The 115,343-nt window shown below is 70.9% G+C and carries 89 protein-coding genes and 1 pseudogene (2 of these 90 cut by a window edge); 53 read left to right on the plus strand and 37 right to left on the minus strand.

The features are described 5' to 3' along the window. Positions 1-711: pseudogene (locus IF188_RS20660) on the minus strand (DUF998 domain-containing protein) (its annotated part extends 123 nt beyond the left edge of the window); the annotation flags it as partial. Between the two features lie 211 nt (positions 712-922). On the opposite strand from IF188_RS20660, the gene IF188_RS06130 reads away from it, so the two are divergent. Beyond that, positions 923-2,608, plus strand: a complete 1,686-nt coding sequence (locus IF188_RS06130) for a DEAD/DEAH box helicase (protein ID WP_191170904.1) — start codon at positions 923-925, stop codon at positions 2,606-2,608. Positions 2,609-2,702: 94 nt separating this feature from the next. Here the strand turns inward: IF188_RS06130 and IF188_RS06135 are convergent, their stop codons facing one another. Beyond that, complete coding sequence (locus IF188_RS06135) at positions 2,703-3,236, minus strand: hypothetical protein (RefSeq protein WP_191170905.1); 534 nt, start codon at positions 3,234-3,236, stop codon at positions 2,703-2,705. Positions 3,237-3,314: 78 nt separating this feature from the next. Between IF188_RS06135 and IF188_RS06140 the strand changes: the two genes are divergently transcribed. Further along, entirely contained in the window at positions 3,315-4,751 is a 1,437-nt protein-coding gene (locus tag IF188_RS06140; RefSeq protein ID WP_191170906.1) for a glycoside hydrolase family 5 protein, read from the plus strand. A gap of 153 nt (positions 4,752-4,904) precedes the next feature. Then, positions 4,905-6,695, plus strand: a complete 1,791-nt coding sequence (locus IF188_RS06145; RefSeq protein ID WP_191170907.1) for a glycosyl hydrolase family 18 protein — start codon at positions 4,905-4,907, stop codon at positions 6,693-6,695. Between the two features lie 204 nt (positions 6,696-6,899). Here IF188_RS06145 and IF188_RS06150 read toward each other — a convergent pair whose 3' ends face one another. Beyond that, positions 6,900-7,559 carry a TetR/AcrR family transcriptional regulator gene (locus IF188_RS06150; protein WP_191170908.1) on the minus strand — a complete coding sequence of 220 codons (660 nt, stop codon included), beginning with the start codon at positions 7,557-7,559 and terminating at the stop codon, positions 6,900-6,902. A 70-nt stretch (positions 7,560-7,629) separates the two neighbouring features. Between IF188_RS06150 and IF188_RS06155 the strand changes: the two genes are divergently transcribed. Both IF188_RS06155 and IF188_RS06160 read left to right on the plus strand, forming a co-directional pair. Further along, positions 7,630-8,583: an alpha/beta fold hydrolase gene (locus tag IF188_RS06155; RefSeq protein ID WP_191170909.1), complete on the plus strand. Its 954-nt coding sequence runs from the start codon at positions 7,630-7,632 to the stop codon at positions 8,581-8,583. 134 nt (positions 8,584-8,717) lie between these two features. Next, entirely contained in the window at positions 8,718-9,113 is a 396-nt protein-coding gene (locus IF188_RS06160; protein ID WP_191170910.1) for a hypothetical protein, read from the plus strand. A 4-nt stretch (positions 9,114-9,117) separates the two neighbouring features. On the opposite strand, the gene IF188_RS06165 is transcribed toward IF188_RS06160, so the two are convergent. Continuing rightward, on the minus strand, positions 9,118-11,280 hold the full coding sequence (locus IF188_RS06165) for an intein-containing Rv2578c family radical SAM protein (protein ID WP_191170911.1): 2,163 nt from the start codon (positions 11,278-11,280) through the stop codon (positions 9,118-9,120). Between the two features lie 120 nt (positions 11,281-11,400). Here IF188_RS06165 and IF188_RS20500 point away from each other — a divergent pair, with 120 nt between their 5' ends. Both IF188_RS20500 and IF188_RS06175 read left to right on the plus strand, forming a co-directional pair. Further along, positions 11,401-12,732 carry a M15 family metallopeptidase gene (locus IF188_RS20500; RefSeq protein ID WP_191170912.1) on the plus strand — a complete coding sequence of 444 codons (1,332 nt, stop codon included), beginning with the start codon at positions 11,401-11,403 and terminating at the stop codon, positions 12,730-12,732. 111 nt (positions 12,733-12,843) lie between these two features. Further along, positions 12,844-14,007 carry an acyl-CoA dehydrogenase family protein gene (locus tag IF188_RS06175; protein WP_191170913.1) on the plus strand — a complete coding sequence of 388 codons (1,164 nt, stop codon included), beginning with the start codon at positions 12,844-12,846 and terminating at the stop codon, positions 14,005-14,007. 292 nt (positions 14,008-14,299) lie between these two features. Here the strand turns inward: IF188_RS06175 and IF188_RS06180 are convergent, their stop codons facing one another. From IF188_RS06180 to IF188_RS06200, 5 genes are all read right to left on the minus strand, one after another. Next, positions 14,300-14,872, minus strand: coding sequence for an ECF transporter S component (locus IF188_RS06180; protein WP_191170914.1), 573 nt, complete (start codon positions 14,870-14,872; stop codon positions 14,300-14,302). Next, positions 14,869-15,744: a siderophore-interacting protein gene (locus tag IF188_RS06185; RefSeq protein WP_191170915.1), complete on the minus strand. Its 876-nt coding sequence runs from the start codon at positions 15,742-15,744 to the stop codon at positions 14,869-14,871. The genes IF188_RS06180 and IF188_RS06185 overlap by 4 nt, the downstream gene beginning before the upstream one ends. 40 nt (positions 15,745-15,784) lie before the next feature. Further along, positions 15,785-16,636, minus strand: a complete 852-nt coding sequence (locus IF188_RS06190) for an energy-coupling factor transporter transmembrane component T (RefSeq protein ID WP_191170916.1) — start codon at positions 16,634-16,636, stop codon at positions 15,785-15,787. Further along, positions 16,633-18,372: an ABC transporter ATP-binding protein gene (locus IF188_RS06195; protein ID WP_191170917.1), complete on the minus strand. Its 1,740-nt coding sequence runs from the start codon at positions 18,370-18,372 to the stop codon at positions 16,633-16,635. The genes IF188_RS06190 and IF188_RS06195 overlap by 4 nt, the downstream gene beginning before the upstream one ends. A gap of 186 nt (positions 18,373-18,558) precedes the next feature. After that, positions 18,559-19,110 (minus strand): ECF transporter S component, encoded by a 552-nt coding sequence (locus tag IF188_RS06200; RefSeq protein WP_191170918.1) that lies wholly within the window; start codon positions 19,108-19,110, stop codon positions 18,559-18,561. 142 nt (positions 19,111-19,252) lie between these two features. On the opposite strand from IF188_RS06200, the gene IF188_RS06205 reads away from it, so the two are divergent. Continuing rightward, the gene (locus IF188_RS06205; RefSeq protein ID WP_191170919.1) at positions 19,253-22,261 is read left to right on the plus strand and encodes a S8 family serine peptidase; all 3,009 of its coding nucleotides are present in this window, start codon (positions 19,253-19,255) and stop codon (positions 22,259-22,261) included. Positions 22,262-22,471: 210 nt separating this feature from the next. On the opposite strand, the gene IF188_RS06210 is transcribed toward IF188_RS06205, so the two are convergent. Next, positions 22,472-23,464 carry a pirin family protein gene (locus tag IF188_RS06210; protein ID WP_191170920.1) on the minus strand — a complete coding sequence of 331 codons (993 nt, stop codon included), beginning with the start codon at positions 23,462-23,464 and terminating at the stop codon, positions 22,472-22,474. 20 nt (positions 23,465-23,484) lie between these two features. Then, positions 23,485-23,799: a GNAT family N-acetyltransferase gene (locus tag IF188_RS06215; RefSeq protein WP_191170921.1), complete on the minus strand. Its 315-nt coding sequence runs from the start codon at positions 23,797-23,799 to the stop codon at positions 23,485-23,487. 177 nt (positions 23,800-23,976) lie between these two features. Here IF188_RS06215 and IF188_RS06220 point away from each other — a divergent pair, with 177 nt between their 5' ends. Together IF188_RS06220 and IF188_RS06225 are read left to right on the plus strand one after the other, a co-directional pair. Beyond that, positions 23,977-24,843, plus strand: a complete 867-nt coding sequence (locus IF188_RS06220; protein ID WP_191170922.1) for a GDSL-type esterase/lipase family protein — start codon at positions 23,977-23,979, stop codon at positions 24,841-24,843. A 247-nt stretch (positions 24,844-25,090) separates the two neighbouring features. Next, positions 25,091-27,715 carry a DEAD/DEAH box helicase gene (locus IF188_RS06225; protein WP_318152806.1) on the plus strand — a complete coding sequence of 875 codons (2,625 nt, stop codon included), beginning with the start codon at positions 25,091-25,093 and terminating at the stop codon, positions 27,713-27,715. A 79-nt stretch (positions 27,716-27,794) separates the two neighbouring features. On the opposite strand, the gene IF188_RS06230 is transcribed toward IF188_RS06225, so the two are convergent. Then, the gene (locus IF188_RS06230) at positions 27,795-28,670 is read right to left on the minus strand and encodes an SDR family oxidoreductase (protein WP_191170923.1); all 876 of its coding nucleotides are present in this window, start codon (positions 28,668-28,670) and stop codon (positions 27,795-27,797) included. A 106-nt stretch (positions 28,671-28,776) separates the two neighbouring features. On the opposite strand from IF188_RS06230, the gene IF188_RS06235 reads away from it, so the two are divergent. After that, positions 28,777-29,313, plus strand: a complete 537-nt coding sequence (locus IF188_RS06235; protein WP_191170924.1) for a DUF1697 domain-containing protein — start codon at positions 28,777-28,779, stop codon at positions 29,311-29,313. Between the two features lie 103 nt (positions 29,314-29,416). Further along, positions 29,417-31,420 carry a DNA helicase RecQ gene (gene recQ / locus IF188_RS06240; protein ID WP_191170925.1) on the plus strand — a complete coding sequence of 668 codons (2,004 nt, stop codon included), beginning with the start codon at positions 29,417-29,419 and terminating at the stop codon, positions 31,418-31,420. 195 nt (positions 31,421-31,615) lie between these two features. Here recQ and IF188_RS06245 read toward each other — a convergent pair whose 3' ends face one another. Then, a complete protein-coding gene (locus tag IF188_RS06245; RefSeq protein ID WP_191170926.1) occupies positions 31,616-32,896 on the minus strand; it encodes a TetR/AcrR family transcriptional regulator in 1,281 nt (426 codons plus the stop codon). Positions 32,897-33,022: 126 nt separating this feature from the next. Between IF188_RS06245 and IF188_RS06250 the strand changes: the two genes are divergently transcribed. Beyond that, positions 33,023-34,327: an MFS transporter gene (locus IF188_RS06250; RefSeq protein ID WP_191170927.1), complete on the plus strand. Its 1,305-nt coding sequence runs from the start codon at positions 33,023-33,025 to the stop codon at positions 34,325-34,327. Beyond that, on the plus strand, positions 34,327-36,126 hold the full coding sequence (locus tag IF188_RS06255) for a glycoside hydrolase family 3 protein (RefSeq protein ID WP_191170928.1): 1,800 nt from the start codon (positions 34,327-34,329) through the stop codon (positions 36,124-36,126). The genes IF188_RS06250 and IF188_RS06255 overlap by 1 nt, the downstream gene beginning before the upstream one ends. A gap of 186 nt (positions 36,127-36,312) precedes the next feature. On the opposite strand, the gene IF188_RS06260 is transcribed toward IF188_RS06255, so the two are convergent. The 3 genes from IF188_RS06260 to IF188_RS06270 form a co-directional block, all read right to left on the minus strand. Then, positions 36,313-37,206, minus strand: a complete 894-nt coding sequence (locus IF188_RS06260) for a universal stress protein (RefSeq protein ID WP_191170929.1) — start codon at positions 37,204-37,206, stop codon at positions 36,313-36,315. Continuing rightward, positions 37,203-38,681, minus strand: coding sequence for an APC family permease (locus tag IF188_RS06265; protein WP_191170930.1), 1,479 nt, complete (start codon positions 38,679-38,681; stop codon positions 37,203-37,205). Before IF188_RS06265 ends, IF188_RS06260 begins: the two co-directional genes overlap by 4 nt. A 116-nt stretch (positions 38,682-38,797) precedes the next feature. Continuing rightward, complete coding sequence (locus IF188_RS06270) at positions 38,798-39,157, minus strand: VOC family protein (protein WP_191170931.1); 360 nt, start codon at positions 39,155-39,157, stop codon at positions 38,798-38,800. A 224-nt stretch (positions 39,158-39,381) separates the two neighbouring features. Between IF188_RS06270 and IF188_RS06275 the strand changes: the two genes are divergently transcribed. Continuing rightward, positions 39,382-41,487: an acyl-CoA dehydrogenase family protein gene (locus tag IF188_RS06275; protein WP_191170932.1), complete on the plus strand. Its 2,106-nt coding sequence runs from the start codon at positions 39,382-39,384 to the stop codon at positions 41,485-41,487. A 499-nt stretch (positions 41,488-41,986) separates the two neighbouring features. On the opposite strand, the gene IF188_RS06280 is transcribed toward IF188_RS06275, so the two are convergent. Then, positions 41,987-42,388 carry a glucose-6-phosphate dehydrogenase gene (locus tag IF188_RS06280; protein ID WP_191170933.1) on the minus strand — a complete coding sequence of 134 codons (402 nt, stop codon included), beginning with the start codon at positions 42,386-42,388 and terminating at the stop codon, positions 41,987-41,989. 139 nt (positions 42,389-42,527) lie between these two features. Here IF188_RS06280 and IF188_RS06285 point away from each other — a divergent pair, with 139 nt between their 5' ends. The 4 genes from IF188_RS06285 (at position 42,528) to IF188_RS06300 (ending at position 45,003) form a co-directional block, all read left to right on the plus strand. After that, complete coding sequence (locus IF188_RS06285) at positions 42,528-43,103, plus strand: DNA-3-methyladenine glycosylase I (RefSeq protein ID WP_191171063.1); 576 nt, start codon at positions 42,528-42,530, stop codon at positions 43,101-43,103. A gap of 90 nt (positions 43,104-43,193) precedes the next feature. Further along, positions 43,194-43,424: a hypothetical protein gene (locus IF188_RS06290; RefSeq protein WP_018170431.1), complete on the plus strand. Its 231-nt coding sequence runs from the start codon at positions 43,194-43,196 to the stop codon at positions 43,422-43,424. After that, a complete protein-coding gene (locus IF188_RS06295) occupies positions 43,421-43,849 on the plus strand; it encodes a TA system VapC family ribonuclease toxin (protein ID WP_191170934.1) in 429 nt (142 codons plus the stop codon). The genes IF188_RS06290 and IF188_RS06295 overlap by 4 nt, the downstream gene beginning before the upstream one ends. Before the next feature lie 209 nt (positions 43,850-44,058). Then, a complete protein-coding gene (locus tag IF188_RS06300; protein WP_318152807.1) occupies positions 44,059-45,003 on the plus strand; it encodes an alpha/beta fold hydrolase in 945 nt (314 codons plus the stop codon). Here the strand turns inward: IF188_RS06300 and IF188_RS06305 are convergent. Beyond that, on the minus strand, positions 44,990-45,844 hold the full coding sequence (locus IF188_RS06305; RefSeq protein WP_191170935.1) for a glycosyltransferase family 2 protein: 855 nt from the start codon (positions 45,842-45,844) through the stop codon (positions 44,990-44,992). The genes IF188_RS06300 and IF188_RS06305 overlap by 14 nt on opposite strands. Before the next feature lie 97 nt (positions 45,845-45,941). On the opposite strand from IF188_RS06305, the gene IF188_RS06310 reads away from it, so the two are divergent. The 11 genes from IF188_RS06310 to IF188_RS06360 all read left to right on the plus strand — a co-directional run bounded on the left by IF188_RS06310 (position 45,942) and on the right by IF188_RS06360 (position 68,044). Beyond that, complete coding sequence (locus IF188_RS06310; protein WP_191170936.1) at positions 45,942-48,170, plus strand: LLM class flavin-dependent oxidoreductase; 2,229 nt, start codon at positions 45,942-45,944, stop codon at positions 48,168-48,170. 205 nt (positions 48,171-48,375) lie between these two features. Then, positions 48,376-50,736 (plus strand): ATP-binding cassette domain-containing protein, encoded by a 2,361-nt coding sequence (locus IF188_RS06315; RefSeq protein ID WP_191170937.1) that lies wholly within the window; start codon positions 48,376-48,378, stop codon positions 50,734-50,736. A gap of 175 nt (positions 50,737-50,911) precedes the next feature. After that, complete coding sequence (locus tag IF188_RS06320) at positions 50,912-56,977, plus strand: Ig-like domain-containing protein (RefSeq protein WP_191170938.1); 6,066 nt, start codon at positions 50,912-50,914, stop codon at positions 56,975-56,977. A gap of 58 nt (positions 56,978-57,035) precedes the next feature. Continuing rightward, positions 57,036-58,007 (plus strand): AAA family ATPase, encoded by a 972-nt coding sequence (locus IF188_RS06325; RefSeq protein WP_191170939.1) that lies wholly within the window; start codon positions 57,036-57,038, stop codon positions 58,005-58,007. Beyond that, on the plus strand, positions 58,007-59,269 hold the full coding sequence (locus IF188_RS06330) for a DUF58 domain-containing protein (RefSeq protein WP_191170940.1): 1,263 nt from the start codon (positions 58,007-58,009) through the stop codon (positions 59,267-59,269). Before IF188_RS06325 ends, IF188_RS06330 begins: the two co-directional genes overlap by 1 nt. Further along, a complete protein-coding gene (locus IF188_RS06335; RefSeq protein WP_191170941.1) occupies positions 59,266-61,725 on the plus strand; it encodes a transglutaminase-like domain-containing protein in 2,460 nt (819 codons plus the stop codon). The genes IF188_RS06330 and IF188_RS06335 overlap by 4 nt, the downstream gene beginning before the upstream one ends. Further along, complete coding sequence (locus IF188_RS20345; RefSeq protein WP_191170942.1) at positions 61,722-63,338, plus strand: RDD family protein; 1,617 nt, start codon at positions 61,722-61,724, stop codon at positions 63,336-63,338. Before IF188_RS06335 ends, IF188_RS20345 begins: the two co-directional genes overlap by 4 nt. Further along, positions 63,338-64,201: a PP2C family protein-serine/threonine phosphatase gene (locus tag IF188_RS06345; protein ID WP_191170943.1), complete on the plus strand. Its 864-nt coding sequence runs from the start codon at positions 63,338-63,340 to the stop codon at positions 64,199-64,201. Before IF188_RS20345 ends, IF188_RS06345 begins: the two co-directional genes overlap by 1 nt. After that, complete coding sequence (locus tag IF188_RS06350) at positions 64,201-65,658, plus strand: FHA domain-containing protein (RefSeq protein ID WP_191170944.1); 1,458 nt, start codon at positions 64,201-64,203, stop codon at positions 65,656-65,658. Before IF188_RS06345 ends, IF188_RS06350 begins: the two co-directional genes overlap by 1 nt. Then, complete coding sequence (locus IF188_RS06355) at positions 65,658-67,310, plus strand: serine/threonine-protein kinase (protein WP_191170945.1); 1,653 nt, start codon at positions 65,658-65,660, stop codon at positions 67,308-67,310. Before IF188_RS06350 ends, IF188_RS06355 begins: the two co-directional genes overlap by 1 nt. Then, positions 67,307-68,044: a hypothetical protein gene (locus tag IF188_RS06360; protein WP_191170946.1), complete on the plus strand. Its 738-nt coding sequence runs from the start codon at positions 67,307-67,309 to the stop codon at positions 68,042-68,044. Before IF188_RS06355 ends, IF188_RS06360 begins: the two co-directional genes overlap by 4 nt. Positions 68,045-68,066: 22 nt before the next feature. Here the strand turns inward: IF188_RS06360 and IF188_RS06365 are convergent, their stop codons facing one another. Further along, positions 68,067-68,591 (minus strand): recombinase family protein, encoded by a 525-nt coding sequence (locus IF188_RS06365; RefSeq protein ID WP_396652744.1) that lies wholly within the window; start codon positions 68,589-68,591, stop codon positions 68,067-68,069. A gap of 46 nt (positions 68,592-68,637) precedes the next feature. Further along, the gene (locus tag IF188_RS06370; RefSeq protein ID WP_191170948.1) at positions 68,638-70,464 is read right to left on the minus strand and encodes a cation:proton antiporter; all 1,827 of its coding nucleotides are present in this window, start codon (positions 70,462-70,464) and stop codon (positions 68,638-68,640) included. A 256-nt stretch (positions 70,465-70,720) separates the two neighbouring features. On the opposite strand from IF188_RS06370, the gene IF188_RS06375 reads away from it, so the two are divergent. The 9 genes from IF188_RS06375 to IF188_RS06415 all read left to right on the plus strand — a co-directional run bounded on the left by IF188_RS06375 (position 70,721) and on the right by IF188_RS06415 (position 77,450). Next, positions 70,721-71,047, plus strand: coding sequence for a hypothetical protein (locus IF188_RS06375; RefSeq protein WP_191170949.1), 327 nt, complete (start codon positions 70,721-70,723; stop codon positions 71,045-71,047). A 29-nt stretch (positions 71,048-71,076) separates the two neighbouring features. After that, positions 71,077-71,643: a hypothetical protein gene (locus IF188_RS06380; RefSeq protein WP_191170950.1), complete on the plus strand. Its 567-nt coding sequence runs from the start codon at positions 71,077-71,079 to the stop codon at positions 71,641-71,643. A gap of 22 nt (positions 71,644-71,665) precedes the next feature. Beyond that, entirely contained in the window at positions 71,666-72,205 is a 540-nt protein-coding gene (locus tag IF188_RS06385) for an RNA polymerase sigma factor (protein WP_191170951.1), read from the plus strand. After that, a complete protein-coding gene (locus IF188_RS06390; RefSeq protein WP_191170952.1) occupies positions 72,192-73,217 on the plus strand; it encodes a hypothetical protein in 1,026 nt (341 codons plus the stop codon). The genes IF188_RS06385 and IF188_RS06390 overlap by 14 nt, the downstream gene beginning before the upstream one ends. Before the next feature lie 418 nt (positions 73,218-73,635). Next, positions 73,636-74,760, plus strand: a complete 1,125-nt coding sequence (locus tag IF188_RS20350) for a peptidoglycan-binding domain-containing protein (protein WP_263575367.1) — start codon at positions 73,636-73,638, stop codon at positions 74,758-74,760. A 53-nt stretch (positions 74,761-74,813) separates the two neighbouring features. After that, positions 74,814-75,404: an ABC transporter ATP-binding protein gene (locus IF188_RS06400; RefSeq protein ID WP_224751525.1), complete on the plus strand. Its 591-nt coding sequence runs from the start codon at positions 74,814-74,816 to the stop codon at positions 75,402-75,404. A gap of 86 nt (positions 75,405-75,490) precedes the next feature. Beyond that, positions 75,491-76,498 carry an FtsX-like permease family protein gene (locus IF188_RS06405; RefSeq protein WP_224751526.1) on the plus strand — a complete coding sequence of 336 codons (1,008 nt, stop codon included), beginning with the start codon at positions 75,491-75,493 and terminating at the stop codon, positions 76,496-76,498. Between the two features lie 119 nt (positions 76,499-76,617). After that, entirely contained in the window at positions 76,618-76,947 is a 330-nt protein-coding gene (locus IF188_RS06410; protein ID WP_191170955.1) for a hypothetical protein, read from the plus strand. A 101-nt stretch (positions 76,948-77,048) separates the two neighbouring features. Beyond that, positions 77,049-77,450 (plus strand): hypothetical protein, encoded by a 402-nt coding sequence (locus IF188_RS06415; protein ID WP_191170956.1) that lies wholly within the window; start codon positions 77,049-77,051, stop codon positions 77,448-77,450. Positions 77,451-77,729: 279 nt separating this feature from the next. Here IF188_RS06415 and IF188_RS06420 read toward each other — a convergent pair whose 3' ends face one another. Then, entirely contained in the window at positions 77,730-78,761 is a 1,032-nt protein-coding gene (locus tag IF188_RS06420; protein ID WP_191170957.1) for a malate dehydrogenase, read from the minus strand. A gap of 95 nt (positions 78,762-78,856) precedes the next feature. Between IF188_RS06420 and ypfJ the strand changes: the two genes are divergently transcribed. The 3 genes from ypfJ (at position 78,857) to IF188_RS06435 (ending at position 82,872) form a co-directional block, all read left to right on the plus strand. Next, positions 78,857-79,732, plus strand: a complete 876-nt coding sequence (ypfJ, locus tag IF188_RS06425) for a KPN_02809 family neutral zinc metallopeptidase (protein WP_191170958.1) — start codon at positions 78,857-78,859, stop codon at positions 79,730-79,732. Further along, the gene (gene pip, locus IF188_RS06430; protein WP_224751527.1) at positions 79,729-80,796 is read left to right on the plus strand and encodes a prolyl aminopeptidase; all 1,068 of its coding nucleotides are present in this window, start codon (positions 79,729-79,731) and stop codon (positions 80,794-80,796) included. The genes ypfJ and pip overlap by 4 nt, the downstream gene beginning before the upstream one ends. A 492-nt stretch (positions 80,797-81,288) precedes the next feature. Continuing rightward, positions 81,289-82,872, plus strand: coding sequence for a DEAD/DEAH box helicase (locus tag IF188_RS06435; protein ID WP_191170959.1), 1,584 nt, complete (start codon positions 81,289-81,291; stop codon positions 82,870-82,872). Between the two features lie 281 nt (positions 82,873-83,153). Here the strand turns inward: IF188_RS06435 and IF188_RS06440 are convergent, their stop codons facing one another. Continuing rightward, positions 83,154-83,744, minus strand: a complete 591-nt coding sequence (locus IF188_RS06440) for a TetR/AcrR family transcriptional regulator (protein WP_191170960.1) — start codon at positions 83,742-83,744, stop codon at positions 83,154-83,156. A 103-nt stretch (positions 83,745-83,847) separates the two neighbouring features. Between IF188_RS06440 and IF188_RS06445 the strand changes: the two genes are divergently transcribed. Beyond that, complete coding sequence (locus IF188_RS06445; RefSeq protein WP_224751528.1) at positions 83,848-85,086, plus strand: FAD-dependent monooxygenase; 1,239 nt, start codon at positions 83,848-83,850, stop codon at positions 85,084-85,086. Positions 85,087-85,173: 87 nt separating this feature from the next. Here the strand turns inward: IF188_RS06445 and IF188_RS06450 are convergent, their stop codons facing one another. From IF188_RS06450 to IF188_RS06480, 7 genes are all read right to left on the minus strand, one after another. Then, on the minus strand, positions 85,174-86,859 hold the full coding sequence (locus IF188_RS06450) for a GMC family oxidoreductase (RefSeq protein ID WP_191170962.1): 1,686 nt from the start codon (positions 86,857-86,859) through the stop codon (positions 85,174-85,176). Beyond that, positions 86,856-88,646 (minus strand): aldehyde dehydrogenase family protein, encoded by a 1,791-nt coding sequence (locus IF188_RS06455; protein WP_191170963.1) that lies wholly within the window; start codon positions 88,644-88,646, stop codon positions 86,856-86,858. The genes IF188_RS06450 and IF188_RS06455 overlap by 4 nt, the downstream gene beginning before the upstream one ends. A gap of 288 nt (positions 88,647-88,934) precedes the next feature. After that, on the minus strand, positions 88,935-90,326 hold the full coding sequence (locus tag IF188_RS06460) for an MFS transporter (protein WP_224751529.1): 1,392 nt from the start codon (positions 90,324-90,326) through the stop codon (positions 88,935-88,937). A 219-nt stretch (positions 90,327-90,545) separates the two neighbouring features. Continuing rightward, on the minus strand, positions 90,546-91,862 hold the full coding sequence (locus IF188_RS06465; protein WP_191170964.1) for a kynureninase: 1,317 nt from the start codon (positions 91,860-91,862) through the stop codon (positions 90,546-90,548). Continuing rightward, the gene (locus IF188_RS06470; protein ID WP_191170965.1) at positions 91,849-92,826 is read right to left on the minus strand and encodes an amidohydrolase family protein; all 978 of its coding nucleotides are present in this window, start codon (positions 92,824-92,826) and stop codon (positions 91,849-91,851) included. The genes IF188_RS06465 and IF188_RS06470 overlap by 14 nt, the downstream gene beginning before the upstream one ends. Beyond that, positions 92,826-93,674 carry a tryptophan 2,3-dioxygenase gene (kynA, locus tag IF188_RS06475; RefSeq protein WP_191170966.1) on the minus strand — a complete coding sequence of 283 codons (849 nt, stop codon included), beginning with the start codon at positions 93,672-93,674 and terminating at the stop codon, positions 92,826-92,828. The genes IF188_RS06470 and kynA overlap by 1 nt, the downstream gene beginning before the upstream one ends. 184 nt (positions 93,675-93,858) lie before the next feature. Further along, positions 93,859-94,122, minus strand: a complete 264-nt coding sequence (locus IF188_RS06480) for a glutaredoxin domain-containing protein (RefSeq protein WP_191170967.1) — start codon at positions 94,120-94,122, stop codon at positions 93,859-93,861. A 148-nt stretch (positions 94,123-94,270) separates the two neighbouring features. On the opposite strand from IF188_RS06480, the gene IF188_RS06485 reads away from it, so the two are divergent. Then, positions 94,271-95,455: a glycosyltransferase gene (locus tag IF188_RS06485; protein ID WP_191170968.1), complete on the plus strand. Its 1,185-nt coding sequence runs from the start codon at positions 94,271-94,273 to the stop codon at positions 95,453-95,455. Between the two features lie 25 nt (positions 95,456-95,480). Here the strand turns inward: IF188_RS06485 and IF188_RS06490 are convergent, their stop codons facing one another. Next, positions 95,481-96,626 (minus strand): polysaccharide deacetylase family protein, encoded by a 1,146-nt coding sequence (locus tag IF188_RS06490; RefSeq protein ID WP_191170969.1) that lies wholly within the window; start codon positions 96,624-96,626, stop codon positions 95,481-95,483. A gap of 278 nt (positions 96,627-96,904) precedes the next feature. On the opposite strand from IF188_RS06490, the gene IF188_RS06495 reads away from it, so the two are divergent. Then, positions 96,905-97,276, plus strand: coding sequence for a hypothetical protein (locus IF188_RS06495; protein WP_191170970.1), 372 nt, complete (start codon positions 96,905-96,907; stop codon positions 97,274-97,276). A gap of 21 nt (positions 97,277-97,297) precedes the next feature. Further along, positions 97,298-97,813 carry a glycine cleavage system protein R gene (locus IF188_RS06500; protein WP_191170971.1) on the plus strand — a complete coding sequence of 172 codons (516 nt, stop codon included), beginning with the start codon at positions 97,298-97,300 and terminating at the stop codon, positions 97,811-97,813. 6 nt (positions 97,814-97,819) lie between these two features. Here IF188_RS06500 and IF188_RS06505 read toward each other — a convergent pair whose 3' ends face one another. From IF188_RS06505 to IF188_RS06515, 3 genes are read right to left on the minus strand one after another with little or no spacing between them, the layout of a single operon-like run. Beyond that, positions 97,820-101,575, minus strand: coding sequence for an SCO7613 C-terminal domain-containing membrane protein (locus tag IF188_RS06505; protein ID WP_191170972.1), 3,756 nt, complete (start codon positions 101,573-101,575; stop codon positions 97,820-97,822). Next, complete coding sequence (locus IF188_RS06510) at positions 101,572-101,820, minus strand: helix-turn-helix domain-containing protein (protein WP_191170973.1); 249 nt, start codon at positions 101,818-101,820, stop codon at positions 101,572-101,574. The genes IF188_RS06505 and IF188_RS06510 overlap by 4 nt, the downstream gene beginning before the upstream one ends. After that, positions 101,820-102,296 (minus strand): DUF2975 domain-containing protein, encoded by a 477-nt coding sequence (locus tag IF188_RS06515; RefSeq protein WP_191170974.1) that lies wholly within the window; start codon positions 102,294-102,296, stop codon positions 101,820-101,822. The genes IF188_RS06510 and IF188_RS06515 overlap by 1 nt, the downstream gene beginning before the upstream one ends. 112 nt (positions 102,297-102,408) lie before the next feature. Between IF188_RS06515 and IF188_RS06520 the strand changes: the two genes are divergently transcribed. The 3 genes from IF188_RS06520 (at position 102,409) to IF188_RS06530 (ending at position 106,132) form a co-directional block, all read left to right on the plus strand. Beyond that, complete coding sequence (locus IF188_RS06520; RefSeq protein ID WP_191170975.1) at positions 102,409-102,963, plus strand: dihydrofolate reductase family protein; 555 nt, start codon at positions 102,409-102,411, stop codon at positions 102,961-102,963. A gap of 94 nt (positions 102,964-103,057) precedes the next feature. Next, a complete protein-coding gene (locus tag IF188_RS06525; RefSeq protein ID WP_191170976.1) occupies positions 103,058-103,882 on the plus strand; it encodes a CPBP family intramembrane glutamic endopeptidase in 825 nt (274 codons plus the stop codon). 57 nt (positions 103,883-103,939) lie between these two features. Continuing rightward, positions 103,940-106,132, plus strand: coding sequence for a LuxR family transcriptional regulator (locus IF188_RS06530; RefSeq protein WP_191170977.1), 2,193 nt, complete (start codon positions 103,940-103,942; stop codon positions 106,130-106,132). Between the two features lie 11 nt (positions 106,133-106,143). Here the strand turns inward: IF188_RS06530 and IF188_RS06535 are convergent, their stop codons facing one another. Beyond that, on the minus strand, positions 106,144-107,688 hold the full coding sequence (locus IF188_RS06535) for an alpha-L-fucosidase (RefSeq protein WP_191170978.1): 1,545 nt from the start codon (positions 107,686-107,688) through the stop codon (positions 106,144-106,146). Between the two features lie 106 nt (positions 107,689-107,794). Between IF188_RS06535 and IF188_RS06540 the strand changes: the two genes are divergently transcribed. Beyond that, on the plus strand, positions 107,795-108,292 hold the full coding sequence (locus IF188_RS06540; protein WP_191170979.1) for a PaaI family thioesterase: 498 nt from the start codon (positions 107,795-107,797) through the stop codon (positions 108,290-108,292). A 43-nt stretch (positions 108,293-108,335) separates the two neighbouring features. Here the strand turns inward: IF188_RS06540 and IF188_RS06545 are convergent, their stop codons facing one another. Beyond that, complete coding sequence (locus tag IF188_RS06545; RefSeq protein WP_191170980.1) at positions 108,336-110,066, minus strand: alpha-1,3-galactosidase-related protein; 1,731 nt, start codon at positions 110,064-110,066, stop codon at positions 108,336-108,338. A gap of 119 nt (positions 110,067-110,185) precedes the next feature. Here IF188_RS06545 and IF188_RS06550 point away from each other — a divergent pair, with 119 nt between their 5' ends. From IF188_RS06550 to IF188_RS06560, 3 genes are read left to right on the plus strand one after another with little or no spacing between them, the layout of a single operon-like run. Next, positions 110,186-111,160 carry an ABC transporter permease gene (locus tag IF188_RS06550; protein ID WP_191170981.1) on the plus strand — a complete coding sequence of 325 codons (975 nt, stop codon included), beginning with the start codon at positions 110,186-110,188 and terminating at the stop codon, positions 111,158-111,160. Continuing rightward, positions 111,157-112,149, plus strand: coding sequence for a carbohydrate ABC transporter permease (locus IF188_RS06555; protein WP_318152809.1), 993 nt, complete (start codon positions 111,157-111,159; stop codon positions 112,147-112,149). Before IF188_RS06550 ends, IF188_RS06555 begins: the two co-directional genes overlap by 4 nt. A 60-nt stretch (positions 112,150-112,209) precedes the next feature. After that, positions 112,210-113,841 carry an extracellular solute-binding protein gene (locus IF188_RS06560; RefSeq protein WP_191170982.1) on the plus strand — a complete coding sequence of 544 codons (1,632 nt, stop codon included), beginning with the start codon at positions 112,210-112,212 and terminating at the stop codon, positions 113,839-113,841. Positions 113,842-113,902: 61 nt separating this feature from the next. Here the strand turns inward: IF188_RS06560 and IF188_RS06565 are convergent, their stop codons facing one another. After that, positions 113,903-114,991 (minus strand): mandelate racemase/muconate lactonizing enzyme family protein, encoded by a 1,089-nt coding sequence (locus IF188_RS06565; protein WP_191170983.1) that lies wholly within the window; start codon positions 114,989-114,991, stop codon positions 113,903-113,905. Between the two features lie 42 nt (positions 114,992-115,033). Then, positions 115,034-115,343, minus strand: the final stretch of a protein-coding gene (locus IF188_RS06570; RefSeq protein WP_191170984.1) for an ROK family transcriptional regulator. The gene runs 857 nt beyond the window's last position; only the last 310 of its 1,167 coding nucleotides appear in the window; its start codon lies beyond the right edge, outside the window; its stop codon occupies positions 115,034-115,036.

The raw sequence follows: 115,343 nt of genomic DNA on the forward strand, positions 1-115,343 counted from the left end.
CGACAGCCCGAGACCCGTCGCGATCACGTCGTGCATCTCGGGGCTCACCGGGATCGGCACCAGGCCGACCGCGGTCAGGTGCAGCCCCGCCGAGACGATCGACCCACGGAACGAGCGCGTGGCGCGACGACGGATGCCCCGGGGGAGCGCCACCGCCACGAGGACTCCGTACGCAGCGAGGAAGAAGCCCGCGAAGATCGCGGTGGCGTTGAACATGCGGCCGGAGAAGTCCGAGTGCGTTCCCAGCTGCGAGAAATGGTGCTGCCACCAGGTCGCATCGTGCGTGGTCAGCACCGCGATGAGCACACCCGCGGGCAGCGACAGCACCGCGAGCCGGCCGATGCGGTGCGCGACGGCGACACCCGCGACGTCGACGGCCGGTGTGGTCGGCGAGATCTTGTCCGGTATGGATGCCGGCAGCGAAGAGGCCGCGGCGAGGGCCGGAGCGGCGGATCCGCCGGTGACGTCTGAAAGGGTCGTGGGAGGCATTCGACTCACGATCGGTTCGGTGCGACGCGTTGTCCGGTACGGCGCATCCCCAGATGGACCGATCCGGAGCCTCGTCGACGATATGACGACAGATTCCCCAGTGGAACGGGGACGCCGAACTGCACAAAACCCCAGTTCAGCGGTGACCCCCCGGTCGGCGGCAAGCCGCTGTGGCAACAGTAGCCCGCGCCGCCGACGGAAGGCTGGCTGTTGACAGAACATGACCCGCCGCACCTGTGCGCCAGGCGCCGCAGAGCGGACTGCGGAGTGCGGCGGGCGGCGACGGAGTGCGGCGTCTCGGCCGCGTGTGCGAAAGGGCCGTCGGAGCCTCACGCGGCCGGTGAACACGCGCGGGTACCCTGGAGAGGCCGGCTCACGCAAGCGATGTGCTCGCGCGCGCGGGTGCCCGCGGACCGCACCCAGGAGGAGCCGGATGCCCAAGAACAAGAAGCCCGGCGGCGGCCGGGCCCCGAAGAACTACGACCCGCGCTACAACCCCCGCGCCCGCGGCGCTCAGGCAGCGCGCGGTCGAGACGCCGGCGAGGACCAGAAGCGCCGGCCGGGGGAGTCCTCGGCGGGCAAGGCCGGCAGCCGCAGCCCTGGCCACCGCGGATTCCGCGCTGAGTCCGCCGAAGCACCCAAGCGTCGCTGGACCGAGCAGGAGCGCGCGGGTCGCGACGAGGCGAGGTCCATACGATCGCACGCGCGTGATGACCGGCCGCGGCGGGACGACCGCGACCACCCGGATGACCGGCCGCGTCGGGACGACCGGCCGCGCCGGGACGACCGTCCGCGTCGGGACGACCGTCCGCGTCGGGACGCGCCGCGCCGCGATGATCGGCCGCGGCGGGATGACCCGGCGCGCGGAGGCGATCGGCCGCGGCGGGATGACCGTCCGCGTCGCGATGACGGCGTCCGGCCGGATGTCGTGCACGAGCGTCTTCACGCCGATGCCGTCGTCCCCACCGAGGTCGAAGGGACGACCTTCGCTGCCCTCGGCCTCGGGCAGAACATCGTCAAGACGCTCGACGAGCTCGGGGCGCGGCATCCCTTCGCCATCCAGGCGGCGACGATCCCGGCGATCCTCGAAGGCCGCGATGTGCTCGCGCGCGGGCGCACCGGGTCGGGCAAGACCATCGCGTTCGGCGCCCCGCTCGTCGAGAGCGTGCTGCGCTCGCAGGCCGGCCAGAAGCGCGAGTTCGGACGCCCGCCCCGTGCGCTGATCCTCGCGCCGACCCGCGAGCTCGCCCTGCAGATCGACGCGACGATCCAGCCGATCGCCCGCAGCGTCGGCCTGTTCACGACGCAGATCTACGGCGGCGTCCCGAAGGCGCGTCAGCTGGGTGCGCTCAAGAAGGGCATCGACATCGTGATCGGCACTCCGGGCCGCATCGAGGACCTCGTCGAGTCCCGCGCGCTCGACCTCTCTGAGGTGCGCGTCGCGGTGCTCGACGAAGCCGATCACATGTGCGAGCTGGGCTTCTTGCAGCCCGTGCAGCGCATCATGCGCCGCACGCCTCGCGACTCGCAGCGGCTGCTGTTCTCAGCGACTCTCGACGGCGAGGTGTCGGCGCTCGTGAAGGAGTTCCTCACGAAGCCCGCTGTCTACGAGGTGGCCGGCGAGACGCAGCACTCGGGCACGATCGACCATCGCGTGCTCGTCGTCGACCATAGGGACAAGGCCGAGATCCTGCGATCGCTCGTCGACCGCGACGGCAAGACGCTCGTGTTCACCCGGACGCGCGCGTACGCCGAGATGCTCGCCGAGCAGTTCGACGCCGCGGGCGTCCGCGCCCTCGCGCTGCACGGCGACCTCGACCAGGCACGGCGCACGCGCAACCTCGAGAAGCTGACGTCGGGCCGGATCGACGTGCTGGTGGCGACCGATGTCGCCGCGCGTGGCATCCACGTCGACGACATCGATCTCGTGGTGCAGGCCGACCCGCCCGACGAGTACAAGACATATCTGCACCGCTCGGGACGCACCGGACGCGCGGGGCGCGAAGGAACGGTCGTGACGCTCGTGACGCGTGCGCGACGCGCGCGTCTTGAAGAGCTGCTGGACCGTGCCGACATCGAGGCCCCCTTCACGGAGTTCCGCCCCGGCGACACCCTCTGATCGGCGCGGAAGGCAGCTCCGCAGTCACGATCGGCCACTTCGCGTACGTGCGGGAGGTGGAAAGTGACTGCGGAGCGTGTCGGGGCGGAGTGTGTCAGGCCACCCGTGCGCTGCGGGCCGTCGCGCTGACGAGCGCGGCCACGGCGCCGACCAGCAGGCCGGGGACGATCGCCGTGAGGGCGGAGATCAGGATGCCGGCGGCCAGTGTCGCGAGATACGTGCCGAGATCGGCATGCACCGCGAAGCTCATGAAGACCGCGCGCACGAGGTTGCCCGCGATCATCGCCACGATCGTCACCCACATCCCTCGGCCGAAGGCGCGGCCGGCGTGCGGGCGAAGGCGCTTGCGGGACGCGGCGCGCAGCATCGCCCACGCCACGGCCAGCATCACGAGGACGCCGACCGTGTCGGCGATCCAGAACGCCCACGTGGTCTCGCCGAGCGGCATGAGTCGCAGCGGTGGCCACAGGAACGGCAGACCCGCAGCCGCGGGGATCGCGATGTACGGGACCCACGTGGTGAGCGTCCCGGTGAGCGGCCAGATGCCGGCCAGCACCGCGACGACGAGCAGCATGACGAGCGTGGCCACGTCGGAGCGGCCGAGAGCGGGGGGTGTCTTCGTCGGCACCGGTCGATGATAGCCTCCGTTGCGCGCGGGTTCACACCCCCCGACCCGCGACGGCCCCGTCGGAGAGGACGGTCCCCCATGCTCGGTCCGCGCGCCATCCTGGCGATCACTCTCGGCGCGATGGTGGTGGTCGGGGGAGCAGCGGCCGCGCTGCGGACGCCTGGTCCGGCATCCGCCTCTTCGTTCGTCGAGGACGACGACGGGCGCGCGATCGTGGCGAACGGATTCAACACGGCGTCGAGCTCGAAGTCGGCGCCCGACGGCATGCCCGAGTTCACCGAGGACGATCTGGTCGCGGAGTATGCCGATACCGGCACGGACTTCGTGCGGTTCCTGATCTCGTGGCGCAAGGTCGAGCCCGAGCCGGGGGAGTACGACCAGGGCTATCTCGACGACGTCGCCGAACGTGTCGGGTGGTACGCCGACCGCGGCTATCACGTGATGCTCGACATGCATCAGGACCTGTGGAGCGGTGCCATCACGCCGGACGGCGACACCGGCAACGGCGCCCCGGCATGGGCGACCGACATGGACGGGCTGCCGGTCGCCGACCACGACATGTGGGAGCTCTACTACCTCGAACCCGGCGTCATCCGCGCCTTCGACAACTTCTGGAACACCACCGGCGAACACCCCGAGCTGGCCGAGCACTATGCGAACGCGTGGCGCGCGGTCGCCGATCGCTTCGCCGACGAGCCCGCGGTCGTCGCCTACGACCTCATGAACGAGCCGTACGGCGGCACGGTGCAGGGCCCCGCGTTCGAGGCCGGCCCGCTGACGTCGCTGTACCAGCGCACCGCCGACGCGATCCGCGAAGTGGACTCCGACACGTGGGTGTGCGTCGAGCCGCAGGCCCTCGGCTTCAACTGGGGCCTGCCGAGCGGGCTCGGCGCGATCGCGGACGCCCGTGAGGGCGAGCCGCGCATCGCGTTCTGCCCGCACCTGTACCCGCTGCCGATGGACCTGGGCGACGGGTTCTCCGGCGCGAGCCGCGATCTCGTGAAGGGCACCGTGTCGGCGTGGGCGTCGAACACGCTGCGCACCGCCGAGGCGCTGGGCGGTGTGCCGGTGATCCTCGGCGAGTTCGGGCTCGACACGACGCTGCCCGGCGCGCTGGACTACGTCGACCTCGTCTATCGCACCGCGGATGCCGCCGGCATGGGCGTCGTGTACTGGTCGCGCGACCCCGGCAGCTGGGGACCGTACGAGACCGACGGCACTCCCCGCAACCTCATCGGCACCATCGAGCGCCCGTACCCGCGCGTGGTGGCGGGACCGGTCTCGTCGTGGACGGTCCGCGACGGCGAGCTCGTCCTGCACTTCGACGGCGACTCAGACGGCTCCGGCTCCGACGGCTCCCACCCCACGAGCGAGGCGTATCTTCCCGCCGACCGCTTCCCGCAGGGCGGTGTCGTCGACGGCGGCGAGGTCGTCGAGTGGGATGCCGCCACCCGCGTGCTCTCCTTCACGATCGATCCGGGCGCCGAGACCGTCACCATCACCCCGGCATCCTGAATCGGGGCCTTCCGCCGGGTGCGGCCGCCGGCATCCACTCTTCGCTCTTCCGGTCGACGGGCCTTCAGTGCCAGAATTGTGGCATGGCATTTGTTAGGATGCTTACCTAATTAGCGCGATGGATGCCGCACACCCACGACGAAGGAGTTCTGCGTGTCCAGACACCGAAAGCCGGCGCTCGCCGCCGCCCTCACCGGAGCCGTCACGGGCGCTCTCGCGCTCGGCCTGCTCGCCGCCCCGCCGGCGCTCGCGGCGCCCGAGGACGCGACGCCGACCACTGCGATCAACGGCTACCGCAACGTCGGGTACTACGGGCAGTGGCGAGCCACCGGCGAGGCGCAGGCCACGGTCAAGCGGGTGCTCGTCGACGGCGGTGCCGCCGCGAACCTCACCCACCTCAACTACTCGTTCGGCAACATCGCCGGAGATCAGGCCGCGCTCGACGCTGCCCGCGCCGCGGGCGCGAACGGCCTCGACGGCGTGCAGCCGTACACGTGCTTCATCTCGGACACCCCTGCCCCCGGCGCCGGCCAGACCGACACCGCCGGCGACGCCGACAGCGACTTCGTGCACGCGTTCACCGCCGAGCAGTCCGTGCTCGGCATCGCCGACTCGGCCAAGCAGAGGCTCGCCGGCAACTTCAACCAGCTCGCCCAGCTGAAGCGCCTGTACCCCGACCTCAAGGTCAGCGTGTCGCTCGGCGGCTGGTCGTGGTCGAAGTCGTTCTCGAAGGCCGTCGCCACGGCCGAGAGCCGCTCCGCGCTCGCGAGCTCGTGCATCGACCTGTACATCCGCGGCAACCTGCCGGTGATCGGCGGCCGCGGCGGGGCGGGCGCGGCCGCCGGCGTCTTCGACGGCTTCGACCTCGACTGGGAGTGGCCGGGTGCGCCGGAATGGGCGCAAGAGGTCGGCAACACCGTCGACCCCGTCAATGACAAGGCGAACTTCCTCGCGTTCGTGAAAGAGCTGCGCGCGCAGCTGGACGCCGTCGAGAGCGAGACGGGACGCGACTACGAGATCTCGGCGTTCCTGCCGGCGGGTCCGACCCAGATCGCCGCAGGGGGCTGGAACGACCCCGAGCTGTTCGAGTACCTCGACTTCGCGAACCTGCAGGGCTACGACCTGTGGGGCTCGTGGACGCCGCAGACCGGCCACCAGGGCAACGTGTACGGCGACCCGGCCCACAACTGGGGCCTCGGGCTCGACACCGTCGTCGCCTCGTACGTGAACGCCGGCGTCGACCCGTCGCAGCTGAACCTCGGCCTCGCCGCATACGGCCAGGGCTGGTCGGACGCCGAGCCGGAGCCGTGGACCGCCTCCGGCTCTGGACTGACGCAGATCACATGGGACCAGCTCAAGGCTCGTGACCTCGAGATCCACCACGAGTACACCGCCGACGGGCGCTTCGACGCGACCTGGGGCTACGACGCCGCGAACCGCCAGTTCTGGTCGTTCGACGACGAGACCGCGGTCGCCGAGAAGGCCGCGTGGGCGCTCTCCAAGGGGCTCGGCGGCGTCGACTTCTGGGAGGTCGGCAACGACGTCGCGGGCGACCTTCCGGCCGCCTCGGCCGCCGTGCTGCGCGCAGCCGCGGCCGGACCGGTCGCCGGTCCCGCGAAGCTCGACTGCGCGGCGACGTCCGGTGCCGCGTCAACGCCCTGGAACGCCCGCACCACCTACCGTGGCGGCGAACTCGTGTTCCTCGACGGCCGCGTGTTCGAGGCGCAGTGGTACGCGAAGGGCGATGTGCCCGGGGCGTCCGCGAAGGGCCCGTGGTCGACGCTCACCGCGTGCGGCGTCGACCCGGCGACGGTGCAGTCCTGGTACGCCGACCGCATCTACGACAAGGGCGACCAGGTGGTCTACGGCGGCGTGACCTACACGGCGCAGTGGTGGAGCCGCAACGACGTCCCCGGCGGCAAGCACAGCCCCTGGAAGCGCTGAGCACTCGGCATCGGCGGGCGCTCCTGCGGGGGCGCCCGCCTTCGCGTGCTGCCGTGGCGCGTCCTGTCCGGCAGGACTTCCTGTGCTGTGCGCGCACGAACGGAGGCGAGTGGATGCTCCCGACGCCCCTGCGCGTCCACTTCACGCCGCGCGGGGCCTCGAAGGCGCGCGATCCCGGACGCCCGGCATCCACTCGGCGAGGCGTCAGGCGGTCGGCGACCCGATCGTCGCGACGAGCGCGGGATCGCCGCCGAGGGCGACCAGTCGTGACCGGAGCGCGACTGCGGCGCGCTCGTACGGTTCCACGCTCTCGTACAGCAGAGAGCGCGTGTTGGCGGACTCGAGCAGCGAGACCATCTCGAACGTCAGCTGTCGGGCGTCATCGAGGAGAGGCAGCTCGCCGGCGGCCATCGCGTGCTCGAGGCTGGCTGTGAGGTAGTCCTCCCACTCCTGGTCGGCGGCGACGACGGCGTCGCGCACGGTGCCAGGCTTGGCGGCGAACTCGACGGAGGCAGCGGCGAAGAAGCAGCCGCCGCGGAACACCCGCTCCCGCGAGTAGGTCAGCCAGTCGGTGAGCAGAGCGCACACGCGCACCAGCCCTCGCGGCGTACGGGCGCGCGCCGGCGTCGTCACGGTGTCGATGAACACCTCGCGCGCTGCGGCGACCGCGGCGAGCTGCAGCTGCTCTTTCGAGCCGAAGAGCGTCGCGATGCCGCTCTTGCTGTGGCCGGATGCGTCGGCTAGTCGCCCGATCGTGAGGCCGTCGAGACCCTCCACGGTCGCGGTGTCGATCGCGTGGGTGAGCACGGCGCGTCGCGACTCGTCGCCGCGGGCACGACGTCGATCGATCGGGGCTTGTGTCACGTTCCGAGGTTACCGTACGATCGTTCGTATTCATAAGTACGATCGTTCGTATTCTTCGGATCGGAGCATCATGAATCCCGCACTCAGCCTCTCGTCCGCGGTCGTCCGAACGGCCGGCGCGATCTCGCCCCGGTTGGGCGCTGCGGCCGCGATGCCGTTCTTCGGCCATGTCGCCCGGCCTCGCCCGGTGACGGCCGACGATTCCCCCACGATGTCGCTCGCACGGCGCCGCACCATCGGCATTCCCGGCATCGACAGACGCGGCGCTGACGTCGTCGTCTACGAGTGGGGGCGCGGCCCGCGCACCGTGGTGCTGGCGCACGGATGGATCGGCCGCGCCAGCCAGTTCTCGGCACTCGTGCGTGAACTCGTCGCCGAGGGCTACCGCGTCGTCGCGTTCGACGCCCCGGCGCACGGCGGATCGCCCGGGCGTCACTCTTATCTGGCGGACTGGCTCGACATCTTCGCCGAGCTGCAGACGCGGCATGGCGCGTTCGACGCGATCATCGGCCACTCGTTCGGCGGACTGGCGACGCTCGTCGGTGTCGCAGGAGGGGTGGATGCCGCACGCGTGGTCACGATCTCGGCCCTGGCCGACGCGGACGAGGTGCTGCGCGAGTTCCAGCTGATGCTCGGTCACTCCGACGCCGTCAGCGCTCGGCTGCGCGAGCGCTTCGCGGCGCGGTACTTCGCCGGGGATCCCGACCCGTTCGCGTGGCTGTCGGCCGTGCGGCGCCCACTGCCGCCCGACATGCCGCTGCTCATCGCACACGACGAGGGCGACCGCCTCGTGCCGTTCGGCGAAGCCCTGCGCATCGCGTCGGCGAACCCGGGTGCGGCGCTGCTGCCGACGGCGGGCTTCGGGCACAATCGCATCCTCGCCGCAGACGTCGTGCTCGATGCCGTGGTGGACTTCGTGACGGCGGACGCGTCGGACGTGGCGCGCACCCCCGCGCCCACGCCCGAGTCCGCGTTGCCCGCACCCACGCCCGCGCCCGCGCCGAGCGAGGTTCTGGTGCCCTGACGCACGTGTGGGCCGCCCGTCCTCCGTGGTTCGGGTGGCGCCAAGGGTTGCTTCGTGCCTCGGGATGCCGCATTGTGCGCCACTTGAGGGTCGGGGGCGTGGGTGCTCGTCGCGGCCTGCGGCAGAATCGGACGGTGCGAAGGCTGCGACCCAGAGAGGTGCTCACCACCGGCGGCGTGATCGCGTCGGTGGTGATGGTGGTCTTCGGGCTCGGGCTGATCGTGCTCTGCGTGACGTTGCTCGTGCAGGAGCTGCGGGCCGGCACCGGCATCTTCGAGACGGTCGGGATCGCGAAGCCGACGCCGTTCTGGCTGGCGCTCATCGGTGCGTGCCTGGGCATCCTGGGTGGGGGAAAGCTCGCGCTCGACAGCGCCGGCTACCTCGTTCGCGCCGCCCGCGGTGAGCTCCCCAGGCGCGACGGCAGTCGGCCCACCCGCCGCACGTACGTCGTCCGCAGGGCGTCGCGGCACCAGCGGCAGGTGTGGGCGCGGTCGGCCGAGGCGCGCCGGCAGCGCGACGCCGGCGAATGACGCCTCAGAAGAGCCGGATGGATGCCTCGTCCGCCGCGCTTCCGGCGGCCCGGGCCGGCGCACGAAGACCCGCCGCCGCGCGGCCGCGCGAGGTCGTGATGATCGTCTGCGCCGCACGGGCGTCCGCCCGCGACGCGAGGCCCGCGACCGGCTCGCCGCGCGGGCTGTCGTCCTCGGCGCGCCCGTCGAGACCGTGCACGCGCAGCAGCGGACGCACCCGCTTCGCCAGCCACGACCGGTAGGCCTTCGGCGCCGTCGCCGTCGCGCCGGGGTAGAGGCCGCGGTACGAAGAGACCAGTTCGGGATGCTGCTCGCCCAGCCACTGCAGGAACCACTGCTTCGCCCCCGGGCGCAGATGGAGGGCTCCGTACACGACGCGTACCGCGCCGGCGGCCTTGATGCGGCTGAGGGCGTGGTCGATCGCCGCGATCGAGTCGGTGAGGTGCGGGATGATCGGCATCAGGAACACCGTGACCCGGAAGCCGGCCTCGGTCGCCGCGCGCACCGACTCCAGCCGGGCGGTCGCAGTGGGCGTGCCTGGCTCGATGAGGTGCTGCAGCTCGTCGTCGAACACCGCGATCGACATCGCGAGTGAGACCTGCACCTCGCCGGCGGCCTGCGTCAGCAGCGGCAGGTCGCGCCGCAGCAGGGTGCCCTTGGTGAGGATCGAGAACGGCGTGCCCGAGTCGGTGAGCGCCGACACGATGCCCGGCATGAGCTTGTAGCGCCCCTCGGCGCGCTGATAGGGGTCGGTGTTGGTGCCGAGCATGACCGGCTCGTGCTGCCAGCTGCCGCGCCGCAGCTCTTTCTGCAGCACCTCTGCGACGTTGACCTTGACGACGACCTGGGTGTCGAAGTCGCGCCCCGCGTCGAGCTCGAGGTACTCGTGCGTCCCCCGCGCGAAGCAGTTGTGGCTGACGACGCCGTTGGCGATGAAGTCGCCCGTCGAGGTGGTGATGTCGACCATGTCGATCGTCTCGCCAAGGTCTTCGATCGACACCACCCGCAACGGCGCATCCGACTTGACTGCATCGCCGATCAGGTTCAGCTTGCGAGTGATTGCCGGCTGCACGAGATCGAAGAATCGTCGGCGGGCGGGCATCCCGCCGAGCAGGCGGATACTGCTGACGCCGTTGGGACGCATCGGTTCGCGTACGCATTTGAACCGGTGAGCCGCGAGCGCCGTCATGGTCGCCGCGAGCATCTGCTCGTTCCCGTTGGTGATGCGGAGTATGCCGCGGCTGCAGCTTCCCTCAGCATCGAAGATGCCGGCCAGGAACCCTCGCGACCATTCGGGAGACTGCGTGGCAGGCCAATCGATGAGCGCCGTTATCGCCTCGAAGTCGGCACCGCGGGAGGTGAAGATGGCATTCATCTCCCGCCGTCGGGCCGTGGCTACAGCGAATCGACGCTGATTCGTCGCCACGCCAGAGCGCTCAAGGAAGTCCTGCGACCGCTCCAACGCCTCGGAATCTGCCAGCGCGAGCCGGAATCGGTATGCGACGTAGCTTCCGTTCCCGTTCGAACGTGGATACTCACGCTTGAGCATCGATGCATCGCCGCGGATCACCCCAGTGAGGTAGCCGCGGCGGTACTCCTCCGTCTGGACCGGCACCACATCGAAGCCGCCCGTTCCGAAACCCAGGAGCTTGTTCTTCGTCGTGAGGTATGGGCGCTGACCAGAGTCGGCGGGACGCACGTACTTCCAACCGCGCTCCGTCAGAAAACGATGATCGCCGCTCGCGACGAGCTGGGTCCCGTCTGCCAGAGTCACGCGATACGCCCGTTTGCGCGTGCCCCACTGGGCGGTCACTGTCGAGCGGACGTAGCGTCGGTAGGAGCCTTCGCGACGAGTTCCGACGACCTCGTCGCCCGCCTGCACATCGGCGATCCGCTTGCTCCGACCGTCCGCCATCAACACGAGCGTGTCAGGATGCACACAGTAGACACATGCATGGCTGCAGCCCCGATACGGGTTCACGGTCCAGTCGAACGGCATCGCGGACGCGCTCGGCACATGGTTGAGGGCGGACTTGCAGAGCACCTCATGGAACGTCACGCCGGCGAACTCGGGTGTCGTCACCGACCGCACCAGTCCATTGAGCTGTTCCATGCCGGGCAGCGCGGCGGCATCCGCCACACCCAGCTCCTGCCCCTGCCAACGCATGCATTCATCAGAACAAAGCTTCGAACTTAAGTCAAGGTGCAATGCCGCGACGCTAGAACACTGCGCGCAAAGGCCTTATCCGCCTGGCCAAATCAGGTCGTCGCGGCCAGAATGGCAGACGTGACGGAGCCTGGCGGGCTCGCCACCCCCCGAGCCGCCCCCGAGACTCGTCGCGCCGCCCGAGCGATGCGCGAAGAGGCGGAGCGTCGTGCCCGGGCGACCGCGCATCCGGTCGGCGACGACGCCATCCGGCGGGCCTCGCTCGACGCGGATCGGTCGACCGCCGAGCCCCTGGTCCCTTCATCGACCGACACCGTGCCGCTGTTCACCGTCGACACCGCGCCGGTGCTGACCGTCGGACCGGCGTCGACGGTCGGCAGCGGCGTGACGGCATCCATCGCCCCTTCGAACGGCGCCGCGGCGGTCGAAGCCGCACCCGCCGTCCCGTTCGCCCCCGAGGCAGGCGGCTCCGCACCGCCGGTGCTCGGCGATCTCGTCGCCGAGGCGGCGACGCCGGCGCGGCACGTGCGACCGCGCCGGATGACGCGACGCATCGCGCTGGTCGCGGGCCTCGCGACCGGGGCGGCGCTGCTGCTCGGATCATCCGCCGCGGTGACCGCGATCATGGCGCCGCCGGGCGAGCAATCCGACGCCGCGGCGGCTCTGAGCGCCGCACCGCCCGCCGTCGAGCAGCTGCCCGTGCCGGATGTCGAGCAGTCGCCGCCCGCCGCTGATCTGTGCACGCTGTCGACCTTCGCGAGCGCGCTTCAGACCGGTGACGACGAGGGCGTCGTGGTCGCGGCGGGCGGGGGCGAGGCGTTCCGGGCGGCCGTCGTCGAGGGTCGCGCGCCGTGCGTCGACCTGTCGGACTCGTCGCGCATCTGGACCGTGCTCGACAAGCATCGCCCCGCCAATCCGATCGACTACCGGCCGAACAGCCTGGTGCTGCCCGACGGCGTGCGGAACATCGAGGGGGGCGCGCTGCGGGCGGATGCCGCGGCCGCGCTGTCTGCGCTCGTGACCGCGGCGCGCGACGCCGGTGCCGGCGAGCTCGCGCTGGAGAGCGGGTTCCGCTCGTACCAGACGCAGCAGCAGACGTACGGGCGGCACTTCGCCGAACGCGGCGAGCGGGCCGACCAGGTCAGCGCGCGCGCCGGGTACAGCGAGCACCAGCTCGGCCTCAGCGCCGACGTCGTGGCGTGTGCGGGCGGCTGCACGAGCCTGGACGGACTCGCCGCCACGCCGCAGGGGCAGTGGGTCGCCGCGCACGCGTGGGAGCACGGCTGGATCGTGCGCTACGTCGAAGGCGCGACGCCGGTCACCGGCTACACGCCGGAGCCGTGGCACCTGCGCTACGTCGGTCCCGAACTCGCCAAGGCCTACCACGACGGCGGGTGGACCTCGCTGGAGGAGTTCTTCGGACTCGAGGCCGCGCCGGACTACCTGGGCTGACCGTTCCACCGGAGTCGGCAGCATCCACACGCTCAGTGAAACTGAGTACCATTCCTCTTGGGATTCAATCTCTCCGCCTCAGCGAAGAGCACTGACGAGAGGAAGGCGCACATGGAGCGCGACATCTACGACGAGGACCACGAGGCGTTCCGCGACGTGGTCAAGGAGTTCATCAAGCGCTACGGCACCGAAGAGAAGCGCAAGCAGTGGGATGCCGACGGCGAGATCGACCGTGCGACCATGCTCGCTGCGGGCGAGGCCGGCATCATCGGCCTGAGCGTGCCCGAGGAGTTCGGCGGCGCCGGCATGCTGCAGGACTACCGCTTCCGCGCGATCGTGCTCGAAGAGACCATCGGCGCCGGCCTCGGCTCGCTCGCCGGTGCGCTCGGCATCCAGGACGACCTCGCCGTGCCGTACATCGTGCACATGGGCACGCAGGAGCAGAAGGAGAAGTGGCTCCCCGGGATGGCGACCGGCGAGATCCTCGGCGCCCTCGCGATGACCGAGCCGGGCGCGGGCTCGGACCTGCGCGGCATCAAGACGACCGCCAAGAAGGTCGACGGCGGCTACATCGTCAACGGCGCCAAGACGTTCATCTCGTCGGGCAAGACCGCCGACATCGTCGTGACGTTCGTGAAGACCGGCGAGGGCAACCGCCCCGACGCGTTCAGCCTGTTGATCCTCGAGAACGGCATGGCGGGCTTCGACCACGGCAAGAAGCTCGAGAAGATGGGCTTCCACGGCTGGGACACCGCCGAGCTCTCGTTCACGGACGTGTTCGTGCCGGACGCCAACCTCATCGGCGGCAAGGAGGGCCTCGGCTTCATCCAGCTCATGATGAACCTGCCGCTGGAGCGCCTGTCGATCGGCGTCGCCGCCGCTGCCGCCTGCGAGGCCGCGTTCCACTGGACGCGCGACTACGTGCTCAGCCGTGAGGCTTTCGGCGAGCGGATCGCCGACTTCCAGAACACGCGGTTCAACCTCGCCGACATGGCCACGACCGTCGACGTCACCTGGGTCTACAACGACCGCGCCATGATGCTCTACAAGGACCAGAAGCTGACGGCCGAAGAGGCCGCGAAGGTCAAGTTCTGGTCGACCGACCGCGAGGCCGAGGTGCTCGACATCGGCGTGCAGCTGCACGGCGGCTACGGCTACATCACCGAGTACCCGATCGCCCGCGCCTACCTCGACGCCCGCGTGCACCGCATCTACGGCGGCACCAACGAGATCATGCGCGACATCGTGTCGCGCCAGATCGTCGGCAAGCGCTGACGTCGGGCTGAGCCCGTCGGTCCCTGAGCCTGTCGGTTCCTGAGCCTGTCGAAGGGGGGATGCCGCCACCCGGGCCTTCACTGAGGCCCCGGGTGGCGGCATCCACTGTTCTCATCAGTGCCGCCGGCGGGCCCGTGGCTCCGCAGTCACAAACCGCCTCCCCGCAGCGCGCTCATTCGCGTTTTGTGACTGCGGAGCCTAAGAGAGAGAGATCTGCTCCGCAGTCACAAACTGCGCGCGGACGAACGGGCCAGACGCAGAAGGCGACCGCGGAGCAGAAGAGGTTGGCGGGTCAGTGCTGGCCGGCGGGGCCGCTGCCGCGACCGAGGCCGCGACCGGCGAGACCGCGGCGACGCGCGAGCTTCGCGACGCCGGCCTTGCGCAGCCGGTCGGCGATGAGGATGCCGAGCGCCGTGCCGCCGACGCAGCTGGCGACCGACAGAGCGTAGAAGCCGATCTGCGCTCCGACGGTCATCGACGCGAGGTCGAACGACACCGCCGCGAGGATCGGGTACAGCACGCCCACGAACGCGGCGCCGGCGTAGTACTGCCACGTCCGCCAGCTGCGGTACAGGGCGATCAGGAACGGCAGCTCGGCGAAGAACGCCCACCACAGGTTGGTGGCGAGGTACGGGAACACCACGAGTCCAGAGATGAGCCCGACCAGAAGGCCCGCCAGCGGGCGTTCGATGAGGCGCAGCGCGATCACCGCGGGCATCAGCCACAGGCCCGCGAGTGCCACCGACACGAACGGCACGACGGCGAACAGCACGCTCGACAGTGCGGTCGCACCCCACAGCATGATGCCGCCGGCGACGCCGATGGCCGCGCACGTGAGCAGGTACGCGGTCGTCGCGCGGCTCACGAGTGGGCCTCGACGGCGGCGCGCTGCGACTTGGGCGCGGGCGATGCGGCGCCGACCCGCCAGTAGCCGATGAAGCTCACCTGGTCCTTCGGCACTCCGCGCTCGCCGACGAGGTGGCGGCGCCCGTCGGTCGCGAGTGCCTGCTCGCCGACGACGTAGGCGTGGAAGGGGGATGCCGGCAGCGCGGCCTGCTGCAGCGCCTCCAGGGCGAGCGTGCCCGGCTTGACGTCGCCCTCTCGCACGATGAAGCGCACGGTGACACCCGCCGGGTGGGGGAACTCCAGCGCGTCGTCGGCCGAGGGCACCTCGACGATCGCAAGGCCGGAGGCATCGGACGGCAGCGACGCGCAGATGCCCGCGACCGCCGGCAGGCCGGTCTCGTCCGACACCAGTACGACACGGTCGGTGCCGCGCGCCGGGTTGAACGACAGGCCCTCGTCGATCACGACGACGCTCTCGCCTGCCCGGCACGACTGCGCCCAGCGCGACGCGGGACCCGCCGTGCCGTCGTGGGCCGAGCCGTGCACCACGAAGTCCACGTCGAGCTCGGCGCCCGCCGTCGCCGTCGCGGAGCGGAACTCGCGGACGGTGTAGTTGCGCATGACGGGCCGCATGCCGTCGGGGATGCGCAGGTACTTGAGGTAGCCGAACAGCTTGTTCGCCTTGGCGGGGATGCGCTCCAGACCCGCATCGCCGCCGAGCGGCAGGAAGATGCGGAACCACTGGTCGTAGCCCATCGGCCGGAACCGGTCGATCTCGCCGCCGCCGAGCGTGACGCGGATCCAGTGCGGCGACAGCTGCTGCGTGCGCAGCACGGTGAGATGCACGAGACCGGCGGTCTCGGGCTTGACGAGGCGAGGGGCCGGGGCCATCAGGATGCTCCGTTTCGGTCGGGGTTCGGGTGGGCGCGCGTCACGCGAGCCCCCACGGGAAGAGCGCGGCGAACAGTGCGGCCGAGACCGCCCAGAAGGTCAGCACGAACACGGTGTCGCGCACGCGCCACGGCACGAGGTGGCGTTCGGTGCGGTCGGGGTGCGCGCCGAACGCGCGGGCGTCCATCGCCAGCGCGACGCGCTCGGCGTGACGGATCGCCCCTGCCAGCAGCGGCACGATGTACCCGAACCACCGGGCGAGCGCCGCGAACGGGCCGCGTCCGCCGTGCGCGCCGCGCACCCGGTGCGCCTGCCGGATGACGTCGAGCTCGTGCCCGAACCGCGGCACGAAGCGGAACGCCGCCAGCGCCGTGTACCCGATGCGGTACGGCACGCGCAGCTGCTGCACGCTCGCCCGCACGAGGTCGGGCCCGGTGGTCGACAGTCCGGCGATCAGCGTCAGCGCGACGATCGACGCCAGCCGCAGGCCGGTCGCGAACCCGGCCGCGAGCGCACCGCCGTACATCGTCCAGCCGCCGATCTGCCACACCACGACCGACTGGTCCACGCGCGACGCGTCGGTCCACAGCGCGAATCCGAAGCCGATCACGAGCGTGCTGAGCGGCACGGCCAGCAGCAGCACCGCAGCGAGGCGCCGCGTGAAGTTCACGCCCACCAGCAGCACGAGGTACGCCAGCAGCAGGAACGCGGCCGGGGTGGCGGCATCCCTCACGAACACCAGCAGCACGATCGCCGGAAGCGGGCCCGCGAGCTTGGCCAGCGGATTCAGTCCGTACAGAAAGCGGACGGGGGATGCGGCCACCCGTCCCGCGTACGGGTCGACCGGGCTGCGCACGGCCGTGGCGGCGGTGATGGGTCCGGCGTCGGTCATGCCGCACCTCCGCTCACGCGCCCGGGAAGGTCGGCGAGGCGCGTGATCTGCGAGAGTCCGGGATGCCGCGCCAGCCCGCGCAGCGCGCGCCGCAGCGGCGGTGGGCGCAGGCCGGCGCGCCGGATGAGCTCGTCGTCGGCGAACACCTCGGCCGTCGGTCCCTCGGCGAGGATGCGGCCGTCCGCCAGCACGACCGTGCGGTCGGCGTGGTCGGTGACCAGCTGCATGTCGTGCGTGACGACGACGATCGTCGTGCCCTCGGCGTTGAGCTCCGACAGCAGCGACAGCAGCTCGTCGGCGCGGGCGCGGTCCTGCCCGAACGTCGGCTCGTCGAGCACCAGCACCGGTGCGCCCGCGACCAGCGCGGTGCCGACCGAGAGACGGCGCTTCTGCCCGCCCGACAGCAGGAAGGGGTGGCTGTCGGCCTTGGCGGTCAGCCCGAAGCGGTCCAGCAGGGCTTCGGTGCGCGCGCGGACCTGGTCATCGGGCAGGTGCTGCAGCCGCAGCCCGTGCGCGATCTCGTCGTACACGGTGTGCGCGATGAACTGGTGCTCGGGGTTCTGGAACACGAACCCGATGCGCGAGCTCAGCGTGCGCGCATCGGCGCGGCCGACGTCGAGCCCGTCGACGTGCACCGTGCCCTTGGGTGGGGCGACGACGCCCGCGAGCGCCTGGATCAGCGACGTCTTGCCCGCGCCGTTCGCGCCGACCACGGCGACGAAAGCCCCGCGCGGCACGTCGAGGTCGATGCCGTGCAGGACCTCGCTGCGCCCGCGTCGCAGCGTGAGGCCGCGGACGGTGATGAGCGGGGGGGATGCGGCGGGCTCGTCGTGCCCGGCCCCCTGGGATGCCGTCGCGGCGGGCGCGATCGACGGCCCGGACGCCGCGTCCAAGGCCTCGTGCAGCTCGTCGGGCGTCAACGGCAGCGGATCGAGGGCGAACCCGGCGCGACGCAGGCGCAGCGCGGCGATCGCCGAGACCGGCAGCCACACGCCCATGGCGTGCAGTTCCGCTGCGTGGTCGCGCAGCACGTGATCGACGGTGCCGTCGAACGCGAGCAGGCCGCCCTGGTCGAGGACGATGACGCGATCGACGAAGCCGACGGCGGCGTCGAGGTTGTGCTCGACGAGCAGGATCGCGCGGTCGCCGGCGGCGACGAGCTCGGCCAGGGCGGCGTAGACGTCCTCGATCCCCGCGGGGTCGAGGTTGGCGGTCGGCTCGTCGAGCACGAGCAGCGGCGATCCCATCGCGAGGGCGCACGCGATCGCGAGCCGCTGCCGGCCGCCGCCCGACAGCCGGTCGGGGTTCTCGGCACGGCGCTCCCACAGTCCCACGCGGCGCAGCGCGGCCTCGGCGCGCTCCAGCACCTCGGCCACCGGCATCCGCAGATTCTCGGGGCCGAAGGCCACCTCGTCCAGCAGCGTTCCGGTCACCAGCTGCGCGTCAGGATCCTGGAAGACCATCCCGACCCGCGTGCTCAGCTCGGCGACCGGCGTCGTCCGGGTGTCGAATCCGTCGACGTGCACCGATCCGGTCACGGTCGCCGGGACCGACTGCGGCAGCAGTCCGTTGAGCGTCAATGTGAGGGTCGATTTGCCCGACCCGCTCGGACCGAGCAGCAGCACGACCTCGCCCGGCGCGATGTCGAACGACACGTCGGCCGGCGCCGGGACGGACTCGCCGTCGTGGATGACACCGAGCGCGCGCACCCGCAGCAGCGGTTCGGCAGCAGGCACGCGGCATCCGATCGACGAAGCAAACTAAGGCTTTCCTAACCTACCTTGCCGGCCCCGTTCCCGACGAGCCGATTCACTTGCGCTGTTTGTACACGAATCGACGCGAATCGCGTACGAACAGCGCAAGTGAACCGATTCAGTGGATGCCGGCGGCCGAGCGCGCTGGACGCGCGAGGGTGCGGGGTGTCAGCCGCGGCTGCGGCGGGCGATGCCGGCGCGGCGCAGCGCACGACCGATCGCGAGGCCGACCGCCGTCCATGCGACGGGGCCGACCACGAAGAGAGCGACGTAGACGATCTGCCCCCACACCGGGAACTTCGTGACGTCGGCGGCGAACCAGATCGCGGCCGCGATGATCGCGCCGACGATGACCGCGGACAGGAAGAACCGCCACGCGTCCCACTTGCGGTACCGCGAGGTCGCGGCGATGAGCTCCTGCAGCCCGCCGATGAGGATCGCGGTGCCGATGTACCGGCCGATCCAGAGCGGCACCACAGCGCTCGCGACGAGGGCGGCGACGAGATGCGTGATGAGCGCCACCCACGGGCGTCGCAGCAGCTCCTGGGCGACGACGCCCGGCAGCACGTGGACGCCGAGCACGAGTCCGTAGACGATCGGGGCGACGACGGTGACCGGTCCGCTGACGGCTCCGGCGATCGCCTGCAGAGCACCCGTCGCGACACCGATCGCCGCGCAGGTGAGCAGAACGCTCGTCGAAAGTCGGGTTCGGGGGGCCACCTGCCCAGCGTACTGGCCCGGGCCATTGCGTTTCTCACGCGCTTCTCATTTACTGAGATTCGCCTGGGAGTTACGTTTGAGCGAGCTGCGCCCCAACGATGTGGCGCAGCCACTTCCAGCATGACAAATCGGAGGGCCACTAATGGGTCGAACCTCCCTGAGAGCAGCTGCGGTCGTCACACTCGCCGCCCTGTTCACGGGTACAGCATCAGCCAGTTTCGGCGCGGCACCCGAGGAGGTGAACACCCCGGTTCTCACCGACGCGACGGACGGCCACTACATCGTCCTGCTGAAGGAGTCGTCGCTGGCCACCTACGAAGGCGGCACGAACGGCATCCAGCGCACCAAGCCCGACACGGGCAAGCAGCTCGACGCGCAGTCGGCGAACTCCAAGGCCTACCTCGCGCACCTCAAGAAGCAGCAGGACAAGGTCGCCGCCGACGCGGGCGTCACCGCCGACGCCAACTACGGGGTCGTCACCAACGGCTTCTCGGCAGAGCTCACCGCCGCGCAGGCGAACAAGCTCGCCGGCGACAAGGCCGTGCTCGGCGTGTTCCCCGATGAGATCTATCACCCGACCGCGACACCCTCCACGGAGTTCCTGGGCCTCGGCTCGGTCGACACCGGCGCGGGCGGCGTGTGGGATGCCATGGGCGGCGTGGCCAACGCCGGCAAGGGCATCGTCGTCGGCGTGGTCGACACCGGCATCGCCCCCGAGAACCCCTCCTTCGCGGGCGACCCGCTCAAGAAGAAGGCCGGACAGGGCGTCCCCTACACCGTCAACGGCGACACGATCGTCTTCGACAAAGCGGACGGCGGCCAGTTCACCAGCAAGATCACGATCGCGCAGAGCTGGGACAAGCGCGCGTACAACACGAAGCTGATCGGCGGTCAGTACTTCTCGGCGGGCGCCGCTGCCGCGGGCTTCGACTTCAGCTACGACTTCCTGTCGCCGCGCGACAAGGCCGGGCACGGCTCGCACACCGCGAGCACGGCGGCCGGCAACTTCGGCGTCGGCACGACGGTCGAGGGCATCGACTTCGGCAAGATCTCGGGTGTCGCCCCGGCGGCCAAGGTCGCGGCCTACAAGGCCTGCTACGACGGTCCCGACGACCTCGTCACCACCGACGACATCTGCGCCGGCAGCGACCTGCTCTCGGCGATCAACCAGGCCGTCGAGGACGGCGTCGACGTCATCAACTACTCGATCGGCGGCGGCGCGGCCACGTCGGTGTTCAGCTGGGACGACTACGCGTTCCTCGGCGCAGCCGCGGCGGGCGTCTTCGTCTCGGTGAGCGCGGGCAACGACGGCCCCGACGCCTCGACGGCGGACCACGCCTCGCCGTGGTACACGACCGTCGCGGCGTCCACCGTCCCCACGTGGGAGGGCACGGTCCAGTGGGACGGCCAGCAGGCGGCCGGCGCTTCGGTGTCGGTGCCGTTCGGCCAGTCGATCACCGGTCCGGTCGTGTACGCGGGTGACATCCCGCTCGCCGGCGCCGACCCCGCTGAGGCCGCCCTGTGCTTCCTCGGCACGATCGACCCCGCGCAGGCCGCTGGAAAGATCGTGGTCTGCGACCGCGGCTCCAACGCCCGCGTCGAGAAGTCGCAGGCTGTCGCCGAGGCCGGTGGAACCGGCATGGTGCTCGTGAACGTCACGCCGGGTTCGCTCGACAACGACTTCCACTCGGTGCCGACCGTCCACCTGCAGAACACGTACCGTGCTGCGCTGCTGGACTACGTGCAGGGCACCGCGAACCCGACCGTGACCCTCGTGGGTGCGAACGTGACCGGTGTCGAGACCCCGACGCCGCAGATCGCGGGCTTCTCCAGCCGCGGACCGATCCTCGCGGACGGCAGCGACGTCATCAAGCCGGACGTCTCGGCCCCCGGCGTCGCGATCCTCGCGGCCACCGACAACGGCCCGAAGGAGAAGCCGACTTTCGGCATCATGTCGGGCACGTCGATGTCGTCGCCGCACGTCGCGGGTCTCGGCGCGCTGTACCTCGGCGTGCACCCGAAGGCCGCTCCGTCCGAGATCAAGTCCGCTCTCATGACGACGGCATACGACCTGGTCGACGACGCGGGCAACCCCGTCACCGACCCGTTCACGCAGGGCGCCGGCCACGTCGACCCGACGCGGTACTTCAACGCCGGCCTGCTCTACCAGAACGGCATCCGTGACTGGGCCGCGTACATCAACGGCGCGCTGGACGAAGAGGTGTTCAACATCGCTCCGATCGATCCGAGCGACCTGAACATCGCCTCGATCGGCATCGGCGCGCTCGCCGGCACCCAGACGATCACCCGCACGGTGACGGCCACCGAGGCCGGCACCTACACGGCGCAGATCGATGTGCCGGGTGTGGATGCCGTCGTCACGCCGTCGACGTTCACGATCGCCGCGGGCGCCACGCAGAAGTTCACCGTGACGTTCACGACGACCGACGCCGCGATCGGCGAGTGGACGACGGGATCGCTCACCTGGAAGAGCGCCACCAACTCGGTGCGCTCGCCCATCGCGGTCAAGCCGGTCGCCGTCGACGCTCCCGAGTCGGTCGCCGGCACGGGCGCCGACGGCAGCGTGACCGTCGAGGTCACTCCGGGCTTCACCGGTGACCTTCCGCTGAGCACGCTGGGCCTTGCGAAGGCCGACGTGATCGTCGACGGCAACGAGACCACCGGTGCCGAGACCGACGGCACCACGGTCAAGTTCGTCCAGGTGCCCGCGGGCACCGACGTCGTGCGGTTCGCGATCAACTCGGACAACGACGAGGCGGGCACCGACCTCGACCTGACCGTCTACAAGGTCAAGAGCGAGGGCGGTCAGCGCACCGCGGTGTGGCAGTCCGCGACCGGTTCGGCCGATGAGGCCGTGCAGCTCGTCGAGCCCGAGGCCGGCTGGTACGAAGTGCGATCGGACGTGTACGCGTACACGCAGCCGTTCACGTGGAACACCACCGTCACCTCGGTCACCCCTGACGGCGGTCTGGGTGCGCTCACCGCGTCGCCTGACACGCTCGGGGCTCAGCAGTCCGTCAAGACGAGCTACGAGCTGTCGTGGTCGGGTCTCGAGTCCGGCAGCTACCTCGGCGTCGTCCGCTACGGCAACTCCGATGTCCGCACCGTCGTCTCGGTCGACGTTCCGTAAGTCAGTTCCAGCACAGAAGAGGCGCCCGGGCTCCGGCCCGGGCGCCTCTTCGCGTCGCTGGACCGTTGAATCGGTTCACTTGCGCTGTTTGTACGCCTTTCCGGCGATCGGCGTACAAACAGCGCAAGTGAACTCGCTGGCCGTGGCGGGCGGGACGTGGCGGGCGGGCGGGCGGGGTGGGGTGGATGCCGGGCGCCCGGCATCCACTCGTCACAGACGCCGGCGGCGCCGCGTGAGACGCACGGCCGGCAGCGGCGGCGCGGGGATCCGCTCGTCGCCGTGATCGACGACGTGTCCGAACCGCGGGCTGTCGGACTCCCACGCCTCTCGGGCCTCGACGATCTCTTCGTGGGTGCGGCCGACGAAGTTCCACCACATCACGATGTCGTCCTCGAAGGGTTCGCCGCCCATGAGGAACAGGGTCGCGCCCTCGGCGCTGGTCAGTTCGACCGAGGCGCGGTGCAGTCCGAGGTACAGCAGGTGCGCGGTGTCGAGTTCGATCGACGACTCGCCGGCCGCGAGAGCGGGAACGGCGACCTCGCCGTGCACCGCGACCAGCGCGTGCTCCCACGCGGGGTTCAGCGGCACGCGCACGGTCGAGCCCGCGGGGACGACGAGTTCTGCGCCGACGATGGGCGTGTACACGGTCGCCGGTGATGCGACGCCCGCCAGCTCGCCGAGCACGACGGTCGCGGAGCCGGGTTCACCGGCCGCCGCGTCCAGGGCCACGGCAGGCAGCACCGCGTGCTGCTCGAACGCCGGGGCGCCGTGGCGGCGGGACTCGGGCAGCGCGACCCACAGCTGCAGGGCGTCCAGCGGTGTCGCGTCCTCGCCGACGGAGTACTCGGAGTGGGCGATGCCGGCGCCGCTCGTCATCAGGTTGAGGGCGCCGCGGCGCACCACGACGTCGCTGCCGAGGGTGTCGCGGTGCCGCACCTCGCCGAGGTAGGGCCAGGTCACCGTCTGCAGGCCGATGTGCGGGTGCGGCTCGACCCGCATGCGCGTCGTCTGCGGGCCGAACCGGTCGAGGAAGCACCACGCGCCGACCAGCGGCAGCTCGCGCTGCGGCAGCGACCGGTGCACCGACATGGCCCGCACCCCGCCGAGCGGAACCTCGCGGGCTTCGAGCAGCAGTGCGCGCGGACCGTCGCAGTCGACGGCGGTCTCGAGGTCGACGGTGTCGGAGGCTCCGAGGCGGGTCATGTGCGGAACGCTACCGCGCTTCAGGCCACGCGGGACGGCCAATGCACGTCGAGCCCGGGAACCTCGGTCTGCTGCAGGTACTTCACGACGACGGGGCACAGCGGCACGACGGTCTCGCCGCGGCGGGCCTCGTCGGCCATCGCCTCGGCGACGACGAGCTGCGCGAGGCCGCGGCCTCGGAACGCGGGGTCGACCTCGGTGTGCGGAAAGCGCTGGCGGCCGCGGGAGTCCGGAGTGAATTCGGTGAACCCGGCGAGCACGTCGCCGACCCACACCTCGTAGCGGCCGGCGTCGTCGTTGCGGCGGACGGTGGTCTGGTCATCGGTGTCAGTCATGGCATCCCTTCGACGTCTGCTCCAACGTACGGTCGGGCCCGTCGATTCCGCCACCTGCGGGCACCCCTGGCGTGAAGGCATCCACGGGTCTATCGTCAGCAGCGTCTGCGGCGTGGGACCGCGGGCCGGTTCTTGGGGCGAATCGTGCCGTTCTGTTCACGGATTCGAGGGGGAATCATGAAACGACGTGTTCTCGCCGCGCTCGCGGCACTGGCGTTGGGGATGGGGATGCTGGCGGCCGGTGCGGCCGGTCCCGCCGCGGCCGCGTCTTCGCCGCCGGTCGCGAAGTACGTGGCGCTGGGCGACTCCATCGCGGCGGGGCAGGGCGGCGGAGCGCCGCTCGACATGTGCGCGCGCACCACCGGAGGCTACGCCGCGCAACTCGATCTCGCGCCCAAGTTCAACCTGCTGCGCAATGCCGGGTGCACCGGCGCGACCGTCGCCGATGTGCAGGGGCAGCTGTCGCAGCTCAATCGCGGCACGACCGTCGTGACGCTCACCGTCGGTGCGAACGACCTCGGTCTCGACCAGGTGTACGCGGCGTGCGCGGCGGCACTCGGCGGCGGCAGCTTCGGTGCGTGCGTATCGGCGATCCAGGGAGCGACGGCTGCCGCGCCCGACCTCGTGCAGCCGCTTGCGACGCTGATCGGGGCGACCGCGCAGCGCGCACCCAACGCCGCAGTCGTCATCACCGGGTACCCGCACCTGCTCGAGCCGGTGGATCTCGGGTCGTGCGGGCAGGTTGCACCGCTCGAACAGTGCCTCATTCTCGCGAGTGTCGCCGACGGCGTGAACGACGCAGCCGACGCGCTCAACGCCGCGGTTCAGGGGGCGGTGCAGCTCGCGGCTGCGCACGGCGCACCGGCACAGTACGCAGACGTCGTCGGCGCCTTCGCCGACCACGGCGTGCAGCTCATGCCGGGCGTGTCGGGCGATCCGTGGTTCGGCACCGACGCGGCGAACGACCCGGCCGGCTACCTGCACCCGACCTACGCCGGGTACACGACGTACAGCCAGGTCATCCTGGGGGTTCTCGGGCGCTGAGCTGATACTCGCGCCGATTCGCGCGGCCGTGTGGAGAGTGGATGCCTCTGCCCGAGGCATCCACTCTCCACAGGCGCGCGTGCCGCTCGCACTTCTGCCGATCCGAATATCGGAGAATCGCGCTGTTTCCGGAGGATCTGCCCCCGCGGGTCCGGAAACAGCGCGAAAGTCCGGTATTCGGAGCGCGGTGGACGGGCCTTCGGCCCCCTAGGGAGGGGTGGATGCCGCAACCTGGCAGACTCGAGCGGTGAGCCTTCTCGACACCATCGCGGCTGCGGCCGAGGCTTCCGGTGCGCCCGGCGGCGCGCCCGACGCCGACGTGCTGTACGACGCGTTCGTGGAGTGGGCGGGGGAGCAGGGGTTCTCGCTCTACCCGGCACAGGACGAGGCGGTCATCGAGATCGTGTCGGGGTCGCACGTGATCCTGTCGACGCCCACCGGCACCGGCAAGTCGCTCGTGGCGGTCGCAGCGCACGCCGCCGCGGTCGCTGCGGGCGGGCGCACCTACTACACGGCGCCGATCAAGGCGCTCGTGAGCGAGAAGTTCTTCGCGCTGGTCGACATCTTCGGCGCCGCGAACGTGGGCATGGTCACCGGCGACTCGTCGGTGAACCCCGACGCGCCGATCGTGTGCTGCACGGCCGAGATCCTCGCGAACCTGGCGCTGCGCCAGGGTGCCGACGCGGCCGTCGACCAGGTCGTGATGGACGAGTTCCACTACTACGGCGACCCGGAGCGCGGCTGGGCGTGGCAGGTGCCGCTGCTGCTGCTTCCGCGTGCGCAGTTCGTGCTGATGTCGGCCACCCTCGGCGACATCACGACGATCGCCGAGGACCTCGAGCGCCGCACCGGCCGCACCGTGTCGCGCGTGACGGGCGTCGAGCGTCCGGTGCCGCTGCACTTCTCGTATGCGCGCACGCCGGTGCACGAGACGGTCGAGGAGCTGCTGTCGACCGGTGAGGCGCCGGTGTACATCGTGCACTTCTCGCAGGCGGCGGCGATGGAGCGCGCGCAGGCGCTGTCGAGCATCAAGGTCGTCAGCCGCGAGCAGCGCGACGCCATCGCCGAGGCGATCGGCGGCTTCCGGTTCACCACCGCGTTCGGGCGCACGCTCTCGCGGTACGTGCGCGCGGGCATCGGCGTGCACCACGCCGGCATGCTGCCCCGGTACCGGCGCCTGGTCGAGACGCTCGCGCAGCGCGGGCTGCTGCGGGTCATCTGCGGCACCGACACGCTGGGCGTCGGCATCAACGTGCCGATCCGCACGGTCATGATCACCGCGCTGTCGAAGTTCGACGGCACGAAGATGCGGCAGCTGTCGGCCCGTGAGTTCCACCAGATCTCGGGCCGCGCCGGCCGCGCCGGCTACGACACCTCGGGCACCGTCGTCGTGATGGCGCCTGAGTGGGAGATCGAGAACGAGGCCGCGCTGCGCAAGGCGGGCGACGACCCCGCCAAGCGCAAGAAGATCGTGCGCAAGAAGGCGCCCACGGGGGTCGTCAACTGGGGTCTCGGCTCGTTCGAGCGCCTCGTCGAGGCCGAGCCCGAACCGCTCGTGCCGCAGCTGCAGCTCACCGCCGCGATGCTCATCAACGTCATCGCGCGCGGCGGCGACGTGTTCGGGAACGTGCGCAGCCTCGTGTTCGACAACCACGAGCCCCGCGCGCGGCGCTACGAGCTCGCACGCCGCGCGATCGCCATCTTCCGCACGCTGGTCGCCGCCGAGGTGGTCGAGATCGACCGTTCCGCCGGCGAGACCGCACAACAGCACGCTCGTCCGGGGGCGGATGGTGCTATCGCGCGGTCTCGCGGCTCGGAGGTGAGGGATGCCTCGGGCCCCGGCATCCACCTCACCGTCGATCTGCAGCCGAACTTCGCGCTCAACCAGCCGCTGTCGCCGTTCGCGCTCGCGGCCATCGAGCTGCTGGACCCCGATGACGCCGCCGGCGCGGTGGGCACCGGGCACTACGCGCTCGACGTCGTGAGCGTCATCGAGTCGACGCTCGACGACCCGCGGCCGATCCTGTCGCAGCAGGAGTACAAGGCGCGCGGCGAGGCGGTCGCGACGATGAAGGCCGACGGCATCGAGTACGACGAGCGCATGGCGCTGCTGGAGCAGGTGACCTACCCGAAGCCGCTCGACGAGCTGCTGAGCCAGGCCTACGAGGTGTTCGCGTCGAGCCAGCCGTGGATCCGCGACTTCGAGCTGTCGCCGAAGTCGGTCGTGCGCGACATGTTCGAGCGGGCGCTGTCGTTCTCAGAGCTGATCTCGCTGTACCAGCTCGCCCGCAGCGAGGGCCTCGTGCTGCGGTACCTGTCGGACGCGTACCGCGCGATCCGTCAGACCGTGCCCGCCGAGGCGCAGACCTCGGAGGTCGTCGACCTCGTGGAGTGGCTGGGCGAGGTCGTGCGGCAGGTCGACTCCAGCCTCGTCGACGAATGGGAGGCGCTGGTCAACCCGGTCGACGACCCGTCGGCCCCGGTCGTGCCGCCCGCGCCGCCGTCGGTGCTGACCAACCGCCGCGCGTTCGGCGTGCTGGTGCGCAACGAGCTGTTCCGCCGGGTGCAGCTCGCTGCCCTGCAGCGCGACGACGAACTCGTCGAGCTCGATCCCGACGTCGACTGGCCCGCCGCGCTCGACGCGTACTTCGACGACCACGACGAGATCCTGACCGGCGGTGCGGCGCGCTCGCCGCGGCTCGTGACAGTGGACGAATCGGATGCCGCGAGCGAAGGCGTCTGGCGGGTCGAGCAGACGATCGACGACCCGGCCGGCGATCACGACTGGCGCATCCGCGGCGTGATCGATCTCGAGGCGTCCGAAGAGGCCGGCACCGCCGTCCTGCGGGTGACCGAGGTCGTGCGGCTGTAGCGCCACCGGTCGTTGAGCGAGCGAGGAACGAGCGAGACGAAACGCCCCGAGCTCACGGTCGGCGCCGGCCGTCGGCATCTCAGGCCAGCCGCATGCCGCCGTCGGTCGACAGCACCTGGCCGACCACCCAGGCGCCGGCATCCGTCGACAGCCAGGCGATGAGCCGGGCCGGGTCGGCAGGTTCGCCGTACCGGCCGAACGGGGTGGCCCGCATCCACTCTTCGAGCTCTTCCAGCGGCCGGTCCGTGGTCTCGGGGTCGAGGTACCCGGTGTTCACCGGGCCGGGGTCGATCGTGTTCAGGATGATCCCGAGGTCGAGCAGTTCGGCGGCCACAGTCGGCGTCGCGCCCGCGAGCGCGGCCTTGCTCGCGACGTACGAGACGAGCCCGCGCATCGGCCCGTGGATCTGCCCCGAGGTCATCCAGAACACGCGACCCGTGGGCTCGGCGAACGGTCCGGTGCGGCCGATGCGCTCGCCCGGCTGCCGAGCGGGGGCGGAGGCGTCCGCGTGCAGCGCCGCGAACGCCTGCGTCAGCAGCAGCGTCGAGCGCGCGTTGGTCTGCCAGTGGGCATCGAGCCGCTCGGCCGTCATGTCGAGGATCGACCCGTCATCGCCCGACAGCGCCTGGTTGCACACCAGGATGTCGAGGCGCCCGGTCAGGGCCCGTGCGGCGTCGATGAGGGGAGGAATGGATGCCGCGTCCCGCAGGTCCGCCGCGAGGTCGCCGAACTGCGCATCTGGGGTGAGCTGCGCGAGCAGCTCGTCGCGGACCGCGTCGAGGTCGTCGGTTCCCCATGGCTGGTCGGCGTCGTGGGGCGCGTAGTGGTGGAGGAAGACGTCGGCGCCGAGCCGGGCGTACTCCGACGCGACGGCGAAGCCGATGCCCCGCCGGCGGGAGACGCCGGTGACGAGGGCGGTCTTGCCGCGCAGCGGCAGGGAAGGGTGGGGGTACATGCGTATGCCTTTCAGGGACGCCGGCGTGCGGCATCCACCTTCTTCGTTTCGGTGAGGACGAAGTCATCGGCATTGCATGAGCACGACCATAGCGGATGATGGCCGTATGCCGACCTATGTGGCCTTCCTGCGCGCGATCAACCTCGGGGCGAACCGCAAGTTCGCGAAGGACGACATCAAGCGGGTCGTCGAGGCGGCCGGGTTCACCGACGTCGAGACCCACATCAACACCGGCAACGTGCGGTTCACGACGCCGATGCGCTCGCGGGCGAAGATCGAGAAGCAACTCGAGGACGCCTTCGCGAAGGACCGCGGGTTCGACGTGCCGACGATCGTGTTCACGACCGCCGAGGTCTCGGCGATCGCGGCGGAGGCGGCGGCTCTCGCGGACGAGCACCCCGACCTGGCACGGCATTACATCTACCTCTTGAAGGACGAGCTGCCGGCCGCGACCGTGGCGAAGGTCGAGGGACTCGCGAGCGAGGCGGGCGGCATGGTGGTGCGCGGACGTGCCGCACACGCACTGCTCGGACCGGCGTATCAGGCAGGGCAGGTCGATCCGCTCAATGCCGCGAAGCTGCTGGGTGTCGCGACCAACCGCAACCGCGCCGTCATAGATGCCATCGCCGCGAAGTGGTGCTGACCGGCTCCTCCCCAGAAGGCGGGCCGGGCCGGCTGACGGCGGGTTCTGCACCGGTGCGCGGTCGCCGGGTCCCGCGTCGGACGCCGCGGCTACCCTGGGACGGGTGACCACTGCGCAGGGCGACCCGTACGCCGATCTCGCGTGGGAGGCCGACCAGTTCGCGCCCCCGCCGGACGACTCGTGGGCGCCGCCCGAGGACGGCTGGATGCCGCCGCCCGATCAGTCGGGCTGGTCCGACGCCGGAGCGGCGACGGGGTTCGACCCGTTCGCCGGCGCCGGTCCGCGTCGCGACTTCACGGGAGCCGACCCGCGCACCGTGCTGCGCGAGGTGTACGGCTACGACGCCTTCCGCGGTGAGCAGGGCGCGATCGTCGAGCACGTGATCGCCGGTGGGGATGCCGTCGTGCTCATGCCGACCGGCGGCGGCAAGAGCGTGTGCTACCAGGTGCCGGCGCTCGCGCGCCCGGGCACGGGCCTCGTGGTGAGCCCCCTCATCGCCCTCATGCACGACCAGGTCGACGCGCTCGTCGCCAACGGCGTGCGTGCCGCGTATCTCAACTCGACGCAGGCGCCGCCCGAGCGCGCGGCCGTCGAGCGTGCGTACCTCGCCGGCGAACTCGACCTGCTGTACGTCGCACCCGAGCGCCTCAACACCGAGACGACGCTGCGGTTCCTCGCGCGCGGCAAGCTCAGCATCATCGCGATCGATGAGGCGCACTGCGTCTCGCAGTGGGGCCACGACTTCCGGCCCGACTACCTCGCGCTCGGGGCCCTTGCCGAGCGGTTTCCGGGGGTGCCGCGGCTCGCGCTGACGGCCACCGCCACGCCCGCGACGCATCGCGAGATGACCGAACGGCTGCACCTGCCGAACGCCCGGCATTTCGTGTCGAGCTTCGACCGGCCCAACATCCAGTACCGCATCGAGGCCAAGTCCGACCCGCGCCGCCAGCTCGTCGCGTTCATCCGGTCGCAGGGGTCGGGCGCGGCGGGCATCGTCTACGCGCTCAGCCGCAAGTCGGTCGAGCAGACCGCGGAGTTCCTCTCGGCCCAGGGCGTCGACGCCCTGCCCTACCACGCCGGCCTTCCCGCCGAGACGCGGGCGGCGAACCAGTCCCGGTTCCTCCGCGAGGACGGCGTGGTCATGGTCGCGACCATCGCGTTCGGCATGGGCATCGACAAGCCCGACGTCCGCTTCGTCGCCCACATCGACCTGCCGAAGTCGGTCGAGGGGTACTACCAAGAGACCGGCCGTGCCGGCCGCGACGGCGAGCCGTCGGTCGCGTGGATGGCCTACGGCCTCGGCGACGTCGTGCAGCAGCGCCGGCTCATCGACCAGTCGCCCGGCGACCGCTCCTTCAAGACCCGCCTGGGTCAGCATCTCGACGCGATGCTCGCGCTGTGCGAGACGGTGGGATGCCGCCGGCAGAACCTGCTCGCGTACTTCGGTGAGGCATCCGAGCCGTGCGGCAACTGCGACACCTGCCTCGAGGCGCCCGAGACCTGGGATGGGCTGATCCCCGCGCAGAAGCTGCTGTCGACGATCGTGCGCCTGCAGCGCGAGCGGAATCAGGCGTTCGGCGCCGGGCACCTGATCGACATCCTGCGGGGCGCGTCGACCGACCGCATCCGTCAGCAGGGACACGACCAGTTGTCGACGTACGGCCTGGGTGCCGACCTCAGCGAGCAGGACTGGCGCAGCGTCATCCGGCAGCTGCTGGCCCGCGGCATCCTCGTGGCCCGCGGCGAGTACGGCACGCTCGCGCTCGGCGACCCCGCCGGCGGAGTGCTGCGCGGCGAGACCCCCGTGCCGCTGCGCCGAGATGTCATGGGCCGCTCCGGGGGCGTCGCCCGCGTGCGCAAGTCGACGGCGCCCGAGACCCTCGACCCGGCGAACGCGGGAGTGTTCGAGGCGCTGCGCGCGTGGCGCGCCGGCGTCGCGAAAGAGCTCGGCGTTCCGGCATACATCGTGTTCGGCGACGCCACGCTCCGTGCCCTCGCCGAACGCCGCCCCGAGAGCCTCGCCGATCTCGACGGCGTCTCGGGCATCGGCGCCAAGAAGCGCGAGGCCTACGGCGACGCCGTGCTGGAGGTCATCGCCGCGGCGTGAACGCCCGGTCGTCGAGCCCGTGACGCGCACCCCCTGGTCGTTGAGCGAGCGGAGCGAGACGAAACGTCGTAAGACGTCCGTCGGACGTGGCCACGCCCTCGACGTTCGCGCACCGGGTTCTCGAGAGGGACTCGCCGCGTTTTTCGTCTTCGCTCGTGCCTCGCTCCGTGGGGCGACCAGAACGGCCAGGGGCGCTCAGCGGTGCGGCAGCACGTCGTCCAGGTGCGCGGTGAGCTGGGCGGCCACATCCACCGACGTGCGGTCGTAGAGCCACTGGTACTGCAACCCGTCCCACAGTGCCGTCAGCCACACCGCCTCGAACTCGGGGTCGCGGTGGGACGGCAGGTCGCCGTCCTGCTGGGCGCCGCGGAACAGTGCGGCGAAGTGGTCGATCACACCGCTGAGCCGCTGCTCGAAGTACGCGTGGGCGGGGTGGTCGGCGGGGACGGCCTCGCACGAGAGCACCGCATACACCTCGATGAGGCCCGGCGCGTCGACGGCGTTCTCGGCGGCGCCGGCGGGAAGCGTCCGCAGCTCGTCCGCCGCGCGGGCGGCGCGCACATACGAGCCGCGTGTCTCGATCTGACGGTCCCGCTCGCTGAGAACGGCACTGAGGAGCTCTTCCTTCGAGCCGTAGTGGTGCAGCAGCGTCGACTTCGACACCCCCACGTGCTCGGCGATGTCGCGCAGACTGGTGTCGCCGTAGCCTTCCTGCGCGAACAGTGCGGTGGCGCCGGCGAGGATCTCGGCGCGCCGCTCGCGACCGACGCGGTAGCCGGCCGGCGGAGTGATGTCGTCGTTCGTGAACGACGGCATCGGCGGCACCGGTGCGGCGTGCTCACCGACTGCGGCATCGTCGGGGTCACGCCATCCGACGGGCAGGGCCAGCCCCTCTTCGTAGGTCTCCAGCGCCGTGACGACGTCGACGCGGTCGGGCAGGTACTGGCTGAGCAGCTGCAGGCCGTCCCATGCCGCGGCGATCCGCACGGCCTCGCCGGCCGGGTCGCGGTCGGCGGACACCGTGTCTTGCGCGATCGCCTCGTCGACGGCATCCGTCGACAGTTCCCGCAGCCGGGCGTAGCGATCGCGCATGAACTCGTGCGCGGGATGGCGGGGACTGGATGCCTCGCCGGTGAGCGCCGCGAACAGGGCGAGGTAACCGGGAACCTCTTCGTTGCGCTGGGCGATGAGGCTGTACCCCAGCGTGCCGGGCTCGTCGGCGGCGAGCTGTTCGAGAAGCGCGAGCTGGTTGTCGCTTTCGAATGACGCGACGATCTCGGCGAGCACCGCGTCCTTGGTCGCGAAGTGGCGCAGCAGCCCGGGGTGACTGATGCCGGCGGCGGCCGCGACGTCGCGCAACGATGTGGCGCGGTAGCCGCGCGTGACGAACAGATCGTGCGCGGCCGCGACGATCGCGGCGCGGGTGCGCACGAGCTGCGCGCTGCGGGCGGTCGCCGTGGGGGAGATCGTCGTCACGGCCACAGTCTAGCGAGGTCGATTACCAATCGGTCAGCTTTCAGTTACCAAACGGTCGATTTTCATGTATTCTCGTGAATCGACGTCGTCTGAGTCGACGCGCGTCGCACCCGAGAAAGGACTCCGATGACAGAGCTGTCCTCCGCCGCGACGGCCGCGGCCGCCGGCACGACCGGCTTCAAGGCGCCGGGCACGACGCCCGCCAAGACCCCGCGCGGGTACACCCCGGCACTCGCGGGCGCGAACTTCGGCGTCTACCTGGCGCTGCTGACGCCGGTGCTGGTGTCGATGGCCTTCAAGGTGCAGCACATCACCGGATCGGCGGAAGAGGCGACGGCGCAGCTCGGGCTGCTCATGGGCGTCGGTGCGCTGTTCGCGCTCATCGCCAACCCGCTCGCCGGCCGCCTGTCCGACCGCACCACGTCCCGCTTCGGCATGCGCCGCCCCTGGATCCTCGGCGGCACGCTCGTCGGCCTCGGCGGCTTCGCCCTCATCGGCGTCGCGAACTCGGTCTGGGTCGTCCTGATCGCCTGGTGCCTCGTGCAGACCGCCATGAACGCGGTCCTCGCCGCGGCGAACGCGACGCTCCCCGACCAGGTGCCCGTCTCGGGCCGCGGCAAGGTCTCGGGCATCGTCGGCCTGACGACGCCGCTCGGCATCCTCGCCGGCTCGTTCCTCGTCAACTTCCTGTCGGACGACTTCGCGCGCTTCGTCGTGCCGGCCGCCATCGCCACCGTGCTCGCCGTGCTCTTCGTGCTCGTGCTCAAGGACCGCCGCCTCGAAGAGAAGCCCGCGCAGCGCTTCACGATCGGCCAGTTCTTCGGCTCGTTCGTGTTCAACCCGGCCAAGCACCCCGACTTCGGCTGGACCTGGCTCACGAAGTTCCTCGTGATGTTCGGCTACGCCGGCATCGCCACCTTCCTGCCCTTCTACCTGACCGAGAAGTTCGGCCTCGACGAGCAGACCGCGATCTCGACGATCCTCGTCGCCAACCTCGCATCCATGGTCGCGATGGCGATCTCGGGCCCGCTGGGCGGTGTGCTGTCCGACCGGATCGGCAAGCGTCGTCCGTTCGTCGCCATCGCCGGCGGCATCATGGTCGTCGGTCTCGTGGTCCTCGCCTTCGCGCCGAGCGTCCCCGTGGTGCTGGTCGCGCAGGCGATCATCGGCCTCGGCGCCGGCTCGTTCATGTCGGTCGACCTGGCGCTGGCGACCGAGGTGCTGCCGAACCCCGAAGACACGGCCAAGGACCTCGGCGTCCTCAACATCGCCAACGCCCTGCCGCAGTCGATCGCCCCGGCGATCGCGCCGGGCATCATCGCGCTCGGCGCCGCCACGCCGCTCGGCGGCTACACCGTGTACTACCTCTTCGGCGCGCTCGTCGCCCTCGCCGGCGCCGTGCTCGTCTACCGGATCAAGGGAGTGAAGTGATGACGGACACCACGACGATGGATCAGGATGCCGCACCCGCCGCCGCCGAGCGCCCCTGGCTCGACGCGAGCCTGCCGATCGATGAGCGCGTCGAGCTGCTCCTCCGCGAGATGACCCTGGAAGAGAAGGCGGGCCTCTTCTTCCAGACGATGATCACGATGGGCCCCGACGGCGAGCTCGCCGAGGCCGACCCGATGTTCGGGCTGCCGTCGAACCGCGAGTACGTGGTCGACCGGCAGATGAGCCACTTCAACCTGCTGGGCGTGGCGCCCACCGCCGGTGCGATCGCACGCTGGCACAACGCGCTGCAGGAGCTGGCGGCATCCACTCGCCTCGGCATCCCGGTGACGATCTCGACCGACCCTCGGCACTCGTTCACCGAGAACCCGGGCGCATCGATGCTGTCGGGTCCGTTCTCGCAGTGGCCCGACACGCTCGGTCTCGCGGCGACGCGTGACGCCGAGCTCGTCGAGCGCTTCGGCGACATTGCCCGCCAGGAGTACACGGCCGTCGGCATCCGTGTCGCCCTGCACCCGCAGGTCGACCTCGCCACCGAGCCGCGCTGGTCGCGGCAGCTGCAGACGTTCGGCGAGGACGCGGAGGTGTCGGGCGAGCTCGGCGCCGCGTACATCCGGGGGTTCCAGAACGGCGAGTCGTTCGGGCCGGGGGCGGTCTCGACCATGGTCAAGCACTTCCCCGGCGGCGGCCCCCAGCAGGACGGCGAGGACCCGCACTTCGAATACGGCCGCGAGCAGGTGTATCCCGGCGGCAGGTTCGAGCTGCACCTGAAGCCCTTCGAAGACGCGTTCGCCGCCGGCGTGCGCCAGGTCATGCCGTACTACGGCATGCCGGTCGGCACCGAGTACGAAGAGGTCGGCTTCGGCTTCAACAAGTCGGTGCTGACGGGCCTGCTGCGCGAGCGCTACGGCTTCGACGGCGTGGTCTGCACCGACTGGGGCCTCATCACCGACGCCGAGATCATGGGCCAGCCGTTCCCGGCTCGCGCGTGGGGCGTCGAGCACCTCACCCGTGAGGAGCGCATGGTCAAGATCATCGAGGCCGGCGCCGACCAGTTCGGCGGCGAGGCGTGCCCCGAGCTGCTCGTGGAACTCGTCGCGGACGGCCGCGTCGCCGAGGAGCGACTGGATGCCTCGGCCCGGCGCCTGCTGCGCGAGAAGTTCGCGCTCGGCCTGTTCGAGGACCCGTACGTGGACGCCGAGGCGGCCGACCGCATCGTCGGCTCGGCCGAGTTCCGGGCGGCGGGGGATGCCGCGCAGCGCGCCGCGCTGACGATCCTCGCCAACCGCGACGGCGCCCTGCCGTTCACGAAGGGCGTGAAGGTGTACGTCGAGGGCATCGACGCAGAGACGGCGGCCGCCTACGGCACGGTCGTCGAGACGCCCGCCGAGGCCGACATCGCGGTGCTGCGCCTGCAGGCGCCGTACGAGCAGCGGGGTGCGGGATTCGAGTCGTTCTTCCACGCCGGATCTCTCGACTTCGCGCCCGAGACCATCGCCCACGTGGGCGAGGTGGCCGCCGCGGTGCCGACCGTCGTCGACGTGTTCCTGGACCGTCCCGCGATCCTCGGCCCGATCGTCGACGCCGCACACGCGGTCGTCGCCAACTGGGGTGCGAGCTCGGCCGCCCTGCTGGACGTGCTCACCGGTGCGGCCGAGGCCAAGGGCCGGCTGCCGTTCGACATCCCGCGCTCGATGGCGGCGGTCGAGGCCTCGCGCCCCGACGTGCCGTTCGACACCGAGGACCCGCTGTTCCGCTTCGGCCACGGCCTCACCCTGTAGTTCCCCCTCGTTCCAGCCGAACGGATGCCGCACCGCGACTCGCGGTGCGGCATCCTTCGTCCTGCGTCCCGCCGTGACCCCCGGCGTCCCCGCGAACGGCGCCACTTCTCTGATTCGGCACCACAGATCTGGTGCGCCGCGGCGGGAAACCGGCGCCCGTCGCGCCGAGCACTCACGGAGGCGGTGTCACGTGCCGGCGCCGGGCACGACGATGACCGGGACGGGGGCGTTGCGCAGGATCTTCGACGCGCTGGAGCCGAGGAACACCTGGGCCAGGCGGTGGGTCGACGACGAGCCGACGACGAGGACGTCGCCGTCCGTCCAGCCGACGGACGACACCGCGGTGCTCCAGTCGGGTGCGGCCGAGATGCCGTGCTCGACCTCGTCGTCGGTGAAGCCCGACGACTGCAGGTGGGCCACCGCCTCGGCCTGCGCGGCGTTCGCCTGCGTCGTCCAGGCGTCGATCACCTGAGCCTGCGCGTGGCTGACGTCGGTGGTGACGGGGCGTCTCGCCGGGTCGACGAGGAACGTGATCAGGCGCATGCGCGCAGAGGAGTCGCGAGCGATGCCGGCGACGCGGTCCACCAGCGACCAGCTGGCATCGTCGTCGCGGAAGCCGATCGTCACCCGGGTGATCCCGCTGGTCGTGCGGTAGCTCCGCGGCGCGATGGCCACGGGCACCGGAGACGAATGGACGAGCCTGTCCGTCTTCGACGTCAGACGCACCCTTCCAGGCTCCGCCTCTTCGGCCGAGCCGACGACGATGAGTGCGGCATCCCGCGCCGTCGCCTGCTCGATGAGGGTCGCCGGGACGGATCGTCCCGTGACCCAGACCGCCTCGGCGGGCAGCCGCGGATGGTGGGCGAAGTCGGCGACCGCGAGCTCGGCGCTCCGCTGCCCTTCGCCGGCCGCCCACTCCTCGTACTCGCGGTCGACGCCGCCGGCCAGCGGCGTGCCCCACCCCTGCGGCACGACCGACACCGCGACGACCGGTTCGGGATGCGAGCGGGCGAACTGGAAGGCGAGCTCGAGGGCGCTGCGGTCGTCGTTGCGGGGGCCGTAGCCGACGACGTACGTCACTGCTCCTCCTCCGGCCGGATCGGCTCGGCGATCTGCTCGTCGGACGTGTAGTCGTTGAGGGTCGCGTGCCGGCGGCCGTAGAACCAGTAGTACAGCAGCACGATCGCGATCCAGGCGCCGAAGATCACCCACGTCACCGCGGCGAGCCCGGACAGGATGTACACGCACGCGGCGATCGTGAGGATCGGCACCACGGGATACAGCGGAACGCGGAACGGCCGTTCCAGGTCGGGCTTGGTGCGCCGCAGCACGATCACCGCGAGCGCGACCACGATGAAGGCCATCAGCGTGCCGATCGACACGGTGTCCCAGAGATAGTCCGACGGCACGAATCCCGCGACGATCGCGACGATCACCGACACGACGACCGTGTTGTAGATGGGCGTCAGGGTCTTGGCGTTCACGCGCACGAACCGGCGGGGCACGAAGCCGTCGCGAGAGATCGAGAACAGGATCCGCGTCTGTCCGTACAGGGTGACGAGGGTCACCGAGAAGATCGAGACCACCGCGCCGGCCGCGAGGATCGTGCCCCAGATCGGTGTGCCGGTGACGTTCTCGAGGATCTTCGCGAGACCGGCCTCACCGGCTGCTTCGGTGGAGAAGAACTCGACAGGCTCGGCGGCGAGACCCGCGATCGCCACCAGGATGTACACCGTCGAGACGATGATCAGGGCGCCGATGATCGCGCGCGGCAGCGCCTTCTGCGGATTGCGCACCTCTTCACCTGCGGTCGCGACGGCATCGAGGCCGATGAACGAGAAGAAGATCGTGCCGGCTGCGGCGCTGATGCCGGGGGCGCCGAAGCGGAAGAAGTCCTCGAAGTGGTCGGCGTTGAACGCCGTCAGGCCGAGCACGATGAACAGCGCCAGCACCCCGAGCTTGATGAGCACCATGACGGCGTTCACGGTCGCGGACTCGGCGACGCCGCGGATCAGCAGCAGGCAGCACAGCCCGACCAGCACGACCGCGGGCAGGTTGATGACGCCGCCGGTCGCGGCGCCGTCCGACCCCGGGATGAACGACACCGACAGCGCCTCGGGAAGCCGGAAGCCCAGCGTGTTCTGCAGCAGCTCGTTGAAGTAGCCGCTCCAGCCCACCGCGACCGCTGAGACCGCGACGCCGTACTCGAGCAGCACGCACCCCGCAATGACGATCGCCCAGACCTCGCCGAGCGCGTGGTACGTGTACGAATAGGTCGATCCGCTCACCGGGATCGCCGCCGCGAGCTCGGCATAGCAGAGCGCCGACAGCCCGGCGCAGATCGCGGCCACGACGAACGAGACGATGACGGCCGGCCCCGCCTTGGGGATTGACTCGCTCAGCACGAAGAAGATGCCGGTGCCGACGGTCGCCCCGACGCCGAACATCATCAGCTGGAACGTGCTGAGGTTGCGGGCGAGCTCCTCGCCCTGGTGGTGCTTGTGCTGCACGACGATGGGCTTGCGCCGAAACAGCTGCGCGCCGACTGTGCCCATGACCGACCCCCGCCCGTCGCCCGGGCCACGGCGCCCGGATCGCCCAAGTCTCGCGGTCGGAGGGGCCGGCGTACAGCCCCCGTCGAGCAGCCGGTGTCCGGGATCCCAGACGCGCGTCAGCGGTCGGTGACGAGGAGCGAATTGCCGTCCGGGTCGACGGCTGTGAAGAACAGGCAGCGAGCAGGGTCGCCGAACACCTCGCTCGGGGCGGCCCCGAGCGCGGCGAACCGCTCGCGCGCCGGCGCCACATCGGCGACGCGGAAGTTGCAGGTCGCCCATGGCAGGCCGGGCTCGGCCTGGATGCCGCTCACCGGCCCCATCAGCGTCACCTGGCCCTGCGAGCCCGCCAGCACGCTCGAGAACTCGGTCGCCTCGACGACCGTGAGCCCGAAGGCCTCGGCGTACCATCGCGCGCTCTCGAGCGGATCGCGGACCGGGATGAAGGCGGTGGTGATGGCGGCGGCCCCGGTTGTCATGGCCCGAGCCTAGGCCGTGCCGGCGACACCGGCCGCCGGCATCCCGTCGTCGACGACGAGCGATCGCGGCGGTCGCGTCGACCGGCAGGGCTGTGCGCCCCGTACAACGCAGCGACCCCACGTCGCGCGCTGCGGTTGTCGAAAACCACCAGCTGCTTTGCTCGTCGCTTGTGGGAGTCCTACGGTCGAAAGTGACCTTCCCCGTCCCTCCGAGAGGTGATGACATGGCTGACGCCGCCGTCCGCTCCAAGAAGCCCGCCGTCCACAAGCACACGCCCGCCGGCGGAGCACCGACCGCCCCGCACAGCGCGGCCGAGGCATCCGAACCGCGCATCGACGTGGACGCGGTCACCGACCTGCTGCTCGGCACGTGGGCGCACACGCGCCGCGAGGCGCGCGAGATGATCAAGGACCCGGCGTTCTGGCGCATCGACGGGCAGCCGATGCCCGAGCATCGCGAGCGCGTGCTCAGCCAGCTGCACCTGCTCGTCGAGCACGGCGGCTCGCGCCGCGCGTTCCCGAAGGAGTACGGCGGCCTCGAAGACAACGGCGCCAACCTCGCCGGGTTCATGGAGCTCGTGCTCGCCGACCCCAGCCTGCAGATCAAGTCCGGTGTGCAGTGGGGCCTGTTCGGCTCGGCGATCTACCAGCTCGGCACCAAGAAGCACCACGACCAGTGGCTGCCCGGCGTGATCGACCTGTCGATCCCCGGCGCGTTCGCGATGACCGAGATCGGCCACGGCTCGGATGTCGCCGCCATCGGTACGACCGCGACGTACGACCCCGACACCGAGGAGTTCGTCATCCACACGCCGTTCCGCGCGGCGACGAAGGACTACCTCGGCAACGCGGCGCTGCACGGCAGGGCGGCGACCGTGTTCGCGCAGCTCATCACGGGCGGCGTCAACTACGGCGTGCACTGCTTCTATGTGCCGATCCGCGACGACGAGGGCGGCATGCTGCCGGGCGTCACCAGCGAGGACGACGGCGTCAAGGGCGGACTCAACGGCATCGACAACGGCCGTCTCGCGTTCGACCACGTGCGCGTGCCGCGCTTCAACCTGCTCGACCGCTACGGCCAGGTCGCCCCCGACGGGTCGTACACGTCCGACATCCCGAGCCCCGGACGACGCTTCTTCACGATGCTCGGCGCGCTCGTGCAGGGCCGTGTGTCGCTCGACGGCGCCGCCACCACGGGCACCGCGCTCGCCCTCTACATCGCGCTGACGTACGCGAACCAGCGTCGCCAGTTCGACTCGGGCGCCGGCACCGAAGAGGTCGTGCTGCTGGATTACGGCAAGCACCAGCGCCGGCTGCTGCCGCTCCTCGCGCAGAACTACGCGCAGTTCTTCGCGAACGACGAGCTGCTGAAGAAGTTCGACGGCGTGTTCTCGGGCCGCACCGACACCCCCGAGGAGCGTGAGGACCTCGAGACGCTCGCGGCCTCGCTCAAGCCGCTGAGCACCTGGAACGCCCTGTCGACGATCCAGGAGGCGCGCGAGGCGTGCGGCGGCTCGGGCTTCATCGCCGAGAACCGCTTCGTCGGCCTGCACCAGGACCTCGACGTCTACGTCACCTTCGAGGGCGACAACAACATCCTGCTGCAGCTGGTCGGAAAGCGACTCCTGTCGGACTACGCCAAGCAGTTCAAGGGGAAGGATGCCGCCGCCCTCGCCCGATTCGCGGTCGGGCAGACGGCGGGCAAGCTGTTCCACGGTGCGGGGCTCCGCCAGCTCGGCCAGGCGGTCGCCGATTTCGGCTCGACGGCGCGCTCGGTGGAGTTCGGCCTTCGGGAGGACCAGCAGCACGAGCTGCTCGCGGGGCGCGTGCAGCAGATGGTGGCCGATGTCGCCGCCGCGCTGCGCCCGGCCTCGAAGCTCTCTCCGGCGGAGGCCGCGGCGCTGTTCAACAGCCACCAGGCGGAGTTGATCGAGGCCGCGCGCGCCCACGGCGAGCTGCTGCAGTGGGAGGCGTTCACCGACGGCATCCACAGGATCTCGGATGAGGGCACCGTCCAGGTGCTGACGTGGCTGCGCGACCTGTTCGGACTGCACCTCATCGAGAAGCACCTCGCCTGGTACCTCATCAACGGGCGCCTGTCGACGCAGCGCGCGGCCTCGGTGTCGCGGTACATCGACCGCCTCGCCGCGCGGCTGCGTCCGCACGCGCAAGACCTCGTCGACGCGTACGGCTTCGAGCCCGAGCACGTGCGCGCGCCCATCGCGTCGGGCGCAGAGCGCGAGCGCCAGGACGAGGCCCGCGAGTACTACCGCGCGCTCGCCGCGTCGGGCGAGGCGCCGGTGTCGGAGAAGTCGCTCAAGAAGAAGTGAGCCCGCCCGTTCGGCGCCCACCATGCCCGAACGGCGCCGAGCGTGCCCGTCCGGCGCCGAGCGTGCCCGAACGGCGCCGAGCGTGCCCGAATGGCGCCGAGTATGCCGGGCATGGTTGCCGAGAATCGGGCATGGTCGCTGAGAATCGGGCATGGTCGCCGCGAATCGGGCAGGGCCGGCGAGAAGCGGGCATGGTCGGCGATGAGGCTGGGACACCTCGAATGTCACGAAAAGGTAACGATGACTTCGGAGGTGTCCCAGATCGTCTCGCGCCGGACATATCCCTTATGAAGGCAGCCTTCACCCGACTGCGCATTCGGGCTTCGTGCATCGGGAGTGTCTTCCAGGGGACCGCGAATCGGGAACGCGGTCCCCTTCTCATTGCCCGGGCACAGCGAAGCGCGTTGTCCCCGCGCATCCTCCACGCGCCGCCGGCGCATGGCGCGGAGCCGCTGGTGCGTGGATCCGGCCGCGATCGGCGGCATCCACCGTCCTCAGCTCAGCTCGCGGTCCAGCCGCACATGCCGCACTCGCCGGTCGCCGAGACCTCGACGAAGCAGTTGGGGCACATCGCCCGCACGCGCTCGGGGACGACGGGCTTGGGGACGCGACGTTCGGCGGCGGGGCGCGGTGACTTCGCGCGCGACGTCGGCGCGGGCGCCGCGACCTGGGGCTTCGGCGCGGCCTGCGGCACGTGGAACGCGCAGTAGAAGCGCACATACCCGTCGTGGTTCTTGGGGTGGCGATGCTTGTACGCCCACAGCTCGGTGCGGGGGAGCAGCTCCGAGTCGGGGCCGCATGAGAAGCAGCGCGTCGGTTCGCCGGGGACCACATCGGCCACCAGTACGGGGTTCTCGAACGGGACCGCATCCCGCCAATCTGCCGACGCGACGATCTTCATGGTCCTGCCTCCCAGCCCCGCGGGCGCGAACAGCCCGACATTCCACGGTAAGCGACGCGCGCGGCATCCGGGAATCGGGCCGGTGAACGACGCTTGACGCCCGCGCGTCGGAGGCCGACCCTAGGCTGGCGCGGTGAGCATGGATGTCCGCACCGGAGCCGATGGCCGCGCGCGCTGCGCGTGGGTCGGCGAAGACCTCGAGTACGCGCGCTACCACGATGAGGAGTGGGGCGTGGCGCTGCACGGCGACCGCGCGCTGTTCGAGAAGCTGAGCCTCGAGGGGTTCCAGGCCGGGCTGTCGTGGATCACGATCCTGCGCAAGCGGCCGCGGTTCCGCGAGGTGTTCGCGGGCTTCGAGCCCGACGCGGTGGCGGCGTTCGGTCCCGACGACGTCGAGCGGCTGATGGGCGATCCGGGCATCATCCGCAACCGAGCCAAGATCGAGGCGACGATCTCGAACGCGCGCCTCGTGCTCGAGCTCGAGCCGGGGGAGCTCGATGCGCTGATGTGGTCTTTCGCCCCGGCATCCCACCGCCGTCCGTCGACGTTCGCCGAGGTGCCCGCGACGACCCCCGCGTCGGACGCGATGAGCAGAGCGCTGCGAAAGCGCGGGTTCCGCTTCGTGGGTCCGACGACGATGTACGCGCTGATGCAGTCGGCAGGGATGGTCGATGACCATGTGGATGGATGCTGGCGCACCGAAGTCTCCGGCTGATGGGGTCTCCGGCTGATGGGGTCTCCGGCTGATGGGGTCTCCGGCTGTTCCGCCGTTGACCGCTGATGCGTGATGCGTGATGATCGATGCATGCGCACCACGCTCACGATCGACGACGACGTGCTCGCAGCGGCCAAGCAGTTCGCCGACGCACGAGGGCTGACCCTCGGCGAGGCGATCTCGCAGCTCGCCCGCGCGACCCTGACCGAGCGTCGCCGCCACGGCGGAACCCGCAACGGCATCGTGCTGCTGCCCGCACAGCCCGAGGCCGGACGCGCCACGCTCGATGACGTGACGGCACTGCAGGACGACGCACCGTGACCAGGTACCTGCTCGACGTCAACGCGGTCATCGCCCTGATCGACCCGCTGCACGTGCACCACGACCGCGCGCATCGGTGGTTCGCCTCGCGGGGCGGCGCGCAGTGGCACACGTGCCCGCTCGTGCAGAACGGCGTGGTGCGGGTCGTGAGCCACCCGTCCTACCCCAACAGCCAGCCGGCGCCCGTGGTGCTGGCGAGCCTGGCGAGCCTCGCCGCGCGCGACGACCATGTGTTCCTGCCCGACACGGTCAGCCTGCTCGACAGCTCGGTGCACACGGAGCGGCTGCTCGCGAGCTCGCAGGTGACCGACACGTACCTGCTGCACCTCGCCGCGTCGAACGACGCGCTGCTGGCGACCTTCGACACCCGCATCGTGACGTCGGCGGTGCCGTCGGGAGCGACCGTCGTGTTCGCGATCCCGTAGCCGCAACATCCACGCCGTCCCCTTCCACGCCCCCTTCCACGCCCTCCGTCTCGCCACGTCTGAACAAGTTCACTTGCGCTGTTCGTACGCCGATCCAGGGATCATGCGTACATTCAGCGCAAGTGAACCGATTCAGTCGATGCGGCCGGCGGTACGGGGCGGCGGGCGCGCCGCCCGGCACGATCCGGGGGCGACCCTAGGATGCCGTCGTGAGCGTGCCCGCCGACGACGCAGGAACCCCGGCGCCAGTGCCGGACGGGCCGAGGCACGGCGCCGAGCGCATGGCGCGTGCGGCCGCCCTCGATGCCGCACTGGACCCGATCGACTGGAGCGTGCTGCCCGTCGGCGCGGTCCGCGACGCCTTCGACGCGCCGAGCGGAACGCTCGCGCGCGTCACGCTGGGGCCGGCGGCGGGCACTCGGGTCGTGCTGGTACCGGGCATGACGGGCTCGAAAGAGGACTTCACCCTCATGATGCCGCTGTTCGCCGAGGCGGGGTTCCGTGTCGAGTCGTTCGACCTGGCGGGTCAGTACGAGTCCTCTGCGGCCGGCCCCGAGAATGCCGATCCGCCTCGGCGGCGGTATACGCAGGAGCTGTTCGTGGACGACCTGCTCGCGGTGCTCGGCAGCGGCGCCCGGCCGTCGCACGTGCTCGGCTACTCGTTCGCGGGCACGGTCGCCGAGGTGGCGGCATCCCGACGTCCCGACCTCTTCGCGAGTCTGACCCTGCTGTCGGCGCCGCCGCTCACGGGCCGGGCGCTGCGCGGCTTCAAGGTGATGGGCCCGTTCAGCTACCTGGTGCCGGCGCGCTGGATCGGTCCGCTGTTCATCGCGGCGCTCCGGCACAACGTGCACCGGGCGCCGGGCGAGCGTGCCGCGTTCGTCACGGCGCGCTTCGAGCTCACCCGCGCCTCGAGCGTCGGCGACATCATGGCGCTCATGCAGCGCACTCCGGATCTGTCGCGCGAGCTCCGGGCCGCCGGCATCCCGATGCTCGTCGCCACCGGCACGGGCGACGTGTGGCGCACGTCGGCGCACCGGGCGTTCGCCGAGCGCCTGGGGGCGCGGCTGCTGGTGCTGCCGACCGGGCACAGCCCGTGCGAGACCGCACCGCACCAGCTCACCGAAGCGATGCTCGAGCTCATGCGGGGTTGACGGGCCGCGAACGCTCTTCGGTCGCCTCGCTCGCGTGCCGCGCGCGCCTGTGCAGCGGACCGGGACGATGCGGATGCCGCAGCCCCAGCTCGCGCTGCCGCCGACGCCGGTCGCGCCGGCCCGCCGCGCAGCGCCACACCCGCCGCAGCCACGGCACCTCGCGCAGATTGACGCCGACGATGTGGAACGCCCACGACGCGCGCCGCGCGAAGCCCGACCAGCTCTCGAACGGCCGTGCCGACACCTGGACGTGCAGCCGCGGGTCGAACTCGATGCCGGCGTCGGGCGGCAGCACGAGGCTGATGTCGAGGTCGTCGTGCGCGTGCGGGTCGTCGAGGTGCACGCGGGGACGGATGCCGCGCCACGCGTCGTGCCGCATCGCGAGGTTCGAGCCGAACAACGGGATGTGCCCGATGACCGCGCGGAACACGAACAGGTAGCCGCCCAGGTACACGTGGTGCCCGACGAAGTGCCAGAACCGGCTGCCGCCGTAGAACGTTCCGGTGCCGGTCAGGGCGGTGAGGGTCGGGTCCGCGCTGAACCGCCGGTCGATGCGTGCGGCCCAGTCCGGCGCGGGCCGCGAGTCGGCGTCGAGGCGGCCGACGACCTCGCCCGTCGCGGCGTCGAAGCCGGCGGCGGTGGCGCGCAGCACGCCCCGCACGGGCTCCGCGACGACCCTGGCCCCTGCGGCGCGTGCGACCTCGGAGGTGTCGTCGTCCGAGCCGTTGTCGACGACGATGATCTCGTCGGGCGCACGGGTCTGCGCAGCCAGTGCGGCGAGGCAGTGGCGCAGCATCTCGGCGTCGTTCAGCGACGGGATCACGACGCTGAGGGTGGTCATCGGTCGTCAGCCTACGCATCCGGGGCGCGGGTGCGACCGGAAGCATGCGACGGAATGAATAATGGATGCCGGCGGTTGGCGTCCGCGGAGGCTCTACATGGACTACGGACACGCGCTCGACTTCGGCGCGTTCATCACCCCCTCGGCGGCGGCCCCCGACGCGCCGGTCCTGCTGTCGCAGGTGGCCGAGGCATCCGGCCTCGATCTCGTCACCTTCCAGGACCACCCGTACCAGCCGTCGTTCCTCGACACGTGGACCCTCATGTCGTTCGTCGCCGCGCGCACCGACACGATCCGCATCTCGCCGAACGTGCTGAACGTGCCGCTGCGACCGCCCGCGGTCGTCGCGCGCGCGGCCGCGAGCCTCGACCTGCTGTCGGGCGGGCGCTTCGAACTCGGCCTCGGCGCCGGCGGATTCTGGGACGCCATCGAAGCCATGGGCGGCGGGCGCCTCACCGCGGGGGAGTCGGTCACCGCCCTCGGCGAGGCCATCGACGTGATCCGGGAGCTGTGGCGCACCGACCAGCGCGGCGGCGTCTTCACCGATGGCCGCTTCCACCGTGTGCACGGCGCCAAGCGCGGCCCGCGTCCCGCGCACGAGGTGCCGATCCACATCGGCGCGTACAAGCCGCGCATGCTGGCGCTCACCGGCCGCAAGGGCGACGGCTGGCTGCCCTCGCTCGGCTACCTGAAGCCGGGCGATCTCGCCCGCGGCAACGCCGCGATCGACGAGGCCGCCGTCGGCGCCGGCCGCGACCCGCGCGAGATCCGCCGCCTGCTCAACATCGGGCAGCTCGCCGCCGACCCGCACGAGTTCGCCGAGCGCCTGGCGCAGCTTGCGCTCGAAGACGGCATCGGCACCTTCATCCTCGCCGCCGACGACCCGAACCTGCTGCAGTTCTACGGCGAAGAGGTGGCGCCCGAGGTGCGCGCGCTGGTCGCCGAAGCACGCGGCCGCACCGGTGTGGCCGCCGCCCCCGCGCGGTCGTCGGCCGCGCTCGCCGCCCGCCGCGACGGCATCGCCTACGACGAGGTGCCCGAGGGGCTCCGTGCCATCGAGCCCGGCGACTTCGACTACGGTGATGTGCGCTCCACCTATATGCGCGGCGGCGCGCCCGGCATCGTGCTGCAGCCGTCGACCGCCGCAGAGGTGAGTGCGGCGGTCGGGTTTGCCCGCCGGCATCCCTCCATCCCGCTCTCGGTGCGCAGCGGCGGACACGGCATCAGCGGCCGCAGCACCAACGACGGCGGCATCGTCATCGACCTGCGGCAGCTCAACGGGATCGAGGTGCTCGACGCCGAGCGGCGGCTCGTGCGCATCGGACCGGGTGCGCGGTGGGCGCAGGTCGCCGCCGCGCTCGGCGAGCACGGCTGGGCGCTGTCGTCCGGCGACTACGGCGGCGTCGGCGTCGGGGGACTGGCGACTGCGGGCGGCATCGGCCTGCTCTCGCGCGAGCATGGGCTGACGATCGATCACCTGCGCGCCGCCGAAGTGGTGCTCGCAGACGGCTCGATCGTGCGGGCCGACGCGACCTCTCACGCCGAGCTGTTCTGGGCGATCCGCGGTGCCGGCGCCAACATGGGCATCGTCACGGCGTTCGAGTTCGAGGTCGACGAGGTGGGGCAGCTCGGCCACGCGCAGCTCGCGTTCCAAGTCGAGGACGTTCCGGCGTTCCTCGAGGGCTACGGGCGCATCGTCGAGGCGGCGCCGCGCGACCTGACGATGTTCCTGCTCACCGGTGGACCGCGGCCCGGTCAGCCGCAGGTCGTCCAGCTCTACGGGATCGTCGACTCCGACGACCCCGACACGATCATCGCGCGCCTGCAGCCGTTCGCCGAGCTCGCGCCGCTCGTGCAGCAGCAGGTGCAGCTCACGACGTACGCGCAGGTCATGGCGAACGCCGACCTCGGACCGCAGCACGGCGCCGGCGAACCGCATTCGCGCTCGGCGCTCGTCGAGCACGTGACACCCGCGTTCGCCGAGGCGGTGGACGGGATGCTGCGCACCGGCGCCGTCCCGTTCTTCCAGCTGCGGGCGGTCGGCGGGGCTGTCGCCGACGTGCCGGAGGACGCCACCGCGTACGCGCACCGGTCTGCGAACTTCTCGGTCGCGGCGCTCGGCGGCAACCCCGACCGTCTGGACGCGGCGTGGCGGTCGCTGGCCGCGCACACCCGGGGCATGTACCTGAGCTTCGATTCGTCCGACCGCCCCGAGCGCATCGCCGAGGCGTTCCCGCCCGCGACGCTGGAGCGCCTGCGCGCGGTGAAGGCGACGTACGACCCCGAGTCGGTGTTCCGCGACAACTTCGCCGTCGACCCGGCCTGACGAGCCGGCCCGACCCTCCGGGCCGACCCACGCGCCAGAGCCCCCGGCATCCACCGTCTGAATCGGTTCACTTGCGCTGTTCGTACGCGGAAACCGCGTTCGGGCGTGCAAACAGCGCAAGTGAACCGGTCGTCAGGTCGGGATCGAGCAGGTCGAGCAGGATTGAGGAAGCGTGATGTCCGGGTTGCCGGGCAGACTGGGGCGCATGGCATCTGAACACCACATCGCCGATTCCCACGAGGTCATCCGCGTCGTCGGGGCGCGTGAGAACAACCTCAAGGGCGTCTCGGTCGACATCCCGAAGCGCCGGCTGAGCGTGTTCACCGGCGTGAGCGGTTCGGGCAAGTCGTCGCTCGTGTTCGCGACGATCGCGAACGAGTCGCAGCGGCTCATCAACGAGACCTATCCGACGTTCGTGCAGCAGTTCATGGGCCAGCTCAACCGGCCCGACGTCGACGCGCTCGAGAACGTCAGCCCTGCGATCATCGTCGACCAGGAGCGGATGGGCTCGAACGCCCGCTCGACGGTCGGCACGGCCACCGATGCGCACGCCATGCTGCGTCTGCTGTTCAGCCGCATCGGTCGGCCGCATGTCGGGTCGCCGCAGGCGTTCTCGTTCAACATCCCGTCGGTGTCGGGCGCGGGCGCCGTGACCATGGAGAAGGGCGGCAAGAAGGTCAAGGAGCGCCGGTCGTTCGAGATCACCGGCGGCATGTGCTCACGGTGCGAGGGACTCGGCGAGGTCAGCGACATCGACCTGGACGAGCTGTACGACAAGACGAAGTCGCTCGCCGACGGCGCGATCCAGGTGCCGGGCTACAACGCCGACGGCTGGATGGTGCGCGGCTTCACCGAGTCCGGCTTCGTCGATCCGGCGAAACCGATCCAGGACTACAGCGAGAAAGAGCTGGCGGACTTCCTCTACAAGGAGCCGACGAAGGTCAAGATCCAGAACATCAACATGACCTACGAGGGGCTCGTCCCCAAGGTCACGAAGTCGATGCTCCAGAAGGACCGCGACGCCCTGCAGCCCCATGTCCGCGCGTTCGTCGACCGCGCCGTGAAGTTCATGCCCTGCCCCGACTGCGGCGGAACCCGGCTGAACGACGGCGCCCGGTCGTCGAAGATCAACGGGACGAGCATCGCGGATGCCGCAGCCATGCAGATCTCGGATCTCGCGGCCTGGCTCGACACGGTGGACGACCCCGCCGTCGCACCGCTCATGGTCGGGCTGCGGCAGACCATCGCCTCGTTCGTCGACGTCGGGCTCGGCTACCTGTCTCTGGACCGGGCATCGGGCACGCTGTCGGGCGGCGAGGCACAGCGCACCAAGATGATCCGGCACCTGGGCTCGGCGCTCACCGACATCACGTACGTGTTCGACGAGCCGACGGCGGGCCTGCACCCGCACGACATCCAGCGCATGAACGACCTGCTGCAGCAGCTGCGCGACAAGGGCAACACGGTGCTCGTCGTCGAGCACAAGCCCGAGGTCATCGAGATCGCCGACCACATCGTCGATCTCGGCCCGGGCGCCGGCCGCGCCGGCGGCGAGGTCCAGTACGAGGGAGACGTCGCCGGTCTGCGGGCCTCGGGCACGCTCACCGGCCGCCATCTTGACGACCGCGCGAGGCTCAAGGAGTCCACGCGCGCCGCGAAGGGCGCCCTCGAGATCCGCGGCGCCACGCAGCACAACCTGAAGGACGTCGACGTCGACATCCCGCTGGGCATCCTCACGGTCGTCACCGGTGTCGCCGGATCGGGCAAGTCCTCTCTCATCCACGGCAATGTGCCGGGCTTCGACGACGTCGTGGTCGTCGACCAGTCGCCGATCAAGGGCAACCGGCGGTCGAGCCCCGCGACCTACACCGGCATCCTCGACACGATCCGCTCGGCGTTCGCGAAGGCGAACGGGGTGAAGCCCGCCCTGTTCAGCGCCAACTCCGAGGGCGCCTGCCCCGCGTGCCGCGGCCTGGGCGTCATCATCACGAACCTCGGCTTCACCCAGAGCGTCGAGACCCTGTGCGAGCTGTGCGAGGGCTCGGGCTTCAGCGACGAGGTGCTGGAGTACACCCTGGACGGCAAGAACATCGCCGAGGTGCTCGCGATGTCGGCGGCTGAGGCATCCACCTTCTTCACCAAGGGCCCCGCTCACACGACGCTCGTCCGCATGATCGACGTCGGGCTCGGCTACCTCACGCTCGGCCAGGCGCTCAACACGCTGTCGGGCGGCGAGCGGCAGCGCCTGAAGCTGGCGATCTCGATGGCGAAGAAGGGCGCGATCTACGTCCTCGACGAGCCGACGACGGGTCTGCATCTCGCCGACGTCGAGAACATGCTCGGGATGCTGGACCGCCTCGTCGATGCCGGCAACAGCGTGATCGTGATCGAGCATCATCAGGCCGTCATGGCCCACGCCGACTGGATCATCGACATCGGACCGGGTGCCGGCCACGACGGCGGGACGATCGTCTTCGAGGGGACTCCCGCCGACCTCGTCGCCGGCGCCGACACCCTGACGGCGAAGCATCTGCGCGAGTACGTCGGCGCCTCGCCGTCCTCCTGACGGCGCCCGCGTCGCGTCGGGGGATGGGTGATTGTCCCCATAGGCGGATGACAGGTTCCCAGGTCGACGGGTTATTCTGGTCCGGATTCCCCGTCTTCGTGCGCGTCCTGAGCCCCCACATCAGGTCCCCACCGCGCGCGACCAGACACACGACTACCCCAGGAGTCGGAAGTCTATGAGGTCTTTCGCGTGGTTGCGCGCGCGCCCGCGCACGCTCGCCTCCGCCGGCGTCGTGAGCGCGGCCGCGGTCGCCATCACGACGCTCGCGTTCGTCTATGACGGCCTGCCCACCACGGAGGTCGACCTCAACGACGGCGGCGTCTGGGTGACCAAGCAGTCGAGCCTGCTCGTCGGGCACTTCAACCACGAGTCCGAGGTACTGGACGGCGGGCTGCGCACCCCGAGCAAGGACTACGACATCCTGCAGTCCGGCGCGACCGTGCTGATGGTCGATGCCGAGAACTCGACGGTCTCGACCGTCGACCCCGCGAACGTGGCGCTCACCGAACCGGCCGACGTCCCGGGCTCGGCGGTGGTGGGGCTGGGCGGATCCACCGTCGCCGTGCTCGACCCCGCCAAGGGCGAGCTGTGGGTCGCGCCGGCGGGCGGCGCGCTCAAGATCAAGGGCGACGATCCGGTCGCAAAGCTCGGCAAGGGCGCTGACGTCGCGGTCGGCCTGGACGGCACCGTCTACGGCGTCTCGCCTCAGAACGGCGAGATCGTGGTCGTGCGCACGGACGCCGAGGGCGAGCCGGGCGAACCCGAGCATCGCGCGCTCGACGGGCTCAAGAAGGATGCGAAGGCCTCGATCACCGTCGTCGGAGATCAGCCGGTCGTGCTCGACGCCGACAGCGGCACGGTGTTCGCCGGCGGCACCCAGGTCAAGGTGAGCGGCGCGGCGGCGCTGCAGCAGCCGTCGGCGGCGAACGACGCCGTGGCCGTGGCATCCGGCTCTGCGCTGGTGCGGGTCCCGTTCGACGGGTCGAAGCCGTCCTCGCAGGACGCGGGCCGCGACGGCTCGCCGGCCGAACCGGTCTACCTCGAGGGGTGCACGTACGCCGCGTGGAGCGGGTCAGGCCGGTTCATCCGCGACTGCACCGGCGAGGCCGACGACCTCATGACCGACGTCAAGGGCGTCAAGTCGTCGTCGGTGCTCACGTTCCGCGTCAACCGTGACGTCATCGTGCTGAACGACGTCGTCAGCGGCGCGACGTGGATGGCCGCCGACAGCCTGCAGCGCGTCGACAACTGGGACGATCTCACCCCGCCCGAGGGCGAATCGACCGAGGACGAGCAGACCACCGAAGACACCACCGAGACGACGCTCCCCAAGCGCTCGGACGTCAACACGCCGCCGACCGCGGTGGACGACGACTTCGGCGTGCGTCCCGGGCGCACCACGATGCTCGCCGTCCTCGACAACGACAACGACCCCGACGGCGACATCCTGACGGCGCGCGTGACGGGGGACGGTCCCGGGTTCGGCGACATCCAGAAGGTCGACAACGGGCGCGCGCTGCAGATCTCGGTGCCCGACGACGCCAGCGGCACCACCAGCTTCACGTACGAGATCACCGACGGGCGCGGCGGCAAGGACTCGGCCACCGTCAAGCTGGCCGTGCACGACTGGGATCAGAACGAGCCGCCCAAGGCGAAGCGCGTGACGACGGTCGCGGTCGAGGCCGGCGGCACCGTCACCTACAACGTGCTCCCCGACTGGTACGACCCGGACGGCGACGACGTGTTCCTCAAGTCGGCATACGCCGAGGACGGCGACGAGGCCGACTTCACCTCCGACGGCCGGGTGACCTTCCGTGCGGTGGGTGGCACGCAGGGCCGCAAAGAGGTGGCGATCGTCGTGTCGGACGGCACCGACGACGCCGCCGGCGCCGTCCGGTTCGACGTCAAGCCGATCGGCTCGACCGTGCCCGTGACCAACGCGGACTACGTCGTCGTGCGCGTGGGCAAGACCGCAGCGGTGTCGCCGCTCGCCAACGACGTCAGTTCGACGCGCGAGCCGCTGCGACTGGCCCGCGTCGACGACGTCGACGGCGCCACGATCACGCCGGACTACCCCAACAAGACCTTCACCTTCCGCTCCGACAAACCGGGCACGTACTACGTGCAGTATCTGGTCGCCGCCGGTGTCGACCCGGTGCCCGGTCTCGTGCGTGTCGATGTCGTCGACGAGGACGACTCCGATCTGCCCCCCGTCGCTGTCCGCGACATCGCGCTGCTCCCCGCCGGGGGTGAGGTCCTGGTCGACGTGCTGCAGAACGACAGCGACCCCAACGGCGGCATCCTGGTGGTGCAGTCCGTGACGGCCGAGTCCAACGCCGGCATCGGCGTCGCGGTGCTCAACCATGAGACGCTGCGCATCACCGATCAGGCCGCGCTGTCGGAGCAGGTGCGCATCACCTACCGCATCTCGAACGGCGCGAAGCAGGCCGAGGCCGACGTGATCGTGATCCCGGTGCCGGCGCCCTCTCAGCTGCGCCCGCCGGTCGCGAACGACGACCAGGCCGTGGTGCGCGCCGGTGACGTCGTGACGATCCCGGTGCTCGACAACGACTATCACCCCAACGGCGACACGATCCACGTCGCGCCCGATCTCGTCGAGCCGCTCCCTGAGCCCGCAGACGGCGAGGCCTTCGTGTCGCAGGACGAGGTGCGCTTCCGCGCCTCGGATGAACCCGGAACGGTCTACGCCACGTACGAGGTCGTCGACAGCGCCGGACAGAAGGATGCCGGCTACATCACGATCCAGGTGGTGCCCGCCGACCCCGAGACCAATGCCGCGCCGAAGCCGCGCGACCTGACGTCGCGCGTGCTGACCGGCGGCCGGGTGCGGATCGCCGTGCCTCTGGACGGCATCGATGCGGACGGCGACTCGGTCGAGCTCGTCGGCATCGACTCCGCGCCCAAGAAGGGGCGCATCGTCGAGACCGGCTCGGACTATCTGGTCTACGAGGCCTTCGACGACACGTCGGGCGTCGACGGCTTCACGTACCGGGTGCGCGATCGGCTGGGCGCGGAGGCGACGGCGACGATCAGCGTCGGCATCGCGCCGCCCGAGGCGGCGAACCAGGCGCCGTACGCGGTGAAGGATGCTGTCGTCATGCGTCCGGGGCGCACGATCGCGGTGCCGGTGCTCGAGAACGACTCCGACCCCGACGGCGACCGGTTCGGCCTGATCAAGAGCGGTCTCGTGCAGCCCGACGTCAAGGGCCTGAAGGGGGACGTCGAGGGCGACCGCGTGGTCGTCACGGCGCCGGACAAGCCGGTGGAGACCTCGCTGCAGTACTCCATCAAGGACGCCCGCGGTGCCACCGCGACCGCCGTGCTGCAGATCACGGTCGCGGAGGATGTGCCGCTGCTGCCGCCGGTGGCCCGCGACGACTACGTCCGCGCGACCGACGTAGACGAGGAAGGCTCGACGGACGTCGAGGTGCTCGCGAACGACGAGGATCCCGATGGCACGGTCGACGCGCTGACGGTGAGCGTGCAGGGCGCCGCTGCCCGGGTCATCAAGGGCGGCAAGGTGCGCGTGGCACTGACCGAGGCATCGCAGCTGATCCAGTACACGGTGACCGATCCGGACGGCAACACCGCGTCGGCGTTCATCCACGTTCCGGGCCTCGTCACGCTGCCGCCCACGCTGACCACGACGACTCCGATCGAGGTCAAGAGCGGCGAGACCGTCGAGATCCCGATCGCCGACCACGTGCGCGCGGCCGACGGCGGAGCGGTGATCCTCACCGAGGCCGCGAAGGCGTCGGCGGTGCACAACGACGGCTCGAACCTGGTCAAGGACGCGCAGACGCTCGTCTACACGTCGGCGCCCGATTACTTCGGTGAGGACGCGATCACGTTCGAGGTGACCGACGGCACCGGCCCCGACGACCCGCAGGGCCGGAAGGCGACGCTGACACTGCCGGTCACCGTGCTGCCGCCCGACAACAAGCAGCCGTCCTTCGCCAACGGCGCCATGGACGTCGCCCCGGGCGAGGCGGCGACCGCGCTCGATCTGCGGTCGCTCACCACAGATCCCGACAAGGACGATCTGGCCGGCATGAGCTACAAGATCGTCGGCGACGCGCCAAAGGGCATGACCGCGGCGATCGAGGGCGGCGAGCTGAAGGTCAGCGCAGCTGCCGACACCAAGAAGGGCACGAAGGCGACGATCCGCCTCGAGATCTCGGACGGTGCGACAGACCCGGTCGACGGCTCGGTCGCGGTCACCGTCACCGCGTCCACCCGTCCTCTGCCGACGGCGAACGACGACGTGATCGACGAGGCGCACCAGGGCCAGACGCAGTCGGTGGCGGTGCTCGACAACGACTTCAACCCGTTCGAGGCCGACGGCAAGGCGCTCAAGGTGACCACCGCTTCGGTCGACACCGGCGACGGCGAGGCGAACGTCGTCGGCGACAAGGTCGAGGTCACGCCTGACGAGGACTTCTTCGGCACGATGGTGGTGCGGTACCGGATCCAGGATGCGACGGCCGACGTCGACCGCGAGGTCGAGGGCCGCATCCGCCTGACGGTGCAGGGACGACCGGACGCCCCGGGCACGCCTCGCGTGTCGAGCGTGCAGGACCGGACAGTGGTCCTGGCGTGGACGCCGCCCGCCAACAACGGCGCCGAGATCACCGGCTACACCGTGACGTCGACGACCGCCGCCTACACCAAGGAGTGCGCGTCGACGACCTGCACGCTCGACGGGCTGACGAACAACGTGAAGTACAACTTCACCGTCATCGCGACCAACCGGGTCGGCGACTCGGACCCGTCCGCGCCGTCGCCCGAGGCGCGGCCCGATGCGCGGCCCGACACGCCGCAGGCGCCGACGCTCGTCTTCGGCGACCGCAGCCTGACGGTGACGTGGGTGACCCCGCCGACTCCGGGCTCGCCGGTGCAGTCGTTCAACCTGCAGATCTCGCCCGCTCCGCCCTCCGGCGTGTCGCTCAAGAAGAAGGTGACCGGGAACAGCGTGGTGTGGGACGGCCTCGAGAACGGCGTCTCGTACCAGGTCCAGGTGCAGGCCGTGAACCTCGCTCCTGAGCCGTCGAGCTGGAGCCCGTGGTCTCTCGAAGAGACGCCCGCCAGGGCTCCTGAGCCTCCGGCGGCGCCGACGACCAACCGGCTGAGCCCCGTCGGCGATCAGGCGCAGCTCGAGGTGCTCTGGACGCCGCCGGCCAACAACGGCGACATCATCTCGGCGTACCAGGTGCAGGTGCTGCAGGGCGGCGCCGTCGTCAACACGCTCGACGTGGACCCGACGACGCAGCGTCAGGTCATCAACCTGGCCACCTCGACGACCGAGTACGCGTTCAAGGTGCGCGCGAAGAACAAGGCCGGCTGGGGCGACTGGAGCACCGCCTCCGCGTCGCGCCGCGCGTTCGTGGCCCCGGGCGTTCCGTCGAGCGTGTCGCTGTCGACGCCGAACAACAACAGCTCCGTGACGATCACGCACGGGGATGCTGCCGGCAACGGCGCGAACGCTGGCGAGATCGGCTACGAGTACTCGCTGAACGGTGGCGCGTGGGCGGCCATCCCCGCCGGCGGTGTGATCGGCGGCCTGACGAACGGCACCTCGTACACCGCGCAGGTGAGGGCGTACACGGCGCTCGACGGTGTGCGGTACGACGGTGAGCCGACAGCGGCGTCGAACGCGGCGATCCCGTACGGACCGGTCAAGTCGCCGACCGCGAAGACCACCGTGAGCGGCACGACCATCACTTACGCGTGGGGGGTGCCCGCGACGAACGGGCGATCGATAACCACGCAGTACCGCATCGATGGAGGAGCGTGGCAGACCGTCACCGCCTCGGGCAGCCGGGCGATCGACGTCGGGTACAGCCACAAGGGCACGCTCGAGGTGAAGGTCACCGACACCGAGGGGCAGACGGCGTCGGCGAGCGACAGCGCGACGACGGGTGCGAAGCCGCCGCCCCCGCAGCCGACCGCGAAGACGGTGAAGGGCGCCAACCACACCTCGAGCACCTGCACGCATTCGTCGTGCGCGTACGTCGCGATGGATGTGGCCAACTTCGCTGCCGGCACCTATCAGGTGCGCTGCAACGACACCATGAACGGTCCGAGCGCGTGGCGGTCGAAGTACATCCCCGCGGATGGACGCGTCCAGCTCAGCTGCTACTTCGGCTACCCCGGCGAGCAGGTGTGGATCGACATCTCGGGCGGCAACCCGGGCAGTTCCACCAGGCTCACCTGGTACTAGCGGTGCGGCATCCCTCCCGATCACACACGACACGAAGCAACGAGAGAACGAGACTCAGATGACGATGACCCCTGAACAGGCGGCCTGGTTCCAGGGCACCTTCGCGCGACTTGTCGACAACGTCGACCAGGCCCTCATGGGCAAGCGCGAGGTGGTCGCGTTGGTGCTGTCGGCGATGCTCGCCGAGGGCCACGTGCTGCTGGAGGACGCACCCGGCACGGGCAAGACGAGCCTCGCGAAGGCCCTCGCCGCCACCGTGCAGGGCACGAGCACGCGCATCCAGTTCACCCCCGACCTGCTGCCGTCCGACGTGACGGGCGTCACGATCTACGACCAGACCTCGCGGCGGTTCGAGTTCCACCGCGGACCCGTGTTCGCATCGATCGTCCTCGCCGACGAGATCAACCGCGCCTCGCCCAAGACCCAGTCGGCGCTGCTGGAGGTCATGGAGGAGTCCCGGGTCACCGTCGACGGCGTCGCGCACGAGGTCGGCCGCCCGTTCCTCGTGATCGCGACGCAGAACCCCATCGAGCAGGCGGGCACGTACAAGCTGCCCGAGGCGCAGCTCGACCGGTTCCTCGTCAAGACGTCCATCGGCTACCCCGACCTGGCCGTGGCCGAGCGCATCCTCGCGGGCGCGGCCGACCGCAACCCCTCGGCGCACCTGCCGGCGATCATCACGACCGGCGCGGTCGCCGACATGGCCGACCTCGCCGCCACGGTTCACGTCGATCCCGCGGTGCTGCGCTACACGGCGCAGCTGGCCGAAGCGACGCGCGACGACAAGGCGACGCGCCTGGGTGTGTCGGTGCGCGGCTCGCTCGCGATGGTGCGCATCGCGAAGGTCTTCGCCGCCGCGCAGGGGCGCCACTTCGTGCTGCCCGACGACGTCAAGGCGCTGGCCGGCCCGGTGTGGACGCACCGCATCGTGCTCGACCCCGAGGCAGAGTTCGGCGGCACGACCGCCGAGGCCGTCATCGCGCGCGTGCTCGAATCCGTCGCGGCACCGCAGGCGAGGTCCGCGGCCTGATGGCGACAGAGGCACTCGGGACGCAGACCGCGGCGCAGGACCGCCGCGCGGGGTTCGGTCAGCAGACGCTGACCGCGCTGCGCGCTGCCGGTCGTGTGCTCGGCCGCATGTTCGGGGTCGTGCGCCCCGCCGCCTGGGTGCTGATCTCTGCCACGCTCGTGCTGTGGATCGCCGGGCAGTCGCTCGGCTGGTGGGAGCTCACGGTGACGGCCGTCGTCATCGCCGCCGTGCTGCTGCTGTGCCTGCTGTTCCTCATCGGCCGCACCGCGTACGACGTGGCGCTCGACCTCAACCGCACGCGGGTGGTGGTGGGCGAGCGCGCGGTCGGCGCGCTGATGCTGTCCAACACCGGCCCCCGCGCGATCCTGCCGTCGCGCGTGCTGCTGCCGGTGGGCAACGGCCGCGGCGTCTTCGACGTGCAGCGCCTGGCTCCCGGCGAGCAGGCCGAGGAGCTGTTCGCCATCCCGACCTCGCGTCGCGCCGTCGTGAAGGTCGGCCCGGTGAGCGTCGTGCGCGGCGACCCGCTCGGCCTCTTCGAGCGCGTGCACCGCCGCGACGAGCCGGTCGACCTGTTCGTGCACCCGCGCACCGTGCTGTTCGACGGGCAGTCGCTCGGGTTCCTGCGCGACCTCGAGGGGCTGCCTGCCACCGACCTGTCGCCCGACGACGTGTCGTTCCACGCGCTGCGCGAGTACCAGGCCGGCGACGACCTGCGCCACGTGCACTGGAAGTCCACCGCCCGCACCGGGCACATCATGGTGCGGCAGTACGAAGAGACACGGCGCTCGCACTTCGTGATCGGCCTGTCGACGAGTCCCGCCGACTACCGCGACGACGAGGAGTTCGAGCTCGCGATCTCGGCCGCCGGCTCTCTCGGGCTGCGTGCGCTGCGCGACTCGCAGCGCGTCGAGGTGCGCGTGCAGGAGCGAGCTCTTCCGGCCGCGACCGGCAAGCAGTTCCTCGACGCGCTGTCGGGTCTGGAGCACTCCCGCGCCCGCGCCGGCGGCATCGTCGAGCTCGCCGGCTCGGTCGCCGCCACCCTCGCGCTGGCGAGCGTCGTCGTGCTGGTCTGCGGAAGCAGGGTCGACCCGGCGGAGCTGCGCACCGCCTGCAGCCGCCTGCCGTTCGGCGCCCGCGCGCTCGCCGTCGTCGTGGCACCGGCCGGCACCGCTCCCGCGCTGCGGCGCATCGGCGAGGCGGACGTCATCACCGTGGGCGCGCTCGAGCAGCTCCCCCTCGCGCTGCGGAAGGTGCTCGCATGACCGCCCCCGCTCCCGCCCCCGAGACCGGCGCGCCGCAGAGGCGGACGCGCGCCGCGCGCGCGGCCCAGGCCCGCCCTCTGCGCGAGCCCGTCGCGCGGGTCCGCCCCGCCGCCCCCGCACCCGAACCGCTGTCGCGGCGGCGCTGGATCCTCGACCTCGTCGCCGTCGCAGCGCTGCTGCTGATCCCGATCGTCGGCTTCTGGCCGACCTTCGACGGGCCGCGCTACCTGGTGGCGGGTCTCGGCGGGCTCGCGCTCGGCATGGGCCTGGCGGTGCTCGGTCGCGTGTACCGCTGGGGCGTCCTGCCCCTGGCGGGCGCGACGGTGGTCGCATACTTCCTCTTCGGCGGTGCTCTCGCGCTGCCGGCGACGACCGTCGCGGGCGTCGTGCCCACCGTGCGGACGCTGGGGCTGCTCGCGCTCGGCGCCGTGATGTCGTTCAAGCAGCTGCTGACGACGGTCGCCCCGGTCGCCGCCGACGACGGTCACATGATCGTCCCGTTCCTGCTCGCTCTGGTCGCCGCCGTGCTCACGACGTCGTTCGCGCTGCGCCTGCGCAACGCGGGGTGGGCACTGCTTCCTGCCGGCGCGTTCCTCGTCGCCGAGATCGCGCTCGGCACATCGCAGCCCTTCGTCCCCGTCGTGCAGGGCGTCGTGTTCGGCCTGGTGAGCGTGGTGTGGATCGCGGTGCGCCAGGCCTGGCGCCCGCAGGCCGCCGCCGTCGCGGTCGGCGAGGGGGCGGCATCCCGTTCCGCGACCACGCGCCGCATCATGATGGGTGCCGGCGTCGTCGCCCTCGCCGGAGTCGTGGGCGTCACGACCAGCGCGTTCGCCGCGCCCTCCTCGCCGCGCTACGTGCTGCGCGACGTCGTGATCCCGCCGTTCGACATCCACGAGTTCGCGAGCCCGCTGCAGTCGTTCCGCGCGTATGTGCGCGACCACTCCGATGACACCCTCTTCACGGTCACGGGTCTGCCGAAGGACGCCCGCGTGCGCCTGGCGACCATGGACGAGTACAACGGCATGGTCTACAACGTGTCCGACCAGGGTCTCGGCTCCTCGGGCGCGTTCTCGCAGGTGCGCACGAACATGTCGGCCGACGCGAAGGGCGACGAGGCGACGGTGCGCTTCGAGATCGGCGCCCTCGAGAGCGTATGGATGCCGGACGCCGGCGCCGTCCGCAGCATCGAGTTCGACGGCGACGATGCCGACGAGCTGCGCCGCTCGGCCCACTACAACGAGTACACCCAGACCGGAGTCGTCACGGCCGGTCTCGGCGCGGGCGACGCCTACACCCTCGAGAGCGTGATCCCCGAGACGTGGAGCGACGAGCAGCTCGCGAAGCAGAAGTTCGCTCCGGTGACGCTGCCCAAGCAGGACGGCGTGCCGAACAGCCTCGCCGATGTCGCGTCGACGGCGACCGCCGAGGCATCCACTCCCATCGAGCAGGTGCGGGCGCTGCAGCAGTTCCTGTCGGAGGAGGGGTTCTTCAGCCACGGGCTGAAGAACCAGCCGCTGTCGCGCGCAGGGCATGGCGCAGAGCGCATCTCGACGCTGCTCGGCTCCAAGCAGATGGTCGGCGACGACGAGCAGTACGCGGTCGCGATGGCGCTGATGGCGCGCGAGCTGGGCATCCCGGCGCGCGTCGTGATGGGCTTCTACCCCGAAGAGGACGAAGCCGGCACGGGCCCGTTCGCAGCCAACGGCGACAACCTGCACGCGTGGGTCGAGGTCGCGTTCGACAAGGCCGGCTGGGTGCCGTTCGACCCGACTCCGCCCGAGGACCAGGTGCCGAGCGACCAGACGACCAAGCCGAAGGCCGACCCGAAGCCGCAGGTGCTGCAGCCGCCCCCGCCCCCGCAGGAGCCGGTCGACCTGCCGCCGACGGTGGCCGATGACCGCGGCTCGGACGACGAGGACGGCTTCGACGCCGGTCTGCTGTGGCTGATCGTGTCGATCGGCACGGGGGCGCTCACCGTGCTCGCGGTGCTGCTCGCGCCGTTCATCGTGATCGGCGTGCTGAAGGCCGCGCGCCGTCGGCGCCGGCGACAGGCCGAGCGTGCCGCCGACCGCATCAGCGGCGGCTGGGACGAGCTCGTCGACCGCGCCTCCGACCTCGGCGCACCGGTCCGGCCGGGCGCGACGCGGCAAGAGGACGCGGGCGTGCTCACGACCGCGTTCGCGGAGCCGCGCGTGGCGACCCTCGCGCACCGCGCCGACAGCGAGGTCTTCGGCCCGGCCGAGCCCACGCCCGCAGACATCGACGCGTTCTGGGCCGAGGTCGACGAGCTGGTCGGGGGCATGGCCCGCAAGCGCTCGGTGTGGCGCCGCCTGCGCGCGCGCCTGAGCCTGCGTACGCTCCTCGAAGGCACGCCCTTCGCGCTGTCCTCGCGCAGCGAACCCGACGCCCGGCGCGCTCCCGTACGCGCCGAACCCCCCGCACAGGAGAACGAATGACAAGCAGCCCGCCAGGCGCCGGTCCGTCCCGCACGACGGTCTCGGCTTCGCTCGGACGCAGGGTGGGGGCGTTCGCGATCGACCTCGCGATCGCCTACGTGATCGCCGGCGTCCTGATCGGCGTCAGCGCCGGCGTCGTCGTCGGCGCTGCGCAGGGCATGCAGCCCACCGCGCTGGCGGCCGTCGCGCTGCTCGCGTACCTGGTGGTCGGGCTGCTGATGCTCGTGTGGATGCTGGTCTACACGGCGATGCAGGGCGGACGAGGCTCGATCGGCCAGCGCCTGCTGCGCCTGCGGCTGCGGGATGCGACGACCGGCGGCGACATCGGCTTCGGCCGCGCGCTGTGGCGCAACATCGTCTTCGGCCTGGCGGGATCGATCGTCGTGGGCTACTTCTCGCCGCTGTTCGACCAGAGCGGTCGGCGACAGGGCTGGCACGACCTCGCCGCCAAGGCCGTGGTCGTCGATGCCGGACCGAGGGATGCCGCGTCCCCGACGTCGTACGCGAGCCCGGCGGCGCGCACCGCGGCGGGCAACCCGTACGTCGCACAGCCCGGCGCGGCCAGGGCTGCCGTGCCGGCGCCCAGCTGGCCGCCGGTGACGCCGCCCGCTGCCCCGATGGCTCCGGCCGCGCCCGCCCTGGCTCCGGTCGCGCCGCCCTCGCCGCCGGCCCCGGCCGGGCTGTCGGCCGCCGAGGACGACCTCGCCGGCGCCACCGAGCTGCGTCCGACGCCGGCGCCCGTGCGGCCGGCGCCCACCGCCAGCCGGACGGCGGGGGTCACCCCTCCGGCGGCGGTGTACGCGCAGCAGCCGGCGGGCGTGATCGCCGAGGTGCCGTGGCACTCGTCGGCCGCACCGGTGGCTCCCGCCGCCGCAGCAGCACGGAGCACCGCGGTCGCGAAGCCGCCGGCCGCCTTCCCCGAGATGACGATCCCGTTCCCCGAGGCCACGACGACCGAGCCGCTGGGCGCACTCGCCGCTCTCGGGGTCCCGGAACCGGCCGCCGCGTCCGTGCCGTCCGCCCCGCCCGTTCCCGCCGCCGCTCCGTCCGGCTACGCGGCTCCCGCCCCGGCGCCCTACCCGGCTCCGGCTCCCGCCGCCGCGCACCCGGTGCTCGCACCCGTCGTGACGCCGGTGCCGGCGCCGGCCGCCGCGGCGGTGTCCGTCCCGCCCGCCGCGGGGGCGGGATCCACCACTGCCGTCGGCGGTGACGACATCGACGAGACGCGACTGGCCGTCGCCCCGCCCGCCCAGCGCGCCGCGCTGTACCCCGACGCCCCGGTGATCGCCGTGCTGACGTGGGACGACGGCACCCGCATGGCCGTGTACGGCCGCACGCTGTACGGCCGCAACCCCGCCGGCGAAGAGGGCGCGGTCGCGATCGCGGTGCGCGACGAGACGCTGTCGCTGTCGAAGACGCACTTCGAGGTGGGCGGCGATCCCGCCGCGGCCTGGATCGTCGACCGGCACTCGACGAACGGCACGGTGCTCGTGCGCGACGGCGGGCGCATCCCGCTCGCAGCGGGAGTGCGCACCACGCTGCGCGCCGGCGACAGGCTCGAGTTCGGCGACCGCACGGTGATGGTGGGCTCAGGGACGGCGGGAGAGGCATGATGGCCGAGCTGTCCGTCCCGATCGCGGTCGCGTTCGGCGCCGCGACCGACCCGGGTCTGCGCCGCCGCATCAACGAGGATTCGTATCTGGCGCAGGCGCCGCTGTTCCTCGTCGCCGACGGCATGGGCGGGCACAACGCCGGAGAGATCGCGAGCGCGACCGTCGTCGAGGTGTTCGAGCAGCTCGCCGGGCGCGAGAGCCTCTCGCAGGCCGAGGTGCACGAGGCGCTCGCGACAGCCCGGCGCCGCGTGGCGGCCCTGCCGCCGGGCGGGGGAGCGGGCGCGGGCACGACGCTCGCGGGCGTCGTCGTCGCCGACGTGGACGGCGACGGCTACTGGCTCGCCGTCAACCTCGGCGACTCGCGCACCTACCGGCTGAGCGACGGCATCTTCGAGCAGGTGAGCGTCGACCACTCGTTCGTCCAGGAGCTGGTGGATGCCGGCGAGCTCGACGCCGTCCAGGCGCACACCGATTCGCGCCGCAACGTCATCACGCGCGCGATCGGCGCCGGCAGCGACTCCGAGGCGGACTACTGGCTCATCCCAGCGGAGGAGGGCGACCGCATCCTGGTCTGCTCCGACGGGCTGTCGGGCGAACTGGAGCAGGACGCGATCCACGGCATCCTGCTGGCCGAGACCGACCCGCAGGCGGCCGCGACCCGGCTCGTGCACGAGGCCATGCTGCGCGGCGGCCGCGACAACATCACGGCCCTCGTCGTCGACGCGCTCGCCGTGCGCACCCGGAGCGCGCGGTCGAACGATCGCGATACGGTTCCGGTAGGTGCGCCCGCAGCCGACGTCGAGGCCGACTTCGACATCGACGCCGACACCCTCCCCCGGGCGGCCTTCTCTGGAGGATCCTGATGCCGACGCTCTACGCGCCCGGGACGACGCCCGTCGCGGTGACGCCTCGCGGCTTCGCGGCACTCCAGTCCGGGGCTTCTGCGGCGTTGCTCGCACGCGTGCGGACGGTGGTCGCCGACGGCCGCGGACTGGGCGGCGTGATCGAGGCGCTCACCGGCGCCTACGGCACCTCGCTGACGGCGATCCCCTCGTTCGCGGTGGCCCTCGTCGAGGGTGACGCCGTGCGCATCGCCGTGCGAGGCGACTTCGCCTTCGATATCGACGCCGGCGCCGGCGAGCGCATCTCGGGCGCGGGCGTGACCACCTGGACCGAGCGCGTGGTCCCCGGCGTCGTGCGTGTGACGCTGCAGCCGGGCGAGGCGGATTCGTCCGATCCCGCCGAGCTCCCCGCGACGGACGCCGTCGTGCTCGCCGCGAAGATCGTGTGGGATGCCGCCACCGCCACCGCCACCGCCACCGCCACCGCCACCGCCACCGCTTCGGCGGCCGCTCCCGCGACCGCCACCGCTTCGGCGGCCGCTCCCGCGACCGCCCCCGTTTCGGCGGCCGCCCCCGCGACCGCCGCGAGCGTCGCGGATGCAGCATCCACTCTCTCCGCTGCGCAGTCGCGAAATGCGGCCCGCCGGGTCGCCGAACCGCAGAACCCGACCGCGGAGCGGATCAGCGACTCTGCTCCGCAGTCGCAATCCGCGGGTGCAGCCCACGGGGATGCGCAGAAACAGACCGCGGAGCCGAAGAAGGCGCCCGCGCCGGTGACGGCCGAGATCCCGGTCGTCGACGAAGAGCCGGCCGCGGGCCTCATCGACTCGAGCACGGTGCACGGCATCGCCGGGGACGAGACGCTGCTGCCGACCGATTCCGCGCTGTCGCAGCCGCGCCCGCCGGCGCGAGGAGCGGTGCCGATCGCGCCCGTCGAAGACCCGGCGCTGGCGGCCACGATCATCCGCGGCGCGGCGGGTCCGGCCGCACCCGCGTCCCCGCCCGCGGGCGACCACGACGGCGAGACGATCTCGCTCGCCCAGGTGCGTGCGATGCGGGCCGGTGCTGCCGCTGCGCCCACCGGTGCGGCATCCACGTCGACGACACCGCCGCCGCTCGCTCCGCCGCGTCCGCCCGCACCGGGCCGCATCCGCGTCTCGAGTGGCCAGGTGGTGATGCTCGACCGCACGGTCGTGATCGGCCGGAGGCCGCGCTCCACGCGTGTGAGCGGCACCGACCTGCCGCATCTCGTCGCGGTCGACAGCCCCCAGCAGGACATCTCGCGCAGCCATGTCGAACTGCGCGTCGAGGGTGAGAGCATCGTCGCGACCGACCTGCGCACCACCAACGGCACGACGCTGCTGCGCGCCGGCTCCGACCCGGTGCGGCTGCACCCGGGCGAGGCGACGGTCGTGATCCCGGGCGACGTGCTCGACCTCGGCGACGGGATCACCGTCGCCGTCGAGGGGGTGTCGTGATGGCCAAGCGCGCACCCATGGCACCGCCCGACCTTCCGGGCTTCACCTACGTCGACCTGCTGGGCTCGGGCGGCTTCGCCGACGTGTACCTGTACGAGCAGGCGCTGCCCAAGCGCCGCGTCGCGGTGAAGGTGCTGCTCACCGACCGCATGTCGAGCGGCTCGGTCGAGGAGTTCACGGCCGAGGCGAACGTCATGGCGATGCTGTCGACGCATCCCGCGATCGTGACGATCTACCAGGCGGGCGTCGCCCGCGACGGGCGCCCGTACCTCGTGATGGAGTACTGCCCCCGGCCGAACCTGCAGGTGCGGTACCGGCGCGAGCCGTTCTCGATCGCCGAGTCGCTGCGGGTCGGCGTGCAGGTCGCGGCCGCCGTCGAGACCGCGCACCGCGCGGGCGTGCTGCACCGCGACATCAAGCCGGCCAACATCCTGGTCACCGAATACAACCGTCCGGCGCTGACGGACTTCGGCATCGCGTCGACCACGACCGCCGCGGCAGAGTCCGCGGGTCTGTCGATCCCGTGGTCGCCGCCCGAGTCGTTCGCCGATGTGCCGCGCAGCGACCCCCGTTCGGACGTCTACGCGCTCGGTGCCACCGTGTACACCCTGCTGGCGGGGCGTTCGCCGTTCGAGCTGCCGGGCCAGCGCAACAGCGCCGCCGAGCTCATCTCGCGCATCGAGACGCTGCCGCTGCCGCCGCTCGGCCGCGCCGATGCGCCGCTCTCGCTGCAGCGCGTGCTCGAACGCGCGACGGCGAAGTCCTCTGCCGACCGCTACGAGAGCGCGCTCGCGTTCGCCCGTGCGCTGCAGACCGTGCAGATCGAGCTGTCGCACTCGGTCACGCCGATCGACATCCTCGACGATCAGCTGCCCGATGACATCGAGGACGACGAGGACGACGGCCTCACCCGCGTGCGCGGCGTCGTCAGCATCGACCCGCAGACCACCCCCGCAGCGGGGATGACGCGCCCGTCGGCCGCGACGACGCCGGTCGCGCCGCGTTTCACGGCCCAGGCGCCGCCGGCCTTCACCGCAGCGACCCCGCCGGTGTTCGACGCGGTCGACGAGGCGACCGTCATGCGCGCGACGCCGCCGGCGTACGCCGAGACGGCGCGCGGCTCCGCGTTCTCGCCGCCGCCGTCGCTCGACGAGACCGTCATGCGCGCGCCGGTGCCGCTTCCGGTGGCCACTGCTCCCCACGCCGACGAGGCGGGGGTGGATGCCGCATCCCCGCGCCGCCGGACCGGACTGTGGATCGGGCTCGGGGTCGCGGCCCTCGTGGTCGTCGCGATCATCGTCGGCGTCTCACTGCCCGGGTTGCTGGGCGGGACGCCGGAGCCCGTCGAGACCGAGGACTCGCACAACGCGCAGGACCCGGTGGGCGTCACCGTGCCTGCGGTTCCCGAGGTCACCGGCAAGCGGTCGGGCGACAAAGTGACGTTCACGTGGACGAACCCCGACCCGCAGGAGGGTGACCGCTTCCTCGTCACTCCCCAGTCGGTCGACGATCAGGACGAGCAGAGCGAGTACGTCGACGAGGCCGAGGTCACGGTGCCCGCGGCGGAATCGGGGAAGACGTGCGTCGAGGTGAGCCTCGTGCGTGAGAACGGCCGTGATCAGGGGGAGCCGACCGTAGGGTGCGTGAAATGACCGGATCTGTGACCGACCGGCTCAACGTCGAGTTCGCCGGCGAGGAGTACTCCGTCGCGCCCGGCGAGGTGTTCACCGTCGGCCGCGAGGGGGATCTCGCGATCGACGACAACCTGTTCCTGCACCGCAACTTCCTGACGATCCGCAACGTCGAGGGGCTGTGGCTGCTGTCGAACGTGGGAACGCGCCTGTCGGCGACCGTGACCGACACCGGCGGCCGTGTGCAGGCCTGGCTGGCGCCGGGCGCGCGGCTGCCGCTCGTGTTCGCCGCGACGACGGTCATCTTCAGCGCCGGCCCCACGACGTACGAGTTGACGATCCATGCGGCCGAGCCGACGTTCCGCGAGACTCAGCCCACGTACCCCGACGACGATGACGGGCTCAGCACGATCGGCGATGTGCCGATGACCCACAGTCAGCGCGTCATGATCCTCGCGCTGGCCGAACCGGTGCTGCGTCGCGAGGGCACCGGCATGAGCGAGCTGCCGACCTCGGCGCAGGCCGCCGAGCGTCTCGGCTGGACACTCACGCGCTTCAATCGCAAGCTCGACAACGTGTGCGACAAGCTGGACCGCGCGGGCGTGCCCGGGCTGCGCGGCGGGGTGCGCTCCTATGCCACCAACCGCCGCGTCCGGCTGGTGGAGCACGCGATCGCCGCGCGCATGGTCACGCGCGACGACCTGCCGCTCCTCGACCTCGAGCACGACAACGCCGTCGGTCTCGCCGACGACTGACCTGCTCCCAACGGGTTGAGGCTCAGCGGCCCGCGTCGTAGAGGTGGCGGCCGCCGTGGCTGACCACCTTCACCACGATGCCGCGGCGGTGCAGCTCGGCGACGGTGCGGGTCTCTTCGTCGATGTCGCGGCCGAGGGCGTGCACGTTCGCGACGACCACGACGTCACCGCGGGTCAGTCGGCCGAACAGGCGCGTCAGTCGCTCCTCCCACGACTCCAGCGTCTCGGGGGCGGGGTGGCGGAACCCCTCGATCGGCACGCCGAAGCGCGTCAGGTCGTTACGCTGCTCGACCACCGAGGGCATGTCGTCGCGGGCGATGACGAGTCCGACCAGCCGGGATCCGGCCGGTCGGGCGAGCCACCAGGTGCGGTCGCCCTGCATCTCGGTGAAGCACTTCGGGCATTCGGCAGCGGTGTGCGGAAGCGTGAGCGGCGCGGTGTCTGGCGTGACGGCTGGGCCCACGCGCCCCGAGGCTCCGAGCGACGCGCCAGCGGCGCTTGGAGAGGGCGTGGGGACCGGACGTGTCGTCGGTGTCGTGTCGCTCATGTGAGTGCCCCCTTGCTCGGCACCCATTGTCTCATCCGGTCGGACGTCAGTCGTCGCGCAGGCGCAGCTCGACGCTGAGCTGGTCGGCGTCGAGCTCGGCCAGCGCGTGCCGCAGCGCGGCGGTGCTGTACGCGCCGCCGTGGGTCAGCTGCTCCAGCGCGGCGCGCATCGCGGTGATCGACGCGAGCCGCAGCTCGAGCAGCTCGGCGGGATCGATGCTGCTCAGCTCTTCGCGAGGCGGCTGCGCGAAGCGCGCGCGCTGCGCCATCAGCTCGGCAGAGAACGGACGTCCGTCGCGGCGCGTCAGCTCGGGATCGTGAAGAGCGGATGCCGCCGCCACGCGCAGCTCGTCATCCAGGCGGCCGATCTCGCGCTGCAGTGCCCCGTCGCCGGCGGCGATCGGGAACTTCAGCGCCTTCACGAGCCACGGGAGCGTGAAGCCCTGGATCGCGAGGCTGCCCGCGGCGACCGCGAAGGCGATCAGCACCAGCAGCTCGCGGGACGGCGTGTCGCGTGGGAGGGTCTGCGCCGCGGCGAGGGTGACGACACCGCGCATGCCGGCCCACACGATGACGGTGCCGTGCTTCCAGCCCAGCGGCTCGGACTGGTAGTAGTCGATGTCCTGCAGCGCGGTGGTGACGCGCCGCCGCATCGACGACACGCGCCGCTGCATGCGCTCCTCGTCCATGGGGGCGCCCGGCCCGCCGCGGCGGCCCTCGCGGGCGCCGCCGCGCGCACCCCCGCCCGGACCGCCGCGCGGAAGGGCGACCGTGCCGTCGGCGATCTGGTCGAGGCGGTCGTTGAACGATTCCAGCCGCGCCTTGGACTGCTGCTTGCGCGTCGCGCGGCGGCTCTGCAGCCACACCAGCAGCGACACGTACGCGGCGCGGGTCACCATGATGACCACGAACGCCAGCGCCGCGATCCCGAGCCCGGTGCCGAGGCCGTTGTGCTTGGCGAAGTTGTCGGTGACGATCTGCTTGAGCTCCAAGCCCATGATGAGGAACACCGCGCCTTCGAGCACGAGCTCGACGGTGCGCCACGTCAGCTCGTCCGACCGGCGCTGCTCGGGCGAGAACCGGCGGGCGGCGCCCTGACCGGTGACGATGCCCGCGACGACGGCGGCGACGAGGCCCGAGCCGCCGAGATGCTCCGTCGGCAGATAGGCGACGAACGGCACGACGAACCCGATCGCCGTGTTGGCGGCGGCGTTGTGGATCATCGCCCGCAGCCGCAGGTTGAGCCAGCCCACGATGCCGCCGACGACGAGCGCGATGAACACCCCCCACGCGAACGCGGGCAGAAAGCCGAAGGCGGCGTCGGTGGCTTCGACCCCGGCGTCGCCCGCGGTGCCGCTCGACACCGCGAACGCGGCCGAGGCCACCATCGTGCGCATCAGCACGAGGGCGGTGGCGTCGTTGAGCAGGCTCTCGCCCTCGAGCATCGTGACCACGCGCCCCGAGAGGCCGAGGCGTTTCACGATCGAGGTCGCCACGGCATCGGTGGGGCTCAGGATCGCACCCAGCGCGACGCCGAGGAAGATGTCTACGCCCGGGATCAGCCAGTGGAACAGCATCCCCAGCGCGCCGGCGCTGATCAGCACCAGCACGAACGAGAGCCCCGCGATCGCGCCGAAGTCGCGGCGGAACTCGATCGCGGGTATCGCGACCGCCGCCGAGTACAGCAACGGCGGCAGCACGCCGACGAGGATCCACTCGGGGTCGATCTCGGGCACCTCGACGAACGGCATCAGCCCGACGACGATTCCGACCACGACGAGGATCAGCGGACCCGCGATCCGCACCTTCGGGGCGATGGCCGTGGCGAGGGCGATCGCGACGACGGCCAGGATCACGACGACCAGCGCTTCCATGGCTGAGAGCCTACTGAGCGGAGGGATGCCGCCACCCGAGGGCTCTGAGGCCGTCGGCGTTCGTTCGCGTCGAGGCGAGTGCCTATCGGTCTGCCTCCGCCTGCCCACGGTCGCCGCCCGGCCTGCTGGAGCAATGAGGGTTGGCCGCCATCAAATCGACTTTGGACCCAGATGTAACGATCTGTGAGTTTCAGACACTTACAAGTAGAGGCTGCACAATCCGGCCGCCTCGAGTCGGACCTCGAGGAGGTAGAGAATGAAGAACAAGGTTGGCGCTGTCGTTCTCGCGGGAGCACTTGCGGTGGTGTTCGCGTTGGCGCCCGCAGGCGCCGCGCTAGCGGTGAGCAAGACGGGCTACAAGGGCTGTGGGGCCAGTGCACCATACAGCTGGTTGACGAGCTACTCAACCGGGTCGGTCACACACAAGGGCCCGGGGGCGTCTCCGTCGGTGATATTCATCAACGGAACAACATGGACGCACCGTTACTCGCAGGGAGCGTTCAACGGAGGAAGCTGGAGCGTCAGCACCGGCGGTGCACTCGACGACGCTGGCACGTACGCGTACTGCACCAACTACACGTGACGGCGAGACTTTCGCGCGGGGGGCCCTGCGTGATCCTTGCAGCCGTACTGACCGCGGGGTGCATCCTTCTCAGCGGGTGCTCTGGACCGGCTGATCCCGATCCGGCGCGGAGTTCGACCCCAATCGCGGCTCCGTCGCCCATCGAATCCACCGCAAGAGCGACATCGGCGGTTTTTCACGGCACCGTTCAGGAGTATGCCGATGCGCTCGTCCAATGCATGGTCGACGCGGGCTGGGAGGCGAGTACTGATGCCGACGATCCGCAAGGTCCAGGCGTGATCAGGTTCGGCACCGTACCGGCAGAACAGCAGGCGGCGTGGGACGCGGACAACGAGTCCTGTCAGTCGACGTTGGGGGTGCTCGACGACGCACCGCGCACCGATGCAGAGCTACGGGCGAGGTACGACTGGCTGGTCGGGCTGAACGACTGCCTTGTTGCAGCCGGATATGTCCAGGAGGCACCGCCGAGCTACGAGTCTTTTAGCGATGAGTTCGCGACGAGCGGCACGATCGCATGGGATCCGATGGGTTCAGTCGGAACTGCCAGCGTGGAGGCTGCGTTGTCTGCGTGCCCACGGTCGACGGACGTCTGGTGATGCGACACTGATTCTGCGCATGATGGACGGATCGACCGATACGAAAAGCGAACAGTTCCGCGACCTGTTCGCTGAGCGGTACGGCGCGATTGTGCGCTTCTGTGAGCGGCGGATCGCTGACCGGGAGGTAGCAAGGGATCTCGCGGACGAATGCTTCACAATCGCGTGGGAAAAGCTCGGCGCTGGTGTCTCAATCGATCTCCCCTGGTTGTACACCACCGCGAAGTTCTTGATCGCAAACCAGTATCGCAAGCGGGTCCGAGCTCGTGCAGCGGAGTCGTTGGCGACTCTCGGCCACGCTGAGAGCAACGTTGAGGATCGGATTGATACTGGCATCGACGTACGGGAAGCACTTCGCACGCTCTCACATGCGGACCGAGAGTTGCTCTACCTCCTGTACTGGGACGGACTCACCACTCACCAGGCCGCGAGCGTGATGAACGTGCAGGAGAGCACCCTCAGGGTCAGGGCAAAGCGGGCGCGCGACAGGTTGGCAGGCGTTCTGGCGAACCGCACATCGTCATTACGGGCCGGGGATGGGGTGATCCGTGAACTGGGCTGAGGATCGGGTCGCCCGAGCCCTTCAGGCGATCGACCCGGCAACGACGGCGCTGGACGAGGGCAGGTCGCCACGCTCGCAGCTCGTTCTCGAGGACATCATCCACGGGCGGCGTCGAGCGGAAGCTCGGCCGGCGCGGGGGCATAGCCGGATGTTGTTGTGGCGGCCGATTGCGGCTGTGTTCATTTTCGCCGTTGTGGTGGTGATCGCGGTCCCCTTGACAACCGCCTCGGCAATCGCACTGACGCCGCCCGCGCTCGCTCTCAGCAATCCGTCAGATCTTACGCTGGAGAAACTGGTGGATCGATCAGTCGCTGAGTTGTCTTCGGGGCGTGTGACGGAGCCCGCTCGCGAATTTCAGTCACTCGGTTGGTACCTCGACGCGACTGTCACCGAGGACGGCTCGACGGCGGTCATTTCTCCCCAGATCACAAGGGGCACCTGGGAGGAAGATCTCTCGGGCCGGATCGTGATCGTCGCGGGTCGGCCGTATCTGGCCACGGACTCGCCGGTGGACGGCGCACTGCCGGACGGCGGAGTTCCGCCCGGCACGGTGCTCAGCGACATGAGCTTCGTCGCCGGCGAGTACCAGCCGCTTGTTGCCGTCGCGCCTGGTGAATCGGTTGAGGAGATGCGTTCGTTCCTGCGTGGCTATGGGTTGCCGGAGAAGTACAACGCGGGCGACATCATGTTGGCGGTGGGCGGCGCGTTCGGGGAGTGGACACTGAGCGATCAGCAGCACGCGTCGATCCTTCGTCTGCTCGCGGATTCGGCTGGCGCGGAAGTGCTGGGGACCGGGACGGACCGTGCCGGACGACAGGTCTGGGGCGTTCGGGGCAGGCCCTCGCAGACGGACGGAGCATCCTCCCAGTTGATGCTCGTCTCGGCAGACACCGGCCGGATCGTGGGCCTCGAAACCATCCTGACGCGCGCGGTTGAAGAGCCGCCGTTGGAGGCGGGAGCCGTGATCTCCTACACGATGTGGGACACCGACGAAGGGAATGTGGATCAATGAATCGAAACGCGCTGCGTGGCGTGCTGCTCACGGGGGCGATCATCGGGTCGTTGATGTTTGCTGGAGGTGGTGCTGCTCAGGCTGATGAGCTGGATCCGCGGATCCCGGCTGCTCTCGCTGCCGAGCCCGGCGGGGTCGTCGTTGACGCGAACACCGTTGTGTGGCCGTCTCTCGGAATGGAACTTCAATTGGGTTCCGCTCTGACAAGGTCTGTGGGTTCATGCGCCACCGGCTCGCATTGTGCGTTCTCGGGAACCGGGATGACGGGGTCGAAGCTGAGCTGGACGACGTGTGCGTCGAGCCATAGCGTTGCAGCGCTGGGAGGGATCGTGCGGTCCATCGCCGACGCCCGCTCGACAGGATCGACGAGCGCCCGATCCGCATCTGGCGCGGTGCTCGCGACTGCACCAGCAGGGGGATGGACGAACGTGAGTGGGACGGTCAGTTACGTGTCGTGCACGACGTGACGGCGACTCCAGCGCGCGCGGCGCGTCGCCGGTGGCTGTGGTGGGTTGCGTCTGGGGCGTTGCTTGCGGTGGCGGGTATCGCGGTGGGGTGGGCTGCCGCATCCGTCCTCTCGCCGTCGGATGAGGTGTTGGCATCGCCGGGGTTCACGACGGTTCAGGTGGTGCAGGGCGAGGTGGGGTCGAGTATCACGTTGAATACGGTGGCGGCGTGGACGCCGATACCGGTCGGGGTGAACCGGGCCGTCGGTGTCGTCACCTCTGTCACGGTGGCGGCGGGGGATGAGGTCTCGCAAGGGTCGACGTTGTATGCGGTGGATCTGCGGCCGGTGGTGGTGGCGATGGGGGAGACGCCCGCGTTCCGTGACATCGGGCAGGGTGTCGAGGGTCCGGACGTCGCGCAACTGCAGGCCATGTTGACCTCGTTGGGGTTGTTCCGTGGGGCGGTGGATGGGAAGGCGGGCGCTGGGACGGTTGCGGCGACCAAGGCGTGGCAGAAGTCCCTCGGACTGCCCCAGTCGGGGGTCGTCGGTGTCGGGGATGTGATCTTCGTGCCGGTGCTGCCGACCCGGGTCGCGTTGGACGACGAGATCGTCACTCGGGGTGCGACGTTGTCTGGTGGGGAGGACTTGGTGGCGGGCTTGCCGGCGTCGCCGGTGTTCACGGTCCCGGTGACGGAGGGGCAGGCGGGGATGATGCCGACAGGGACGCGGGTGGAGATCACGTCCCCGGACGGGGATGTATGGGTCGCTGTTGCCGGGGAGCAGACCCCCGACCCGGAGACCGGGACCATCACCGTCGCCCTGACCGGAGTCGATGGGGGTGTGATCTGCGGGGAGCAGTGCGGGCAGGTCCCGGTCACCGGGCAAGCGCTCCTCAGCTCGAGGATCGTGACGGTGCCGACCGTGACCGGTCTGGTGGTGCCCTCGGCTGCTCTCGTGACGGGTGCGGACGGACAGACCGCGGTGGTCACCGAGGACGGGGACCGGATCCCGGTGAGCGTAGTGGCGTCGGCGCGGGGGATGAGCGTGGTCGAGGGAGTCGAGCAGGGCGCCCGGGTGCGGGTCCCGGCCACATGAGAACCCCGTTGCTGGAAGCCCGTGGCCTGTCGTTCTCGTACGGGCACCACAGCATGCCGGTGCTGGACGGCTGGGACGCGGACTTCGAGGCGGGTGAGGTGGTGGCGTTGACGGGTCCGTCGGGGCGGGGCAAGTCGACCCTGCTGTATCTGCTCGGGCTGATGCTGCACCCCACCGGCGGAGACGTCCTGGTTGACGGGGTGGCGGTGTCGGGGCTGCGGGACGCGCACAAGGCGAGGTTGCGGGCGGGGAGGTTCGGGTTCGTGTTCCAGGATGCCGCGCTGGACGCGTCCCGGTCGGTGATCGACAACGTCACCGAGACCGCCCTCTACCGCGGCCAGCCCCGCAGAGAGGCGACCGCGAAGGCCCGAGAGTTGTTGGACCGGTTCGGGGTCGACGTGCCCGCCGGCCGGAAACCGGGGCAGGTGTCGGGCGGGCAGGCGCAACGCATCGCCCTGTGCCGCGCCCTGCTCAGTGACCCGCAGATCCTGCTCGCCGATGAACCCACCGGCAACCTCGACCCCGCCACCAGCACCGTCGTCGTCGATGCGTTGAAAGCGCACGCCGCGTCGGGGGCGCTGGTGGTCGTGGTCACCCACTCCCCGGAGGTCGCGGCCGCGTGTGACCGGGAGATCCGGTTATGAGAGCGGTCGCGGTGGTGCGGGAGGCATGGGCGTCGGCGATCTCGCAGCCGGTCGCATCCATCGTCACGATCCTGATGATCGCGGGGATGATGGTCGCCGTCATGCTCACCACCGGCCGCTCCGTCGGAGCCGAACAGCAAGTCCTCGGCAGTATCGATGATGCGGGTACCCGGACCATCCAGATCCGCGCCGAGAACGGCGCCGGCCTGAGCGCCGACGTGTTGGACCGGATCGGCGGGATCGACGGCATCGAATGGGCCGCCGCATTCAGCTCCGCCATCGACGCCACCAACACCCAGATCCCCGACGGCACCCGCGTCCCGGTCCGCCTCGCCTACGGCACCCACCTGGAACGCCTCGGCATCCCGAAGTCATCCCCTGTCCCCGGCGGCCTCGCCTATGCCTCCCCCACCGCGCTCACCCAGTTCGGGCTCCCCGACGTGGCCGGCTCCATCACCCTCACCACCGGGGCCAGCTACGGCATGGCCGGGACACTCACCACCCCGGACTTCCTGGCCGCATTCGAACCCGTCACCCTCATCCCGCAACCGGACGCGACCGGAGGTGAGACCGTGAACGTGCTACTGGTCATCGCCGACCGACCCGACCTGGTCGCCCCCGTCTCCGACGCCGTCCTGTCCGTCCTCGCCGCCGACGACCCCACCAAGATCACCGTCCAAACCAGCGAAGCCCTCGCCCAACTCCGCGCCATCGTGCAAACCCAACTCGGCACCTTCGCCCGCGGGCTCGTCCTCGTCATCCTCGCCACCACCGGCATCCTGGTCGCGATCATCCTCTACGGGCTCGTCATGATGCGCCGCAAAGACTTCGGCCGCCGCCGCGCCCTCGGCGCCACCCGAGCATTGATCATCACGCTCCTGCTCACCCAGACCGCACTCCTCGCCCTGACCGGTGTGATCCTCGGCGTGACCGCGTCCACCCTCACCCTTGTTCTCGCCGGCGACCCCCACCCCGGCTGGGCCTTCACCACCGCCACCAGCATCCTCGCCCTCACCACAGCCCTGGCCGCCGCCCTCATCCCCGCCCTCACCGCCGCCGGCCGCCAACCCATCCACGAACTCCGCGTCCCATGACAGGCCGCTCCCGACGCCTCCGCAGAGTTGGTCAACAGAGTTCTGTAACGAATTCGCAGCGTCAGACACATACATGGTGAAGGGGATGGTCACCGATCTCGACGAGCGAAGGGTTCCAAATGAATCGAATGGCAATGAAGGCGGTCGCGGCCGCTGCGGCAGTCGTGGCAATCGTCGGGCTGACCGCACTTCCGGCGGCCGCGGCAACACTCAATCTCGGCGCCCGCTCCTGCAGTTCGCCATACCCGCTGGTCGAGACTTACACGTTCTCGTCGGGCAAGACTGCGCACCTCCAGATCGGAGCCACGACAAAGACAAAGACGTTCGACAACGGTACGAACATCATCCACCGTTACTTTCCCAGCAGCCTTTCTTCGGTGAGTGCCAGTTCGGCCACGACGGATGGCGCGTTCCAAGCGACCGGCAACGGCGTCACTTGCACCAACTGACGCCTGCATTATCGGTCGCGGTCGTCGTCTCGATCGGCGCTATGGCGGGCTGCTCGACGGCAGCCCCAGCGACAGGGGCAACCGCAACCCCGAAACCGGCAGTGACTGTCGGGAGCGAGGCAGAGGCCGACACCTTGCTGGCCGATTGTCTTCATGCACGGGGGTGGGACGTCACGGTCAGCAGTGATGGCGGAGTCGAAGCAGAGTTCGCCAACGAGCAACTCGATCGTTACTTGGCAGACCAGGAGATCTGCAGCTCAGGAATCTCCCACCGCGAGTGGACCGATGCCGACTATTCGACGACGTACGACGGGCTCCTCGCCTCATTGTCATGCTTGCAGGCGCGGGGGTACCCGACACCCGATGCGACGCCGTCGCTGCAGCGTTTCGTAGAGCAAAGGCGTTCACCGGACGACGCGATCTGGGATCCCTACTCGCAAGTCCCGCCGAGCAGCCTCGCCGAGGCGTTGTCGCTGTGCCCCGAACCCGATCCGATCTACTGACGCCGTGGCTGAACCTTGAGACGGGCACTGTGGCGGCGTGCTGATCGCCGAATAGGCGCTCGTCAGTCTGCCTGATAGGCGCTCGTCCGTTTGTTAGATTGCCGCTACTCAAGCCGGCGATCGACGGCCGCGATGTGCGACATCTCAACTGGCTGCAGACGCAGCTGGGCGATCGGGTGGTCGACCGCGTGGTGATCAACGCCGGTCCCTACGCATATCGCCGACGCGACGGGGTGGCGGTCATCCCCCTCGCACTCCTCGGACCCGGACGCGGGCCTGTCACAGCACGCCGAGCGCGGTCACCGCGTCGCGTTCGGCGATCAGCTCGGCGACGGACGCGTCGATGCGGGCGCGGGCGCGCGCGTCGATGTCGAGGCCTTCGACGATCTCGTACCCGTCGCCGTGCGAGCGGACGGGGAACGAGCTCACGAGGCCTGCGGGTACGCCGTACTCGCCGCGAGAGACGACGGCCGCCGACGTCCAGGAGCGGTGGGGCGTGCCGAGCTGCTCGTCGCGCACGTGATCGATCGCCGCGTTCGCCGCGGAGGCGACCGACGACGAGCCGCGCACCTCGATGATCTCGGCACCGCGCTTCGCTACGCGGGGGATGAACGTGTCGTCGAGCCACGTCCGCACCTGTGCGGCGCCGCCCAGGCGTTCCGCGAGCGCCTCGACCACCGGCATCCGCTCGACGAGTCCGGTGCGCACGGTCGCGTGCGACACGTCGGGGAACTGCGAGGCCGAGTGGTTGCCCCAGATCGTGACGTCGTCGATGTCGTCGGGCGCCACCTGCAGCACCTCGGCGAGCTGGCCGACGGCGCGGTTGTGGTCCAGGCGCGTGAGCGCGGTGAAGCGGTCGGCGGGAACGTGGGGAGCCGCGGATGCCGCGGCGATGAGGGCGTTCGTGTTGGCGGGGTTGCCCACCACGACCACGCGCACGTCGTCGTCGGCCACCGCGGCGATCGCCTTGCCCTGCGGGCCGAAGATGCCGGCGTTCGCGGCGAGCAGGTCGGCGCGCTCCATACCCGCCGTGCGCGGGCGGGCGCCGACGAGCATCGCGATGTGCGTGCCGTTGAACGCGGTCAGCGGATCGTCGGTCACGTCCACGTCCACCAGCTGCGGGAACGCGCAGTCCTGCAGCTCGAGCGCCGCGCCCTCGGCCGCCTTCATGCCCTGGGGGATCTCGAGCAGTCGCAGCCGCACCGGCCGATCGGGCCCCAGCATGTCGCCCGCCGCGATGCGGAACATCAGCGCGTAGCCGATCTGCCCGCCGCCGCCGGTGATGGTCACGGTCGTGGGTGCGCTCGCCATGACCCGAGCCTATTCCCCTAGCATCCCGTGCCGGATCGCGCCATATCCTCGGCCATTCCGTGCCCCGATCAGGCTGTCGCGGTACCGTGACAGACATGACGTTCAACGAGAACGCCAACGTCGGGGGGAACACGGCGAGGCGTCGCGGGGCGGGCGTGGCAGTCGCGGGCGGCGGGGTCGTGGGCCTCGGCGCCATCGCCGTCCTGCTCCTGCAGCTGTTCACGGGCCAGGATTTCTCCAGTGTGCTGCCGCTCGGCCCTGGCACAGACGCCTCTGGCGGCGGCGACACCGAGATCGCCCAGTGCGAGACCGGGGCCGACGCCAACGCGAACGACTCCTGCCGCCTCGCGGCGGGCAGCGTCGTGCTCGACAAGTACTGGCAGGACCAGGTGCAGGGCTATCGCGCGCCCACGCTCGTGATCGTCAACGGGTCGGCGTCATCGTCGTGCGGGACGGCATCCAATCAGACCGGGCCGTTCTACTGCCCGCAGGACGAGTCCGTCTACGTCGACCCGACGTTCTTCGGTCTCATGCGCGACCAGTTCGGCGCGTCGGCGGGCGACCTCGCCCAGCTCTACGTGCTGGCGCACGAGTACGGGCACCACGTGCAGTACATCACCGGGATCATGGACGAGCACCCGAACGACGGCGCGGGCGCGACCGGCAACGGCGTGCGCACCGAGCTGCAGGCCGACTGCTTCGCCGGCGCGTGGGTCGGGGCCATGACCGAAGAGGTCGACGAGAACGGGGTACCGTATCTGCAGGCCCCGACGCAGGCGCAGATCGCTGACGCGATCAACGCCGCGAGAACGGTCGGCGACGACAACATCCAGCAGCAGTCCGGGGGCTTCGTGAACCCCGAATCCTGGACCCACGGCTCGAGCGAGCAGCGTCAGCGCTGGTTCCAGCTGGGCTACCAGGGCGGTGTCTCCGCGTGCGACACCTTCGGCGTTCCGGGGGGAAGCCTATGAACGAACATCTCGACGACATCCTCTACCCGCCCATCGAGCCGTACGACACCGGCACGCTGATCGCGGGCGAGGGCAACCGGCTCTACTACGAGCAGGTCGGAAACCCCGAGGGCAAGCCCGTGGTGTTCCTGCACGGCGGCCCCGGTGCAGGGGTCTCGGCCTGGCACCGCCGGTTCTTCGACCCGGCTGTGTACCGCGTCATCCTGCTCGACCAGCGCGGCTGCGGCCGGTCGACGCCGCACGCGAGCGAGCCTCGCGCCGACCTGCGCCACAACACGACCTGGCACCTCGTCGCCGACCTCGAACTGCTGCGCAGGAACCTCGGGATCGCGCGCTGGCAGGTCTTCGGCGGCTCGTGGGGGAGCGCGCTCGCCCTCGCGTACGCGCAGGCCCACCCCGATGCCGTCACCGAGATCGTGCTGCGCGGCATCTTCACGCTGCGCCGGCACGAGCTGGAGTGGTTCTACGAGGGCGGCGCGGCATCCATCGTCCCGGATCTGTGGGAGGACTTCATCGCCCCGATCCCGATCCTCGAGCGCTCGCGCCTGATGCAGGCGTACCACCGGCGCCTCGCCGACCCCGATCCCGCGGTGCACGTGCCCGCCGCGATCGCGTGGTCGAAGTGGGAGGCGTCGAACCTCACCCTGCTGCCCGATCCCGAACTCGTCGAGGCGATGACCTCGCGGCGCGAGGCCGTCGCCTTCGCGCGCATCGAGAACCACTACTTCCTCCACGGCGGGTGGTTCGAGCCCGAGCAGCTGATCGCCGGGGTCGACCGCATCCGCCACATCCCCGCCGTCATCGTGCAGGGCCGCTACGACGTGTGCACGCCCGCGATGACCGCCTGGGACCTGCATCGCGCGTGGCCGGAAGCCGAGTTCGTGATGGTTCCGGATGCTGCCCACGCAGCCTCCGAGCCCGGCATCGCCGCCGCGCTCCGTGCTGCGACGGACCGCTTCGGCGCGGTGGAGCAGAGCATCGAGGCGGAGCCGGAGCCGGAGGAGTCGGAGCCGGAGGAGCCGGAGCCGGAGCCGGAGCCGGCGGACGCCGATGCCGGCCGCTGACCGGAGGCGCACCTCGTCTCGAGCCTGAGCGCACCCGAGCCAGAGCCCGAGCGCACCCGAGCCAGAGCCCGAGCGCACCCGAGCCAGAGCCCGAGCGCACCCGAGCCAGAGCCCGAGCGCGAGCCAGAGGTTCTGCCGCACCGCCCCTTCCCCCGCTCCTCTGTCGACAACGCGGCTTCTCGCCGAGAAACCACGTCATGCGCGCCGACAACATGGTCGCTCGGCGAGAAACCGCGTTGGCGACCGGGGAACAGAGGAGGGGGCGACGAGGGCGGAGCGGGACACGCGTGACGGGGAACGCCCAGCCGTCCCCTGGTAGGGTGGTTAACCTTGCAGCGCGTTCCCCCGCGCTTCTCGCGTCGTAGAACGCTTCCCTCGCCGGCATCCCGAGATCCGAACTCGAACCCGGCTGACATCTTTCGTACGGCGACCCGAGGGCGAGATCCGCCCCGGCCACCGACAGGGCACCGTCGTGCCCAGAGACAGACACTCATGACAGACATGACTTTCGGCGCGCTCGGCGTGCCTCAGCCCCTCGTCACCGCGCTCGCCGCGGCCGGCAAGACCACCGCGTTCCCGATCCAGGTCGACACGCTCCCCGACACGCTCGCCGGTCGCGACGTGCTGGGCCGCGGCAAGACCGGCTCGGGCAAGACGCTCGCCTTCTCGATCCCCATGGTCGCGCGCCTGGGCACGACCCTCGCCGGCGGACCCCGCCGCAAGGGCCGCCCGCTCGGCCTCGTGCTCGCTCCGACCCGCGAGCTCGCGACGCAGATCGACGCGACCCTCGCACCCCTGGCGAAGGCCTACAACCTCACCACGACGACGATCTTCGGCGGCGTGAACCAGAACCGCCAGGTCAACGCTCTGAACGCCGGCGTCGACATCGTCGTGGCGTGCCCCGGCCGCCTCGAGGACCTCATGAAGCAGGGCTTCGTGCACCTCGACGCCGTCGAGATCACCGTCATCGACGAGGCCGACCACATGGCCGACCTGGGCTTTCTGCCCGGCGTCACGCGCATCCTGAACGCCACGCCCGCCGGCGGCCAGCGCCTGCTGTTCAGCGCGACCCTCGACAACGGGGTCGACAAGCTCGTGAACCGCTTCCTGCAGAACGAGGTGCTGCACTCGGTCGACGAGGCGCACTCGCCCGTCGCCGCGATGACGCACCACGTCTTCACGCTCGCCGACGCCGACGCCAAGAAGGACGTCGTCAAGGCGCTCGCCTCGGGCATGGGCCGTCGCATCCTGTTCATGCGCACCAAGCACCAGGCCAAGAAGCTCGCCAAGCAGCTGACGAGCCAGGGCATCCCCGCCGTCGACCTGCACGGCAACCTGTCGCAGGCGGCGCGCGACCGCAACCTCGCGGCGTTCTCGTCCGGCGAGGTGAAGGTGCTGGTCGCGACCGACGTCGCCGCGCGCGGCGTGCACGTCGACGACGTCGAGCTCGTCATCCACGTCGACCCGCCCATGGAGCACAAGGCGTACCTGCACCGCTCGGGCCGCACGGCCCGCGCGGGGGCGGAGGGTGCCGTGGTCACGCTCGTGCTCCCCGAGCAGCGTCGCGACGTGTCGCAGCTGCTGCGCAAGGCGGCGATCTCGGTCGAGCCGGTCGCCGTGACGGCCGAGTCGGCCGAGGTGACCGCGCTCGTCGGCCAGGTCGCGCCGTACGTCAAGCCCGTGCCGGTGGCGGCTCCCGCCCGCGGCGGCGGCCAGAGTCAGGGCGCGAACGCCCAGCGCAAGCGCGCTGCGCGCGAGGAGCGGGGGGATGCCGGCGGCCAGGCCCGGGGCGCCGGTTCCGGCTCCGAAGGTCGTCGCCGTCGCGGCGGCTCCGGCCAGGGCGGTCAGGGCGGCGGTCAGCAGGCGTCCGGCGGTCAGCGCCGGGATGCGGCATCCACGCACGAGAAGGCGTCGCACCAGCGTCACGACCAGAGCGCCGGGCACGGCCGGTCCGGTCAGCAGGCGGCGGGCAACCCCCGCACGCCCGGGCGTCGCGCGTCGTCGGGCGGTACCGGCAAGCTCATGGTCGGCTCGGTCGTGCGCCCCAACGGCACCAACCGCCGCGGCGGCCGCTGACCCCGGCATCCACTTCTCGAAACGCCCCGTCCGCTCAGCGCGGCCGGGGCGTTTCGCTGTCCGCCACTCCCGCTCGTTGAGCGGAGCGAGCAACGAGCGAAGACGAAACGCCCTGAGCTGCCCTGCTCGTTGAGCGGAGCGAGCAACGAGCGAAGACGAAACGCCCTGAGCTGCCCTGCTCGTTGAGCGGAGCGAGGAACGAGCGAAGACGAAACGCCCTGACCGCATGGACGACCTCGTGTCGGACCCCGTTTCGTCGGCGGGCGCCGGAGCGCCTCCGCTCAACGACCGGGTGCCGATGTACCGCCGTTCCCGGCGATCGCCGTCACCGCACGGGCGAGTTCGGCGCCGGTCGGCAGTGACTCGGGGCTGATGATCCACAGCAGGCCGAGGCTCTGCACCAGCACGAACTCCAGCTTCGCGATGGCGTCGAGGTCCTCTGCCGAGAGTTCGGGGCGTGCGGAGCGCAGCACGTCGACGATGCCGAGGTGTGCCTCGTTCATCGCGCCGGCGAGCGTGCGGCTCGCGGCCTCGTCGCGCCAGACCATCACGGAGTTCTCGAAGCTCGCGACCAGTGCCTCGCGGTTGGCGGCGAAGATCTCGGGCATGCGGTCGAACAGCGCCGCGAACCCGTCGACGAGGGGGAGTGCAGCGGTCTCGTCGACCACGGCCTCCATCGCGTCGCCGATGCCGCTGCCGAGGGATTCGGTGAGCGCGGCGCTGATGAGCTCGTCCTTCGACCCGAAGTGGTAGCCGATCGCCGCGAGGCTGACGCCCGCGGCCGTGGCGATGTCGCGGGCGGTCGCCTTGGCGACGCCGCGCTCGAGGATCACCTGTCGTGCACCGGCGAGGAGGTCTTCGCGATTGCCCATGCGTTCATCGTATCCGCAGATTTTGGACATTCGTGCTAGACAAGCGTCCAAGATGTCTGTTAGACATATGTCTCATACAAACGTCTTAGAGATGGGATGCCTCATGAACGACTTCGACCGCGCACCGCACATCCTCGTGTCGGGAGGCGGCATCGCCGGCCTCGCCCTGGCCCTGCAGCTCGTCCGCTCAGGCGTCCGGACCACCGTCGTGGAGCGCGCGGACGCGCCTCGCCCTGGCGGCCAGGCTGTCGACCTGCGTGGGGCGAGCCGCGAGGTCGCCGAGCGGATGGGCATCATGCCGGGCGTCGACCGCTTCCGCGTTCACGAAGAAGGCATGTCGTACGTCGACGGCGAGGGCAACGTCTTCGGCCGCATGTCGATGGCCGACTTCGACGGCGAGGGCGCGGTGGCCGAGATCGAGATCGCCCGCGGCGACCTCGCGCAGGTGCTGCTGGACGCGCTGCAGTCCGCCGCGGACGCCGCGCCCGGGCTGCTCGACCTGCGCTTCGGCGACCGGATCGTCGCCCTCACCCAGGACCCGACCGGCGTCGATGTCTCGTTCGAGCACGGCTACGAAGAGCGGTTCGATGTCGTGGTCGGCGCCGACGGCGTCCACTCGGCCACACGCCGGCTGGCGTTCGGGCCCGAAGAGCAGTTCGCCACCTACCTCGGCGGGTACGCCGCGTTCTTCACGATGCCCACGCCCGCAGATCTCGAAGAGGGCTGGTTCGCCATGCGCTTCGTTCCGGGTGCGACGTTCGGCATCCGTCCCGACCGGGAACCCGCGACGTCCAAGGCCATCCTGACGTTCCGCATGGACCGCGATCCGTCCCTGCGCGGAGACCGTGCCGGGCAAGAAGCGCTGATCCGCGAACGCATCGCCGGCGCCGGCTGGCACGCCCCGGCGGTGCTCGAGGCGCTGGCTGCGGCATCCGATCTGTACTTCGACGAACTCGTGCGCATCGACGTGCCCGACGTCGCGAACGGCCGCGTCGTGCTGCTCGGCGACGCCGCGTCGTGCGGGTCGCCCATGACCGGGCAGGGAACGGCGACCGCGCTCATCGGCGCCTACCTGCTCGCCGCGCGGATCGCCGCGACACCGGACGACCTCACCGGTGCGCTGCGCCGGTATTCGGCCGACATCGCCCCGTTCGCCGAGACGGGCAAGCAGATCCCGGGCGGAGGCATCAAGCGCATGGTGCCCGCGACGCGGTTCGAAGCGGCCATGTCGCGCGCGCTGACCCGGGTGATGTTCTCGCGCGCGGCGCTGCCGCTCGTGCGCCGCATGTTCTCGGGTGGCACCTCGCTGCCTCTTCCCGAGGTCGCGGTGCCGGTGGCGTGAGGCGCGCTGGGCGGGTGGAGTGGATGCCGGGCGCCCGGCATCCACTCCACCCGCCCGGGCACCCCGCGCCGGGCCGCGGGCGAATCCTCAGCGCCGGCCGAGCAGCAGGTCGGCGGCGACCTCGCCGATCACGATCGCGGGGGCGTTCGTGTGGCCGCGGATCACCGTGGGCATGACCGACGCGTCCGCGACGCGCAGGCCAGAGACTCCGCGCACCCGCAGCTCGGGGTCGACGACGGACGCGTCGTCGGTGCCCATGCGCGCGGTGCCCACCGGGTGGTAGAGCGTGTGCGAGTAGCGGCGCATCGAGAGCTCGGCACGCTCGGCGGGCGTCATGCTCTCACCGCCGGCGGGCTGCACCCACGTGCCCGTCGTGATGGTGCGCATCGCGTCGGTGTCGATGAGGCGCTCGCACTCGGCGAGGCCCGCGAGCATCGTCGCCGCGTCGACGCCCTCGGGGTCGGAGAGGTACGCCGGGTCGATCAGCGGTGCCGCCGCCGGATCCGCGGAGGCCAGCCGGATCGTGCCGCGGCTGCGCGGCCGCAGCAGGATGGCGCCCACGGTCAGGCCGTGGCCGGGCGTCGGCACGAGTCCCTCACCGACGTACGGCACCGGGGCGAAGATGATCTCGATGTCGGGCAGGTCCGCGGGCGCGCCCGTCGCGTCGGCGACCGGCGTGCGCACGAACCCGTAGGCCTCGGCGACATTCGAGGTGAGCATCCCTCTGCGCGCGGTGAGGTACTTCACGAGCTCGGCGGGCTTCTCGGCGTCGTACAGCGTTCCGCCGGGCGCGGCGGGCGCGAGACCGGCGACGAGGTGGTCCTGCAGGTTCGCGCCGACGCCGGGAGCATCGACGAGGACGCGGATGCCGTGCTCGGCGAGGTGCTCGGCCGGGCCGATGCCGCTCAGCATGAGCAGCTGCGGCGTGTTGATCGCGCCTCCTGAGAGGATCACCTCGCGGCGGGCACGCACCTGACGCGTGATCCCGCCGAGGTCGGCATACACGCCCGTCGCGCGCGGCGTCGAGCCGGGGTCCGTCGGCGCCTCGAACGTCACCCGCCGCACGTGCGCACCCGTCAGCACCCGCAGTCCGGCGCGGCCCTCGGCGGGGCGCAGGTACGAGTCGGCGGTCGAGGCGCGGGCGCCGCGGTGCTCGCTCACCATGGTCTGGGAGAAGCCCTGGCCCGTCGGCAGGTTCGCGGGCGTGACGGCGTGACCCGCTTCGCGCGCAGCCGACAGGAATCTCGCCGTCTGCGGACGCGGATCGCGCTGGTGCTCGACGGGCTGCGCGCCGTCGGTGCCCTGCGTCGGATCCGCCGGGTCGGTCGTGCGCTCGACGCGGCGGAAGTAGGGGATCAGGGCGTCCCACGACCAGCCGGGGCCGGCAGCATCCGCCCACTCGTCGTAATCCGCGGCGAACCCGCGGACCCACATCATCGCGTTCAGCGACGACGAGCCGCCGAGCGTCTTGCCGCGCGGCCAGTAGATCGTGCGACCCTCCAGCGCGGGCTGGGGAACAGTGTCGTAGTTCCAGTCGTATGCGCCGCGGAAGAGCTTCGAGAACGCGGCGGGAACGTGCAGCTCGAGCGCCTTGTCGGGTCCGCCGGCCTCCAGCAGCAGCACGGACACCGTCGGGTCCTCGCTGAGGCGGGCCGCCAGCGCGGCGCCCGCCGAGCCGGCGCCCACGACGACGTAGTCGGCCTCGAGCCCGTCGGCGCTGAATCCAACGCTCGCGGGTGGCCCGAACGCCGCGCCGCGGGAGCGGCGGCTCATGCCTGCATGGCCTTGGTGAGCGTCGCGACGAGGCCGGGCAGCTTGCCGTCCACGAGGTAGCGGGTGAGTCCGGCGCTCACCTCGGCTCCGGTGCGCGAGCTCACGAACCACGGCGGCGTCGGCAGAATCGTGCCCTTCGACAGGCTCAGGAGCCGGAGTTTGTCGCCCACCGACCGCGGGAACGGCCGGAACGGCCCGCGCGCGACCGACCGCTCGACCCGGTCGAGCAGCAGCGCGTTGTGCACGACGCCGATGCCGCTCGACACGTCGGCGAGCGTCGCACCCGGGTAGCCGCCCCAGGTCAGGCGCGCGGTGAGGAAGTTGAAGGCCGTCCACGTGTTGATCGCGATGTCGCCGTACCGCAGCTCGGCGATGGCCCGCTCGAAGCCGTCGCCGAGCGCCGCCTCGGTCGCGGGATCGATGAGGACGTTGGCGCCGAGGGTGCCGGTGAGCTTGTCGTTCGCGTGGGCGACGGCCGCGTCGAGGAACTCCTGCCCCGTGCCGCCCAGCTCGACGACCCCGAGGATCGGCGCGAAGTACTCGATCGTCTCGACGGGCGCCGGGTCGTCACCGTCCTTGACCTCGACGATCGCGCGGGTGTGGTCGGCGCTCCACGCCGCGTCGGGATAGCTGGATGCCGCGGCCCCGAGCCGCTCGTCGCTGCGGGGGTACCACACCGGGCGTTCCGGGGCAGCGGCATAGGCCTCGTGCAGCCGGTGGAGGAACTCGGCGCGCTGCGGCCAGTCGGAGCTCACGATGACGACCTGGCCGGCGATGCAGTTGTGTCCGGCGTTGACGAGACGCATCGTGGCGACGTGCTCGGCCTGGTACTTCAGATCGGCGGCCGACCACGCGCCCGGCACGACGATGATGGGCGAGACGCCGCCGAGCTCGGCCGTGATCGGCACCTTGAGCTTCGGGGTCTCTCGGCCGCCGGCATCCGGACCCCAGACGATCGCGTCGAACGTCGCGGCCGACCCGGTGATGTGGACGTGCACCAGGCGCGGGTGCGAGGTGAGATACGCGCCGGTCGCGGCGCCGCCGCGCACGATCCGCACGAAGCCGGGCTCGATGAGCGGCGCGAGCGCACGCTCGAACACCGGCACGAGCGAGTCCTGCGTCGGGTTGACCTTGAGCAGTGCCACGCGGTTGTGCGCGAACAGCTCGTACAGCACGTCGGCGACCGGGATCGAGGTGACGTTGCCGGCGCCGAGGACGAGCCCGACGCCGCCCGGCTGCGTGGGGGTCAGCTGACCGAGCCCCGCTTCGCGGCGTGCCTCGGCGGCGGTCACACCCGGCTCGAACCACACCTCGCCCGTGAAGCCCGACAGCAGGAACTTCTCGGTGCCGTTCAGCGGGAACGTGTGCGCGCGCAGGCGTCCGCCCGGAGCCTGATCGAGCTTCACGCCGTCGAGCGGATTCTTGCCGATGGCCAGCGCCTCGAGCGTCTCGCGCAGCGCGTCGAGCAGCCCGATCACCGCGTAGGGTCCGCCGAGCCATTCCTCGCCCGACAGCGCGTGGCCCGGCTCCAGGCCCTTCGACATCGTGGCCGCGTCTGCCCACTCCTGCGCGACCGTGCCGACGGCGTCGCGCACGCGCCCGAGCAGCCGAGCGCGCTGGTCGAGCGTGAGGGCCGCCCACACGCGCGAGCCCTCTTCGAGCCGGTCGATGTCGGCGTCGAGGGCGGCGCGCTCTTCGTCGGGCAGGGTCGCGCCGGTGCCGGCGGCGGCCTTCTTGGTGCGCGGCTTCGCGGGGGTTTTCGCGGCGGCCGAGGAGGTGGGGGACATGTGCTCTCCTTCGAACTCGTGCCCGGAACTCGGGTCGGGTGAGTCCGTCACCGGGCATCCTACGTCACCCGATACAGGCGGCGGCACTCAGTTCCCGCCTCGCTGCGACTCGATCCCACGCTGTTCCGCGGTCACTTTCGGTCCTCTTCCGCCCCGCGACCCGCGACTCGTGACTGCGGAGCAGAGAGGCGTTCTGTTCCGCAGTCACTTTCGGTGCGCGTCCGACCCGCGCCGCGCAGAAGCCGACTGCGGAGCAGCGTTGGAGGGCGGATGCCGCCACCCGGCCGGTCAGGCCGGGTCGATGTCGGCGCGACGCAGCGGATACCGCGCGAGCGTCACGAGGCTCAGCGCGATCAGGGCTGCGGGTACGAGGCTGAAGCTGACGACGATGCCTGTGACGGCGGCATCCGGCTGTTCGACGACCTGACCCGCCGCACGCGAGACGTACCCCGTCATCGCCAGGATCAGCGACAGCGTCGTCGCGCCGAGCGCGAAGCCGACCGTCTCGCCGGCGGTCCACACGCCGCTGAACGATCCCGCCTGGCCGGCCCCGTTGCTGCGCTCGTCGTGAGAGATCACGTCGGGGAGCATCGCCATCGGCAGCGACTGCATGCCGGCGTAGGCGATGCCCGCGAGGCCGACGGGCACGTAGATCCAGTCGCCCGGCACCCACAGCACGCCGAGGATCGACAGCGCCGCGACCCCGAACACGACGCTCGCGATCGCGAAGGTGCGCTCCTTGCCGATGCGGCGGGCGGCGACGCCCCACCCAGGTGCGGCCAGCAGCGCCGGCGCGATGAGCGCGACGAACAGCAGCTCGACCGCGGCCTCCGAGTGCAGCACCCAGGTCGCGACATACTGGGCTCCGGCGAGCATGAGCCCGGTCGCGAGCGCCTGCAGCACGAACGTGCCCAGCAGCAGCCGGAACGGCCGGCTGCGGCGCAGGGCCCGGATGCCGGCGGCATAGTGCTCGCGGATCCCGGGGTTCCCGGCGACAGGGGCAGGGCCCGCCGGTGCCGAGACGCTGCGTCGGGCGACGGTCGTGGCGACCAGCATCCCGAGCCCGATGACGATGCCGCACACGACGCCCATCACGAGGTACCCGACGACCGGATCGTCTGAGACGCGGCGCAGCGCGGGTCCGCCCGCGCCGAACAGCAGGATCGCGAGCGTCAGCACGACCACGCGCCACGTGAGCAGCCGCGTGCGTTCGTCGTAGCGCGGCGTGAGCTCGGCCGGGAGCGCGATGTACGGCACCTGGAACAGGCTGAACGCGGTCGCCGTGAGCGTGAAGGCCAGCAGCACCCAGATGCCCGCCGCGACCGGTCCGAGCGCAGGCGGGACGGCGAACGTCAGCGCGAACAGCAGCGGCAGGGCGCAGGCGCCGATGAGCATGAGACGGCGCCGGCTGGCGTGGCGGGCGAGATCGCGGTCGGTGAGAGCGCCGATCACCGGGTCGATGACGACGTCCCACACCTTGGCGATCGTGATGACGGCGCCGGCCGCGAGCGCCGCCACTCCGAGCGAGTCGGTGAGGTAGTAGGTCAGCACCAGGCCCGGCAGCGTGGCGAAGCCGCCCGTGCCGAGCGACCCGGTCGCGTAGCGCGCGATCGTGCCCGCGCCGAGGCGGGAAGAAATGGATGCCGCGGCCTCGGGCGCCGCGGGAGCCTCATTGCCCATCGCGCCAGTGTAGGTGGCCGCGGACGCTGCTCGCGCACGCGCTTCGTCTCGCGGGCGACGCACGGGCTTCTCGAGAGCGTCTCACCACGTTTCGTCTGCGCTCGTTCCTCGCTCCGCTCAACGACCGGCGACCCCACCATCCGCTCGTTGAGCGAGCGCCAGCGAGTCGAAACGCCGCACGCCGCCCATCGGACCCAGCCACGCTCGCGCCGGCGGGACTCAGCCCTCCGCGCGCACCGCGGCCTCGACCGCGCGCAGCCCCTCGAGGGTCTCGGCGAACGAGGTCGACAGCGGCGACAGCCCGATGCGCAGTCCGCCGGGATCGCGGTAGTCGGGGATGACGTCCTGCGCCCACAGCCGCGCCGTGACCGCACGCATCGCGGGGTGCGACAGCGTCACATGCCCGCCGCGCTCGGCGGCATCGCGCGGTGACGCGACGGCGACGCCGTGCGGGGCGAGCAGCGCATCGGCCACCCGCACGGCGAACGACGTCAGCGCCACGGACTTCTCGCGCACGGCCTCGATGCCGACCTCGTCGAGCAGCTCCAGAGTGTCCTGCATCGCCAGCATCCCGACGACGGGCGGCGTGCCCGAGAGGAACCGCCGCATCCCCGCCGCCGGCTCGTACGCCGGGCCCATCGCGAACACATCGGCCGCACCCATCCAGCCCTGGATGGGCTGGGCGAGGCGGTCCTGCAGACGTGCTGCGACGTACGCGAACGCCGGCGACCCCGGACCTCCGTTGAGGTACTTGTAGGTGCATCCGACCGCGAGGTCGAAGTCCCATGCGTCGGCCTGCACCGGCACGGAGCCGGCGGAGTGGCAGAGGTCCCACACGATGACCGCGCCGGCCTCGTGCGCGATGCGCGTCAGGGCGGCGGCATCCGCGAGATACCCGGAGCGGTACGCGACGTGCGACAGCAACACGACCGCGGTCGACGGGCCGACGGCGGCGCGCAGGCTCTCGGCATCGACCCCCCGGTCGAGCGAGACTGGGCCCACGCGCCCCGGGGCTCCGCGCGACGCGTCAGCGGCGTGTGGAGTGGGCGTGGGGACCACCCACCGCACGCGCCCACCACGTTCGGCGGCGATGCCCTCCACGAGATAGCGGTCCGTCGGGAAGTTGTCGCGGTCCACCACGATCTCGACGCGTGCCGGGTCGGCGGCGTGCGCCGAGTCGAACGCCGCGCGCACCAGCTTGTACAGCAGCACCGTGGTGGAGTCGCCGATCACGGTCTGCCCGGCTGCCGCGCCGAGGGCGGTGCGGCCGAGGGCGTCGCCGATGTCGAACGGCAGCTGCATCCACGACTCGTCCCAGCCGCGGATGAGGCGTCCGCCCCATTCGTCGCGCGCGAACCGCTGCAGGCGGTCGACCGACGCGCGCAGCGGCCGGCCGAGCGAATTGCCGTCGAAGTACACGAGCGACGTGTCGGCGCCGACGAACCTGTCGCGGTATGTCCGCAGCGGGTCGGCCTGATCGAGAGTGGATGCCTCGTCCGCGAGGGTCTCGACGGCTGCGGCGTCAGCGCTCGTCATGGATGAGCTCCTCGGTGGGGACGACGGTCGCGCCGCGCAGCCACTCGGCGACATCGTCGAGGTCGGTGGGCGGGTCGCCCGCGATGAAGGTGGACACCCCGCTCGGCGGTGCGGCGGCCGGCCATGGGTCCGCCATGGCGGTGATCAGTGCGACGCCGCGCACTCCCGCACTGTCGAGCTCGGCGATCTCTTCGGGCACGACGCCGACCGGGCGTTGCCCGTTGCCGAGGTCGGTGCCGTACAGCACGCGCCCGCCCGCGGCCGCGAAAGCCGCCAGGTTGGCGCGCGCCGCGTCGGCGGCCGCAGGGTCGTCGTGGATGGCGAGCGTCGAGATCCACACCTGTCCGGTGGCGACGGCCCGCACGATGACTGCGCGATCGACGATGCCGCTGAACGGCGTGTGCGCGAAGGCGTCGACGCCCGCGTCGGCCGCGAGCCGCGGCATTCCTTCGCCTTCGGCGTGGGCGACCACCGGCAGTCCGCGCTCGTGCGCCGTGGCGATGACGGCGGCGAGGGTGGCGGCGTCGGGTACCGGGCCCGTCGTGCTGTTGAGCGCGACCTTGATGACGGACGCGCCGAACGATGCCTGTTCGTCCACCGCGGTCGCAGCACCCCCGGCGACACCCGGATGGGCAGACGGGTCGGTGATCTCGCGCACCACCGCGGGCGGTGCCCATGAACGCTCCGACGGGTAGCCGCCCGGTGCGGTGAGGAAGGCGCCGGCATATGCCACTCGCGGGATGCCGTGCGGGTCGCGCTGCGCGAGCGCGAGCGGGTCGCCGCCGAGATCGAGCACGGCGGCGATGCCGCCGGCCGCGAGCGACGTCTCGTCGATGAGGTGCAGGTGCACGTGGTGGTCGGTGAACGGGGGCAGCGACACCCCGTGCTCGCCGGTGATGGCGCGTCGGCAGAATGCGGCGTCGGGCCCGAGCAGGTCGCGCAGCGCGAAGGGATCCCGGGTCATCACAGCTCCGTCCGCACGGCGTACAGCTCGGGGAAGAAGGTGAGATCGAGTGCGCGGCGCAGGAACGGCACCCCGCTGGAGCCGCCGGTGCCGACCTTGAGTCCGATGATGCGCTCGACGGTCTTGAGGTGGCGGAACCTCCACAGCTGGAAGTTGTCCTCCAGATCGACGAGCTCTTCGCACGTCTCGTACGCGGCCCAGTGGGTCTGCGGGTCGCGGTACACCTCGGTGAATACCGGCACGAGCTCGGGCGTGTAGATCCACGCGGCCGTCACGTCGCGCTCGAGCACCGACGCCGGAATCGGGTACCCGGTCCGCGCCAGCAGTCGCAGGAACTCGTCGTACAGACTGGGTGCGTCGAGCGCCTCTTGCACGAGCGCATGCGCCGTCGGATCGGCCGCGAACACGCGCAGCATCGCGGCGTTCTTGTTGCCGAGCCGGAACTCGACCGCCCGGTACTGGGCGGACTGGAATCCGCTCGCGTTGCCGAGCACGCCGCGGAACTGCGCGTACTCGGCGGGGGTCAGCGTCGCCAGCACCGACCACTGCTCGGTCAGCGTCTTCTGGATGTGCTTGACGCGTGCGATGCACTTGAGCGCGGGCGCGAGCTGGTCCTCACGCAGCAGCCGGGACGCGGCTGCGAGCTCGTGCAGGACCAGCTTCAGCCACAGCTCCGTGGTCTGATGCTGCACGATGAACAGCAGCTCGTCGTGGTGCTCGGGGTCGCTGAGCGGCCGCTGGGCCGACAGCAGCGTCTCGAGATCGAGGTACCCGCCGTAGCTCATCCGGTCCTGGAAGTCGGTGACGACCGTTCCCTCGATGGGGCGGGTGTTGCGTTCGACGCTCACGGCCTCAGCCTAATGAGAGTGGATGCCGTCACGTCAGGGCTGCGCGATGGCCGAGGCGTTTCGTCTTCGCTCCTTCGTCGCTCCGCGGGGCGACAGCACCGCTCGTTGAGCGAGCGCCAGCGAGACGAAACGTCGCGAGCCGCCCGTCGGACCCGGCCACGCGAGAACTCTCGCGCGACCGGTGTCAGATGAGGGAGAGCTCGCGCAGCTTCGTCTCGACGTCGGCGTTCGACGGCTCGACGTGGTGCGAGGCGTCGGGGTACACGACGACGGGGATGTTGGTGCGGCCCGAGATGTCGCGCGCGACGTCCGCGGCGGCGGGGTCGGCGACGAGGTCGACGTAGGTGTACGAGATGCCGAGCTCGTCGAGCTGCTTCTTCGTGCGGATGCAGTCACGGCACCAGTCGGCGCCGAACATGGTGATGGTGGAGTCCGAGGGGGAGGTCATGCCTCCATTCTCTCCCGCGGCGCCTGGACGGGCGCCGGACGCCGCTTCCTCCCCGGGCCGGCCGAAACCAGGTGCGGGCCGCGCGTATCCCCAGGGTTGGCTGAACGCCCCGCTTCCCGTTCAGGTGCGCGTGGAAAGATGTGCGGCGATGCTCCTGTCGATCGTGGTTCCGACGTTCAACGAAGCTCCCAACATCGAGGAGCTCGTGCGGCGTATCGCGTCCACTGTCGACGGCGCGGGGATCGAGGCCGAGATCGTGTTCGTCGACGACTCGACCGACACCACCGCGGACGTCATCCGCGAGGTCGCCGATCGCGTGACCGCCGAGCGGGATCGGGATGCGGCATCCACGTCTCTTCCCGTGCGGCTGATCCACCGCGACCACCCGAGCGGCGGCCTGGGCGGGGCGGTCATGGCCGGGTTCGAGGCGGCCGCGTCCGACGCGTGCCTCGTGATGGACGGCGACCTGCAGCACCCGCCCGAAGAGATCCCCACGCTGTGGCGTCGCTTCGCGCGCGGCGACGTCGACGTCGTGATCGCGTCCCGGTACGCGGGCGGTGGCACGGCCGGGGGACTCGCCGATCGCACGCGCGTGATGGTGTCGAAGGGCGCCACCGCGCTGACCCGGGCGATGTTTCCCATCCGCCTCAAGGACGTGTCCGACCCGATGACCGGGTTCTTCCTCGTCGATCGGCGCACCGTCGACGGCGCGCAGCTGAAGCCGCGCGGGTTCAAGATCCTGCTCGAGATCCTGGCGCGGCGTCCGATGCGGGTCGCCGAGGTGCCGTTCGACTTCGCCGACCGCCACGCCGGGGAGTCGAAGGCGTCGGTGCGGCAGGGCGTGCACTTCCTCACCCAGCTGACCGCGCTGCGGTTCGGCAAGATGTCGCTGTTCGCGATCATCGGCGGCCTCGGCGCGATCGTCAACATCGCGATCGTGTGGGCGCTGACCCATCTCGACGTGGACTACATCGTGGCGGCCGTCATCGCCGCCGAGGTGACGATCATCGGCAACTTCCTGCTGCAGGAGCGCTTCGTCTTCCAGGACATGCGTGAGAACGCCTCGGGTGTGTGGCAGCGGTTCGCCAAGTCGTTCGCGTTCAACAACGCCGAGGCGGTCATCCGCATCCCGATCGTCGCGCTCATGGTGTCGAGCGGCCACATCTCGGCGGTCGTCGCGACGGCCATCACCCTCGTCATCGCGTTCTTCGTGCGGTTCGTGTTCCACTCGCTGGTCGTCTACGCGCCGCGCAAGGCCGGGGTCGCGGCATCCCCTGCCCGCGTGCTCGTCGACGAGCTCGACGCACAGGCGACCGCGCCCGGCGAGCTGTGAGGGGCGAGCCCCGGCACGCGCCTCGTCAGTCGATCATCCCGATCAGGGCGTCGAGCCCCATGCCGTAGTTGACCCGCTGCACCGGCAGCGCGAGCTTGTCTGCGCCGATCGTGACGTAGCCCGGTTCGATCGTGCGGGCCATCTCGAAGCCGGCCTGCGCGACGCCCTGCTCGGCGGTGTCGTTGTAATGCCCATAGGGGTAGGCCACGACCTCTTTCACGCCGAGCACCCCTGCCGAGGTCTCCAGGTCGGCCGCGATCTGATCCGCGGTCCAGTTGACCATGCGTCCTTTGCCGTTGTCACCGGCCTGGTGCATGTCGTGCGTGTGCGAGCGGCGCAGCACGTAGGGGCTCGGCGCCGGGTCCTGTCGATAGGCCGTGATCATGAACGACGTCGTGAGCACCTTGTACTTGTCGACGACGGGCGCCGCGAGATCGAACCATGTCTGGTCGGCGTCGTCGTCGGTGACGATCACCGAATGGTTCGGCAGGAACAGCCGCCCGTCGATGAACGCCGACAGCTCATCCCACGTCGGCAGGTAGAAGCCGCCCGCCGCGATGTGGCTCATGTGCGCGTCGAAGTCGCCGATGTAGGCGTAGTTGCCGCGCAGCCAGCCGGACTCGCCCTCGGGCTTCGCGGTGAACTGGTGGTACATCAGGATCGGGATGCGGGCGGCCTCGGCCGCGTTCTGCTCAGGGCTGACCCACGCGGCGTGCAGGGTCACGCGCCGGTCCGTGCACACGACGGGCTCGGAGCCGTTGATCCGTCCGGGGATGGCGAGCGCGGCGGCATCCGCCGGTGTGGCGTACCACCCGCCGAACACGAGCCCCTCGCGCGACGGGATCGGCAGCCCGGTGTACAGCAGGCCCTGCGTCTGCAGCATCGGGTCGTCGGCGATGCCGTCGCCCGCGAAGCTCACCGCGCACGCCGCGGGGTCGGCGGTGGCGGCGAGCAGCTGCTCCTCCGGCGTGAGGGGCGTGGGGGTCGGCGTCGGTGAAGGCGAGGCCGTGGGAGTGGCGGCGGCCGTGGGTGCGGCCTCCGCTCCTGCCCGTGCCATGCCGATGGCCGTGACCGTGCCGACGACCGTGGCGAGCAGCACGATGCCGATCGCGAGCCCGGTGAACAGGCGCGCCCGTCTGCGCCGAGGCGCGGGCGTGCCGAACGTGGCCATGCTTATCCCCAGATCCGGGCCGCGATTCCCCACGCGGCTGTCCCCCTGCAGAATACCCGCTCGCGGCCCCGCACCCGCTCCGCTCGCGGCCCTCCGTGACTTCCGCTCCGCAGTCAGCTCCTGCGGCTCAATCGGGTGCCGGGGGCAAGAGGTGACTGCGGAAGTCGGTGGGGTGCAGCACCGCGACCCCGCTCCGCAGTCAGCTCCTGCGGCTCAATCGGGTGCCGGGGGCAAGAGGTGACTGCGGAAGTCGGGTGGGATGCGGGTACGGTGGGCGGATGCTGCCCGCGGACTGGATCGCACACCGGCGCCCTGACGGTGAGCTGCTCGGCTGGATGCGCCCCGATGGGGAGGGCTTCCGGGTGTTCGACCTGCTCGGGCGCGAGCGCACGCCCGGCGGGCCCGACGGCGCGCCGCTGGAGTGGCTCGACGCCGAAGAGCTGCTCGACGAGCTCGGCATCGGGTACCTCGCCGACCGCTGGACGCTGCGGCTGCCCGACGGCGCCGAGCGCCCCGTGCGCATCGGGGAGGCGAGCCCGCGCGGTGTCGTCGTGGTGGCCGACGAGTACGGCGCGGCCTCGGCGGTGGGCGCGAATCCCGAGCGGTTCGCGCTGCCGTTCCCCGTCGGCGACGCACTCGCCCCGCGCTGACCGCGTCGGTACAGTGAGCGCATGACGACGCTCGTGCTCACCGTGGTCGGCGACGACCGGTCCGGACTCGTCGCGGCGGTCGCCGACGTCGTCGGGGCGCACGGCGGCAACTGGGAGAACAGCCAGCTCGCCGAGCTCGCCGGCGCGTTCGCCGGCATCATCGAGGTGTCGGTCGACCGTGAGCACGCCGACGATCTGCGCGCCGCGCTGTCGACGCTCGAGGGCCTGCTGAAGGTCACGGTGCATGCGGGTTCGGAAGAGACGGTGGATGCCGCCGCCACCCGTCCGCTCACGCTCGAGGTCGTCGGCAACGACCGCTCCGGCATCGTGCGCGACATCACCTCGGTGCTCGGGCACCAGGGCGTGACGATCGACCGCATGACCACCCGCACCACGGATGCCGCGATGTACGGCGGGCGGCTGTTCGAGGCGACGGTGACCGCCCGGGTTCCGGCATCCGTCGATCTCGACGCTCTCACCGCGGAGCTCGAGCGTCTCGCGACCGAGATCCAGGTCGACGTCACCCTCGGCGGCTGAGCCTCCTCACGCGAGATCGCGCAGCCGCGCCGTCAGGCCGCTCCCGCCGTCGGCGCGCCGCTCGTACGCGACGGCGATGATGAGCAGCACCGCCCCGACCACCGAGAGCGTGATCCACCACGGCATCGCCTCGATGCCCCGCCCGATCTGCACGACGAACGCCAGCACGTTCTCGACGGGCAGGACGACGATCCCGATCAGGAACGGCGCTGCCAGCCGCAGCGTCGCGCCGACGAGGATCGCCACCAGCGCGATCACCATGACGAGGATCGCGCGCCACGTCCGCGGGTCGGTGTAGGTCGCGGCCACCGACGCGCTGAGCGTCACGATGAGCCCGGGGCCGAGGAGTGCCCACGATCCGGTCCACCCGGTCGGCCACGCCATGAGCGAGCGATGGGGCTCCGCCATCGGCGAGGCCGCCGAGCCGCGCATCGCGAGCGCACCGGCGGCGAGCAGGAACAGGCCGAGCGGCAGCGAGAACCATTCCACGCGCAGGTCGCGCGGGCTCCAGGCCACGACGGCCGTCACGAACGCCACGGCGAACACGAACCACACCGGCGGCAGCCCGGTCGTTCCGCGCAGGCCGCGGGCCGCGGCGAGGACCATGAGCGCGAGGAAGGCGAGCGAGAGTCCCCACATGGTCCAGATCGCGACCCAGTCGCGCTCGATCCCCGGCCATGCCGCCACCGCGACGATGAGCACTGCCGGAGCGCCCAGCCAGCGGGTGCGCGCGAGCACGGACGCGGGAACTGCCTGCGTCCGCAGCGCCGCTGCCGCCATCGCCGCCGCGCCGGCGCCGACGATCCCGAACGCGAGCGCCCCGAGGAGCGCCGGATCGGTCGGCGCCGTGTCGACGCCCATGCCCCACCGCACGCCCTGCACGGCGGCCGCGCACGCGGCGACGATCGCGACGGCCAGGGTCGGCGTCCGCAGTGCCCGCAGTCGGCGCATGCGGGGCGCGTCCGCCCGCGAGACGATGAGGGATGCCGCCACCAGAAGCCATGCGGACGCCACCAGCGCGAGGGTCCGGGTCGGCAGCGCCCCGACCGTCGCGAGCGACGAGCCGGCAGCATCCACCCGTCCCGCGGCCGAGGCGATCAGCACCGGGATCACCGCGGCGGCCAGCCCCGCGGCGTACAGGCCGGACGCCCGCCGGCCGCGCGCGGTCAGCACGACGGCGATCGCGGCCGCGCCGAGCGCAGGCGGCAGCAGGTACGGCTCCAGCCCGCTCACGCCGGCGAGGCCCCACGCGCTCCACAGGGCACCCGTGAAGGCGGCGCCGGAGAGCGGCCACGCGTAGCGACGCGGTGAGACGATCGCCATCGCCGAGAAGCCGACGCCGAGGATCGCGAGCACCAGCAGCGTCGTGGGAAGCCCGGCCGCGGTGCGGATGAGCGCGAGCCCGACGGCGATCGCGCCGGTGAGCAGCGCGGACGCCTCGATCGCGATCCGCGCGGCGCGGGCGGACGCATTCGCCACCCGGATCGCGAGTGCCGCACCGATCACATCGCTCGCGGCGAGGACGCCCGCGACGATCGCGGCGATCACCGGCAGCACGACAGGGGACCCGCTCATCGGCAGCAGCTGCGCGCCCAGGCATACCGCGACCACCGCGATCGCGGGCACCAGTGTCGCGGCAGCGAGCGTTCGCACCACGATCCCGAGGCCGGGACGCGTCGTGATCACCAGCGTGAGCGCGAGACCGAAGATGACGGCGGTCGACAGCGCCGTCCAGCCACTGCGCTCGAACAGCGCCTGCAGCACTCCGATCGCGAACGGCACCGTCGTCACGGTGAGCACCGCGTACCACTCGCGCCGCGGCACGCGTCGCGCGAACGTCACCGCGATCGCCACTGCTCCGGCGGCGCACGTCGTGAGGCACACCACCACGATCGGGTCGAGACCCGCCCTGGCGAGTGCGGTCGCCAGCACCACGAGCGCGTAGGCGAAGCCGAGCCCGACATGCACGAAGCGGACGGTGCGCGGCACGGTCAGTGCCAGCACGCCGACGCTCGCGACCACGGCTGCGCCCGCCCACGCGGTGAGATCGTCGTCCGCCCACGACAGCAGCACCGCGCCCACGACGGCGGCGTGCGCCCCGACCACGAGCGGCAGACGCACCGCCGGCTGGGCTCCGTGCGCCGCCGTCGCGGCGACCGCGCTCGCGGTGATCGCCGCGCCCAGCGCGAGAGCGATCCGCAGCCGCAGGTCGAGGCCGGGAAGCGTCAGCACGGTGAGGAACGCCAGCACCGCATACCAGGCGCCGGCCGCGCCCAGCCAGCGGGTGCTGAGAGGCTGCGGATCCGCCGCGCCGCGCGCGCTCTCGTCGGTCCGGGTGAGGGCGGCGAACGCCGCCAGCGTGAGCGCCAGCGCCGCGAGTCCGGCCGGCAGCCCCCACGCACTCGCGGTCGGCAGGACGGTGAGGGACTCGCCGGGTCGTGACAGTCCGGCGGTGAGCGTCAGCAGCGCCATGAGCGTCGGCGCCGCGGCGACCAGGGCGACCACGAACAGCGCGCCGACGAACAGTGCGCCGCGCGACGCCAGGCGCTGCAGCGGCGTGAGCGCGCCCAGCACCACGAGCCCGGCCCCCGCGGCCGTCGGGAAGAGGGCGATCCACACCCCGACCGTCCCGATCGAGAGCGTGCCGAGCGACAGCGCGGTCACGGCGCCGACCACCGCCGCGCCGGCGAGGCCGCTCCACAGCTCGCGGGTCGGCCGGTAGGTCGCCGTCACCGAGACGGCGGCGATCGCGAGCAGCGTGCCGCTCGTGACCCACACCGGCGACAGCGCCGTCTCGCCGACGGCGCCCGGGATCGCCGCGACCGCGGCCGCCACGAACGACAGCTGCGCGACGGTGAGCGCGACGCACTCCGCGGTGCGGTCGCCCTGTCGCGCGGCCCGGGCGATCAGCGCGCTCGCCGCCGCCGCGGAGGCGAGCAGGCCCGCCGTCAGGGCGAGCATCGATGCCGCGCCCGCCGACAGCAGCAGCGGTACGGCCGACAGCACGAGCAGGCCGCACCACGTCCACGACCGGATCCCCGCCCGCGGGCCCAGCAGCGCCAGCGCACCTCCGGCGACCAGGGCGGCGAGACCGCTCGAGACCCACGCGTCGGCCGCGAACGGCAGCGCCGCCGTCACCGTGAGCGCGAGGAACACCACACCGAGCGCGCCGACCGCCTCGGCCGAGAACCGCAGCCGGCGCCGTGCCAGGAACGCTGCGCCACCGAGGAACGCCGCCGCGATGACCCCCATGATCGCCGTGCGCGCAGCCGGATCGTCGAGATCCGGGTTGAAGAAGGTGAACACCAGCGCGGCGATCGCGACGAGTCCCGCGCCCGCCACCGCGAGCACGGACTGCACCGACGCCGACGATCCGGACGGCGATGCGGCGACGGCATCCCGCACCGCCACAGGCGGCACCGGCCCGCTCGGCACGCGTCCGTCTGGAAGGGGAGAAGTGGATGCCGCCGCCCCCGGTGTCCCGGCGCCCGCTGTCGCGGGACCCGGCGCCGGGCTCGGCAGCGCCACCGCGGGCACACGGTCGAGCACAGCCTGCCGCGCGCGCAGCGCGTCGACCGCGCGCTGCGAGGCGAGCCAGAGGTCGCGGCCGACGGCGCCGGCGAAGTCGGCGCCGCAGGTCGGGCAGCGCCGCTCCGACACGATGCCCGCCGCGCACACCGGGCAGCGCACCACATCGAGCAGCTCGGCGATCGCCTTGTCGTTCCATGCGGGGGAGCGCCGCTCGCGGACGACGGAGGTCATTGCTCCGCCCCGGCCTCGTCGCCGACGGCCGCCGGATGGTCGTCGGGCACCCATTCGAGGATGTCGCCGGGCTGGCACTCCAGCACGCGGCAGATCGCGTCGAGCGTGGTGAAGCGCACCGCCTTCGCGCGGCCGTTCTTGAGCACCGACACGTTGGCCGGCGTGATGTCGATCGCGGCGGCGAAGTCGGTGACCGACATCTTCTTCTTCGCCAGCTGGACGTCGAGGTTGATGATGATCGGCATCACACCACCTCCGACAGGTCGGCTTCGAGCTGCGAAGCCTTTCGCAGCAGCCCGCGCAGCACGACGATCAGCAGCGAGAGGCCGGCGCCCACGACGACGCCGAGCAGCAGCAGGAGCGTGATCGAGGGCGTCATGAAGCCCGTGAAGCTGAGTGCGATCAACGCGACGAGCACGAGAAAGGTGGCGAACGCGACGGCCGCGAGACTGATGTCGACGTCGGGGAACGCGCTGTCGCTGAAGATGCTGTCCTCCCGCACGAGCGACAGCAGCCGCCACACGCACACGAGGACGACCTGCACGCACACCAGGAACAGGATGCCGACGATCGTGCCCGGGATCTGGAAGTACGCGATCTCGGAGTAGCGCACCGCCGACTGCGCGGCGACGGCGGGAACGACGAAGATCTGGCAGAACAGCAGCAGCGCCAGCAGGGCTGCGATCAGGACCTTGAGGGCGAGGATCGTCGGACGTTGCATGTGTTCAACCTATCGATAAACGGCATGTACCTATCGAGAAACAATAGCGCCGGCATCCATCTCCTTCGCAAGGGGTGTCGTCGTGTCGGACGTGCGGAGTAGCGTGCCGAGCGTGGGCTCGCTCGTCTACTTCAACTCGGCGTCGCTGGACGGCTACATCGCCGGTCCCGACGGGCGCTGGGACTGGGCGACGCCCGACGCCGAGGTCCACACGTTCGTCAACGAGCTGCTCGCCCCCGCGCGTCTGCACCTGTACGGCCGCAAGGTGTACGAGGTGATGAAGGTGTGGGACGACCTGCCGCTCGACGACCTGCCGCCCGCCGAGCGCGAGTTCGCGCTGCAGTGGCGCGACATCGACAAGGTGGTCTATTCGTCGACGCTCGCCGCGGTCTCGACCCGGCGCACGGAACTGCGGTCCGCCTTCGATCCCGCCGCGGTGCGCGAGATGGTGGATGCCGCACCCGGCCCCGTCGCGATCGGCGGCGGTCTGCTCGCCTCGGCCGCCGCTCGCGCCGGCGTGCTGGACGAGGTCCACGTGGTGCTCGCCCCTGCCGTGGTCGGCGGCGGCACCCGATTCCTCGACGAGGGTCTGCGCCTGGATCTGGAGCTGATCGCGCAGCGCCGCTTCGCGAACGGCTTCGTCTACTGCGGGTACCGCGTCGTCTGAGCCGCGACTCACCCAGGTGATATTCGGGGAGCCGTGACAGGCGCGAGTCCGCGATGCCCGAAGATCAAGGTGACGTCTACCGCGAGGAGAATCGATGACGGATGCCGCACCCGGCCGCAACGGCTGGCAGAGGTTCTGGAACAAGGGCGGCTGGTGGCGGTCGCTGCTGCTGGTCGTGGCGTACTACGTGCTGTACCAGGTCGGGACCCTGCTGTTCGGGCCGCTCTTCGCCGGGACCGACGACCCGGCGCTGAAGGTCCTCTGTGGCACCGCGCTGCCCATCGCCCTCGGCGGTGTGATCCTCGTCGCGTTCGGGTGGTCGGCCGGCTGGCTGCGCGAGCTGTTCGCGCGCCAGCCGATCCGCGGCAAGGGCTGGATGTGGATCGCCGTCGCCGTCGTGCTGCTGTTCAACGTGCTGCACTTCGCCGCGGTCGACTACGCAGAGGCGGGGGCCGGCGTCGTGGTCGCGTGGCTCGTCGCAGGCCTCTTCATCGGTTTCGCCGAAGAGGTGCTGACCCGTGGCTTCGTGGTGAACCTGATGCGCAAGGGCGGGTACCGCGAGATCGTCGTCGCCGTCGTCTCGTCCGCATTGTTCGCGCTGCTGCACTCGGGCAACGTGCTGACGGGGCAGTCGGTGTTCGCGACGGCGATCCAGCTCGTCTACACCTTCGGGTTCGGCCTCTGCATGTACCTGACGCTGCGGGTGTCGGGCAATCTCATCTGGCCGGTCCTGCTGCACGCGAGCACCGATCCGTCGATCTTCCTGTTCACCCTGTACCCGGCCGAGGGCACGGTCGCGTCGCTCGCGAACCTCGGCAACCCGGCGGTCATCCTCACCGGGCTGGTGCTGCTGATCTTCATCCGTGGCCGGGTCGAGAAGTCGACGAGCCCGGAGCTCGGGACTCCGATCGCCGCCTGAGCGCGCCGACGCCGACGGAGCGCGCGGGGGCCGCGCGCTCCGTCACAATGGTTGGCGATGTTCCCCGCCACCAAGTTCCGTCCGCCCGTGTCGGCGGTTCACGCTCTTGCGCGCGACCGTCTCTTGGGTCCGATCGCTGCGGACGCATCGGTCATCGTGGTGCGGGCGCCCGCCGGATTCGGAAAGACCACTGCGGTGGCGCAATGGCTCGCCGCCTCGCGTGCGCGCAGCGCGATCTGGGTGAGTCTCGACGAGGACGACGACGACCCGCAGGGCCTGTGGGCGGCCATCGCGGCGGGCGCGGCATCCATGGGACTGACGGATGCCGGTCGGCAGGGGCGTCCCGCCGCCGGCGAGTTGCGCGCCGAGGTCATCGTGCCGCTGATCGACGTGCTCGCGGCGGACCCGAGGCGCTGGACGCTGGTGCTCGACGACGCGCACCTGCTCACCCGCGAAGACACCGTGGCGAGCCTGGACTGGTTTCTGCGGCGGATCCCGGCCGGCCTCACCGTGCTGTGCATCACCCGCTCACCGCTCGACCTGCCCGCGATCGCTCGCCTGCGGGCGCGTGGGGCGGCCCGAGAGATCGGGACCGCAGACCTTCGGCTGAGTCTGGACGAGATCGCTGCACTGCTGCATGGCGCGCACGGTCTCGACCCCGACCGTGCTGAGCTCGACCGCATCGCCGATGTGACGGGCGGGTGGCCGGCCGCTGTGAGCCTCGTCGGCTCCGCGCTCGCCCGGGGCCTGACATGGGATCGCATCCTGGCACAGCATGTCGACGACGAACTCGGCATCGGGGCCCTCGTGGGCGAGGTGCTGGCCGACGGCGACCCGGCCGACGCGGATCTGCTGCGCCGGATGTCGGTGTTCGAGCGCTTCACCGCGGCGATCGTCGCGGAGGTCGTCGACGATGCGCGGGCGTGGGGTGTCGCGATGGACGTCGCCGAGCGCACCGGCCTCGTCGCCACCCTGGACGGAACATGGTGGCGCATGCACCATCTCGTTCGCGAACAGCTGCACGCCGAACTCGGTCGGCGCGAACCTCGGCTGCGACGCGAGCTGCACCGGCGTGCGGCGGCGGTGTTCGAGCGCGAGAACGACCTCACGGCGACGATGCACCATCTGCTCGCGGCCGAGGACTACACCGCGGTCGCGGACATCCTCTCGAACGTGAGGACCACGGCCGTCGTCCCGCGGCAGGCTCTCGGTCTCGGCTGGCTCGATCGGATCCCCGCCTCGGCGCTCGACCGCGACCCGCGGCTGGCGTTCTGGGAGGCGTGGGCGACCGGGACGGGCGGCGACCGCGCCCGCCGCGATCGGGCTCTCGCGCGCGGACGGCTCGCCGCCGGCGGGCGGCCGGTCGATGCATTCTGCACGTGGGACGACGCCGAGGACTTCGTGCGGGGATCGGCGTGCTTCGACGACGTCGGGGCCGCCCTGCGCGCGGGCGACCGGTTCGTCGAGCGGTACAGCGCCGACGAGCCGTATGTGCAGCTCGCGCAGCTGCGCCGCGCGAGCATGATGCATCTGGCAGGACGCGACCGTGACGCACTGGCGCTGCTCGACGACCTCGACCGCGGTGCCCCGCTCGCCCGCCCGCTGCGGCTGTTCGTCCCGGCCTATCGAGCCCTGAGCGCCATGGAGCTCGGCGACCTCGCGACCGCCGAGATGCAACTGCAGCGGTGCGCCGACGCGCGCCGCGACTTCCAGATCGGCGCCGACCCGGTCTACCTGCCGGCCGAACAGGCGCGGGCGAGGTTCGAGACCGAACGGGGAGCACCCGACCGCGGGCTCGAGATCGCCCGGGCGGGACTGCAGACCTCGCGCGATCGCGGTGACGGCGTCCTCGTCGTGCCGTATCTGCTCGTTGAGGTGGCGCGGGCCCGGTTCGCGCTCGGACGCCGGGACGAGGCATCCATCGCTCTCAATCAGGCCGAGGAGATCACCAGGGGCGCGGTGGACCCCGGGGCGCTGCCGCAGCGGATCGCGGCGCTGCGCGCGCGGTTCGGCGGTGACAGCGGCATCGGAACCGCGCGCGAGCAGCTCACGCGCCGCGAACTCGAGGTGCTGACGCTGCTGCCCAGCGGGCTGAGCGCCGCCGAGATCGCCGCCGAGCTGTTCGTGTCGGCGAACACCGCCCGCACCCACATCAAGGCCATCCACCGCAAACTCGGGGTCACGACCCGCGCCGCCGCGATCGACGCCGCGACCCGCGCGGGGCTGCTGAGCGCCCGCTCGCAGCCGTGACGTGTCCCGGCTCAGCCGTGCAGGAAGTCGTGCCGCGGTGAGACGGCGACGGGCTCGAGGAACAGCTTGACGACCGGCCCGCCCGCGAGCGGACGGCGCTGCGGCAATGTCACCCGCAGTTCCGATGTCGTCTGCTCCCAGTCGACGGATCCGCCGGCTCCGAGCACGCCGACCTCGCGCACGGGGCGTTCGAGCAGCCCGGCACCCGAACCGAGCGCGCGGATGCGTGCGATGCCGTCGTCCGGCTCGGCGAGCAGGATCGCATAGACATAGTCGCCGGTCACGTCTTGGCGCGTTGTGAACCGGATGTCCGAGGGGGCATAGGCGGGCGAGTCGCCGTCCACGAACGAACCGGCGATCGGCTGCGTCGGGCCCTCTTGAGCGATCCGCCACGGCCGCGTGCCGTAGATCGCCTCGCCGTTTCGGGTCAGCCAGTCTCCGATCCCCTCGAGGATGCGCTGCTCTGCCTCCGGGATCGTCCCGTCGGGTTTCGGTCCGACGTTCAGCAGCAGCACGCCGTTCTTCGACACGGTGTCGGCGAGCTCGGCGACCAGGGCGTCGACCGTCTTGTACTCGTGGTCGGGGGTCCAGCACCACGACGTCCTCGAGACGGCGGTGTCGTTCTGCCAGACGGCCGGGCGGATCCCGCCCATGGCCCCGCGCTCGATGTCGTAGACCGCGCTGCCGTCGGCGAACGCGCCCCACTTGTAGTTGATGACGACGCCGCGGCCCCAATCGGCGGCGCGGTTGTAGTAGTACGCGGCCAGCAGCCGCAGGTACGGCTCGAACGCGGGCTGCTCGATCCACCAGTCGAACCACAGCACCTGCGGTCGATAGCGGTCGATGATCTCCACCGTGCGCAGCAGCCAGTCTTCGAGGAAGCGCGCGTTCGGCGCCACCTCCTCGCGCTGGGCGGGGCCGTAGAAGTCCGCGTATGCCGGGTCGCGGACGTCCGAGTCGAACCGGGAGCCGCCGTTCATGAAGAACCAGTGCTCCGCCCGGTGCGACGAGGCGCCGGGCACCATCCATGCCTGGTCGACCGCGGCCGTCAGCTCGCCGAAGACGTCTCGGCGAGGCCCCATGGCCGCGGCGTTCCAGCGCGAACGCTGCGTCTCATACATCGCGAAGCCGTCGTGATGCTCGGCAACTGGCACCACGAACTGCGCGCCGGCCCGCTTGAACAGCGCCGCCCACCGGTTCGGATCGAAGTCCTGCATCGTGAAGTGGGGGACGAAGTCCTTGTATCCGAAATCGCGGTGCTCGCCGAACGTCTCGCGGTGGTGGGCGAACTCCGGGGATCCTTCGAGATACATGTTCCGCGAGTACCACTCGTTGCGGAACGCGGGCACGGAGTAGACGCCCCAATGGATGAAGATGCCGAACTTGGCGTCGACGTACCAGAGCGGCGGCTCGTACTCGCGCAGAGATTCCCAGGTGGCTGAGAACGGCCCCGCCGCGATGACGGCGCGGACCGCGGCGAGCGCGGCCGAGTTGTCTGAGACGTCGACGGCCGCCGGCAGCGAACCCGGGTCGATCGGCGAGAGCGGTCCGGCCATGCAGATCTGCGTCCTTTCGAGCGGAACGTCGTCCACCATGACGCGTTCGGCAGTCGGACGATGCTATCGAACGGCTGGTACGTGAGCGCAGGTCTATCGTGTGGCCATGACAGCGAATGCGGATCGCACGAGGACCATCAGCTGGGACGACCCGGCGCCGCCGCTGGCGGCATCCCGCGGTCTCGACGGGCTGAGCTACCTGCGGGCGATCGTCGACGGCGACTTCCCTCCTCCGCCGATCGCCCGGCTTCTCGGCTTCTGGCTGGCGTCGGCGGATCCCGGCGAGGCCGTCTTCGAGTGCGATCCCGACGAGTACCACTACAACCCGCTCGGGCTCGTGCACGGCGGGCTGGCCTGCACGATGCTCGACTCGGCCGTCGGGTGCGCCGGGCACACGACGCTGCCGGCAGGCGTCGGGTACACCTCGATCGACCTCGACGTGTCGTACCTGCGGCCGATCCTCGCGTCGTCGGGCCGGCTTCGTGCGCGCGGCTGGGTCGTGAAGGGCGGCCGGCGGGTGATCTTCGCGCAGGGAGAGCTGACGGATGCCGGCGGCCAGGTGCTCGCGACGGCCTCGAGCTCGCTCCTCGTGCTGCGACCGTAGAAGGCGTGAGGGGCAGCCTCGCGGTCGGCGTCGACGCGGCGACCTACGGTCGCAACGCCGGAGACTCGGGGCCGTCCCACTCGACGTGGACGCCGGCATCCGCACGGATCACGGCCGCCTCACCGGCGGGGTGACGCACCCGATTCGCGCGGGCGGTGAACGCCTTCAGCCCGCGCAGCTCGGCGAACAGCGCGGCCGCGAGCCCGACGTCGTTGCCCTCGAACCGCACCGTGCCGTGCACCGGCGCCGCGTCGGCCGGAACGCTCGGCGCAACCTCCAGCACGCCGGCCGTGACGTCGCGGAACGTGTTGCCGACGATGGCCACCTCGGTGACCGGGCCCGACTCCCACCACCCCGAGGCATCGGCTGCGATCTGGATGCACGGCATCGCGATGCCCTCGAACCGGCATCCCTCGATGCGCACGGGCCGGCGGGTCGTGACGAGGATCGCGCGCGTGGGGACGCGGCAGAACGTGCACCCGGTGATGGTCACCTCGGGCGTGCGGGTGGTGTTCTCGGCTGCGAGCCGGCCGCTGCGCGCCGCGGCGAGCACTGCCGGCGGGAGCGGGTCCGCCACGCCGATGGTGATCGGCCGCGCCGCGGAGGCGATGTCGCGTCCCGTGGGCCCGGTCACGCCGCGCACCGTCGCGGTGTGCACGGGCTGCAGGGTGCGGCGGTCGACGAGCTCGACGGACTCGCCGTCGCCGAAGGCGGGGAAGCCGGCGGTCTGGTCGTGCTGGTACTGGAGCGAGAGGCGTGCCGGCTCCGCTCCTGTGACCGCGAGATAGGTCCCGTGCACATTGATGGGATCGTCGTGCGGGCCGTCGAACTCGCAGTCGCGGATGTCGACGCGTCCCCGCATCCCCGAGCACTGCACGAAGTCCGCGAACCCCGCCGTGACGCGGCCACTCCCTCCCGGAGCCCGGAACACGAGCCCGTCGAGCGTGAGGTCTTGGCTGTTCTGCGCGACGAGCCCGAAGCCATGAAGGTAGTCGATCCGCATTCGTCGCAGCTCGACGTCGGCGCAGTCGAGGACGAGCATGCCGGGATGATCGCGGTCGATCTCGCGGAGCTGGTACACGAGCCCGCGGTCCTGTGCCGGTGAAGCGGTGGCGTACGTGACACGGAGGGTGGCGGCATCCACTCTCTCGATCGACGCGACGCCCTCGAACAGCGGGCAGGCTGCCCGGCGGGTGCGGCCGGTCGTCGGGTCGCTGACCTGGCTGTAGGCGAGGGCGTTCGCGCCCGACCAGTAGAGCTCGCCCGTGAAGGGGGACGGCTCAGACATCCAGACGACATCCGTGCCGTCGATCCGGAAACGGGTGCATGCGGGCACGGTGAGTTCCCGCCAGGCGCCGTTCCCGTCGACACCGGCGTCCGCCACGGTGACGTCGATGACGGTGGGGACCGCCCAGTCGACCTCGAGGCCATCGACCGTCACGCCGCTGCCGTCCACGATCGCGAGCGCGGTCATCCGGCCATGCGCCACCAGCCGTGCGCCGTCCGCGACGACCTCGACGCCCTCGAGGTCATCGAGGAGCAAGCCGATCGACTTGGTGGCGAAGCGGGGGTCGATGCCGACGGTGTTCGACACGAACAGCTCACGGCGCGGTGCTGTCTCGGGCCATACGTGGTAGTCGCCGGGCGGAAGGATGAGACGAACAGGGCCACCGGCGTCGCGGGCAGCGTTCACGGCGCGCCGCAGCGCGCGCCCGGCATCCACCGTGTCTTCGGCGCGGAATCCGTGGTCGCCGACGTCGATGAGTCGTCGCACTGATCGCCTCCTCGCGAGCCTGTGAACACCCGATGCCGAGATACATCGGATCATTCAGTAGCCAAATCGTGATCCTTCTGGATAACATTACGACGTAAAGTAATTGCTGGAGGATCCAGATGAAGCTCAGTGCGGAGCAAGCGCCACCCCTCGAGGCCGTGACGCCACGACCACGGCCGACGACTCACCGCTCCCGGTTCGCGCGCAGCCTGCGCCGGTACTGGCAGCTGTACCTGCTGCTGCTGCTGCCGATCGTGTGGTTCATCGTGTTCCGCTACGTGCCCATGGCGAACGCCGTGATCGCGTTCAAGAACTACAACCCGATCGACGGCGTGTGGGGGAGTCCGTGGGTCGGCTTCGAGAACTTCGAGCGGCTGTTCCGCAACCCGGTGTTCCCGCGGCTGGTCGGCAACACCTTCATCCTCGCCGCGTACACGCTGATCGCCAGCCTGCCGCTGCCGATCATCCTGGCCCTCGCGCTGAACGAGGTGCGACTGCGGTTCTTCAAGCGCACCGTGCAGCTGGTCACCTACGCGCCGTACTTCATCTCGACGGTGGTCGTGGTGTCGATGACGATCCTGCTGCTCTCACCACGCGTCGGCCTACTCGGGCGGACGTTCAGCTTCTTCGGCGCGGGCCAGGTCGACCTGCTCGCCGATGCCGACTTCTTCCGCCACATCTACGTCGCGACGGACCTGTGGACGACGACCGGGTACTCGGCGGTCATCTACCTCGCCGCGCTGTCGTCGGTCGACGTATCGCTGTACGAGGCGGCCAAGATCGACGGCGCCTCACGGCTGCAGAAGATCCGTCACGTCGATCTGCCTGCGCTCATGCCGACCGCGACGATCATCCTGATCCTCGGTGTCGGCAACATCATGGCGATCGGGTTCGAGAAGGCGTTCCTGCTGCAGAATCCGTTGAACCTGTCGACGTCCGAGATCATCCCGACGTACGTCTACAAGACCGGCATCCTGAACGCCAACTTCAGTCTCGGGGCGACGATCGGTCTCTTCAACGCGGTGATCAGCCTCGTGCTGCTGCTCGTCGTGAACTCCGTGTCCAAGCGCGTCACAGGAAATGGGCTGTGGTGACCAGCATCATCAAGAGCGAGGCGTTCCTCGCCGAAGAGGCCGCGACCGCTGCCGTCGTCGTGCCGGGACGCAACCGGGGCCGGCGGAAGTCGCCGTACCAGGCCGTGAAGGTCAAAGAGACGAGGGCTGACCGCGCGTTCGTGATCACCGCCTACGTGCTGCTGACGATCTTCCTGTTCGTCGTGCTGCTGCCGCTGCTGAACATCGTGGCCAGCTCGCTGTCGAGCCCGCGTGCGGTGTCGTCCGGTCAGGTGCTGTTCTGGCCGGTCGACATCACCTTCCGCGGGTACACCGAGGCGCTCAGCAATCCGGCGATCATCCGCGGCTTCGCGAACTCGGTGTTCTACACCGTCGTCGGGACTCTGATCAGCGTCGCCGGCACGATCGCGATCGCCTATCCGCTGTCGCGGCAGAATCTGTTCGGCCGCAAGGTCATCACCGGCGCCGTGGTGTTCACGATGCTGTTCAGCGGCGGCGTGATCCCGATGTACCTCGTCGTGCAGTCCCTCGGGCTGCTCGACACCCGGTGGTCGATGCTGCTCCCCAACGCGATCGGCGTGTGGCAGGTCATCATCGCCATGGTGTTCTTCCGCTCGTCCATCCCGGACGAGGTGTACGAGGCCGCTCAGCTCGACGGCGCGAGCGAACTGCGCATCCTGTGGACCATCGTGCTGCCGCTGGCCAAGCCGCTCATCGCGGTCATCGCGCTGATGTACGCGATCATGCAGTGGAACTCGTACTTCGACGCGCTGATGTACCTGCGCAACGCCGACCTGCAGCCGCTGCAGCTCGTGCTGCGCGGGCTGCTGATCCTCAACGACACCGGCGCCGGCGGCGGCGACGTCACCGAGCAGCTCCGCCGTCGCGAACTGGCCGACCTGCTGAAGTACTCGACGGTCGTCATCGCGACCGTGCCGATGCTGGTCGTCTACCCGTTCGTCGCGAAGTACTTCAACAAGGGGATCATGGTCGGCGCCGTCAAGGGCTGACCCGTTCCCTCCCACAGACCCACCACTACGCAAATGACCCGGGCAAAGGAGATTCCGGCAATGAAACACAGCATGATCCGAGGCGTCGCCGCCGTCGGTGCTGTCCTGGCGATGACGGTCGCGATGGCCGCCTGCGCGCCCGCGGCCGATGACGACAACGGCAAGCTCGTCGCGTTCGGTCCGCAGGGCGACAACGGCTCGCTCAAAGACAACCTGTTCACCCAGGAGGTCGAGAAGAAGTTCGACATCGACTTCGACTGGCAGACCACCACCTACGACGGCAGCGTCGCAGGGGAGAAGCGTCAGGTCTCGCTGGCCAGCGGCGACTACCCCGACGCCTACTTCCTGGTCCCGTGGGTCGACGCCTTCTCACGCGCTGAGATCCTCAAGTACGGGCAGCAGGGCGTGCTGGTTCCGCTCGACGACCTGATCGACGAATACGCCCCGAACCTCAAGGAGCGGTTCGAAGAGAAGCCGGACTGGAAGCAGTCGGTCACCGCCCCCGACGGTCACATCTACGCCATCACGCAGTGGAGCGAGTGCTTCCACTGCAGCTTCCCCTCGAAGCTGTGGGTGAACACGACCTGGCTCGACAAGCTCGGCCTGGAGGCGCCGACCACCACGGAAGAGCTGCGCGAGGTGCTGCGGGCGTTCAAGAACGACGACCCGAACGGCAACGGCGTGGCCGACGAGGTGCCGCTGAGCGCCTCGGCGTCGGAGCCGATCATGAACTTCTTCATGAACGCGTTCACCTACGCACCGGTCGGCGGTCCGTCCAGCCCGCCGCCGATGGTGATGGACGGCGACAAGGTCACGCTCGCCTCCACCTCCGACGCCTGGCGCGAAGGCCTGAAGTACCTGGCGTCGCTGGCCTCCGAAGGCCTGCTCGACAGCGCCGCCCTCACCCAGAACGGCGAGGCGCTCAAGGCCATCGGCGACAACGCCGACGCGGAGATCCTCGGTTCGGCCGCGGTGCTGCACCCGTACGAGTTCGTCACGGCGAACTCGCCCGACGGCCGCGACACGCACTACGACGCGATCGCGCCGGTCGCAGGTCCCGACGGCACGCAGCTGGCCACCTGGAGGTCGCCGGTGAACCCGCTCGGCATGTTCGCGCTGACGAACAAGTCCACGGAAGAGGAGCGGGTCAAGGCGATCAAGCTGATCGACTACATCGTCACCGACGACGGCACCAAGCGCGCCGCCATGGGTCCCGAGGGCGAGGCATGGGTCCCGGCAGAGCCGGGCGACGTGGCGCTCGACCCGGAGCTCGACCCGACGTTCCGCCCGTTGACCTACGACGAGACGTCCAACGCGGCGTGGCGCTCGATGGGTCAGTACTGGGACTCGCTGGAGTTCCGCAACTCGCAGGTGTTCCCCGAGGACATCTACACGACCGACGGATACGAGCGTCGACTGCTGCAGGCGACGCAGCTGTACGAGCCCTACCAGCCCGACGAGAGCGTCCTCTTCCCGGCCGAGAAGCTGTGGCCGAACGAGGACACGTCCGCCGAGCTCGCGGACCTGCAGACGAACATCGCGAACTACGTCACCCAGGCGCAGGCGGAGTTCATCACCGGTCAGCGCGACATCAACGACGACGGCGCCTGGCAGGCCTACCTCGACGACCTCGAAGGTCTGGGTCTGTCGCAGTTCCTGCAGATGCAGCAGGACCTGTACGACGCGCTCTGAGTCCTCATGAAGAAGGGGCCCGCACCGTGCACGGTGCGGGCCCCTTCTTCGGCGTCAGGACTCATGCGACGCGCAGGTTCTCCAATGCGTCGTCGTCCCACGGGATGCCGATGCCGGGAGCGTCGGGGGCCGTCGTCCGGCCCTCGGTCACGACGATGTCGGCGGTCGTCACGGCGCGCAGCTGCGGGATGTACTCGACGATGCGGCCGTTCGGGACGGCGGCGACGAGGCTCACGTGCAGTTCCATCAGGAAGTGCGGGCACACCGGCACGTTGAACGCCTCGGCGAGATGAGCGATCTTCAGCCACGGTGTGATGCCGCCGACGCGGGCGACGTCCGGCTGCACGATGGTGGCGGCATCCCTCGCGAGGTACTCCTTGAACTGCGCGACCGAGTACAGCGACTCGCCCACCGCGATCGGGATCGAGGTGGATCCGACGAGCTTCGCGTGCGCCGACACGTCGTCCGCCGGCAGCGGCTCCTCGAGCCACGAGATCCCGGACGGCTCGAGGGCGCGCGCCAATGCCCGCGCGTCCGCCAGGGTCAGCCCCTGGTTGGCGTCGACCATGAGACGGTAGCCCGGGCCGACGGCCTCGCGCACCGCGGTGAGGCGGTCGACGTCGCGACGGGGATCAGGCGCGCCCACCTTGAGTTTGGATCCGTGCCATCCGCCGGCCTGTGCGGTTCGGGTGTTGGCCACCAGGGTCTCGGTGTCGATGTGCAGCCAGCCGCCCTCGGTGTCGTACAGCGGGACGTCGGGGTTCGCCCCGCCGGCGGCGCGCCACAGCGGCTCGCCGTCGCGGCGGCAGCGGGCATCCCACACGGCGGTGTCGATGGCCGCGAGCGCGAGCGAGGTGATGGCGCCGACCGTGGTGGCACAGGTCTGGGTGAAGGCGTGACGCCACACCGCCTCGGGGCGCCGAACGTCCTGCCCGACGACGGCCGGCAGCAGGTGGTCGCGCAGCATCGACAGGACGGCACGGCCCCCGGTGCCGATCGTGTACGCGTAGCCGCGTCCGGGGGTGCCGTCAGAGGTCTGCAGGTCGACGATGATCGTCTCCTGCTTCAGGAAGGCCTGCACGGCATCGGTGCGGACGGTCTCGACGGGGATGTCGACGAGTGAGGCTCGGGCGTGCGTGATGACGGACATTGCTCCTCCAGAAGGGGCGGGGATGGATGCCGCAGCGCGGTGTCAGCGGACCAGCGACTGGATGGCGGCCGCAGCCGCGCCCCGCGCCCAGTCCTGGAAGGTGTGGGGGCGCACCACGATGCGGCACTGCGCGGCGGCGCCGAACGCGTGCGCGGCGAACGCGTCGCGCAGCGTCGCGTCGTAGAGGTCGAACTCGGCCACGCCCTCGCCGCCGATGATGACGAGCTCAGGGCCGGTGAGATTGACGAGGGTCGCGATCGCGGTGCCGACCAGCGCGGCGGCCTCACGGAAGGCGGCGTCGGCGGTCGGATCCCCGGCGTGTGCCAGGCGTACCGCTTCGTCGATCGAGATG

This window comes from Microbacterium helvum, from assembly GCF_014779795.1.
GTDB classification, from domain to species: domain Bacteria; phylum Actinomycetota; class Actinomycetes; order Actinomycetales; family Microbacteriaceae; genus Microbacterium; species Microbacterium helvum.

Excerpts from the sequence above, each read along its gene's own strand:
- IF188_RS06385 (WP_191170951.1), top strand. The coding sequence starts at position 71,666 with ATGGACGGATCGACCGATACGAAAAGCGAACAGTTCCGCGACCTGTTC.
- IF188_RS06325 (WP_191170939.1), top strand. The coding sequence starts at position 57,036 with ATGACGATGACCCCTGAACAGGCGGCCTGGTTCCAGGGCACCTTCGCG.
- IF188_RS06250 (WP_191170927.1), top strand. The coding sequence starts at position 33,023 with ATGACAGAGCTGTCCTCCGCCGCGACGGCCGCGGCCGCCGGCACGACC.
- IF188_RS06480 (WP_191170967.1), bottom strand. The coding sequence starts at position 94,122 with ATGACCTCCCCCTCGGACTCCACCATCACCATGTTCGGCGCCGACTGG.
- IF188_RS06420 (WP_191170957.1), bottom strand. The coding sequence starts at position 78,761 with ATGGCGAGCGCACCCACGACCGTGACCATCACCGGCGGCGGCGGGCAG.
- IF188_RS06450 (WP_191170962.1), bottom strand. The coding sequence starts at position 86,859 with ATGAGCCGCCGCTCCCGCGGCGCGGCGTTCGGGCCACCCGCGAGCGTT.
- IF188_RS06255 (WP_191170928.1), top strand. The coding sequence starts at position 34,327 with ATGACGGACACCACGACGATGGATCAGGATGCCGCACCCGCCGCCGCC.
- IF188_RS06290 (WP_018170431.1), top strand. The coding sequence starts at position 43,194 with ATGCGCACCACGCTCACGATCGACGACGACGTGCTCGCAGCGGCCAAG.
- IF188_RS06210 (WP_191170920.1), bottom strand. The coding sequence starts at position 23,464 with ATGACCCGCCTCGGAGCCTCCGACACCGTCGACCTCGAGACCGCCGTC.
- IF188_RS06400 (WP_224751525.1), top strand. The coding sequence starts at position 74,814 with ATGCCGGTGCTGGACGGCTGGGACGCGGACTTCGAGGCGGGTGAGGTG.
- IF188_RS06185 (WP_191170915.1), bottom strand. The coding sequence starts at position 15,744 with ATGGCCCCGGCCCCTCGCCTCGTCAAGCCCGAGACCGCCGGTCTCGTG.
- IF188_RS06265 (WP_191170930.1), bottom strand. The coding sequence starts at position 38,681 with ATGGGCACAGTCGGCGCGCAGCTGTTTCGGCGCAAGCCCATCGTCGTG.
- IF188_RS06285 (WP_191171063.1), top strand. The coding sequence starts at position 42,528 with ATGGATGTCCGCACCGGAGCCGATGGCCGCGCGCGCTGCGCGTGGGTC.
- IF188_RS06530 (WP_191170977.1), top strand. The coding sequence starts at position 103,940 with ATGTTCCCCGCCACCAAGTTCCGTCCGCCCGTGTCGGCGGTTCACGCT.
- IF188_RS06550 (WP_191170981.1), top strand. The coding sequence starts at position 110,186 with ATGAAGCTCAGTGCGGAGCAAGCGCCACCCCTCGAGGCCGTGACGCCA.
- IF188_RS06410 (WP_191170955.1), top strand. The coding sequence starts at position 76,618 with ATGAATCGAATGGCAATGAAGGCGGTCGCGGCCGCTGCGGCAGTCGTG.
- IF188_RS06510 (WP_191170973.1), bottom strand. The coding sequence starts at position 101,820 with ATGCCGATCATCATCAACCTCGACGTCCAGCTGGCGAAGAAGAAGATG.
- IF188_RS06540 (WP_191170979.1), top strand. The coding sequence starts at position 107,795 with ATGACAGCGAATGCGGATCGCACGAGGACCATCAGCTGGGACGACCCG.
- IF188_RS06270 (WP_191170931.1), bottom strand. The coding sequence starts at position 39,157 with ATGACAACCGGGGCCGCCGCCATCACCACCGCCTTCATCCCGGTCCGC.
- IF188_RS06215 (WP_191170921.1), bottom strand. The coding sequence starts at position 23,799 with ATGACTGACACCGATGACCAGACCACCGTCCGCCGCAACGACGACGCC.
- IF188_RS20350 (WP_263575367.1), top strand. The coding sequence starts at position 73,636 with ATGGACGAACGTGAGTGGGACGGTCAGTTACGTGTCGTGCACGACGTG.
- IF188_RS06435 (WP_191170959.1), top strand. The coding sequence starts at position 81,289 with ATGACAGACATGACTTTCGGCGCGCTCGGCGTGCCTCAGCCCCTCGTC.
- IF188_RS06490 (WP_191170969.1), bottom strand. The coding sequence starts at position 96,626 with ATGGCCACGTTCGGCACGCCCGCGCCTCGGCGCAGACGGGCGCGCCTG.
- IF188_RS06375 (WP_191170949.1), top strand. The coding sequence starts at position 70,721 with ATGAAGAACAAGGTTGGCGCTGTCGTTCTCGCGGGAGCACTTGCGGTG.
- IF188_RS06280 (WP_191170933.1), bottom strand. The coding sequence starts at position 42,388 with ATGAAGATCGTCGCGTCGGCAGATTGGCGGGATGCGGTCCCGTTCGAG.
- IF188_RS06460 (WP_224751529.1), bottom strand. The coding sequence starts at position 90,326 with ATGGGCAATGAGGCTCCCGCGGCGCCCGAGGCCGCGGCATCCATTTCT.
- pip (WP_224751527.1), top strand. The coding sequence starts at position 79,729 with ATGAACGAACATCTCGACGACATCCTCTACCCGCCCATCGAGCCGTAC.
- IF188_RS06315 (WP_191170937.1), top strand. The coding sequence starts at position 48,376 with ATGGCATCTGAACACCACATCGCCGATTCCCACGAGGTCATCCGCGTC.
- IF188_RS06505 (WP_191170972.1), bottom strand. The coding sequence starts at position 101,575 with ATGACCTCCGTCGTCCGCGAGCGGCGCTCCCCCGCATGGAACGACAAG.
- IF188_RS06320 (WP_191170938.1), top strand. The coding sequence starts at position 50,912 with ATGAGGTCTTTCGCGTGGTTGCGCGCGCGCCCGCGCACGCTCGCCTCC.
- IF188_RS06220 (WP_191170922.1), top strand. The coding sequence starts at position 23,977 with ATGAAACGACGTGTTCTCGCCGCGCTCGCGGCACTGGCGTTGGGGATG.
- IF188_RS06350 (WP_191170944.1), top strand. The coding sequence starts at position 64,201 with ATGCCGACGCTCTACGCGCCCGGGACGACGCCCGTCGCGGTGACGCCT.
- IF188_RS06345 (WP_191170943.1), top strand. The coding sequence starts at position 63,338 with ATGGCCGAGCTGTCCGTCCCGATCGCGGTCGCGTTCGGCGCCGCGACC.
- IF188_RS06130 (WP_191170904.1), top strand. The coding sequence starts at position 923 with ATGCCCAAGAACAAGAAGCCCGGCGGCGGCCGGGCCCCGAAGAACTAC.
- IF188_RS06365 (WP_396652744.1), bottom strand. The coding sequence starts at position 68,591 with ATGAGCGACACGACACCGACGACACGTCCGGTCCCCACGCCCTCTCCA.
- IF188_RS06140 (WP_191170906.1), top strand. The coding sequence starts at position 3,315 with ATGCTCGGTCCGCGCGCCATCCTGGCGATCACTCTCGGCGCGATGGTG.
- IF188_RS06405 (WP_224751526.1), top strand. The coding sequence starts at position 75,491 with ATGATGGTCGCCGTCATGCTCACCACCGGCCGCTCCGTCGGAGCCGAA.
- IF188_RS06445 (WP_224751528.1), top strand. The coding sequence starts at position 83,848 with ATGAACGACTTCGACCGCGCACCGCACATCCTCGTGTCGGGAGGCGGC.
- IF188_RS06535 (WP_191170978.1), bottom strand. The coding sequence starts at position 107,688 with ATGGCCGGACCGCTCTCGCCGATCGACCCGGGTTCGCTGCCGGCGGCC.
- IF188_RS06440 (WP_191170960.1), bottom strand. The coding sequence starts at position 83,744 with ATGGGCAATCGCGAAGACCTCCTCGCCGGTGCACGACAGGTGATCCTC.
- IF188_RS06190 (WP_191170916.1), bottom strand. The coding sequence starts at position 16,636 with ATGACCGACGCCGGACCCATCACCGCCGCCACGGCCGTGCGCAGCCCG.
- IF188_RS06275 (WP_191170932.1), top strand. The coding sequence starts at position 39,382 with ATGGCTGACGCCGCCGTCCGCTCCAAGAAGCCCGCCGTCCACAAGCAC.
- IF188_RS06335 (WP_191170941.1), top strand. The coding sequence starts at position 59,266 with ATGACCGCCCCCGCTCCCGCCCCCGAGACCGGCGCGCCGCAGAGGCGG.
- IF188_RS06330 (WP_191170940.1), top strand. The coding sequence starts at position 58,007 with ATGGCGACAGAGGCACTCGGGACGCAGACCGCGGCGCAGGACCGCCGC.
- IF188_RS06515 (WP_191170974.1), bottom strand. The coding sequence starts at position 102,296 with ATGCAACGTCCGACGATCCTCGCCCTCAAGGTCCTGATCGCAGCCCTG.
- ypfJ (WP_191170958.1), top strand. The coding sequence starts at position 78,857 with ATGACGTTCAACGAGAACGCCAACGTCGGGGGGAACACGGCGAGGCGT.
- IF188_RS06310 (WP_191170936.1), top strand. The coding sequence starts at position 45,942 with ATGGACTACGGACACGCGCTCGACTTCGGCGCGTTCATCACCCCCTCG.
- IF188_RS06485 (WP_191170968.1), top strand. The coding sequence starts at position 94,271 with ATGCTCCTGTCGATCGTGGTTCCGACGTTCAACGAAGCTCCCAACATC.
- IF188_RS06470 (WP_191170965.1), bottom strand. The coding sequence starts at position 92,826 with ATGACCCGGGATCCCTTCGCGCTGCGCGACCTGCTCGGGCCCGACGCC.
- IF188_RS06560 (WP_191170982.1), top strand. The coding sequence starts at position 112,210 with ATGAAACACAGCATGATCCGAGGCGTCGCCGCCGTCGGTGCTGTCCTG.
- IF188_RS06370 (WP_191170948.1), bottom strand. The coding sequence starts at position 70,464 with ATGGAAGCGCTGGTCGTCGTGATCCTGGCCGTCGTCGCGATCGCCCTC.
- IF188_RS06500 (WP_191170971.1), top strand. The coding sequence starts at position 97,298 with ATGACGACGCTCGTGCTCACCGTGGTCGGCGACGACCGGTCCGGACTC.
- IF188_RS06525 (WP_191170976.1), top strand. The coding sequence starts at position 103,058 with ATGACGGATGCCGCACCCGGCCGCAACGGCTGGCAGAGGTTCTGGAAC.
- IF188_RS06230 (WP_191170923.1), bottom strand. The coding sequence starts at position 28,670 with ATGTACCCCCACCCTTCCCTGCCGCTGCGCGGCAAGACCGCCCTCGTC.
- IF188_RS06455 (WP_191170963.1), bottom strand. The coding sequence starts at position 88,646 with ATGTCCCCCACCTCCTCGGCCGCCGCGAAAACCCCCGCGAAGCCGCGC.
- IF188_RS06165 (WP_191170911.1), bottom strand. The coding sequence starts at position 11,280 with ATGCGTTGGCAGGGGCAGGAGCTGGGTGTGGCGGATGCCGCCGCGCTG.
- IF188_RS06155 (WP_191170909.1), top strand. The coding sequence starts at position 7,630 with ATGAATCCCGCACTCAGCCTCTCGTCCGCGGTCGTCCGAACGGCCGGC.
- IF188_RS06360 (WP_191170946.1), top strand. The coding sequence starts at position 67,307 with ATGACCGGATCTGTGACCGACCGGCTCAACGTCGAGTTCGCCGGCGAG.
- IF188_RS06565 (WP_191170983.1), bottom strand. The coding sequence starts at position 114,991 with ATGTCCGTCATCACGCACGCCCGAGCCTCACTCGTCGACATCCCCGTC.
- IF188_RS06355 (WP_191170945.1), top strand. The coding sequence starts at position 65,658 with ATGGCCAAGCGCGCACCCATGGCACCGCCCGACCTTCCGGGCTTCACC.
- IF188_RS06495 (WP_191170970.1), top strand. The coding sequence starts at position 96,905 with ATGCTGCCCGCGGACTGGATCGCACACCGGCGCCCTGACGGTGAGCTG.
- IF188_RS06175 (WP_191170913.1), top strand. The coding sequence starts at position 12,844 with ATGGAGCGCGACATCTACGACGAGGACCACGAGGCGTTCCGCGACGTG.
- IF188_RS06235 (WP_191170924.1), top strand. The coding sequence starts at position 28,777 with ATGCCGACCTATGTGGCCTTCCTGCGCGCGATCAACCTCGGGGCGAAC.
- IF188_RS06305 (WP_191170935.1), bottom strand. The coding sequence starts at position 45,844 with ATGACCACCCTCAGCGTCGTGATCCCGTCGCTGAACGACGCCGAGATG.
- IF188_RS06465 (WP_191170964.1), bottom strand. The coding sequence starts at position 91,862 with ATGACGAGCGCTGACGCCGCAGCCGTCGAGACCCTCGCGGACGAGGCA.
- IF188_RS20345 (WP_191170942.1), top strand. The coding sequence starts at position 61,722 with ATGACAAGCAGCCCGCCAGGCGCCGGTCCGTCCCGCACGACGGTCTCG.
- IF188_RS06205 (WP_191170919.1), top strand. The coding sequence starts at position 19,253 with ATGGGTCGAACCTCCCTGAGAGCAGCTGCGGTCGTCACACTCGCCGCC.